The sequence below is a fragment of the Vibrio sp. Vb2131 genome (genome assembly GCF_033338535.1).
Taxonomy (GTDB): Bacteria; Pseudomonadota; Gammaproteobacteria; order Enterobacterales; family Vibrionaceae; genus Vibrio; species Vibrio alginolyticus.
On record NZ_JAWOSW010000011.1, the window covers coordinates 1 to 115,343 of the forward strand.

A 115,343-nucleotide genomic window follows, 5' to 3' on the forward strand; every position below is an offset into this window, starting at 1 on the left:
GTTCTTTTAGTTGTTGATTTCATAACACTCTCCAATTTTGGGGGTGGAAAGTGTCAACCTTATTTAGGACGGCACACAGTCATGTTAAAAAAGCGGGAATATCAGTTCCCGCTTTTTTAATTGATTGATGAAACGACGCACTAACTTAGTACTGGTCCCTGATTGAGTGTGGAATCATCTTTTAGTGAGGATGTTGAAGCGATAGGCTCGGAAACCACTGTTTTGCTTTCAACAAGCGGTTCAACAGGACCATCAAGTTTCTCTTGCTCTGGGTGAACGTGCTCTGGAAGCATTGCCCATGGCTTAGGTTCGCGTCGAATACTATGAAACAGCGTTAAGCTCATTACTGCGATAAAAATGGCGATAGGGAAACCGGCAATAATGGAGGCCGTTTGCATTGCTTTTAACCCTCCTGCGTATAGAAGTACTCCCGCAATGGCTGCGATCATGATCCCCCACAATACGCGTATAGAGGTAGGAGGCTCACTGTGCCCAGCGGCATCGAGGGTACATAGAACCAAGGTACCCGAGTCTGCGGAGGTAATGAAATAAGTACCGAGTAATAGACACGCAAGCACGCTAAGTAGTTTACCAAACATACCTGTATCTAGATTGTCGAATAGCGTAAACAAAGCGCGTGTCGTATCGGCTTTAGTCGCTTCAAGAATCGGGCCGCCAGAAAAATCCGCAGGTGGTGTTTGTTTGGCTTCTTGTGCCGCAGTGACTTGCTCTTGATGAGCAACACGAGCGTCTTGCTCTACCTTCAACGCTGCACCACCAAATACTGAAATCCATAAAAACGTGATTAGCGTAGGTACGATTAATGCGCCACCGATAAGTTCACGTATTGTGCGTCCTTTAGAGATACGAGCTACAAACATGCCAACGAAAGGCGCCCAAGTCATCCACCAAGGCCAGTAATAAGCCGTCCACCAGTTTTGCCAGCCAGAGTCATTCTGTGCATCGCTCCATAAGCTCATACCGACAATGTTTTGTGCATAAAGCCCCGTACTTTCGAGTAGCGTATTTAAGATATAGCGAGTTGGACCAATGTAAAGTACGACTAGCACGAGTGCGAGTGAAAGCAGCATGTTCCATTCTGATAAACGGCGAATACCTTTTCCTACACCAGATAGCACCGACGCAACCGCACAAGTACAAAGGGAAACGATAATAAAGAGTTGAATCCCCAAACTAATGTCTAGACCAAAGGCTTGATTCAAACCAGAGTTTATTTGGATAACTCCCATCCCCAAGGTTTGAGAGATACCGAAAGCAGTCACCGCGACTGTTAGGATATCAACCGTGTGCCCGATAGGCCCATAAATACGATCACCAATCAAAGGGTACAAGATAGAGCGTAGGGTAAAAGGCAGATCTTTACGGTAGGAAAAGTAAGCTAATGCGAGTGCAACAATGATAAAGACAGACCAAGGATGTAGACCCCAGTGAAAGAATGTCAGTTTCATTGATGTTGTTGCGGCTTCATTGGTCAGGCCTTGAGTAAATGGGTTGTCAGCGTAATGCCACATCGGTTCGGCGACCGACCAGAAAATTAAGCCTATCCCCATGCCTCCGGAAAAAAGCATGGATACCCAAGACAAATAACTAAACTCTGGTTTTTCGTCATCTTTACTCAAACGAATATGCCCATATCGACTAACCATAAGGTAAAGAAGAAAACCGACAACGAGTGAAACAAGTCCGATGTAAAACCACTTCATATTCTGTAGCAAAATGCCGGAAATCGTTTCGAAGTATTGGCCCGCTTGATTGGCGAGAATGGCGCAGAAAAGTACAAAACCGATAACGACGATCTTTGATGCGATTGTCACAGTCGGATTGAGTCCTTTCAATATCCCAGATGTTGCTCTCATAGGCATCCCTCACAGTGCGTTTGTTTTAGCGTTATTGTTTGTTGCGTTATTGTTAATTTTTGAAAGAGAGTAGAGAGAGGGCTTTTGTGTTTCAACTGATTAATACTCATTGGTTAATGAGTATTAATCATGACAAGAAGATCATTGTTAATTAAAAGGTTATTTTTTTGTTCGAGATCAATGCATGAATGACAAAAACTCATCCAAGCCCGGCGAAAAAGTCGTTTTTTTGTTGCCGGGTTGTTAATCAAAATCATCTCCACTAACACAACACGATGTTGTACGCACTGGATGCAACTCGACTCTCGGAGATAAGAATATGAGCAATGTCAACCAAACCATTATTCCTGTTGAACTCGTTGATAATGTACTGAACCCAATCAGTGAAGCAACAGGAATGCCGAATCAGGCCTACACCAGCGAAGAGTATTTTACTTTTGAGCGTGATCAGGTGTTTGGTAACACTTGGGTATGTATTGGTTTTGCATCAGACCTGCTTAATAATGGTTATGTAATGCCACTTGATTTCATGAATCTTCCACTACTCATGATGAGAAATCGTCAAGGTGAAGTCCAAGTCTTCCACAACGTGTGTAGCCACCGAGGTATGAAGCTGGTTCATGAGGCAGGCGAAGTTCAAGGCATGATTCGCTGTCCTTACCATTCATGGACGTACGATCTTGACGGCAATCTAAAAGGCACACCACACATCGGTGGTATCGCAAAACACAAAGATGACCGATTTAAGTGTGAAAAGCATGGCCTTAAGCCACTTCGTTCAGCCGTTTGGATGGACATGGTATTCGTCAACTTATCGGGCAAAGCAGAAAGCTTTGAAGAGCATATCGCGCCGCTAGAGCAACGTTGGCAGCAATTCTTAGGTGAAGAAGGATTAGGGCTTCTTCGCCGCGTGAACATGGGTGGCAACTTAGAGATAGAAGTGAAAAGTAACTGGAAGCTTGCCGTAGAAAACTACTGTGAAGCTTACCACTTACCTTGGGTGCATCCGAGTTTGAACAGTTATTCTCGCCTAGAGGATCACTACAACATCATGTTTGCAGAGCGTTTTGCTGGCCAAGGTAGTCTCGCATACAACCTCTCTGATACTGCAGGAACACACTTACCTAAATTTCCAAGCTGGCCAGAAGATAAACTGCGTCATGCAGAATATGTTGCACTCTTTCCAAACGTGTTGCTTGGTATTCAAGCCGATCATGCCTTTGCAATGATGATTGAACCAATCACTGCGAATAAAAGTGTTGAGCACCTACGTGTTTTCTATGTGGGTGATGAAGCAACGAAAGATGAGTTCGCTGCGTGCCGTACTGCTACCGTTGAGTCATGGCGAGTCGTATTCGGCGAAGATATTGGAGCGGTCGAGGGCATGCAGGAAGGTCGTTACTCACCTGGCTTTGGTGGTGGTGTGTTCTCACCAGAAATGGATGTTCCAACGCATTTCTTTCAAACCTGGTTGGCAAAGCAAGTGAAAGCGGCACTGGAGCAGTAATATGATGCATTACCTTAATTATATTGATGGTGAGTGGTGCGATTCAGAGCAAGCGCTGACCGTCATGAACCCTGGCACAGCCGAAGCGTATGCGACGGTTGCAGAAGCCACTATCACCGATGCAGATCGCGCAATGGCAGCGGCACGTCGAGTAGTCAATCAAGGCGTTCTTTCGGACGTTCGTCCAGCCGTCAGAACCGAGTGGATGTTAAAAGCCGCCGCGGCTATTCGTGAAATGGTTGATGAAGGTGGGTTAGTTGCCTGCCGTGAAAATGGGAAATCTTTGCAAGATGCCAAAGATGAGTTTTTAGAATCGGCACGTTACTTCGAATACTACGCTGGCATGGCCGACAAGCTGGAAGGCACGTCAATTCCGTTGGGTAAAGATTATGTCGATTTCACCCAATATGTGCCGTTTGGTGTGTCAGTGCAGATTGTGCCGTGGAATTTCCCAGTTTCTATTTGTGCACGCTCATTAGCACCTGCATTAGCTGCTGGTAACGCAGTGGTGATCAAATCGCCAGAGATTTCCCCACTCGCTATGACGTTGTTGATTAAAGCGATTGAAAAAGCGGGTTTCCCAAAAGGCGCGATTAACTTGCTATGTGGCAAAGGCTCCGTAGTTGGCAGCCACTTGGTGCAGCATCAAGACGTTGATCAAATTGTCTTTACAGGTTCTGTGCCGACCGGCCAACGCATACTGAAAGATTCAGCGCAACGCGCCACACCATCTGTGATGGAGCTGGGTGGTAAATCGGCCGCTATCGCACTGAAAGATGTGAGTCTCGAAACGCTTTTACAAAGCGTTCAAGTCGGTATTTTCTTTAACGCTGGTCAAGTTTGTTCGGCAATGTCTCGTTTGCTAATTCAAAAAGAGCGTTATGAAGAAGTAAAAGCGGCGGTAGTGAAAATGGCGCAAGACCTAACCATTGGTCAAGGTGAAAGCCAGCCGGATATAACACCGTTGGTATCGGCTGATCAACAAGCGCGCGTGCTTGAAATGATAGACCAAGCAAAAGCCGACGGCGCGAACATCCTAACGGGTGGATACGCCCCTGATTTGTCGGGTTACTTTGTGGCACCGACGGTGATTGAAGCCTCACCAGATATGCGTATTGCTCAAGAAGAAGTGTTTGGTCCTGTACTGGTAATTACACCGTTTGAAACCGAGCAAGAGGCCGTTGAAATCGCGAATTGCACCGATTTTGGCCTGGTTGCTGGTGTCTTTGGTGAAAGCCTAAACCAAACATTGCGTGTGGCGCAGCAACTGCGTGGTGGGCAAGTGTTCATCAATGAATGGTTTGCTGGTGGTATCGAAACACCATTTGGTGGCGTGGGCTTGTCCGGTTTTGGGCGAGAAAAAGGACAAGAAGCGATTTATAGCTATGTCCAGACACGCAATATTGCCATTCGTTTGCAGCAAGACAGCAACGTATAGGTACCGTGTAACTGTATTTTCATCACCTCGTACCGGCTTGGATTTCAGACCACAAGCTAGGGCGAGGTTGATGGAATCACAACAAATCTGACAACGGTTTGTAAACACGGAAATTCTGAACAAGGTAGTTGGAGTATAAGTGATGAGAAAGTGGCTCTGTATTATTTGCGGCTTAATCTATGATGAAGCACAAGGTTGGCCATCCGATGGCATTGCACCAGGAACAGCATGGGAAGATGTGCCGGATGATTGGTTATGCCCCGATTGTTTAGTGGGTAAGGCCGATTTTGAAATGATCGAAATCACCGACGATGCGCCAGTAGAAGAGGTCGTGGCAGTGTCTTCGGTATCGGTAGGATCGTCTGTTCAGCCAAATACGGCTCAGCCACTTCCATCTGAAGTCACTCAACCTATATTTTCAGCTGACCCTATCGTTATCATCGGCAGTGGCCACAGTGGTTACCAGTTGGCAGCGACACTTAGAGCACAATCTGAAACGGTTCCGATCACTGTCTTTACCGCTGATGATGGCGCACTGTACAGCAAGCCTGCCTTGTCTAATGCACTGGTCATGAATAAAGACGGCGACGCGCTACAAAGTGAGAGCGCGTTGGAGTGGGAAAGCCGTCTCAACATCCGAGTTTACCCGCATACCCGTGTTGAACAGATCGATCGTGCCAATTCAACGTTACATACCTCCATCGGTAAATACGCCTACAGCCGCTTGGTACTGGCAACAGGTGCATCACCGATTGAAATCCCAATTGAGGGCGATCGCTCTTGGGTTATGAGTGTGAACGACTTAGTTGATTACCGCCGTTTCAGAGCGGAGCTGCAAGACAAAAAGCGCATCGCGATCCTAGGTGATGGCTTAATTGGCTGTGAGTTCGCAAATGATCTGATCGAAAGCGGTTATGAAGTAACAGTTATCGGGTTGGGTCAATGGCCAATGGAGCGTTTGATCCCGCAACAGTTGGGTGAATCATTACAAAGCGCACTTGCCGATCGAGGCGTGCAATGGGCTCTACAAGACAGTATCACCAGAATCGAGCCAAGGTCCGCATCCAGTGCGGTTTTACATCTAAACAGTGGCAAGCAGATTGAAGCAGATCTAGTGCTGAGCGCGGTTGGACTCAAGCCAAATGTTTCTCTGGCTGAGCGCGCGGGGCTTGAAGTTGGCCGGGGCATTAAAGTGAATCAATTCGGCCAGACGAGTGATGAGAATATTTACTCGCTAGGTGACTGTGTTGAAACTGAGCAAGGTTGGCAGCCCTATATTGCACCGATTAATCAAATGATCCCTTCTGTAGCGAAAAGCTTGCTAGGCGATGTCGCCCCTATCTCGTTAACACCAACTCCAGTGATTGTAAAAACGCCGATTCTTCCACTCACGATTTTCCCGGTAGCCGCTGAAGAACAGGGACAATGGTACATCGAGACCCAAGCAGATGAATTGACCGCTGCGTTTTATTCACCAGAAGGAGCAATGCTCGGTTTTGCGTTGCTAGGAAGAAAAGTACAGTCATTACGCGGCCCTTGGCTAGATCAATTGTCATTGAAACTGTCAGCAGCGTAGCGGAGAAAAAAGATGATTCATTTACCCAATGATGACGTGACGTGTGGTTGGTACCATGCGTTGCCAAGTATTCCAGAAAAATCGGCGTTAAAAGGTAAACAAAGTGCTGACTATGCCGTGTTAGGTGCCGGTTTCGCAGGCCTAGCTATGGCAAGACGTTTAGCTGAACTTATGCCTAATGCACGAATTATACTGATTGATGCGCAACGTATCGGCCAAGGGGCTTCAGGAAGAAATTCGGGCTTTGTTATCGATTTGCCTCATAAGTTTTCACTTGAGCATCCCGACCCTGAGCACAAACAAAAGTTATTGTCGCTCAACCGTTCTGCGATTGCTCAGCTAAACACTTTAGTGTCGAAGCACAGTATTTCTTGTCAGTGGTCAGCAAAGGGCAAATATCAAGGAGCCGTAGGGGCGCGCGGTGAAGCGTATCTCGATCACTTTGAGCACCTAATGAAAGACCTTGGCGAACCATACTTCCATGTTAATGGCAGTGAGCTGGCGAAAGTCTTGGGAACCAACTACTACAGCCGCGCAATTTACACGCCAGGTGGTTATTTAATGCAACCTGCTGCTTTGGTGCGTGGGCTAGGGGAAAGCCTTCCAGAGAACGTCGAGGTGTTAGAGAACTCGCCAATCCGCAAGCTCAGTAAAGAAAACGGTTGCTGGGTATTACATGGAGATAGTGGCTCTGTTGAAACCCCTGAACTGCTGCTTGGGACCAGCATTTTTACTCGGGAGTTTGGTTATCTTAAAAACAGACTACTTCCAGTGATGACGTTTGCAAGCTGGACGCGTCCATTAACCGACGCAGAAATGCAACGATACGGAGGTGAGCTGAATTGGGGGTTAACTCCAGCTGATCATGCGGGAACGACGTTACGTATGACCGCCGATCGACGTATTTTGATCCGCAATACTTACAAACACGTGCCGAAATATGGCTCAAGCATGAACGATAAAGTCAGAGAACAAATTCGCGACGATCATCGTCAGGTCTTTCTGGCGCGTTATCCCGAGCTGGCCGACGTACCATTTACTCACACATGGGGTGGGGTGTATGCAATCTCTCGTAACTTTACTAACTTTTTCGGTCAATTAGATGAAGGTGTTTATGCCAGCGCTTGTGACAATGGTGTTGGTGCTGCGTGGGGAACCATTTCTGGAACACTGTTAGCTGACTATGTCGTTGGTGCGACATCTAAATCATTGGATGACATACAGCAAGTGACAGGAATGCCTTGTTTGAATCCGCCAGAGCCTTTTTTAGGTTTGGGAGTAAAAACGCGTATCCAATTAGCAAAATGGCAAAGCCGGAGTGAATTATGAAGCCAGTCAAACTTGTTGATAGTAAAAGTCTAGATTTCAATGTTCGTGGTGATACGCCAGGAATGGCGTATGTTGCCAGGGCGTTAAGCCCAGAAATTTCACCAAACATAGGCGTAGGCTTTGCTAAATGGGAAGGCGCTAAAGTGGCTTGGACAGTGCTTTATGATGAGGTTATTTTCGTGATTGAAGGCTGTTTCGAGCTGACCGCAAATGGTGAAACACATTTTGTGCACCCAGGTCAGATGCTGTGGATACCGGAAGGGACTGAATTGGTTTATGGTGGGCATGCTCTGTTCGGCTATGTGGTTCATCCAGGAAACTGGAAAGAGTTACATGGTATTGAATGACTTTTATCATTTAGTTGTGTTTCGGAAAGGCAAAATAAAAATCTGATTTTTAACCATAACTTTTCGCAAAAGAACTTAATCTCAATGGAGCAAGGGTTTCATACTTGCTATGTTTCTTGGTCACGTTTCCAGACGTGTTAGACCTTTCTCAATTGCTATTTTATCTATCAAAAAGGGAAGCCTTGGCTTCCCTATAATGAGTCTTCTTTTGGCTTGGCTAAAGCTTTTATTTTAGCTCAAATTTACCCTGCATGATTGCCCAGTGACCCGGGAACGAACAGAAGAATGAATAGTCACCGCCGGCTTTCATTTTCTCAGTACTGAACGTAATGCTGGTGCTTTCACCGCCACCAATTACTTTTGTGTGAGCGTAGACGCGATCATCATTTGGTTTTACGTAGTTATTTTCTGCTCCAGCTGCCATGCCATCAGTACCGACTGCTTGTAGGTTGGCTGTGTCAGAGATGACCACGTTGTGACCCATCGATTGCGCTGGCATCTTACCTGTGTGATTCAGCGTTAGTTTTACCTCTTTACAAGTGGCTGGTACGCTCAATGTTTTAGTAGAAAACTGCATCATATCGTTAGCATCTAATGACACTTCACACTCGGCACTGGCTTGGGCACCAAAGCTCATTCCTACTAATGCGAAGGTTGTTGCTAATAAACGTAAAGACATATAACACTCTCCATTTTGTATTTTAGGCTGACTTGGATTGATCTTATCCAATAGTTCTCATTATCAGCCAATTTTCACTCCAAAAACGTGCTTCAATCGGTATATTGACGTTTTGTTGCAAGCTTGTACTGGTCAGTTCCGCTATTTGATCACTCAAATGCCTTATTTCATGCGATTGCGTGAGTTAAATCAAAAGTCGTGATTAGCCAGAGTTAAGGTGAAAATAATCTCTCTAAACGGGTGGCAGAATTGTTTGGTTTTACGGTATTGGAGAGGTTTCAAGAAAGAAGCTCAGCTAAATTGCTGAGCTTCTAGAGAACAGACGACAAGTAGGCCTAGCGAGTTTGCTTTAACGTGTGCAACACATCATGCAGTGAAGGTGCGACAGTATGGCCTAATTGCTTTATTTCGTCACAAGGCTCAACCAAATCAGGAATTTGATAAGTGATCATGTTCGCTGCTACCGCAGCACGTACGCCATTATTTGAATCTTCAAAAGCGAGACATTTGGTTGGATCTACGCTTAGACGACTTGCTGCAAGCAGGTAGATCTCTGGATCAGGTTTGCCGTGTGACACTTCACAGCCTGTCGTTAAGTTGTCGAAATACTTGCTTAGGCCCGCTAACTCCAACTTCTTCTGTGCCACTTCTTTTGCTGTAGAAGTGGCGACTGCAATTGGCAACCCTTGGCCTTTCAACCACTCAAGCAGCTCAATCACCCCTTCTTTTACCGGTATCGCTTGGTGCTTAACCACAGCGTCGTAACGGTCGCGCCACTCTTGGTGTAAGCGGTCAAGATCATCCCCATAAGCTTTACGAAAAATCACTTCAATGCCCGCTGCATTGCGACCAATGATTGAAAGGTAAACATCTTTATAGAAGGGTAGGTTCTGGGCTTCACATGCTTCTTGGAAAATATGCATACAGACGCGCTCAGTATCAAGGAGCAAACCATCCATATCAAAAATAGCAGCTTGGTAGTTCATTACATTAAGACTTTTTGGTTGGGATGGCGCATTTTGACACAAGCAGATCGTTTTTTCTTCTAAAAATTAGAACTTGATTTTGATCCTATGAGTTCACATTGCCTCTGAACACACTATACACAGAGTCTATAAATTAGGTGTGAAATATAATATTTTTAAAATTATAAAAATTTCAGTTAAATAGATAAAACTCTATCTTAATATAAGCTAGAGTTTTATTAATATTCTATTGTTATTTTAACTATTGGATAATTTATTAATAGTTAAAATTAATAATAAAATAATACCAAGTCACGATTGTTTACGACTGCATGAGTGTACCAGCTCTTGACTTCAGATATTTGTTGCTCTGATAAGCCTCCGAAGTCAACGTTATCTTGGTGAATATCTTGATTTTTTATCATAAAAACAACAGGGAAATCGTCAGGGAGTGGGAATTTTATGGGATAATCGGTATTAGTGAATGGAATATCGCAGAAATCGTTTACATCGCAAGGATACCAAGAGTTATTGGATAAGTAATAACCAGTGATCTTACATATAGCTTCAAGCAAGTAAGCATAGGCGTAACCCAAGTGACTGTATTTTATCTCTTCAGACAGCATCTGCATAAGAAGCTCTTCAGCTCGGATGCTTTCGCCACTACTTTCCAGCATTTCATTAATCACTTTAAAGGAGTCTTGACACCTTTCCATGATGGCTTTTTCTAGCTCTGGATTACGCTCATTCTTTAGTACGTTAAAAACCTTTTCAGTATCTAATGAATATACTGTCGCCCCATATCCCATATTTTATTCTCCTCACTTTTATACAGTTAAATTCATTTAAGTGTTTTTATCGAAGGGATTATATTTTGATGTTTTTTGAAGGTAAAGTGTATACATAGAGGTTGTATTTATTATGATGAACTTTGAAAGTTTAGATTCTTAAAATAAATACTATATATTTAATTTTATTAGATCTGGCTCATAAAAATACCTTAACTATTATTGTGTTTATTGTTAAGGGTTATTAAATCTGTGAGGTGGTTCAAGACAATAAAATTTAGAAGAAAATACCGTCAAACTTAGGTGGCTATTCTATCTGAGCACTCAGCTCACTACTTATAGTGGGCTGAGTGAGCGGTTGGGCATCGGCTCTTTATTTGGCGATGAATATGCCATATTAGGTGATATTCGTTAGTGTCTATTTTATCCCTAGCCGTTTTGCTAATCGGTGCAAATTGCCGTTATCTAATTCAAGCTGACGTGCCGTTGCTGCCCAGTTACCTTGGTTCTCTTCCAGAACTCGAACAATCATCGCTTTTTGGAAGGCGTCTGTGGCAGGCTTTAATCCGCCTTCTGGTAGCTCAAGCCGAGATTTTTGTTCCGTTTCTTCAACGTTCTTGATGTTCTGATTCGGCGTTCGGATGTCAAAATCTTGCTCAACTAACTCAATGTCCATGGCGTGGGTACGCGCTTTTGCCAAAACACCAGCACGTTTAATGACATGTTCAAGCTCTCGCACGTTGCCTGGCCATGAATAGTCTTTGAGTGCCTGCACCAAAGTGGGGGACAAACGAATGCTGTTCAATCCCAATTTGCTTCTTAAACGTTCGGCAAAAAAGCCTGCGAGTAACACCACATCGTCTTCACGTTCACGAAGAGGTGGAACATGAAGCGGGAAGACGCTTAGACGGTGATATAAGTCGGCTCGGAAGCGACCAGCAGTCACTTCTTCATGCAATATACGGTTGGTGGCGGCGACAATGCGTGTATTGACTCGAATATGGCGGTCATCACCCACACGTTGAATGTCGCCGTATTGTAGGGCTCGAAGTAACTTGGCTTGCAGCTCTAACGACAGTTCGCCGACTTCATCTAAAAACAGTGTGCCGCCATCGGCTTGTTCGAACTTACCCTTGCGATTGCTGATTGCGCCTGTAAATGCGCCTTTGATATGGCCGAACAACTCGCTTTCCGCGACTGATTCTGGCAGCGCCGCACAGTTGAGGTAAACCAAAGTATTGCTAGAGCGGCTAGAGCGATGGTGAATAGCGCTGGCAACCAACTCTTTACCTACGCCCGTTTCTCCCATCACCAGCACAGACAATTCCGTATCGGCGACGGCATCAATCTGCTCTTGAAGATTCTTCATACCCTGAGAGTTGCCAATGATTTCATTACTTAAGGTGCGCTTCTCGGCGTAAGAGTCACGTGGCAGGCTCGCTTGTGTTTCTAATTGCTCTAACAGGAGTGCAGTGTGTAGGCCACCTGCTGCCAACGCGCTGACAAAACGTAACTCTTGGTTGCGTAGCCCATCAAATTGATTGGGGTCGAAGGCGTCAATCGTAATGGCACCAATCAGTTGATCGTCGATCAGCAGAGGTAAACCAATGCAGGAATGGACATGCAGTTTGTCATCGTGGTTTGGAATCAAGCCATCGTATGGATCAGGTAAGTCGCTGTCAGAGGGAAAGCGCACGATATCGCCTGCTCGGGCAATGGCTTCTAATCTTGGGTGCTGCTCAATGGAGAAACGGCGTCCAAGCACTTCTTTCGCCAATCCATTGATCGCTAAAGGTTTAAAGTGTTGGTCTTCATACAAAAGAAGGGCAGAAGAGTCACACTTCAATACCTCTCGAATCGTGGTTAACAACGTATCGAAGCGAGCCTGTTGAGTGAGGGCCGAGTTAAGGTCTTGCGTGATGTGTAGCCATTGCGCGATTAAAGAAGTCATAGCCAATACCGATTGTGTCAATATGACTATTGTAGTGTCTTAATGACAATTTTCAACTGTGTCTAAATGACAGTTGTTAAAGTTAATATTTAATTAAGTGGTTGAAATATAAGATAATTAAAAGTTGGCACGCCCAGTGCAATACAAGAAGAAATTATTTTTGTTTATCCCGTCATTCAAGGTAGTAATTATGACAATTCACGTAAAAAACAACATCCACTGGGTAGGTCAACGCGATTGGGAAGTCCAAGATTTCCACGGTACAGAATACAAAATGACAAAAGGTACCAGCTACAACAGTTATCTAATTCGTGAAGAGAAAACCGTATTGATTGATACGGTCGATCATCGATTCAGTCAACAATTCATCCAAAATTTAGAAATGGAAATCGATCTTAAGTCTATCGACTTTATCGTGGTAAACCATGCAGAGGAAGATCACTCAGGCGCATTGTCGGCATTAATGGAGAAGATTCCGAACACGCCAATTTACTGTACAGAAGCGGCGATTGATTCCATCGTTGGTCATCACCACCATCCTGAGTGGAACTTCAAAACCGTAAAAACAGGCGACAGCATTGATATTGGCAACGGTAAGCAATTGGTGTTCGTGGAAGCGCCGATGCTGCATTGGCCAGACAGCATGATGACTTACCTAACTGGCGATGCAGTATTATTCAGCAATGACGCATTTGGTCAGCACTACTGCGATGAACGCTTATTCAATGATGAAGTGGATCAAAATGAGTTGATGGAACAGTGTTTGCGTTACTACTCAAACATCCTAACGCCATTCAGCAGCTTGGTAACCGCAAAAATCAAAGAAGTGCTGAGTTTCAATTTGCCTGTCGACATGATCGCAACGTCACACGGTATTGTATGGCGCGATAATCCGGTTCAAATCATCGAGCAATACTTGGCGTGGGCAGACAATTATCAAGAAGATCGCATTACGATTTTCTACGATTCAATGTCAAACAACACTCGAATGATGGCCGATGCAATCGCGCAAGGCATTCACGATGTCGATCCTGGTGTGGCGGTCAAAGTCTTTAATGTCTCTAAGCATGATAAGAATGAAATTCTCGCCAACGTATTCCGCTCAAAAGGCATCTTGGTTGGTTCTTCTACCATGAATAACGTCATGATGCCGAAGATCGCAGGCATGCTAGAAGAAATTACCGGTCTGCGCTTTAAGGCGAAGAAAGCCGCTGCGTTCGGTAGCTACGGTTGGAACGGTGGTGCGGTGGATCGTATCCATGCTCGATTGACTGACGCAGGCTTTGAAACCGCGGTGAGTTTGAAAACCAAATGGCGACCAGATGGTAAAGCGATGCGTGAATGTCGCGAACATGGTCAAAACATCGCGAAATTGTGGGCAAAGCATGACCTGACAAGTCCTGTTACTTCGCTGGCGATTGCTGCGTCTGCACCACAAGTTCAATCACAACCCGCTGCACAAGTAGCAACACAAGCGGCAGTAGATGCTGCTTCTAGCAACCCTAGTACTGAGGCGCATCCTGCAGGTTGTCAATGCATGGTTTGCACCGTTTGTAATTGGGTATACGACCCAACTAAAGGCGAGCCTAATCAAGGCGTTGAACCGGGCATGGCATGGTCTGAAGTGCCAGATTACTTCTTGTGCCCAGAATGCCACTTGGGTAAAGACGTCTTTGTCGAATACAACGGGTAAGGGGGAGAATATGCAAGCATCTATTGTGATTATTGGTAGCGGCTTTGCGGCTTACCAATTGGTGAAAACAGTGCGTCGAATGGACGCACATATTCCGCTGCAAGTGTTTACTGCTGATGATGGCGCGGAATACAACAAGCCCGATTTGAGTCATGTATTCAGTAACAAGCAAACTGCCCAAGATTTGGTAGTTAAAAGTGGTGAGGCGTTTGCACAGGAACACAACATCGAACTGTTCGCCCATACCATGATTGAGCATGTCGACGTGCAAGCTCAGCAAGTGGTCGCCAACGGCCAAACCTATCCTTATTCCAAACTGGTGTTTGCGACAGGCGCGAAAGCCTTTGTGCCGCCAATATCTGGTGGTGCAGCACCTGAGGTGATAACGCTGAACTCGCTACAAGAATATCAATTAGCGGAAGAGCAAATTAGCCGCGCGGAACGAATTCTAGTAATGGGTGGTGGTTTGATCGGCGTCGAGATCGCCATGGATCTCGCAACCAGTGGTAAAGCCGTTACGGTGGTTGAGCCAAATCCCCGTTTGCTCGCTAACTTGATTCCTGAATTTGTTGCATTGCCGCTGGAGAATCAACTTAAGCAGCAAGGTATTCAACTTGCCTTAGAGACTGGAGTTGTCGCGATCAATCACTCGGATGATTCGCTGGTGGCAAGCTTGAGCAAAGGTAAGGAAATCGAAGCCGATGTAGTGATTTCAGCTGCGGGTTTACGTGCTAACACTTGGTTAGCGAAGGCTTGTGGGTTGAGTGTCAATAAAGGCATCGAGGTGGATGCTCGATTACAGACATCAGCAGCCAATGTGTTCGCATTAGGCGATTGTGCTGAGATCCAAGGTCGAATGATGCCGTACCTCCAACCGATCGTGCTAAGTGCCAATGCTTTGGGCAAACAACTACTGGGGCAAGAAGCAGAGTTGAAACTACCGCCCATGATGGTAAAGGTCAAAACGCCGAGCTACCCAATTCAATTGGCAGGCGATTTTAGTTCGGTGACGAACTGGAGCGTGCAGATTTCTCAAACAGGCATTGCCGCGAAAGCAGAAGATGAAAATAGCCGACTCATGGGCTTCGTCGTGACGGGAGAACAAGTTACGCAAGCATTTCCATTGCTTCGAGAGTTGTCTCAAGCCGGTCAGGCTTAACCGATTTAAACGAAAAGAATTGTAATTAGAGAGGGTATTATTATGTCGCATCTACGAATTCCTAAAGACTGGACTGTTCAACGTTCAACGCCTTTCTTCACTAAAGACAATGTGCCACCAGCGCTACTGACTCATCACAATACCGCTGAGGGTGTGTTTGGGCAGCTGTGCGTCATGGAAGGGCAAGTGACTTACTACGGCTTTGCTGATGAAAATGCCACAGAAGCAGAAGTAGTGGTGGTGATTAATGCAGGCCAGTTTGCTACAAGTCCACCGCAGTACTGGCACCGCATTGAGATGAGCGATGATGCTCAGTTCAACATCAATTTCTGGTCGAACAAGGACAAGAGTGGGCAAGCGATGTTCCACGCTAAGCAGTAGTGAACCTTTGTAAGTGCTTTGACTGTTACGCTAATCGTCAAGTAAAGGGGTGTAGAAGGCGCAATAAACGGACTGCAATGCAGGATCATCGAGACCGAGGAAAGAGAAATCACGAGTAATGATTTCAATTCTTTAGTAGCATGTTACGAAACATTTCAGTCAGGTGAACTAAGGGAAGCGTGCAATGGAAAAACAACGAGTAGCATTTATTGGTCTGGGTGTGATGGGATACCCAATGGCTGGTTACCTAAGTAAAGCGGGCTTTGAAACCAAAGTATACAACCGCACAAAAGCGAAAGCCGACAAATGGGCTGAAGAATACCAAGGCGTAGCTTGTGAAACACCACGTGAAGCGGCAGAAGGCTGTGACATCGTTTTTACCTGTGTGGGTAATGATGATGACGTTCGTAGCGTTGTTTACGGTGAAGAAGGCATTCTGGTCGGTTTGAAAGCAGATGCAGTGTTAGTCGATCACACGACGACTTCTGCAGACCTAGCGGTTGAGCTGGCTGAAGCGTGTGCTAAGTATGGTAATCACTTCATTGATGCGCCAGTTTCTGGTGGTCAAGCGGGCGCAGAAAATGGTGTTCTAACCATCATGTGTGGTGGTGAACAAAGCATTTTTGATCGTGTGTCTCCGGCGATGGATGTGTACGCGAAGCAGATGACGCTACTGGGTGAAAACGGTCAGGGTCAACGCTGTAAGATGGTAAACCAAATCTGTATTGGAGGCGTTTTACAAGGTCTGAGTGAAGCTTTGTTGCTAGCACAAAAATCAGGCTTGGACATTGCTCAAGTTGTAGAAACACTTAAGCATGGCGCTGCAGGTTCTTGGCAGATGGAAAACCGCGCAAATACGATGGCTGAAGACAAGTTCGATTTTGGCTTCGCTATTGATTGGATGCGCAAAGACTTAGGTTTCTGTCTGCAAGAAGCTGAGCGAGTGGGTCTAGAACTTCCACTGACTAAGAAAGTGGATGAGCAATACGCAGACCTTCAACGTGATGGTTTAGGTCGCATGGATACATCAGTACTGATCAAAGCGGTAGCTAAAAATCAGTAGTTGATGAATCAGTAATAGATAAACAGCTCTTTGGTATCAAAGAGCTTAAAGAAATCTAAGTTAATCATAATGAATCTCCTTGAGCATGGTTTATGACTTGTGATTAAGGATTAGTGATTTGAAATCAGGAGGTGCTGTTGGGCACCTCCTTTTTTATGTCTTTTAATCACACAGCGTGACGATCACAGCGTTCGCTTACTTGTTTAAGCCTAGTGCAATCTCAAGACCTTTGCCGTACGCTTCGTCCGCTTGGTATGCGTGTTGAACGTGGCGCTGTTGGATGAACTCTGGTACACCGTCCATTGCGCGAGCTGTGTTGTCGAACAGAGTTTGACGTTGCTCTTCACTCATCAGACGGAATAGGTCACCCGCTTGGCTGAAGTAGTCTTCGTCTACACGGTGATCGTAGTGATCAGCGTTGCCGTTGATGCGTAGAGGTGGCTCAGAGTAATCTGGTTGCTCTGCCCATTCTTGTTTGTAGTTTGGCTCGTAACCTAGTGTTGAACCAAAGTTGCCATCAACGCGCATTGCGCCATCGCGGTGGTAGCTGTGAACAGGGCAACGAGGTGCGTTCACTGGGATTTGATGGTGGTTCACACCTAGACGGTAACGCTGAGCATCGCCGTAAGCGAACAGACGACCTTGTAGCATCTTATCTGGAGAGAAGCCGATACCAGGTACTACTGCAGCTGGGTTGAACGCTGATTGCTCAACTTCTGCGTAGAAGTTTTCTGGGTTACGGTTCAGTTCAAACTCACCAACTGGGATCAGTGGGTAGTCTTTTTGAGACCATACACGTGTTAGGTCGAATGGGTTGAAGTTGACTTCATCCGCTTCTAGCTCAGGCATGATCTGTACGTACATCTTCCATTTAGGGAAGTCTTGACGCTCAATCGCTTCGTAAAGGTCACGGTGATGGCTTTCGCGGTCTTTACCTACGATCGCTTCTGCTTCTTGGTCAGTTAGGTTTTTGATGCCTTGCTGAGTTTTGAAGTGGAATTTTACCCAGTAACGCTCGTTTTCTGCGTTGATGAAGCTGAATGTGTGGCTACCAAAACCATGCATATGACGGTAAGAAGCAGGGATACCACGGTCACTCATTACGATAGTCACTTGGTGGAATGCTTCAGGTAATGACGTCCAGAAATCCCAGTTGTTGGTAGAGCTACGCATGTTAGTGCGAGGGTCGCGTTTTACTGCGTGGTTTAGGTCTGGGAATTTTAGTGGGTCACGCAGGAAGAATACTGGTGTGTTGTTACCAACCAAGTCCCAGTTACCTTCTTCAGTGTAGAATTTTAGTGCGAAACCACGGATGTCGCGTTCTGCGTCTGCTGCACCGCGCTCACCAGCTACAGTAGTGAAGCGAGCGAATAGTTCTGTTTTTTTGCCGATGTCAGAGAAGATCTTAGCGCGAGTGTATTTTGTGATGTCGTGCGTTACTGTGAACGTACCGTAAGCACCTGAACCTTTTGCGTGCATACGACGCTCAGGGATCACTTCGCGGTCAAAGTGTGCCAATTTTTCAAGGAACCAAACGTCTTGTAATAGTTGAGGGCCACGAGGACCTGCAGTCATAACGTTTTGGTTATGTGCGACAGGGCAACCTGCTGCTGTAGTCAATTTCTTGTTTGTCATTTTTCTTCCCCCTCCAGGGCTCAATACCTTAGAAACTGTAGAGGAGGTTATTACGGAAAAGCTGGAGGAGAAAACTGATATTGCTTATCAATTCAATAGATGGTGACTATGGTCGAAACTATATTAGAATCAGAAATTTACTACATTAGCTTGATTGACATAACAATCGACGTTATCGAAAGCGATTGACTGGGGGGGAGCGCTACCCAGTTAGCGTGTCTGCGATGCTAGTAATATCGCCCCTTAAATGAAGTTTTACGTGTCATCAAAGGGGCGAAAGGGGGGAAGTAATTAAGAGTACTTCACTTCAAGTTGTTCAGCTTTTGCAAATGCTGGGTGTGTCGCGAGCTGTTTCCCATAACGTTCAATATTAGGGAAGTGATTAACTAAACCAAACTTTTGAACCAATTCGACAATGAAAGACATCATGATGTCTGCGCCAGTCAGACGCTCTTCTACTAGGTAAGTTTTGCCTTCTAAGGATTGCTCGAAGTAGCCTAGTACATTCATTGCTTCCTTGTCGGCATAGCCTGATAAAAACTGAGTTTCATTTGGCTCTTTGCTTACGAAGATTTTTAGCAACATAGGTAAAATTGCAGAGCTTTCTGCAAAGTGCATCCATTGCAAATATTCTGTGTGTGCTTTTGTACCACGCTCAGGAGCAAAGGCTCCGTCACTGTATTTCTCAATCAAATATTCGGTCATTGCACCCGACTCAATGATAATCTCGCCGTTATCTTCAAGAACAGGTGACTTTCCTAATGGGTGAACACTTTTTAGTTCTGGCGGTGCCATGAAGGTCACGGAATCACGGACATAGGGTACAATCTCGTAATTTACATCTAACTCTTCAAGTAACCAAATGATGCGCTTTGAGCGAGACTGATTGAGGTGGTGAAGTTTAATCATTTACATATCCCTTTTTATAATGGATCGTTAATCTGTACTACAAGTTTGCCGAAATTCTTACCTTCCAACAGACCGATGAATGCTTCTGGCGCATTATCCAGTCCTTGTACTAGATGTTCGCGGTATTGGATCTTTCCTTCTGCCAACCATTGATTAATATCTTGCGCAAATTCACCGTAACGATGTCCGTAATCATCAAAAATGATGAAGCCTTGCACCTTGATTCGTTTGGTCAGGAGCTTACCCATTAGTAATGGAAGGTGGTCGGTACCTTCAGGCAGCTCTGTCGCGTTGTACTGAGAAATCAAACCACAAAGGGGGATACGCGCGTTTGTATTCAGAAGTGGCATTACAGCCTCGAATACTTTGCCACCTACGTTTTCGAAGTAAACATCGATACCTTTGTCACAGGCATTTTTCAGTTGTTCTGCAAAGTCTTCAGCTTTGTGATCAATACACTCATCGAAACCAAGCACCTCTTTAGCGTAACGGCATTTTTCTTCTCCGCCTGCTATACCAACAACTCGGCAACCTTTGATTTTACCAATTTGACCAACTGTTGCGCCTACAGGCCCCGTAGCAGCTGCTACCACGATGGTTTCCCCTGGTTTTGGCTGACCAATGTCGAGTAAACCCATGTACGCGGTAAATCCTGGCATACCTGCAACGCCTAGCGCGTAAGAAGGATTTTGCGGTTCTTTACCAAGTTTAATGACCATCTCACCAGTTGAGATAGCGTAGTCTTGCCAGCCAACGGTGTAGGCAAGAACCCATTCACCCGCTTCGTAATCTGGGTGGTTTGATGTTTCTACCTGACAAACTGTACCACCGACCATTACGTCATCAATTGCAACAGGGTCAGCGTATGATTCGGCATCACTCATGCGACCACGCATGTATGGATCTAGAGATAAATAAACCGTTCTCAATAGCATTTCACCCTCTTTCGGAGTCGGTTTCGTTACCTCTTCTAAACGAAAGTTTTCTTGTGTCGGTGCACCATGGGGACGTGACGCGAGTACGATTCTGCGATTTGTTGCGTTAGTCATATCTATCTCACTTGTTGATTAGACCGGTCGTCTAGTATTTGTTTCAAAATATCCCGCTTATGTAAAGCGGGAAGGTTTACTGTGTTAACACTGACGCTTTTTCTGACAGTGAAACGTGTGTAGGGTGTTCATTATGCTTCCACGCCGCCCGTTATGGGCAAGTGCGCGTATTCTGCAGTAAGTGTTGAGTATAGGTCAGACTTTGCGTCAATGCTGCCTGATCTTGATAAAGTTTGTTCAGCAAGCTAGCGCCATTCCAAAGGTAGTATATCTGCCTTGCTAATAACGCACTGTCACCATTGGGGATTGAGCCATCTTGAATTCCGATGTCAATGCAATCCGCTATCGCTTGAATGGTTTTGTCTGCTCCTTGGCGTAATGCCAAGCGCATTGACTCTGAGAGATCGGAGACTTCTGCACTTAACTTAACCAATAAACATTTGTTCGCATTACACACGTCGTCTTCTACTTTGACCATTTCTTCGAAATAGCTCATTAGGCGTTGGTAGCCACTCAGTTCAGTATTGGTAAAGCGTGCGTTTAAACGCTCAAAATACTTAGTAAAGTAGTCTTGAATCATCGCTTCACCAAATTGTTCTTTGGACTTGAAGTAATGATAAAACGAGCCTTTTGGCACTGCGGCCTTTTTTAATAGCTCTGAAAGACCAACACTCGTGAACCCTCGGTTTACGATCAACTCGTATCCGACGTCGAGAATATGTTGGCGTGTGTCATTCGTCTTTGCGTTCATGAAGTGTACTATAGAATGAATTAGACCAGTCGTCTAGCCTTTGTTGTGGGTTATTTAATCAGCTCATACTCAATAACAAATAGCGTGTCGGTATTTGGGTAGATTTCTCGAATTAACTGCTCGAGTTTTGGTAGTTCGATGGCTTCTTGTTCTGCATGAAACTCATTAATGTCTTCAAAGTGAAGTGGTTCTACAGAACGTATCTTGATATCGCAGACTTTACGATCCGTTTCTAAGGTAAAAACTTCGACTTCTGTATTGGGAACGTAATGGCTTTCTGATTCATCTCGAATCGTTATCGTCTTTTTGCCTGACGTGATCAACGGAGTTAAGAATTCAAAAAAAGTAATCTTGGTTGGATGAGATGGCATGATGTACTCGTTAGTCTGGTTGTTTGGCGTAATTATATACCCAAATCCCTCAGAGATTCCTGTATTACTAGAACGATCGAGCGCGGATGAAGCGAATTAACTTGGCACTAAAGTAACCTGAGATAACGCCTATCCAGTTGGTGCTGAGATCATCAAAACTAAATGATCGATTTGGAATAAAAAGTTGGCTTATTTCTTCCATTGAAACGATAGCTAGCAGCAGTAGCAAAAGACGAATCCCAAAAAAGTCGGTTTTATTCGAGCTCACCAGAGAAGGGAACGTGAAGACCGATAAAAAGCCGATCAATAAACTGAAAGTAAAGTGAAGCGTACTCGATCCGCCTAAGTAGGTTTCCATTTGCAGGTAAGTGGTATGGTGTAGGTCAGAGCTTTTCCACAAAGAAAGTGAAGCGGTTAACATCAGGACTAAAACAAAACTCGTGCGTGCCAGTATTAAAGCCATAATTAACCTATTGGAAAGAAGCCTAAGTAACGTTTTACAAAGTACAGTGCAGCTAAATTCTGGATAGCCATGCCAATTGCCATTGCCCACGCTGCACCAATCACCCCAAACATTTGGCAAAGCGTAACAAGTAGGCAGATGGACACCGTACCGGAGGAAATTGTAATGTATTTCATGGTTCTCTCATGACCACTCATTAATAATAAAAAACCTACTGAACCAGTCGCAACATTGACTAACTGCCCCAGAGAAAGGACGACTAATAGTGGCGCCGCGGCGAGAAACTCCTCACCAAAAAACTGCATTACAAACTCGGGGAAGAGGGTGCAAATAATTACGGGTACAATCGCTAAACCAACATTGGCTCGGCACGCCAAGCGGCTCAGGTTCTGCAGTTTACGCATTTGACGCTCTTTGTAGAGAGAGGCAAACATCGGGGCGACCACAAAGTTAATGGTAATCAGCACGAAGCCAATCAGTAGTGATGTACGTTGGGCTGCGGCTAACAAACCGAGTTCCGCTGTTGAGATAAAAAAGCCCGTAATAACAAGGCTTCCCCATTGAAGAACATTCGTGAAGATACTGCCAACCCAGACTTGCTTGGCAGAAGAGACCATTTTTTTGTTTGGTACGAAAGCCGATGTTTGATATTGATCTGAGCCAAGCCAATTGGCACTAGATATGACCGCGACACCTATGCTCGCTAAAAGCAGTGCGGTCATTAGATTGTTGATATTTTGCTGACCGATATAGTCTAGGGCAAAGACAAAAATGACCATCAACATGCTTACCCCAAGCTGCAACGCAAACAGAGATGATACGACTTTTCTACATGCTTGAAGCACCCGACTGTTGGTTTGCGCAAGCACCAAGAAAGGTATGCAAAGCAAGCATAAAGTAATCGCATACATTGGTGATTGAGTCTGGTTTAGCTGTTCTGGAAACAGATTAAACCCTGCTAACAAAACGCCTATGGCGAGCAAGCAAAATGCCATACTTCGATAAAGTGCGGTTTTATAGTTTTGGCTTTGTTCAAGCTTCTCTTTGTTATTAAAAGCGATCGCATTGTAACGAACTAACGAGACATCAAAACCTAGCTGAGAAACGATAGCGAGTAGCGAGACTAGGTTGAATAAAAAGAAAAATTGACCGGCCGTCGAAGCGTCACTGGTCTTCGATACAATCAGAGTCAGTAAAAAAGCAAATAGCGCACTCAACACACGCGTGATTGCGGTTTTTAATCCAGTAGATAACAAGCTTTTTTTACCGCTGGGCATCAACAGTAATTTTTGTTGAACAGTGTGAAACATAGGGGCATTTAACCGTAAAGTTTATTGAGTGCGAGGCGCTGTTTTTCTTCACTGAAGGCATCGTTTAATTCTGCTGTATATTGGCGAAAATCAATCTCTTCATAATGATTGACACAATGCGCGATCTGCTTGGCCATTTCTTCAGGTGTGAGCGCTAAAAACGGGTAGTTGAGATCTTTGGTTGCGCCGATGGTCCGAATAACCATAGGAAGATGTAACTTGGATGCTTCTAGAATGGTTAACGGCATCCCTTCCCATGCTGCAGTATGTAGATAAAGGTCTGAACCCTTGAGCTTTTCAACTACCTCATCGCGAGGCAGCATGCCCGTTACATCCACATTTTCAGTGCGTAATTTCTGTTCGAGTACGTGGTCACCGCCACCTATCCATGTGATTTCTATCGGGCGGTTAAGCGCATACCGATTAAGGAACTGCAATGTGCTGATAAGAAACTGAGGATCTTTTTGGGGCGCGACACGACCAAGTACAACGAGCTTCAGCGCTTCTTGCTTGTTTCGCTCTATACGATCTTCACTTTGATAAGACACGTAGTTGTTGAGCAGTTCGGCACGTTTCGCACCAATGCTAATGGCTAGGTCACACTCTCGTTGGCTACAGCCTGCAACCACATCAATTTTGCTCAGTTTTACTTTCTCTAGTGCTTTATAGATCTGGCGTGCAAGCTCTGAGATATCTTCACGTTCGAAGGCATAACAGTGCGGTGTGTAAACCAAGCGTGCCTTGCCAATCTTTAGAAATCGGCCGAGAAATCCCGCTTTACTCGAGTGCAAATGCACGACGTCGGGAGCAAGTGATGCAATCATGTGGTTTGCATCGCGAATAAATTGAAGCAAGCCGCCTTCTACCCACTTTGTCTGTACGAAAATGTGGTGGTTGTTCTCATTGGTCAAGTCGTTTTCTCGGGCTCTGGCTAGCAAGAAATGTTGATAAGGCTCGTCTCTGGATGAGTGAACATAACTATAGAGGGCGGTTTGAACGCCACCTCCAAACGCTTCTGTAACATGGAGTACTTTCTTCATGATGATTTTGTCCCTGGTGTTTGCATCCATTTGTGTTTAAAAGCATCACGCTCTTGCTCTGAATAAACGTGGCGATACAAGGGAAGATCGTACATATAGAACAGTTTTGAGAAGTCGTAGTGATTCTTAAAGTGTTGGTGGATATTGGAGTACCACTTGTTTTTCGCTTCGTTGCTGTTTTTCAGTACGAAGTCTTGCAACTCAAGAAACTCACCGATTTCTTTATCAAGAGAACTGAGCTGTTCGCATTTGATTAGCATGACGTTGGCCTGATCGTTCTGGAATGTGAAGAAAGGTTGAGTGTTGTCCAGCTCTTGGCGCATCACATCGATATTGAAATTACGCTTTAACTCGTTGTCGAACCAGTCCGCAAAATAGTTGAGATTGATATAGTTATCAAAGCAATGCTCGAGGTGCTGATACGTGACTTCCATATCTCGGTGAATTGCATCATTCTTTTTGCCTTCGATAAATTGCAAATGGAGGTCTTGAAAGAAACGAGAAAAGACAGTTGCGATTGGATCGCGGACCAGCGTAACGATTTTAATCTGCTCGCGTTTTTGTAAGATACGTTTTCGCTGCTTGAGCACTAAGCGATAGAGTGCGCGGTTTCGGAAGTCGAAGAATTTACTCACGTCTTTTTTATTGTGATACATGTGAAATTCTTCGTGATCATCAAAGGTGTGGATGTGATAGCTCGGGATATTTTTCTCCCCTAGCGTGTGCTCAATTGATGAGGAGCCAACTTTGCCCATTTGGTAAACTAAAACAAAATTATCAGCTTGGAGTTCTCGGTTCTTTTCAAATTGTCGAGAGATTGAATACTTCATCTATCCTATCCTTGATTATTCATATTCGTGGTGATGGTTTACCGGAAAAGTATGAGCAATGGCCCTTGAGTCGTTGCTCATGCTGATCATGACGGGTAATAAGAGTATTAAAATTATGGTGGTGTTTACCGCAACGAAAAACACCATGATGAGGGCGTATATCGCAAGTAATAGGCTTTTTCTGTTTTCATTAAGACTACGGAAGCAAAAGCGAATAAAAAGAAAATAACCACCAAACAGCAGACCGATACCAAACAATCCGTATTCAATTGCGGTATCTAACACAAAGTTGTGGGTGTAGATCGCCAGCTCATCATAATTAAAGTAACTGATCATAAAGTTGGGTAACATTTTCGCGCCGACACCTAACACTGGGTGTTGAAGTAAAATATCTAGCCCATTGGCAAGTAAAAGTTTTCTATGAAGATTCGATACCCAGCGCGCTTCACTTTGGTTGGCAAATAAGACGTCTTCTTGGGTTATTTCCAATGTGTCTGCTAGCGTTTCAAACCCAACGTAGAGTGTGGTTGTGACGGCAGTAAACACAATGAAGCTCAAGGCTAATAAAATTGTCCACGTGTACGTTTCGCTGAGCGATTTTCTCATTAAGTTTTTTACGAGCAGTTGGTCAAAGAAGAAAAGCAGACAAAAACCAAGTAGCGCTTTTCTTTCTTGTGACAACACCAGTAATACTAAAGCTACGAGCATCAAAAGGTGGAAAGCGCGAATTTTATCTCGATAAAGGTACAGTAGTGAGCACAGTACACCGAACCCGTATTTACTTACCCCGAGTAACTTAAACCCACTTTGATAGCCCTGAGCAAAGTGCCATAAGGCAACGAGCGAACAGATGAAAAACAACAGATACGTGAAATAAACCATTACCCGTTCGTCATCAAACACGCCATAGGCGTACATTAGGCTCAGTAGGCACAAAATCGCTAACCATTGCACAGTTTCTATAACTAGCGGCATTAAAGGGACGCGATTTAGCAGACCATTTATGAACACATACCCAGTGAACAATACGAGGAACCCCATACAGGGATGTATGAGTTTTTCAGCTTTTCCTTCCAATACCACTAATGCAGTAAAACCAATAGACAAAAGGCTTGCGATGTCAGATGGGGCTAGCGCTATTCCTCCAGCACGAAACTTCATTGGAATAAAGAACAATACTAATAGGCATGCTGCAAGCAATGAGGCGCGATGGCTCGATGGCGCGGAACTATTTGTTGGCGCAAAGCTGCTGGTAGATTCCATAGTAACCTTCACGAAATTTATCGATGGTGTAAAGAGAGGCCCTATTGACTGAGTATTGACTTGCAGCGTCATACCGCTCAACACTTTCACACAGTTGGAGAACTTTTTGGCTCAGTTCAGTGGCGTTACCAACTTGAAATAAATATTCGGCACGTCCGGTGACGTCATCCAAACCAGGTACGTCCGACGATAGTACGGGTAAGCCTGCTGCCATCGCCTCAACCGCCGCCAAACCAAAGCCTTCGACGTGCGACGATTGCACGTAAATATCCATGTCGTTCAAAAAGGCTGGAACGTCAGAAACTACGCCATGAAAGTGAACACGTTGCGCGACGTTGATTTTTGTTGCCAATGCTTGCAGTGACGATTTTTTTTCTCCATCTCCCGCAAGGTGGAGTTCGTATAGTCTTGGTAAATGGATAAGTGCTTGGATAAGCGTTTCATGGTCTTTATGTTGGTGAAGTCGGCCCACCATGCCAATCTTGATAACTGGTTTGTCGATTAGGTGGCTGGCGAATCTTGGCGTCATAGAAAACCTTTTTAAATCAACGCCATTGTGCACCACGTGATATTTATGTTGATAGCGAGGCATGAACTTCACCAGTTCATCTTGTACTTTTTCACTAATACTGACCGTCAAGTCGTGGCCCCAATATAAGACGTATTCCATGAACTTAAACAGCGGATAGTCACGTCGACGGTTATAAGAACAGTGCTCAGTCTGGATTCGTTTTTTACCTACCGCCAATAGCGCTAGGTAAATGGAAGGGTAGAGGTGCCCGTGAACGACATCCGGCCAACGCAGCAAAGAGAATTTCTCACTCAATGACAATGTGCGCCAGTTAAAACACTCTACCCCTTGGGCGGATAGCATTGGTAAGTAATCATTTTCATCACACAAGACCAAAATTTTGATTTCGTATTCAGGCTTATGTTCTAAAACAAGGTCGACTAAGAACTTCTGAGCACCGCCGTTCTGAGAAAGATCATTGATAATATGTAGAATCTTGGTTTTCATGATTAATTGGTCAGATATTGCTGTTTAAGGTCGGTGATTTCTGTATTTGAGAAAAAGTGCTTCGTCAATTTAGAATTCAGCATTTCTTCAACGTACTCGGGTGTAGGTTGAAATTGCGTTTTGAATTCTTTCATTAGTGGCGAGTACCATTTGTTGTCTGATTGATTTTCATAAACAACATCCACGGGGTAACCTAAAAAGTCTTCAACTGCGGAGTTAGCCTTCGTTAGCTTGTCACTTCGAATGACCAACAGTGAGAAGTTATTGTTATGGTATGTTTGATAGCCTACTTCGTGATTAAAAGACTCGTTAAACACATCAATCCCTGTTAGTTGTTTGATCTCGTTGTCAAACCACTGCAGCGCATATTGATGATTCATGTGCTTATCAAATGCTTCTTGGAGTAATTGCGGTCGTTCGGTACGTATTGCGCTGTCATCCTTTAGATATTTGTCCGCCATCCAAAAAGGAAGTGCTTGAAAGAACATTGAGACATTTCGTCCGATCGGTTCACGCACCAGCGAGATAATTCGAACTTTTTTCTTACGCTTTAACATGCGGCTCATCGTTATGCGCTTTAGTCGTCGCTTTAACGCATTGATCTGAGGCTTATGCAATTGCGCTCTAACGGGGGATATTTGTTTTTGCGCATCGACGGTCATAAGGTCGTGCAAGTGAATCGAGTCAGGAATGGAATGCTCTAATGCACTCGAACCTACTTTGCCCATTTGATAGATCAATACCGGCTGTTCTTGGCTTTTCAACGTTTGGTACCAAGATAGGTTTACGTTAGTAGGCGTATTTCTGGACATAAAGCGTCTCTCCTTCCTTGGCCTTGGCTTGTGTGATTAAGACGCCAAGAGATGGAACTGAGTGTTGTATTTGTTTAGATAACGCAAGGTTAACCAGTGATGATTTTGTCGATTCTGAGCGAATGACGGTGATCAGACCATTGGCATACTGACCAAGAATAAGTGCGTCACTCACTGACAGTAGGGGCGGTGTATCGATAATGATCCGGTCATACTTATTTTGAAAATGTTCGAGCAACTTTTTAAAGCGATCAGAAGCCAATAATTCCTGTGGGTTTGGCGGAATTAGGCCGGCCGGTAATACATCTAAGTTGGCTTCTTTTATATGTGTAACACAATCTTTGATTGGCGTATCCATCGTCAGGATATGCGTTAAGCCAGGGCTTGATTCAGCAATACCGAATCGCTTTGCGATGGAAGGTCGACGTAAATCGCAGTCGATGATCAATACCTTTTCCATTTTTGAAAACGACACCGCCATATTGATACTGGTTGATGTTTTTCCTTCTTCTGGAATAGCAGAGGTAAAGGGCAATATCTTTTGCTTCGTGTTGGTTAATCTGAGCAGAAGCGAGGTTCTGACGGAGCGGCAAGCTTCACTAAATAGCTTTTCTTCATCATCTAAATACGCGGTATAACTGACGCCGTTTTTACGCAAATTGCGTTTTTTGACCATAGGAATCACACCTAAACACGTAACACCAAGTTTTTCTTGCACATCGGCTGTGCTTCGGATAACTTCTCGCATCGTTTCTAAGATGATGACTAGAGCGCAAGCAATGGCAAAGCCAAAAAAGGTGGCAATTAGTACCAGTTTGATTCGTTGTGGTGCCACCGGGAATAGAGGAATGATGGCTTTATCAGTAAAGCGAGCAGTGACATTCTTGTAGTCGCTGGTGGCGTTGGTCTCTTTCTCACGATTTAAGAACGCTTCATAGAGTGCCTTATTGGATTCAACCTCGCGTTTTAACTGTTCGTAACGCGCTTTTTGTGACCCTAACGATTGGAAGTCTGACTTTTTGTTATCGAGTTCTGCGCGAAGCATGTCCTCTTGCGCTTTTGCAGCAAGAAGGTCTTGTTGCTTACTGAAGGAAATGTCACGGATGAGTTGCTGGGTTCTAGATTGAATTTCAGCAAGCTGCGCTTTCGCCTGAATCATTCGATCATGTTTAGGTCCGTAGCGCTGTGCCAGTTCAGAGAGATTTTTGGCTGCCTGTGCTTCCGACAATTTTAGATCGCGGATTTGCGCTTGATTAGCGAATTCATCAATTGACAACAAGCTGTCTAAACTTTGCGAAGATTTACGTCGTAACAATTGGATTAACGTCTGCGCTTCAATACGCTTATTAACAGCGATATTCAGCTTGCGAGTGAGTTCTTCTAGCTCATTTGCGTAAATTTCATCAATACCGTTTATATCGATCAACCCTTCTTTTAACAAGAATTCTTGCAGCGCTTGCTCCGAGTTACGTAATCGCTCCTCCAATTTTTGAGAGTTATTTGTCAACCAAGTAGCCGCATTTTGTGTAACGACCAATTTGGCTTCAAAATTTGCGTCAATGTAGGCTTGGCCGACCGCGTTGGCGATTGTCGTCGCAAGCTTAGGATCGGTAGAACGAAAGCGAATTCTGACTAATTGGGTGTTACGTACTGGCTCAATATCGAGTTTACTTCTGAAAGCTTGAAGTGCCTGATAATAGGACTCTGAAAACTGGGCGGTTTCTTTTGGACTTGGTGCCACATTCAGTAGGTCTTGAACAAAAGGAATCGACTTTATTTGGTCGATTTTTTTATTTAACCCCCCTGAGCTTGTGAATTCAGGTAATTGGGTGAGGTTCAGCTCTCTAATGACCTTATCTGCAATATGATTCGATTTTAAAATGGCGATTTGCGTTTGAAAGTACTCTTTTTTTGTCGTGTCGACGCCATATACTTCCTCGATTGAAAGGGCGCTTTTTTGCTCCTCTTGGATGAGTAGCGTAGCTGTAGCTTGGTATATCGATGCTTTGGAGTAGATATACCAAGTACAAGTTAATGAGAACAGAAGCGTGAATGCTGCGATGCTTAGCCAATTCTTTTTAATCGCTTTGAAGTGATGGCCAAAACGAATCAGTTCTACTTTGTTCATCTGGAGATTATTTGGATGAGTCCCGTTCATTTGATTCCCTGTCACTTAAAAGAAGCTCTGGTCAATAAATACAATGTCACCAGGTTCAACGTTGCGGTGCATACTGACCCCTTCCATCGTTTGACCCGTTTTATGCTTGGTGAGGTTAATGCCTTTGCGTGAGGCTCTGTCGGTCAAGCCGCCTGCTAGAGCGATGGCCTTCTCTATGGTTAATCCTGGACGGTACTCAAATCCACCAGGCTTCCTGACTTCGCCATTAACGTAAAACAGACGAAAATTATTGATGGTGACCATCACTTTTGGATTGATGAGATAATCGCCTTTTAAGCCCGTTTCTATTTCGTACTTGAGTTGTTTTGGTGTTTTTTTGATTGCTTTAATTCGGCCAAGGTAGGGGTAATCAAAGTAGCCATCTGACGTTATTAGAATATTTTTAATCGTAAGATCTTCTTCACCATAGACCTGCACGGAAATGGTATCGCCAGTATCGAGTAAGTAATCTTCCTCGTTTGAGTCAGCGTTGACCAAAGTGCTAAATAGCAACAACGCTACACTCATGAATTTGATGAATGCCTTCATTAATAATCCTTTTTACAGAGAAAACTGTGCGCTTAAAGTCCAAATATTTTGTTCGAAGCTATAATCCGATCGGCTAGAGTTTTTATCTTGGTATTGCCAATCGGCTTGCAGCTGTATCCAACGTTTGATCTGATAATCGATACCAAAAGATAGAGTGTACCGATCGTCGTTTCTGGAGATTCCCGTGTAATCATCTTGTTGATAAACAGCACCTAAGCGAGTTGCAAGGTAACTATTCCAATCGTGCTTCAGGTTCAGTCGGTAACGAGTTTGTAGGTTGTAATCGCCATCTTGATCGGGGTTAACCGCCGCTTGAGTGGTTTTCACGCTGACTAGAGTTTGTTCTTGAGGCAACCATTCAAAGCCGATATCCCAACTAAAGCCTTTAAATGTCTCTCGTTGAGCGCTGTCAAAATCTTTGATTTGATAACCGAGTCGAGCGATGCCTTTGGTTTTTCCTGTGACTTCCCATTCGGCACCGGTGTAATAGAAACTGGTGTTGTTATCTTTCGATGGCTGCGCAGAATTTCGGTGCTGATACTCGGTTACGATTTGGTTTGTTCCGACTAACCAATAGGTTCTTGGCGTCGCTCTTAAATAGAACTCCAAATGTGCATTGGGAGCTCGAAAATCGTTGTATTTAGTTTTAGCGTTTGGGCGCCCAGGCAAGCCGTCACGATAGTTTTGATAGGTTTTATCACTATAGCCTAAACCGAATTCGAGTCTGCCTTTGGCACCGTTAGATCCAAAGACATAATTGGTTTTTACATCGTTACGGTTGAACTCTATTGGTGAGTCGATTGCGCTACCATTACCTTCGGTAATATCTTCTCCTCGAACTTCATGCTGGGCGCGAAAACGGTAATCAACCACTAAACGATGACGATGATTAAATTCGAAAAAGTTGGAAAACTGAAAAGTGTGGTCGTCGAAGTCGTTGCGATCGTCAGATGAAAAGCCAGCTTTTAACTTATATAAAATATCTGCGCGATAGCGATTCCGTTCTATACGTGCTAGTAAGCTTGGTTCTATACCCCAAATATTGACCGATTCTACATTGCCGGATTTTTCCGCTTTATTGATGTTGTCATCTCCCTCGTAGAAAGTTTTTACGAGGGGAATCAACTCTATACCAGACTCGGTTTGGTAAGCCATCGATTCTGCGAGCAAGTCAGTAGAAAACAGACTCAATGTTATTGCCATTGTCAGTTTCTTCATAATCTTAACCTTAGTAAGCGTTAGCACCAGTGAAGCCTTTGAAAACGGTCATAAAGATGATTTTGATGTCCATCCAAACCGACCAGTGGTGGATGTAATCCAAATCAAACTCGACTCTCTTTTCCATTTTTTCTAAGGTGTCTGTTTCGCCGCGATAGCCATTAATTTGCGCCCAGCCAGTAATGCCTGGTTTTACTTTGTGACGTAGCATGTATCGGTCAACAATCTGGCGATACTCTTCATTGTGCGCCACGGCATGAGGGCGTGGACCAACAATAGACATGGTCCCTTGCAGTACATTGATAAATTGAGGCAGTTCGTCCAAAGAGGTGCGACGTAGAAATCCGCCAAAAGGCGTAATACGAGGATCGTTCTTTGTCGCCTGTTTCACGTTGGAACCTTGATCCATGGTTGTCATTGAACGGAACTTCCAGACTTCAATCTTGCGTCCATCAAGACCGTAACGATGTTGTTTAAAGATGACAGGGCCTTTAGACGTTGCCTTAATGCCAATCGCAATGACGAATAGAATAGGGGCGATTAAGACCAAAATAATGCTCGAAAACAAGATGTCTTCAAACCGTTTTACCCAAGAAGAAATTCCAGCAAAAGGTGTATCAAAGACACTTAGTGTTTGAACTTGGCCGATCTGCGCCCAACGAGAATGTAAAAGGTTATAAGTGAAGAAGTCGGGAATCAGATACGTATTTGCGGTGGTATCTGAGAATTGGTTAAGAAGTGACGCAATGCGCTCTTTTGCGTGCATTGGCATCGCGATATAGACGTAATCTACTTCCCCTTTTTTAGCTCGCTCAAGGGCGTGGTCAACAGCTCCTTTAATAGGATAATCAGAATTTGGCAGTCTGTCGGAAGATCGTTCGTCGTAAAAGCCATCAAAAAGCACGCCGTGTTCTGTGTGGTTTTGAATTTCGTTAGCTAGGGTAATGCCGTGAGGAGTTTGGCCGATGATGATCGCAGTGCGAGTGTTGAATCCTTTTTTTCTCAAATAGGCTAATCCGGTACGGAATGTTACTCGCCATGCTAAAAGCAGAGCGGGCGTAATCGCAAACCACAGCGCTAAAATTGTGTTATCAAATAAGGTATGGACTTCAGAAAAATACAGCACAATAAAGATAAGTGCAGAAGTCACCGCCCAAGCAACACAGACAATAAACATCTGCTCTTTAAACGAACTGGTTCGCCAAGAGCGATAAAGATTGCCGCTTTCTGCCATAAATAGAAAGGAGATGCCTCCAACGAAAGCCAATATGACGTAATCTTTCCCCATCGCAGTATTCATGTCTTTGAACACTAAAAGCAGCATAAAAGAGACGATGACAGCAAGATCTGAGATGCGATATAAAAAAGCGAACTCCATCTCATGAGAGCGGATAAGTCCTTTTTGTTTCATGACTCAGTTTCCCTTCTGACACGCTACCGCCCTTGGGTGTCTTCCCCAATTGCCGTGTCGTGAACGTTATTAGTAGTTAGTGCACAGAGCATTCTGTGGAATGCTGCTGAGTTTTTTGTCACGTGTAATTTCGTTGATAAGTGTAAAAATTTGCTTTGTTGAGGTAAGTGGAAATAAGAATGATATTTAGCCCTTTGGCTAAGTTTGGCGGGTTAGGAAAAAGCTGGTACTTACTTATGAGGAATGAGGAAAAGTATTAAAAATGAAGTATCAGTACAAAGACAATGGTTTATGTGAGGGTAGAAGAAACGGGTGATTTGATTCGTTCACGATTAATGATTTAGTATCGAATTGCTGATATTTATTAAGATAAAAAAATCCCTCTCACTTGAGAGGGATTTTTTTGAGTAAGGACGAATGAACTATTCGACTTCTACGCCGTTTTCTTTGTATAGGCGGCGGCATGCGCGACCATCACTGTGGAACAGGTGACAACGATGAGCTGGAATACCGATCTCGATTTTATCGCCAGTGTCGACTGCAAGCGTGTCCGGCTGACGGAAAATAACGTCGGCGTCCGCGCCTTCTAGATTTAGGTATACTTGAGTTTCGTTACCTAGCTTCTCAACAATCATCACTTCACCGTGAATACTTGCATCAGCTTCAGAAGCGGATAATAGGTGCTCAGGGCGAATGCCTAAAGACATTCGGTCGCCGCGGTTAACGGTTGTACCATCCACCGGAATCCAGAAAGATACGCCGTTAGATAGTTGAACTTTGACGCGCTCTGCTTCTACTTCATCAATGAATACGCTCATGAAGTTCATTTTCGGAGAACCGATAAAGCCAGCTACAAAGCGGTTTTGTGGGTAATGGTAAAGCTCAAGCGGCTTACCAACTTGCGATACATAACCGCCGTCTAGTACAACGATTTTATCTGCCATTGTCATCGCTTCTACCTGATCGTGCGTTACGTAGATCATGGTACAACCAAGTTGGCGCTGAAGTTTCGTGATTTGTGCACGCATGTTTACACGCAGTGCCGCATCCAAGTTTGATAGTGGCTCGTCTAGAAGGAATACATTTGGCTGCGATACCAATGTTCGGCCAATCGCCACACGTTGACGCTGTCCACCAGAAAGTGCTTTTGGTTGGCGCTCAAGCAAGTGGCCTAGTTGTAGGATTTCTGCTGCTTGTTCAACACGCTTGTCGATTTCTGCTTTGTCTGCTTTTGCTAGTTTCAAGCCAAATGACATGTTGTCATATAAGTTAAGGTGCGGGTAAAGAGCGTAAGACTGGAATACCATACCAACACCACGTTTGGATGGTTCGACGTCATTCATGCGCTGGTCACCAATATACAAATCACCTGAAGTAATGTCTTCAAGACCGGCAATACAACGTAAAAGGGTAGATTTACCACAACCTGATGGACCTACAAAAACAACAAATTCACCTTCGTTGATTGTTAGGTCTACGTTCTTAGAAATCAGTACGTCGCCATACGCTTTACAAACATTTTTTAACGTGACACTCGCCATGTAGCTCGTCCTCGATCAATTTTTTATTATTCACCGCTCATCATTATATGAATTATCTAGCGAGCAGTAACAGTAGGAATCGGTAAGTTCTTGCGGTTGGTAAGAAAAGTAGGGTAGCACTTCAATAAAATGTCCTGAATAGAAGTGCTACCCATCATAGCCAAGTACGAGTTTCTCTCCCCCACATTATTCGTATTGTCTCCCCCGTGAAATAATTACCACAAACAACACTAATAATGACATTCCACTCGTCTGGCAATGCAAAACCAGCAAATCTTTTTCCTAATACGTAGGCACTGCTGGGAAAGGGTTCTTACCATCCACTCTTGGATGACTGCAGTTTCTAAGATTGTGCGTAGTGCGACATCCTCCTAATAGAAATAATTGTAGGGGGAGTAGAAAGGGAGGAGTAAAAAAGGAGGAGGAAGAAAGCAGTTGGTCGGAAATCACATTATTGCACCACCTAAAGTTGAAACCGATCACAGGAACTATCCATTTTGTGATTTGAGTCTCTTACCCTTGGCGATTTAGATCACGAAAATACGTCATAATTGTAAGGGCGTAGGGATTAGGAGGATGAGACATATTGGATTATTTCAGATGATATATGTCGAAATACGGCTGAACCTCAATGGACTAGCCCTACATCAAAAATATAAAAAGGATACGAACATGAAAAAGTTAAGCGCTGTAGCACTAGGTACTCTTGTTGCTTTGGGTTCTTTTGGTGCTAATGCTGCCATCGAAGAAGGACAACTTACTATCTGGATCAACGGTGATAAAGGCTACAACGGCCTTGCTGAAGTTGGTAAGAAATTTGAAGAAGACACAGGCATTAAAGTGACTGTGGCTCACCCAGATGGCCTTCAAGACAAATTCCCTCAAACTGCAGCGACTGGCGACGGTCCTGATATCGTATTCTGGGCTCACGACCGTTTCGGTGGTTACGCAGAAGCTGGCCTGCTAGCAGAAATTAAACCTTCTAAGAATATTCAAGAAGGTATCGTTGATTTCGCTTGGGATGCAGTACGTTACGACGGCAAATTGATCGGCTATCCAGTTGCGGTTGAGTCTCTATCTCTAATCTACAATAAAGACTTAGTTCCAAACCCACCAAAGTCTTGGGAAGAGGTTGCAGCATTAGATGCAAAACTTAAAAAAGACGGCAAGTCTGCAATCATGTGGAACCTAAAAGAACCGTACTTCACTTGGCCACTAATGGCGGCTGATGGCGGCTACGCGTTCAAATACACTTCTGAAGGTTACGATGTTAAAGACGCTGGTATCGCGAAAGAAGGCGTTAAAGACGCAATGAGCTTCGTAAAAGGCTTAGTTGATAAAGGCGTAATCTCTGCGGATATGGATTACTCCGTGTCTGAGTCTGCGTTCAACCAAGGCAAAACAGCGATGACGATCAACGGTCCATGGTCTTGGGGCAACATTGAGAAGTCAGGCGTTAACTACGGCGTGACTACGCTACCTAAGTTCCAAGGTCAATCTTCTAAGCCATTCGTTGGTGTTCTAACAGCTGGTATCAGCACTGCGTCTCCAAACAAAGACCTAGCAGTTGAGTTCATTGAGAACTACCTACTAACAAACGATGGCCTACGTATGGTTAACAACGATAAGCCTCTAGGTGCGGTAGCGCTTAACTCGTTCCAACGTGAGCTAGATTCAGATACTCGTATCGCTGCAACAATGGACAATGCGATGAACGGCGAAATCATGCCAAATATCCCTCAAATGAACGCATTCTGGGGTGCGGCTAAGAACGCAATCATCAACGTAGTTGACGGTCGTCAAACTGTCGATGCAGCTCTTGCAGATGCAGAAAAACAAATGACTAAATAATTAAGTAAGACCTTTTTAAGGAGGAGGCAACTCCTCCTTACTTTTCTATATTTATTCTATATTCGCTAGCAGGTTCCCTATGCAGTCAGTTCAAGGTACAAATGCTATGACAGCACCAGAAGCCAGCCTTCCGAGCAGCAAAAAAGTGTTCATGAAATGGTCACTTTTAGGCACAGTCGGCATCATCAATGGCTACGCAACAATCCTTATGTATTCTCGCGGTGAGATTGCGTTTGCACTACTTACGCTCATTCTTACCGCTTTAGCGTTGTTCATCTTTGGTAGTAAAAAGACGTACGCACACCGTTACATCTACCCTGGTATAGCAGGGATGATCCTTTTCATTCTTTTTCCTTTGGCGTACACCATAGGTTTGGCGTTTACCAACTATAGCGCGAAGAACCAACTCTCTTTTGATCGCGCTCAGAACGTACTTTTGGACCGAACTTACCAAAGTGGTGATAGCTACCCGTTCACTTTGTATAAAACGGAGCAAGGCCATCAACTTGTGGTTGAAAAAGATGGTGAGCTACTTGCAAGCCCGACTTTTCAGCTTGATAACCTTTCAGCATCGGAGTTTGATCTTTCACCAATTGAAGAAGTGACGGGTGAAAAAGAATCAATCAAGGCGATTGTTAAGAACCGCAGTGCGTTGAGCAGTGTCGATTTACATTTGCCAAGCGGTGATGATATCCGTATGAGTGGGCTGCGCAAATTTGCTGCAGTTGTGCCTTTGTACACATTACAAGAAGATGGTGAAACGCTTTACAACAACCGGACTGAAGAAACGCTACGTCCAAATATGGAAGTAGGTTACTACCAGCCTGTCGATGAAAACGGTCAATTTGTTGGCAGCACAGTGTCACCAGGTTTCGTGGTGAACATTGGTACCCACAACTTTGAGCGTGTTTGGAAAGATGATGGTATCAAAGAGCCGTTTATCAGTATCTTTATCTGGACCATTGTTTTCTCTGCGCTAACCGTATTGTTTACGCTTGTTATTGGTCTTGTCCTTGCCAGTGTGGTTCAGTGGGAAGCACTTAAAGGTCGCTCAGTTTACCGTTTGTTGCTAATCCTGCCTTATGCAGTTCCGGCGTTTATTTCTATCTTGATCTTTAAAGGTTTGTTTAACCAAAGCTTTGGTGAGATCAACATGTTGTTGGAAGGCTTATTCGGCATTAGCCCGGCTTGGTTCTCTGATCCGTTCATGGCGAAAACCATGATCTTAATTGTTAATACTTGGCTTGGTTTCCCTTACATGATGATTTTGTGTATGGGCTTACTAAAAGCGATTCCAGACGATTTATATGAAGCATCAGCCATTGATGGTGCGAACTTTGTCACGAACTTCACACGTATCACACTACCAATGATGTTGAAGCCGTTAACACCATTGTTGATCGCGAGTTTTGCATTTAACTTCAACAACTTCGTACTTATCCAGTTGTTGACTGGCGGTGGTCCAAACATGATTGGTACATCAGAGCCTGCGGGTTACACCGACCTGCTAGTAAGTTACACCTACCGAATCGCATTCGAAGGTGCTGGTGGTCAAGACTTCGGTCTAGCAAGTGCAGTAGCAACGCTTATCTTCCTATTGGTTGGCGCATTGGCACTTATCAACCTACGCGTAACTAAAGTAGCTCAGGACTAAGGAGAAATTACAATGGCAATGGTACAAGGTAAGTCATTAAAGTATCGTGTTTGGGCTACTCATATTGCAATGTGGGCATTCTTGGCACTGATTATTTTCCCTTTGCTGATGATCATCGCGATTTCATTCCGTGAAGGTAACTTTGCAACGGGTAGCCTGATCCCAGACAACCCAACACTTGATCACTGGAAATTGGCATTAGGTTTCTCGGTGACTAATCCAGACGGTACAGTTACACCGCCACCATTCCCAGTAATGACATGGCTGTGGAACTCTGTAAAAGTGGGTGGTATTTCTGCAATCCTAATCGTGGCGCTATCAACCACATCGGCTTACGCGTTTGCTCGTATGAAGTTCAAAGGTAAGAACACCATTCTTAAAGCGATGATGATCTTCCAGATGTTCCCTGCGGTGTTGGCACTGGTTGCTCTGTACGCGTTGTTCGACAAACTGGGTCAGTACATTCCTTTCCTTGGCCTGAACACGCATGGCGGTCTGATCTTCGCTTACTTAGGTGGTATCGCACTGCACGTTTGGACCATTAAAGGCTACTTCGAAAGTATTGACTCGTCTCTAGAAGAAGCGGCGGCTCTTGATGGTGCTACACCATGGCAAGCATTCCGTTTGGTATTGCTGCCACTGTCTGTGCCAATCCTAGCGGTAGTCTTCATCTTGTCGTTCATCATGGTAATTGGTGAAGTTCCTGTAGCGTCACTACTGCTTTCTGATGTAGACTCGTACACACTTGCAGTGGGTATGCAGCAATACCTATATCCACAAAACTACTTGTGGGGTGACTTTGCCGCAGCTGCTGTACTTTCAGCAGTGCCAATCACTGCCGTATTCTTACTTGCGCAGCGCTGGTTGGTTGGTGGTCTAACCGCTGGTGGTGTGAAAGGATAATCTCTTGTGGTCTGAGATTGATAAGAATAACTAGAAAAGGGCGACCACATGGTCGCCCTTATACTTAGCACGGATATTACAATTTTGGTTTGGCCGCCGATCAGTAATATCTTGGCTTTTATTGGCGTTACGCATAGCTGGCTGTTAGCTTAGTTCCTTACGATTCAATCACTAACAGTTTTTGTAACCATAACCTGAGTTTAGACTCAGGTTTTTTTATGCCTGTTAAAGGCAATTTTGCAATAAGTAGATAGAGATTAGCGGCTTTGCAATGGATTACACAGGGCTTGAATAATGCCCTGCGTAGCACTTCACATAAATAACTAGAGCTTAGTAAAAAGCTAAATTGAGGTAGGGAAGGAAGAGATTAAAACTCTCGGCTGGAAGGTGCGCATCCAACGTATTGAAGCAGCGTGTACAAACTTTCTTGCTGCAGTGCGACGCGACGAAATAGATTAGCAAAGGTAACGTCGCCGCCAAAGCAAGTTTGAATGTAATGATTAATTTCTGTTTCGTTATACCCCTCGACGTACATGGTTCTCACCCACTGGTACTCGACCGCTTTTAAATTGGTCAACGTCTCTTCACTTAAGGTCGTTTCTTTTAGTCTCAAGATCCAAACTCTATCCAACTCTAAAATAATGGATGGATTTAAGCAAAGCTAGGTGAAGGATTTATGACAGAGAAGGGCGAGCGTGAAACAAATGGCAAAACCATGATGTAGCTCCACACTCTGGGTCTAGGTAACGTTGAGGTACTTAATAGCGTTCTTAACGGATGCCAGTTACTTGAGATATTTAACGTGTGCTTCCATTTCTTCCCCAATCTCTTTACGCATGTTCATAAGACGGATAGCGGATTGCTCTAAGGCTTTGTCTTCATCTGACTCTGGAATCCATTTCGGTACATCGGTTGGTTTTCCGTTTTCATCTACAGCAACCATGATAACGATACAGTGAGTGGTGAGTCTGTTTTTCATTTGCTTTGGATCACTGGCTTGCACGTCAATCGCAATGTGCATTGAGCTTCGTCCGGTATAAATGACTTTCGCGCTAACTTCGACTAAGTTGCCGACATGAATCGGCGCAACAAACCGAATGCCGCCAGCATATGCGGTAATGCAATATTTACCACTCCACGCTGCAGAGCAGGCGTACGCTGCCAAGTCGATCCATTTCATTACGGCGCCGCCGTGCACTTTTCCGCCAAAATTTACGTCGCTGGGTTCTGCTAAAAAGCGAAGGGTAATGTCTCTTTGACCACTGCTCATCTGTCTTTCCTTGATGGGTTATTGTTTTCCCAATTTAGCAGCAAGATGAATTTTCGGGAATAGCGAATGAAACAAAATTTTAACTTTTATTCGAACGCTGGAAGTGACAAGCCACAGCGTAGTTCTGTGGCTTGGGGTGTAGATGTTAATTGGCGGTAGAGGCAATCTCAGAATTGGATAATGGTTTTCTCTGTCTTACTTTTACTTGCGACAGGATAACGCCAGAGATGACTAACAACCCACCAATAATGTGGTAAGCGTAAATTTTCTCACCAATTAGTGTTGAAGCAAGTATGACGGAAACCACAGGCATTAGGTTCATGAACATAGCACTTGAATCAGCACCAATTGAATCAATCGCTTTTACCCACATCAGCGGCGCGAAAATGGAAGCAGCAATACCAGCATAAGCGATTAACGGCAGCGCATCTTGGCTTGGTAACAGTTGCTCACTAGAGAGCCAAAGTGGTGTGAGCATCAAAACAGAAAAGAAGCCCTGCATGTAAACCAGAGTCAGACTACTGAATGGCATTTTCCAGCGTTTTAGCAGAACACAATAAGCCGCGTATACCATGGCAGCAACGAGCATTAAGCTGTCACCTTGCGTTAAGTCTTGATGTAAAAAGTAAGTGATATCACCGTGACCAAGCATAAATGCCAAGCCGCCGAGCGAAATGACACCACCGACGATACTTAACATTGATATAGATTTACCGAGCAATGGGACACTTAAAAACACACTGATCAAAGGAACTAAAGAGGTGATCAGGGCCATATTAGAGGCCGTTGTTGTTAAACCGGCATAGTATCCAAGTGACTGGTTGAGAACCATACCAAGTAACGCAAGAAACGCCAACTTAGCTAAGTGAGGTCGAATAATGTGTCGTTGTTTGATGATTGCAGGCAGGCAAAATGGCGTTAGGAGTACCATTGCGACAAACCAACGGTAGAAACTCATCGCACTTGGTTCAATGGCGCTCGCAGCCATCTTGTTCACAATTGAGTTACCACCCCAAATCATAACGGTGAAAAACGGAAGTAAATAAATCATGAGAACCCTATAGCACAATTATTGATGGCGCTAGTCTGGCAGGTCTTTATAATAAAAAGTATCTCTTAAAAGACATCGTAAGCGATAGGAAGACAATTTTGAAAAAGAGCGCCAGAAATCTTCACCCCTCCTTATCAATCGATCGTGCGCCATCAGATGTATTTATGAATTTCGAAGCGTTTCTCTCTAATACAGAAACACGAATTCATAGCCACCCTTGGGGGCAAGTGCAACTGATCAGCGGTGGGATTCTGGAGATGGATGCAGAAGACACAAGATTTCTAGCACCTCCACATCTTGCTATTTGGGTTCCCGCCGGAATTCGTCACACTAGCTACAACCGTAAGCCAATCGAATATTGTTCTTTGAATATTGCCCCTGAATTGACGGCGCATTTTCCAACTAAAACGAGCTTGATCAAAGTGACTCCAATCGTGTCATCTATTATTGAGGACTTTCGTCAGCGAGACATTAACGTGGCGCAAACTGATGAAGACAAGCGCTTGGTACAAGTGTTATTGGACCAGCTTGCAAAGCAAGAAGTCGAACATCACTTTTTACCGACTACCGACAATAAGTATCTTGAACCGATTTTAAAAGCAGTAGAAGAATCGCCGACGGATGAGATCAGTTTGGCGGAGTGGGCGGCAAAAGTGCATACCACAGAACGCACGTTAGCGAGACATTGCCAGAGTGAGTTAGGAATGAGCTTTACTGAGTGGCGCTTACGTGTGCGATATTTACATTCTATGGAGTTGCTGCGTAAAGGGCAGACCGTAAAAGAAGTCGCTCTGACGTTAGGTTATAACCAAGCTAGCCCTTTTATCGCGATGTTCAAGAAATACTCCGGCATGACACCGGAGCAATACAAGAATCGATTGTTGTAAAAGTGTAGAGTCTATTTTAAAAAAATTGACAATGCGCTGTATGATGACCGACTCGAAAAGCTGATGGTATTGGAAAGACCTACGTCTATCTTGTGTCAGATTGAGTCAGAATTATAACCTTGAGAATTCGCTTTATTATCATTGCTTTACAACATGCCTGTAAGATTCTTTAGATGATACAATGTGCTAAAGTGACAAAAAACTCAATTGACACCGCTTAGATTTAAGTATTGATTGTTATTAGTTTCTTCAGCCGCCAATTTGTCCCTACTTTTCAAGGAAGTAGAGTTGTACTGTGCAACTATAACTCTTCTACCCTCAATCGTGAGTTCCAATGTGGGTGACCATATATTCTGATCGCGATGCGTCACAATAATCACGGTCGAGTTCAATGTTTGAATATGTTGAGCAATACTTTTTTCGGTTGCTTCGTCTAATGCTGCCGTCGCTTCGTCGAAAATGAGGATTGGCGCCTTTTTAATGAGAGCTCGCGCAATTGCAACTCTCTGTCTTTCACCTCCTGACAACCCTGAGCCTCTTTGTCCTACTGTTTGATGTATTCCTTTAGGAGATGAGTCAATAAGTTTGTCCAATTGTGCGTGTCTTGCAAAGCTCTCAACTTCATAATCACTTGCATTGGGATTACCTAACCGAATGTTATCCGCCAATGTGCCAGTAAAAATGACCGGTTCCTGAGCAACATAGGCTATATGCTGGGTGAGCACGTCATAAGGGATATTCTTTAGATCTATCCCTCCGAGCGAAATAAGACCTTGGTCAGGATCATCAAACCTTAGAAACAGGCCCAGTAAAGTGCTTTTCCCACTGCCACTGACTCCATTGATGACGACGGTATCACCTTGTTTGATCTCCGTGCTAGCATCTTCAAAGAGATCTAAATGGCCCACAAGGTTCAGTTCGAACTTATGGTTTTTGGGGGAGGTTGCAAATTGAGGATTAGGCTCAGGCAGAACAGGGACATTCGTTAACTGAGCGTAATTTTTAATTGAGGATTTTACGTCGTTAATCGCAAAGCCTGCCAACGCGAGTTCACCCAAAGGTGCAGCTGCACGGGTAATCAATATCAATAAAGCCAAGGCTAATAAGGGTTGAGTAATCGGCTCTAAGACGAGATAGATGGCGATACCTGCAAGGGGTAAAATCGTTGCCAATCCTGATACTAAGGTTGCGATAGAAGCGTTACGATTAATAGTTGAATGAGCTTCTTCTTGTGCGTGCCAACTCTGTTCAATACGCTCGATTGAGCGCTCAGGCCCCGCTGTTGAGCGAAGTAACTCAAGGTGATCTATGAGCTCAAGTGTTGATTTAGTCGCTTGAAGCTCTGCGTCATGTCGGTCGCTATCTGAGCGACTTAGGTATCTTTGCGCCTTGTACTGAACGAGCAGTGCAACTAGTAACAATACGGCACTGAGTAGTGCAATTTCACCTCCTCCAACGACCCCAATACCGATAATTAAAAATATGGGTAACATTGGAGCGTGCAAAAATGTTTGTAGCTGATGAGCAGGAATGGCCATAAAGCCAGGTATTCCTCGTTCTGCTAGTTGAGTGAGCTGAGTTCTATGCTGATCATTAAACCAAGCTAACTTTGCTTTACTGAGCGAATGACCTACTGATGAATAAAGATCCCCAGCCAGTTTCGCACCAGAGAGAAATCCAGAACGAGTTACAATAACGGTAACTATCACAGTTAGAACAGCAGCTATTATGACGTTCAATGGTGAAGCTTGTTCGACAATAGATATTGCAAGAAATGTGTAAGCCGTTGCCTCAAATAATGCAACTAGTCCCCAACCTATAGCGACTCGATATAGACGGTGCTTTGCACTTTGTGGAATTGTCGAATTGGAATAGAGGGTATTGTGAGCCGTCATACTTCTTCATCCTGTCGTTGAGCCTTTCTGTTGAGCATCAATGTAGTGTCTGCAAGTTTCGCGAGTTCTGAGTCGTGAGTAATTATGATCAATATCTTGTCTTGTGCTTTAGCAAACTTCGCGAGATTTCTGATCACAGTGAAGGCCGTATTTTTATCGAGAGCACTGGTTGGTTCATCCAGTAATAGAACGTTGGCTTGAGTTAGAAATGTGTTAGCTATTGCGACACGTTGTTGCTCGCCTCCTGAAAGCACGCTTGCATCAGAATTGAGGTCAATCTTTAATTGAGCTTGTTGCAAAGCTTGGTTCAGCTCGTCGTCACTTGAACTTGGCGTTGATAGTTTCAAATTCTGCCTAATGGTAGTTTTGAGTACACCGATATCTTGGGGCACATAGCGTATGGCGGAGTATCGGGATATCTCAGAGAGTTTAGACAGTTGATTGCCTCCTAAGGTAACGAAGCCTGAAAGAGGTGTTTCTTGACCTGCTAATAGACGTAGTAACGTACTTTTGCCTGCTCCGCTAGGCCCCATGATGGCTGTAAATGAACCCCGTGGGAAGTAGTGGGAGAAGTTATCAATAATATTAACAGTTCCATTAGCCACTACGATATTTGATGCTTGTAGTGATAGCGGTTTTTCTCCCGCGCTCAAACTGCCACTTTCTATTTGTGGTTGCTGTAAAAAGTCGCTGATGTTCTTTGCAGCATTCTTTCCTGCGTTAACGTAGTCCAATCCATGGCCAAGCTTCAGTGCGGGTGATACGACGGCCAAACCAAAAAAGAATAGCGACGCCATTGCCACGGGACTTAATTCATAGCCAATGGTATAGGCCATTGCGAAAGTCGAAACCGCTTGAAGTAATGCGGTAGCAATTGCTGCTGGAAGGGCAACGCTACCAACCCATTTCACTATGCCGTGAGTAAAGCGTCTTGTGGCATCATTATAGCTGTCGAGTGCTCCTGCTTGCGTGCCGTAAATTCGATTTACTCGGATACCTCTTGTGTAGTCGTTTACTGCGGTAACGATATCACCCATTATTGTCATGCGCTCTTTGCCATGTTTAGCGGCGAACCTAGGTAAAAAGAGTAGGTAGTACAATGATGCAATTAGACCAGGGAGCAGAGTAAGCATCGCTACCGGACCTGTGAGATTCAACATGATAAAAATAGAAGTTGCGGGTACGACAATGAATGTCACGAGTTCTGAAGGCAAATGCGCAACCATGTGGTGAAGCGTGCTGATGTCTTCGGAAACTATGCGACGCAGTTGATTATCACCATATTGAGAGATGGTCTTGCTTGGCAAGCGCGTCAAGTGCTGAGCAACTTGGCGACGTAATCGAGTGGAAAACTGCGACTCGGCATCATGAACTAACCACGAGCCCACTGATGAGGCAAGTGCGCTAGCCGCCCAAAGTCCTATGGCACCGTAAATCCATTGGTTTGCAAATTTATCGATAAGGTTTATCAAGCATAGCAGTGCACCAACTTTTGCCACAGCGGCAAGTGCTTCACAAAACGTTCCCAAAGCAAGCTTCTTAATCGATGGCTTTAAGGCTGGCATTAAGCTAGGCGTAACGTAATGTTGGCTGATTTTACTTATCATATTGTCACCTTATCTAGCCTATCAAGCGAAAATAAGGAGAACGTGGTAGAGCATATTGAGCTCTTATCGTTTTTCATATAAAGCCTATGGAAGTGGACGTTGATGGATTATGTTTTGAATTAACTTTGGCCGTAGGTGTTGCGAGCTCTTTGTCTGCTTGAATGTTGAAGATGAGTACTTCCTTTGATTTGTTGTGAATTTTCATGAACAGCCAAATGGGAGTAAGTCCCCCTTAGAAGGCAGGCTAAAGGGGAGGTGGAGGGATTAGAAATCCGCAGTAGCTGACAGCATCACTGTACGTGGTGCGCCAAGAGCTAGGTCCGCATAGTGGGTGGTTGTCCAGTAATCTTCATCCAGTACATTGTTTACGCTAAGGCGCCAAACCACGCTTGTTTCAGCAATTTTTGAGTTGTAGCGTGCGCCAAGATCAAGAATAGTCTGTGCAGGTAATGCCTGAGTGTTTTGTGCATCAATGTATTGTTCAGACATATAGTTCGCTTGGCCGATAAGCGTGAGATCACGCATCGCAGGGAGGTTCCATTCTAATGCGAGTTTAGCTTGTAAATCGGGTAGCTTAGTTGCTTGTTTCCCCTCCTCTGTCACATCTGTTGCTTTTGTAATCTCTGCATCTGTATAGGCGATACCACCGATGAGTGTATAGTCCTTTGATAGTGTGCCGTAGAACCCCCATTCAATACCGCGATTGCGCTGTTCACCACCGAAAGAAAAAATGTTGGTATCCGGATCTTGGTACCCATTTGGCTTTTTAATCTCAAATAAACTGAACGTATGAGCAAAGCCGTCCAGGTCAAGCTTCACGCCTGCTTCAGTCTGTTTGGTTTTTTGGGGTTCAAAAGCCTCTCCTGCGTTTGCAGCGCTAGAGCCTGCTGTTTTCCCATTCGTTAAGCCTTCGGTGTAGTTACCATAAAGCGAAACTGAGCTCGAAACTTTGTATAATGCTGCAAGTGCGGGAGTGTAAGTACTTTCCTTAAACTTGGTGGTAGGAAGCGACATTCCGTTCATTATTATTCCAGATTCATAATCAATGCTCTGGTAACGCAAGCCGAGCGTGATTTGGTATTTCCCATCAACAAAAGATAACGTATCGGCAATGCCATAGCTGACCTGAGTTGAATCGATAGGTAAACCATAGTAGTTGTCGTAAACTGAATTTTCTGGTCCCCAAACAGGATCATAAATATTCGAGTTCCAAGGGGCTGGATTATTATTACCTGTTGGAGAATCATTTTTATCTTCTCTAAAGTAAGTACTATTCAGTACAAGGTGGTGTTCTACTGGGCCAGTGTCAAAGTTGCTACGAACACCTATCTCACCTGAAGTCCGTTTGTTCTCAAGCTTAACTGATCCGAGAGATACCTCTAGGTTACCCTCGTTATCGATGATTTTGATTCGTTGCGGTACATTTGAATGAAAATCTGTACGGCTACCACCCAATGCGCTGTATACAGTTACAGAGTCACTAACGCTTAGCTCCCCGCGAATCATCATCCCTTTATCTTCGCTATCATTGTAGGCCCAACTTGGCGTCAATAATGTGTCAGATGGAGGAGGTGATGGGATTTTGAGACCAGAAGCGATGCTTAACCCACGGTTTGCACCTTCAACTCGCTCTGTACTGTAGTAAAAATCTGCTTCAAGGAAAGCAATGTCATTACGCCAATCAAGGCTTAATGATGCAAGTTGAGTTTTGTTGCTTTGGTTGTTTATCGCGGTGTCTCCATCTTTAAATGCACCGTTGAAACGAATACCAAATTCTTCATTTGTACCAAAGCGACGTCCAATATCGATATGTCCTCCGAATTGAGTGTCCGATAAGTAGCTGCCGGTGAAAGATGTGATTGGTGTTTCTTGTGCTCTTTTTGTCACTAAGTTGATGGTGCCACCAACAGATCCATTCGGTGGCATACCGTTGAGCAAAGAAGCAGGACCTTTAAGTACATCAATACGTTGATACATTTCAGGAGAGGTTCGGTAATAAGGAGCGATACCATACAATCCATTAAACATAACGTCGCTAATGTCTGAGTTGAAACCTCTTATTTTGAAACTTTCTTTGTTTAAGCCGGTTTCACCGCTGGTGAAAACAGAGGGATCAGAAGCTGAGATTACATCTGAGATATCGCGTGCTTGTTGGTCTTGAATGTGTTTTTCTGTGTATCCAATCGTATTGAAAGGCGTTTCCATGAAGTTTTTGTCGCCAAGCATTCCTATATTACTCGCGTGAGAAACTTTGCCAGCGGCATAAACTCTGTTTGCTTCACCATAAACTGTCATTGATTCATCTACGACTTCTTCAGCTTGAGCGATACTAATTGGTACGACAAAAGTACTAAATTGAAGTGAAATAAAGAGGGCGATATGACATGGGCTTGGTTTGTTTTTCTGTGAAGAGTCCATCGCTATCTGATGATAGTCATGAGTCATTATAGATTCCTTTTCTTTGTTTGGGCTAGCTCACATCCGTTCTGACGTCGATTGAGTGTTGAATTACTTAAGATCCAACTCATTGTTATTAGATTTAGCTTTGGTAACCTTTTAGGATGTCTTCAATTATGATTTTCAGAGATGTGATGCTTGCTGAAGTGATGTACCAAGCATCGGCATCAACAAAAACGACGTTGTCGTTTTTCCATGCTTTGGTTTGACGGAGTAGTGGGTTTGCTAAGTGTTCCGCATCAATGACAGGCTTTCCTTCCATTACTGCTGTTCGATCAATGATGTAAAGAATGTCTGGATCAGCTTGGCTAATGAACTCGCTAGAAATTGGCTGACCATGCAAACCTGTCTCCACTTTTTCACTCGCTGGTTTTACCCCCAGAACATCGAAAACGAAGCCATAACGAGACTCAACGCCAAATGAGCTGAAAGCACCATTGTTATGCATGACAACCAAAGCTTTTTCAGAACGCTCTTTCGTAACAGCGCGCACTTCTGCGACTTTTGCATCGATTTCGGCAACTTTCTGTTGGGCTAGCTCCTGCTTTTCAAAGATCTCACCAAGCTCTACAAGGTGTTTCTTAATGGTATCGACGTGATGGTCACGACTATTACGGTAGTTGATGTCAAAATGTAAAGTCGGAGCGAGTTGAGAGAGTTCTTCATACTGATTAGCATGTAGCGGAGTCATCAATACGAGATCTGGTTTTAGGGCATAGATCCTTTCCATATTAGGCTGAACTATCGCACCAAGATCCGCTATCTCAGGTGTGTCTTTGTATTTCGCTAGAAAGTGAGGAACAAAGTCTTTCACCATTCCTGAGATTGGAACATTTAGCTGATCTAAAAAGTCCACTTCGTTCATATCTAATGCTGCCACTCGTTGAGGGCGATGAGAAATAGTAGTTGCTCCGAGATTGTGTTCAATCACGATGAGCTTTTCTAATGGCTGAGTATCTTCAATTTTAATTATTTCCGGCTCGCAACCTGATAAGGTTCCTAGAGCGCAGCAAGCAAGCGCGATACTCAAACGTAGGGGGCTCTTAAACATGGGGTATTTCCTTTTTGTCAGTGAGTTGTCTTTAAACAGGCGAGTAACAGTTTTCATATTTGGCTTCTTGTTCTTATCGTGATGGCTAGGAAATATCCCCCACAAAGGACATTCACCAAAATAGAGACGGTGGTTTTAAAGTTAAATAAGTGCTCTACCAGAAGTTGACCAGACAAGAACATGACAATTGCAATAGCACAAGCAACGAGCAATATGTGTCTGTAGTTCGGTGCGCTAGTAACGGAATAAGCAATATTGGCAATAAAAATTCCCATAAAAGCCGTTGGGCCAATCAAGCTCGTCGAAATTGCTACTAAAATGGCGATTACAGCAAAGAACTTTGGTACATATTGCTTATCATTTAGTCCTAATGACATCGCTTGGTCTCGACCTAGACCTATCACATCTAGCTCGCGTGACCATCTGTTAGCAAAGAGTGCCAAAACGCTTAACGCAATACTGGAAAAAAGTAACGTAGAAGGTTTCGCTCGCTCAAACGAGGTATAGCTGAGCCCTTGAAGGATAGAGAATTCTCCAGGGCTTATTCTGAGCTGGATAAATTGAGCAAGAGTTGTCAGCACCATTGTCAAAACAAAGCCAATCAGCAGAACTTGGTGCATGTCATGTTTAAATCTATTGAGTACCCAAGATTGAATCGCTAAGGAATACAACAGAATGAGTATTGCAGAGACAGCGAAATTACCGACAACACCTAATGTAGCAATGCCAGAAGTGCCCCCTAGTAATAAGAGTAGGGTTTGCCAAACCAGATAAACCGACTCATATCCCATAATGGATGGCGTAAGAATACGATTACCAGCTAAAGCTTGGAAAATAACAGCAGAGATGGCCACGCAGCTGCCCCCAATAACTATGGCACCAAGTTTAATCAGCCTCTTAGGGATGACGTAATCAAAATCCCACCCAGAGCTTGTAAAGATAAAGGCGATAGACAGTATGCAAACGAGTATAATGCTCACTCGCATGTTTGAGTAATGTGATCTCATACTCGTGCTCCTTTCAAAAGAAACACAAGAAACATGACTCCCCCGATAGCACTGGCTGTTAATCCAATTGGGACTTCAAAAGGAAAGGCAACAACTCTGCCTATGACATCGCAAAAAATAAGTAACGAAGCGCCGCCTAGTGCAACGATTGGTAGGGTGTTTTTAAGGTGATCGCCATATTTTAGTGCGACTAGGTTAGGTATGACTAAACCGATAAAATGAATGGCACCTACGGTCACCACTGTTATAGCAACTGTCACGGAAACTAGCATTAGACCCAAGGCGGCAGTGAACGCAATATTAATTCCTAAGTTGGACGCAACATCTTCGCCCATTCCCATCACAGTAAACTTATGTGCATATAAGTAAGTCAGTAGGGTGATGGGTAAAATCAAGAAAATTATTTCATAGTGTTCTTGGACCACTTTGGAGAAATCTCCCATTAACCAACCGGACATACTCTGTAAGATGTTGTTTTGATAAGCATAAAACTCCGCTATAGCACTTAGTACACTACCAAACATAAGCCCAATCACAGGTATTAACGCAGAGTTACTGAATTTAATTTTTCGTACGATGGCAATGTAGATAAGGCCAGCGGCGAAGCAAAATAGTACGGCGAAGAGCATACGTTCAAGCTTGTCTGAGGATGGAAGCATGACGATAGATACCAAAATACCGAGCTTTGCCGCATCGATACCGCCTGTGGTGCCCGGCTCAACAAAACGATTTCTAACAATATGTTGAAGAATAACACCACATATTGCGAGACCAGATCCGGTAAGAATTAGTGCGATTAGCCTTGGTAATCTGCTAGCAGTAATCGGTAGCCAAGCTTTGTCATCCATGGTCAGCAATAACGACCAATCTAGTTGGTTTGCGCCGACGAAAATTGAAGTTAAGCACAGTATAAAAAACAGGCTTACTACGTGAATACTCATACAGAATCTGCCCCAAAATAAAGTGAGTTTCTCTTAACTTATGACTTGGGGATGGAATACGAATAATGAATATCTATTCGCATATAGGTTCTAAATTCCAACAAAACATAACCAAGTTATTTTTTATAAACATTAAGGTCACAATCCAGCCCTCAAAGTATCACTAGGCCATACCTAAAAATTCAACGTGCTGATTTAGCTTTAAAACTGGATTAACTAGCAAAAGAAAAGTGCCGCTTTCAATGCAAAGAGAAAGAGGTTCTCGATTTAAAATTAAAATACAAATGATAATTATTTTCATTATATCTTTGTTTTTTCGGTTAAGCAATGAGGTTCATATGTGTTTCTCTAAAAAGATCAATCGCGTATAAAAAACAAGGCAATGGCTAATGCATGTGCTTTTGGGTAAGTGATTAAAAAATAAAGCCAAAGAGCATTAAGCTTTCTTATTGTTTAAGGATGTTTTTCGCTTCAGAAGCTCGTTGGTTGAGGTTTGATTTAAATGGTATGACGATAGTTTGTTCAGGAAGAGGAGTTAGTAGTGACGATGATGTCTAGATGTCGTTTGTATTTTAGGATTTATTAGATACCGCATTAAAATAGCGTCATAAAGTCGTGATGCTTCGCATCTTCAGTGTTAGCGATGTTAATGCGGTAATTTCTAATAAACTAGCGGATTAATGTCTCAACTTGCTTTTGGAGCAAAGTAAAGCTGATTCACAATTCAAAGACATCGTCAGTTGCTTTATTGTTAACCTGTGTTATTCGAGCTTACTTAGTACGTAATTCAAACCACCAACTACGGCTGCAACTTGCGCATCGTTGCATTCTTCGTCGGTCACCGTTGGGCTGTCTGGGTACACTTCCGTTGTCGTGCCGTAAACGCAATTTGTTACGCCGCCACACAGGCCCAGTTTTACCATTGGGTAGTTGATAACGCCAAACTGTACGACGGGTGAACCAATGATTTCGCCGTTTTCATCTGCTGGTGCAATGTGAGTCACTTTTGCAACTGACTCAATGACCGCTTTTTGGAAGTCAGGCTGAGGGTTTTCACTATCTCCCACCGTGTAAAAGCCATCTGGGATCATACCTTCAATGTACTCAATACCATCACGAGCAGCTAAGGCTGGACGGAACTCAGTTTCGTCAGAATCTGTCGTTTCATGTAGATCAATGTGCATTAACACATCGCCTAAAGTTGCAACTAGCTTTATGAGGTTAGCGGATTCTTCGGCAGGACTATCCTTATAGAAAGAGCGGTTTGGATCAATCGCGTTTGGATTCCAGCGGTTGATCACCTCGTAACCCCAAGGGCTTACGCAGGGGGCAACGACAATATTGAAATGCTCTGCATAGCGCTCTGCTTCCGTTTCTACAAACTTTAATGCGCCATGTACACCGCTGGTTTCGTAACCGTGCACGCCGCCTGTGACCAACACAGCAGGTTTAGTTGAATCCCAATTGCGTGTTTTGATACAAAACAGAGGGAAGCGTGCCTCGTTGTATGAGAGCGCACCATATTGTTCAACATCAAAACGCTCGCGTAGGGCATCGATTTTACTGACGACTTCATCTTGGTAGCTACGTTTTACTTCTTGCGTTGCTAACCAAGCTTTACGTTCTTCTTCGTTCCAAGGTTGGCCAGGAGTACCGATCGGGTAAATGTATCCACTTTTCATCTATACTTTTTCTTTTGACTGCTGAAAGGTATCACAAGACTAGACCTGTCTTATCTTTACGGCAATATAAAACACCATTTGGGGTGGTATTCTTTGCAAAATCATCACTTTGATGAGTGATTCATTGGTGTTACATTTTGTTACTTACTCAATTTCATATAAGAGACCAAAAATGGCTGGAGCAAGTTTACTCACACTGCTGGACGATATTGCCACGGTGCTTGATGATGTCGCCTTAATGTCAAAAATGGCGGCAAAGAAAACCGCAGGGGTGTTGGGAGATGATCTAGCGTTAAACGCTCAACAAGTGTCTGGTGTTGCATCTGAGCGAGAGATTCCAGTGGTTTGGGCGGTTGCAAAAGGCTCATTCAAAAATAAATTGATTTTAGTTCCTTCAGCTTTACTTATTAGCGCGATTATTCCATGGCTTATCATGCCATTATTGCTAATTGGCGGCTTATTTCTCTGCTTTGAAGGGGCAGAGAAAGTACTTGAGAAAGTGTTTCCTCACTCGCATCCGCACGAAGAAAAAGAGGAGCTAGTTAATACTGGCGAGTCGATAGAAGAGTATGAAAAGCGTAAAGTTTCTGGTGCGATTCGAACAGACTTTATCCTTTCAGCAGAGATCATCGTGATTGCGTTAGGTACCGTGACAGGAGCCAGTCTTGTTACGCAAATTTTAGTTGTCAGTTTAATTGCAGTGATTATGACGGTTGGAGTTTATGGACTAGTCGCTGGGATTGTGAAGCTAGATGATTTAGGCCTTTACCTTGAAAGTCGCTCAAACGGTAAAGGTTGGGTGGCGAAAGTCGGAGGGGCCTTGGTCGCTTTTGCACCAAAGTTGATGAAGTTGTTAACCATTGTAGGAACTGCTGCGATGTTTTTGGTGGGTGGAGGAATTGTGGTGCACAACGTGCCAGCCATTCATCACTTTGTAGAGCCGATTATTATGAACTTTAGTGGTCATTCGGTTGCTACAGCCATTTTGCCTATTTTATTGAACGGTATTATCGGCTTTGTGGCGGGGTTGGTTGTGGTTGCGGTATGGACGATGGTTGAAAAGCTTCGTGGTCAATAATCACATCTAAAACATGAGACGATAATAACAAGGGTCATGACTTCTTTTTACAAAAAGCATGACCCTGTTTTATAGGTGAAATGTCAGTAAAGTACTTACTTCACTTTCCACTCGATCTGTTCATTTGCTCGAATAGGCACAACGATATCATTGCCAAATGGCATCGTTTCTGGCACATCCCAAGCGGATTTTTCTAACGTTACCGTATCTGTGTTACGTGCAATGCCGTAAAAATCAGGACCGTTGAAGCTTGCGAAAGCTTCCAAGTTTTCCAACTTGTCTTCTTTTTCGAAGACTTCTGCATAAAGCTCTAGCGCTGCGTGTGCAGTGTAAGAACCAGCACAACCGCAAGCCGATTCTTTTGCCCCTTTCGCATGTGGCGCTGAGTCTGTACCTAGGAAAAACTTCTTGCTACCACTAGTTGCTGCTTCGATCAGCGCTTGCTGGTGGGTTCCGCGCTTAAGAATTGGCAAACAGTAGAAATGAGGTTTAATACCACCCACAAGCATGTGGTTACGGTTGAAAAGAAGGTGGTGGGCAGTGATGGTAGCCGCTACGTTGTCTGAGGCGTTGTTAACGAAGTTTGCTGCGTCGGCGGTGGTGATATGTTCTAGAACGATTTTAAGATTAGGGAAGTCATTGACGATAGGAGCGAGGACAGTATCAAGGAATTCTTTCTCTCGGTCGAAGATATCAACATCGTGATGTGTTACTTCGCCATGAACCAGAAGTAACATTCCGACTTCTTCCATCGCTTCTAAAACGTGATAAATGTTCTTCGCATTGGTCACACCGGAATCTGAGTTTGTGGTAGCGCCTGCAGGATAAAGCTTGGCAGCAACAATGTTTCCGGTGGCTTTAGCCTTACGTATTTCGTCTGGTGTCGTGTTATCTGTAAGGTAAAGCGCCATTAAAGGCTCAAACTGTTCGCCATGTTGCTCTTTAATAATTCGGTCACGGTAGGCTAGGGCGAGCTCAGTTGTAGTAACAGGTGGGACGGTATTTGGCATAATCAGCGCACGGCCATTGTAGCGGCTGATGTCGCGAACGGTGTCTTTAAGAACTTCCCCATCGCGTAAGTGAACGTGCCAGTCGTCAGGACGAGTGATAGTCAGTGTTGTCATTAATTGCTCCCACCATTGAAAAGTTGTCTGATTGGAGCCTAAGCGCCGTATTTGCTTTTGAGCAAACGCTTGCGCTTAGGCGACAGGATGATAGAGGAATTGCCCTCATATTTCATCCCATTTTTCAATTTTATAAAGAGTGAGAGTGTAAGTGGTTACTTCATTGTTAACCAAAGCGCGTGGATCGTACCTGGTAGAAAGAAGAAACACGTCAATATTAGATTAATCAAAAAGTCTTTATTTAGACCTTTCTCCATAAACACCGCGACAGGCGGAAGAAAGATACATAACAAAATCAGAACCAGTTTTCTTGTATCCATAATTAAGCTCCAAATCGATAAATGGGAGTAGTGATAACTTGGGTGAATTATGTGTGTCGTATCACACTTTATCAAACGGTATTTGGTCAGAACGGTGTTAAAAAACGCGAATATTGAGTGTAGTAAATACTTGTCACTAAAACCAAATTTATAAGAATATGGTTTCGAGAAAGTTGAAATGGATGAAGAGGCAGCAGACTCTGCAACTTAATGTGATTTGAGTATACAATACCGCAACAAATAAAAAACACCCGTAGGAAGAAGGCTATGTCGCAACCCGTTTTATCCCAAATTAATGTTTTTCCGGTTAAGTCAGTTGGCGGATTATCGCTGTCGTCCGTATGGGTTGAGAAGCAAGGATTGAGCTTCGATCGTCGCTTTATGATTGCGAAAGCTGATGGCTCGATGATCACTGCGCGAAAGTATCCGCAAATGGTAACCATTAAGTCTGCCTTATTGTCCGATGGAGTGGTGTTTAGTAGTTTGGGTATGGAGCCACTTAAAATCCGTTACCAAGATTTCAAAATGCAGGAGACACCTGCAACGGTTTGGAAAGATACGTTTACTGCCTATACCACGACAGATGATGCAGATGACTGGTTTAGTCGTGTGTTGGGGCAGCGCGTTGAGTTGTTGTTTAGTGGTGAGCAATCGAATCGTGTCCGTGAAAAGCTAGGTCAAAACGTCAGTTTTGCTGATGGTTATCCGGTTTTAGTGATCAGCCAAGCTTCACTTGATGAGCTGAACCGAAGAAGTTCAGAGCTACACTCAATGGATCAGTTTCGTACTAACTTAGTTGTCTCTGATACTAAGCCATTTGAAGAAGATTCATGGAAGCGCATACGAATCGGTGAGGTAGAGTTTGAGTCTCTCAAACCTTGCGAGCGCTGTATCCTGACTACGGTGAATACCCAAAGAGGCACATTCCGTGAGAGCAAAGAGCCGCTCAAAACCTTGCAACAGTTCCGTGCAAACGATGTCGGTGGTGTGTTCTTTGGCCAGAATCTTGTCGCGCGAAATGAAGGCATTATTCGTCAAGGCGATAAAGTTGAAGTATTGGAGTACAAAGAGCCGGAGTTTTACGCAGATAACTCGCCAGTGCGCATGAAGCTTACATGTGTTGAGCGTGAAGAAATTGCCCAAGACTTTGTGACCTTATGGTTAGAGCCAAACAAAGGTTCGTTGCCTAATTACTTGCCAGGACAACACCTGCCAATAGAGGTGAATATTGATGGTAAGAAAGTGGGTCGACGCTATACCTTATCGTCCAGTCCTTCTCGCCCGGGTCGTTATGCTATTTCTGTAAAGCGTATCGCGGGTGGAAGAGTCTCTAACTCACTCTTAGACAACTTACAAGTCGGTGATGTTTTAGAGGCAGAACAACCTGACGGTCAGTTCCACCTTAAAACGCATGAAGCGCAGCCTCTGCTGTTACTCTCTGCGGGTAGCGGAGTAACACCAATGTTATCAATGGTGCGTTACTTAGCGGATCACAATCAGTTGGATAATGTGGTTTTCTACCATCAATGTCGCACCGAGAATGATATTCCTTGTCGCTCAGAGTTGGAGCAGTTAAAGCGTGAGCACCCAGGGCTAGAAGTAAAAGTCTGTTTAACGCAACCTGCTGTTGATTGGTTTGGTTTGAAAGGGCGTTTAAGTTTGTCACACATTAAGCAAATCAAAGATGTTGAACAGCGGCAGGTGTTTGTGTGTGGCCCGGATGGCTTTATGGATAAAGCAAAAAGTCTTCTACTAAGAAAAGGGCTGCCAGAGGAAAACTACCATCAAGAAGCGTTTGGAGTTTCTTCTCTTACGTCAAAGCCAGAGAAGAGTCTCGCTATTGACTTTAATGGAACTAAATTCGTAGGCAACAACCAAAAAACGTTGTTAGATCAGCTCGAAGATGCTGGGAAGGTCATCAGCAATAGCTGTCGTGCAGGCTTATGTGGTGCCTGTAAAGTTCAGCTTACGTCGGGTCAAGTACATCATCCAGACGTGCCTGCGTTGACAGATGAGGAACGTGCAATGGGAACCGTATTGGCGTGTTGTGCTGTGCCAGAGACGGACGTAACAGTAACCAACTAGGCGAGAGCACCTTTTTCCTTCGACAAAAACTGTTCCTAGACAAAAAAACGCTGCTATTTTTAGCAGCGTTTTGAGTTTTAAAGAGAGCTGAAAATATCGCTTAGTCGTAAATCGTCGGGATTGGCTGGCGTTTGTGCTGCGTTGCTTTGTAAATCGCTACCAGACGGTCACTCACTTGCTGTGGAACAGGTTTGCCCTCTAAGAAGTCGTCGATTTGCTCGTAAGTTAGGCTTAGGGCATCTTCGTCTGCTTTCTGTGGAGCAAGCTCTTCTAAGTCTGCCGTTGGCACTTTCTTCACTAGTTGCTCAGGTGCACCCAATGTAGCAGCCACTTCACGAACTTGGCGTTTACTTAATCCGAACAATGGTGCCATGTCACAAGCGCCATCACCAAATTTAGTGTAGAAACCAGTGATGTTTTCTGCTGAGTGATCAGTACCAAGAACAAGGCCGCCTACGTAGCCCGCGATCTCGTATTGAGCAACCATGCGAGCACGCGCTTTTACATTGCCTTTTACGAAGTCGACTTTTGCTGCATCAGTTGGTAGAAGGTCTGTGCCTTCTAATGCAACGTGAGAAGCCGAATGAAGCCCGTCAACACCTGCTTTGATGTTCACCGATACAGAATGGGTTGGCTGGATAAAAGACAGAGCGAGCTGAGCCTCATCTTCATCTTTTTGCTCCCCGTAAGGCAGGCGAACTGCGATAAATTGGTAGCTATTGTTGCCCGCTTCTTCGTTTAGTTGGTCTACAGCCAACTGAGCTAAACGACCACATGTCGTTGAGTCAACGCCACCGCTGATGCCAAGAACAAGAGACTTACAGCCCGCTTCTTGCAATTTACGCTTAATAAAAGCGACACGGCGTTCAATTTCAAAATGCGGATCAATTGAAGGGAGTACGCGCATTTCGTCACGGATGGATTGTTCCATTTAGGGTTCCTTTTCCTGCAAATATTTCAGACTCTAAAGCACATTTGCTCAAATGGTGATAAACCATACAGTTGAGGCTCATTAAATGCGACTTTAGGGTCAAAAGCTGTAAAGATTAGTAGTATCATACCGAAATCATCAGATTAGAAAACTCTCTTCAACCAGGTAATCACCGGATATGAAAAAAATCGCCATTTTTGGTAGTGCATTTAACCCACCTAGTTTAGGGCATAAAAGTGTTATTGAGTCTTTGAGCCACTTTGATCTTGTGCTACTTGAGCCAAGCATTGCACACGCTTGGGGCAAGAACATGCTTGATTACCCAACTCGGTGCAAAATGGTTGATGTGTTCATCAAGGATATGGGGCTTTCTAATGTTCAGCGTTCTGATGCAGAGCAAGCTTTATACCAACCTGGACAAAGTGTGACGACCTATGCGTTGTTAGAAAAAATTCAAGAAATCTACCCAACTGCCGATATAACTTTTGTCATTGGTCCTGATAATTTCTTCAAATTTGCTAAATTTAGTAGAGCTGAAGAGATTACGGAACGTTGGACTGTTATGGCATGTCCTGAAAAAGTAAAAGTCAGAAGCACGGATATTCGCAAAGCATTGGCCGAGGGTGAAGAGATCGGCGCCTATACAACACCTTCCGTACGTGATTTATTACTTAGTAAAGGCTTATACAGAGAAACATTGTCTGGGAACTGAGAGGTCAGATTTTCATGGTCAGAGTCGTTTTATTTAGTGCATGTGCGCTGCTTGTGGTGACACAAGCTCATTCCGCGTGTAACTATTTTTCTGATCGTTCCGTGGTGTTTGAAGATAACACGCTTCCTATCTGTGAAGAAATTTTAGATTCCATCGGCGTGTTAAGTACTGAAGCATTGATTTGGTATGCAGCGGAAGCGAAGCTTGAAGGACCAACAGAAAACTATTGGGAGGAGTGGGCGATTAAGCCGGAAGAGACCCCACTTCTAACTCAAAACTTAGAAAAGAATTACTTTGGTCTTGGTTTTTGGATGCCGGAAGAGCTCCGAGACGAAGAGAGTAAAATGGATACAGAAGAGTGGCTTCGTAGTCACGGGTTGATGTTCAGCGTTGGTTTTGGTGATAAATCAGACGGACAGCCAAGAATGCGGTTTGATTATCGTTGGCACGAATATTATGACGCTGACTGGATGATGCAGATAGAAGTACCTTTCTAGACATCTCAAGCAAATGAAAAAAGGGCGTACATTATCAATGTACGCCCTTTTTGTTTTAATCTACTTTCTGTGTCCGTAATGCTGAAGACGTAGCTTGTTGAAGAGCAAGTTATAGCGCTTCTCCAAAGACTAAAAAGCAAAGCTGTTCATATTCTTCGGTGTTACCAGCAAAAAGAGAGTCAACAATTTGCTCTTCCTTCTTCCCCGACAGTTTCATTTTTCTTGCTTCACGTAGTGTTAGTACCAAGCAAAGCTCTTTAGAAATATTCATGTCACAGCCAGGAGTCCATTGATTGATGGTTCTCGTTAACGTTGAGTGCGCTAGTTTAGGAGACAGCGTCAATACTTCATGTCTTACTACTGTCAGTAGATCGGTTTGCAGATCCGAGCGTTCGGCAGTTGTTGCTAGCTTCTCGACGAGCGCTTTTAGTAGCGGTGAAGGCTTCACAAAGCCCGCCTGTTGTGAGAAGTCGTCATTTAAACGCACAGAAAAATCACAACGATATACACGAGAATTAGGTAAAAAGGTGAGGGAGCTCAAACATCCTTGAGGAATCCAAAAATATTGGCCTGGTTCAATGGCATACTCCTGCTTACCCAATTTAATGACGGCTAACCCTTCGATGACAGATAGTAGACTGTGCTTCAGTGCTTTTTTACGCGCAGCTACATCAAGAAAGGGGTATTTAGCGTCGTGAAATTCAATTGCGTAGTTCATTATGAGTACCAGTGTTTTTTGGCGCTAAGGGTAACGTTAAACCCATACGATTCCAACCTGCTGAGAGAATTTTTTAGCATGATAAATGGTGGCTTAACTGGTATGACCATGTTAAAAGTATGGGTTGAAATGCTGCTTGTCAGCAAAACTACGCGTAAAATGTGCCAGCTTTTTTTGATATGTAATGAACAATGACAGCCAATACCGATCCTTATATTGAAATTCGTCCTTACAACGACGAAGAAATTCCAGCAGCGCTGGATCGTCTAATCCAAGATGATGAATTTATCACTGCTATCCTAGAACATCGCTTTGCTAATAAAGCAGCGTGGTTCAAAACGCTAATGAGCCCGATCCTGCGAATCTACCTGAAAGCCAAGTGGAGCAAGCTTGATTCTGTCGAAGCAATTCAGATTGAAGTGAAGAAGTATCTGAAAGATACATTGAATAAGACAACGGATGGCGTCACTTTTTCTGGTTTGGATAAGCTGGATAAAAACACGTCATACCTATTCGTTTCTAACCACCGTGATATTGCGATGGACCCTGCGCTCGTAAATTATGGCTTGTACCAAAGTGGGCACCGTACAGTTCGTATAGCGATTGGCGATAACCTGCTGAAGAAGCCATGTGCGACAGAATTGATGCGACTCAATAAGAGCTTCATCGTTAAGCGCTCTGCTAAAGCGCCTAGAGAAATGATGAAAGCATTGGGACAACTGTCAAGCTATATCAAACATTCGCTTGATACTGGCAATTCAATTTGGATTGCCCAAAAGGAAGGTCGTGCTAAAGATGGAAACGACTTTACTGATCCTGCGATTTTAAAAATGTTCCATGTTGAAGGTCGTAAACAAAAAATCAGTTTTGGTGAGTACACGCGTTCTTTGAAAATCGTTCCTGTCTCAATTGCCTATGAAAATGATCCATGTGACATTGCCAAAGCAAAAGAGCTGTACGAAAAAGCAGAAAATGGCCGCTATGAAAAAGGCGAATTTGAAGATATCGAAAGTATCATTCAAGGTATCGTTGGTTATAAAGGCCGTGTACATGTTGCGTTTGGTGATGTGATTGAGCAAGAGTTTGAAACGCCGGAATCTCTTGCTGCTGAAATCGACCGCCAAATTCACAACAACTACAAGTTGTACCCAATCAACTTGTTAGCTGCTGGGCATGAAGATTCGAGCATCATTACGGAAGCGGTTAAGCGTCATCTCGCGGATAAGTTGGATCAGCTACCTGAAGGCGCAAGACCTTATTTGGTGGCGAGCTATGCTAATCCTGTGAATAACCAAGAGTAACCTTCGTCACTGAACTCTGTTGATTCAGAATGCCTTAAAGCCTCGGTCTGCCGGGGCTTTTGTTTATCTGCTCATTAAGGTGCGACGGCGCCGCCAAGGGTTAAATTGCTGGGCCATTTGGTGATCCTGTTACCACCTAAATAGATATTCCCTTTCACCGTCATTGTGTCTGGAAATACTTTCAGCGCTGATCCTCCAATATAAAGATTACCATCAACCACCAATCCTTCAGGAAGATCAGAAATGGGAGTGCGAATAACACTTAGATCACCTTTTACTCGAAGTTTAGCTGGAAGCGCTTTTAGCGGTGTATCTGTCAGATTTAGGTAACCGCCTAGTTTGATGCCTTTAGGCCAGTTTTCGATCTTACTACCTAGTAGGTTTGCATAGCCTTTTATCTTTGTTCCTGAGCGAATAACTTTGAGTGCGCTGTTAGTTGCTTCCAGACTGCCTTCAACATCAAGCCCTTTGGGCAAGGTTTTGATAGGGGTTTGTGAGATGTTTAAGTTGCCCTTGACCACTAGGCCAGAGGGTAGTTGGGTGTAAGGCTTGTTTCTAAGATCAAGATTGCCGTAATTATCGATGTGACCAAACTTAGAATAGTAATCTAGCTCATATGCCAAAGGAGACGAGCAGAGTAGGATTGAAGTAAGGCATAGGGAAACAAAACGCATAGTCAAAGAGTTAGTTAAATACCGAGATCAACAGGTGCTTATCTTATACTTAAATAAACCTATTATGCATTTTTTGCTCACAGTTTTTGATTCATAACTTAAATATTCAAATTAGAGATACACGTTAAAAGTGTGCGCTTCTTTACTGAGCTAAGTAACTTCAAGCTTACTAAAATGAGATAAATTAAATGATTGAATGTGAAGCAGACCCAAGCGTAGAGGTGAGAAAAATATCAGTAGATATTTGAATAATATGAGATTCTTCCAAGAACTTCACAAGGGTCCTTGTTAGTATTATTGAGGTTTGAGGGAGATTTTCATGAAGTTAAAAAGTGTATCTATTTTTACCGCTGGTGTTTTTGCAGTACTGCTGTCGGGTTCCGTTTTTGCTAAATCATACAGTACACCAGAAAACAAAGCGCTAATAGTTGCTGACGGTAAGGTAGGTCAGCGTATCTGTTACTACGATGATAAAGCCTACACCACAGGGGCCGTGATTAATGTTGAAGGCGTATTACTGATGTGTACCGCTGAGAACGATTTTGAAACCAATGGCTCGTTAAAGTGGGTCGTGTTCAAAAAAGATAAATAAACGCGCCGAAGTTGTCTGTTTCATTTAGAGCGGTTTAAGATTAAGAGATTGGAAAAATAAAAAGCGAGCATCATGCTCGCTTTTTTCATTAACGCGCGAGTGAGCGAGTTTTTAATTCAAAGATAAGTTTTTCAGCACTTACTTCAAATTTGAATCGAGCCGTCGCTTGGTTCGATTCTTCGGTTATTTCTGAAACATTGTATTCAACATCAGCACATACTGATTTAGCGAGCTCGATGTATTTTTGTAGTTCAGACTCTAGCTCTGTTTTTGTCTGTGCGAAAACCGTTACGTCGGCAACTTCGTCACCTTCTTTGATGATAAAGCCTATCTCGCCAGCACAGCCGCAGGCCTCACATACTTGGTTTTTTTCTAATTCGACACTCATAACGAATCCTCTTGTAAATACTAAGGGTATTCTATCAGGTATTTGATCTGTATCTACAAAAATGACGACTTTTGCGTAAAAAAGGAACAGAATAGGCACTTGTTAAGTAAGGGTTAAAGATTGGATTACTAAATCATCAAGAACGTTAATGTGATATATATCAACATTTAAAATCAATTAACGAACATAGTGACGAGATTTTGCTCAGTCCAGTTGAACTAATGGTTAATTTATAAGACTATTTCTTGATTGATTATTTTTAATAATTATCATTCTTGGTCTTTGAATAGTTTCGATGAATAATTGGCGCAAGGTTTTGATGAGACTAACTTTTCGCCTTATTTTGAGTAGCATGTATTGACAAAAACATAACTGAAAATTACACATTACGCAGTGTAAAGACGTTATGGTTTGGAACTCGACATGATATTAAATAGTCGCAATACATATACCCAAAGCGCTTTCAAGTGCAGCGCTTAGCAACCTGATTTCTAGGTTTTCGCTAATCGAACCGCATCGGCGAGCCGGGTATAATGCTAAGAATGATTTCATTCTGGCCTCATTTAATAGTGAGTTAGATGGATTTACAAAGAGAAGAGCTTAAAATATGCCAAAGCGTAGTAAAGAAGATACCGAAATCACTATCCAAAAGATCATGGATGCCGTTATTGATCAGCTACTCAGATTAGGTTACGACAAAATGTCGTACACGACGCTAAGCCAGCAGACAGGTATATCGCGTACCGGTATTAGCCATCATTTCCCTAAGAAAACGGACTTCACCGCCGCACTGGATGGCCGTATCTTTAAAATGTTTATTGAACACTTAGAGTTTGATAAAGGATTAAATGCGTTTTCACAAAGTTGGATTAAAGCGCTGGAAGATGCTGAGTTTCTCGCGATTTTACGACTGCTATTCCATCACATTGTCACCGCTGAAAATGCGCAAGAATTTGCTGCTAATGGTATTGACCGCTTATACAAAATGGTTGAAAGCCAGTTTGGTGCGGGTGGTGACAAAGAGCTTGAGTGGTTGATTGGTCGATCATTGATCCAAATGAGCAAGTAATAGCCTTTAAAGCCCCAAATTCTGCCACTATCAAAGCAAAGGCCCGCAATTCTCATATTGCGGGCCTTTGTCGTATCAAAGTGTTTTAGAGACGGCTTAGAGGAGATACGCTTTATGCTGCGGCATGCACTTGAGGGAAGTCTAGCGTCGGATGTTTTGTCACAATAGAGCGATAGCCATAAACTTGCTCAATGCGCTCTGACGTTAGTGCATTCCATGGCGTGTCATCACAAACTAGTTTCCCGTTATGCAAGAGCACAAGGCGGTCTGCGTACTGAGAGGCTAGATTCAAGTCATGTAACACCACAACCACCGCTGCGTTTTGTGCTTTTGCCGTTTCACGAGCAATTTTTAACGTGTTGTGTTGATGGGCGAGATCCAACGCTGAGGTAGGTTCATCAAGCATTAAGATTCGTTTTTCGCCAGATTGATGTAGTTGTGTCATCACTCGTGCTAGATGCAGTCGTTGCTTTTCTCCACCAGATAAAGACGGGTACAGGCTTTCTGCTAAATGCAATACGTCGGTTTGTTCCATGTAATGTAAAGCCAGTTTAGTGGTTTCTTTATTGGACAGTGATAGCGGTATTGCCCCCAGCTCTACTACTTCTCTGGCTAGAAATGGGAAGGTTAAGGTGCTGTGCTGCGGGAGCATTGCAATATGTTTGGCGCTTTTTTCAGGCTCCCAATCATGCTTTTGTTTACCGAAGTAGGTGATGTGATGATTCGAAGAGATCTCACCGCATAGAAGCTTGAGCAAAGTACTTTTACCTGCGCCATTGGGGCCGAGTAGGGCGGTCACTTCACCAGCTCGGATATCAATGTTGATGTCATCGAGCACCACACGGTTGCCATACGTCATCGAAATGTTTTTCCCCGATAAAACGATCTGGTTCATTACAAAATCTTCCCTTTTTGCTGGAACAATAAGTAGATGAAAAAGGGCGCGCCAATCAATGCGGTCACGATTCCAACTGGTAATTCAGCTGGTGCCACGGCAACACGAGCAAACATATCTGCGACAGTAAGAAGCAGTGCTCCCATTAAGGCAGATATTGGTAATAGCGTTCGATGGTCAGGCCCAGCGAGCATGCGCCCTAAGTGAGGAATCACGAGCCCAATAAAGCCAATTGCACCACTGATGCTCACCGTAATACCAACACCCAGTGCAGAAAGTAAAATAAGCTGACGTTTGAGTTTTTGAACCGGAACTCCTAAGTGTCTTGCTTCTGATTCCCCTAACAACAGAGCATTCAGCGCCATCGACTTCTTCTGAAACCAGAGCAATAGGATGACGAGTGTTACAGCAGATAGAGCAATCCCTGACCAATTTGCACCAGCTAATGAGCCCATCGACCAAAGCGTCAAGTCTCGCAGCATCTGATCATCTGCGATAAAGTTCATGTAGCCAATCGCAGCACCCGAGAGCGCGCTGATGGCAACGCCGGCTAACAACATAATTGTAACTGAGGTACCAAACTTACTTGTGCCGAGTTTATAAACGAGAATAGTCGTTAGTGCACCGCCAAGGAAAGCAAAAAGAGGCAAAGCCGCTAAGTTCATTAGTTGCGGATAGTTTTGGCTAAATTCAGCAAATACAACAATAGCGAATGCACCACCAAGAGCAGCGCCAGCAGACACACCAATGATACCAGGCTCGGCTAATGGGTTACGGAACAAGCCCTGCATAACCACACCACAAATTGCCAAAATGGCGCCGATGAACATACACAAAATGGTGCGAGGCAATCGGATTTCGTTAATGACCAACTGAATGTGAGGAGCGAGATCAGAACTGCCTCCCGTTAGGCTACGCAAACTGTCAGCAAAGCTAATGTTCATTGGGCCAACGGTAATAGAGGCGATAGCAATAAATGCTAAAAATCCACTAAGCACTGATAACGTCGTTGAAAGGGGGATGCGTCTTAACAACATGTCATGTCTCTATGGGTAAAGCAGTGCATTCAAGCGTTTAGCTTCTGCAAGGCTTTTAAGGCCCAAACCACCTACCAGAGCATGGCCATCAATCGTTATGATGTCTTTGTTCTTTCCAGCGGGTGTTGCAGCAAGAAGCGGCATTGCTTTTAAAATTGCATCGGCACCACCCAACGTTTCATAGCTGCGACCACTAACAAGAATCACGTCAGGCTGCATCTCTACCATCGCTTCTGTGGATAGAGGCTTGTAAGACGAGAGTTGTGTAGCGGCTGGGTTTTGTCCGCCGGCGAGTTGAATAATTGCATCGGGTGTCGTTTGTGAGCCCGCAACATTTGCAGGTCGCCCTTCATGGATCAGCAGAAAGAGCACTTTCTTTTTCTTCGCTTGATCAGGTTGGTTTGCATTGAGTGCTTGTACTTGCGCCTGGACATCTTGCTTTAAGCTTTCAGCTTGAGCTTTGCGATCCATAAGGTTCGCAATTTGATCAATACGTTGATAAAGGCCCTCGACATTTGCATCAGTATTAACGATTTCTACATCTACGCCAGCCGATTTCAATTGGCTCAATGTTGTTTTCGGCCCCATCTCATCAGAACCAATGACTTTTGTCGGACGTAAGGCGAGCAACCCCTCCGCTGAAAGACGACGATGGTAGCCCACTTTAGGCAGTTCCATTCCTTTTGGTAATTGACTGGTGACGTCGATAGCAACCAAGCTATCTTTAGCGTCGAGTTCAAGCAAGAGTTCAGTGACGGCGCTGCCTGCGCTAACAACGCGCTCTGAGGATGGCGTTTCATTGGCAAAAAGTTGACTACTCGCAAGTAGGGAAATAGCTGCCGTGACAACAGCATGAATAGTGATGCGTGTGTTCTTCATTTTGAAAGGATCTCTATCTTACTTATTTTTATGATGGCTCTTCAGTGAGTAACTGAGTTGCTTGAATTCCGTTTTCTTGTAAAAAGCCGAGAAGTTGTACTAGCGACTGAATATTCGCGGTTTTTTCTGCTCCAATTACAATCGGTTTATCGCTTGACTTACTCTCTTCTAACAGCGCGAGGGTAAAGTTGTCCCAATCGATATATGTCTTGCCGTTAATAGCCCAGTAAGGCTCGTCTTTAAGAATATTTACCGTGATGGATTGCTTATCGACATCTGCAACAGCCTGAGATTCTGTGCTCGGTAAATTGACGTCTAATGAATCGAGTTTGACCGCTGCGGTTAACATCAGGAAAACCATGACGATAAAAATAATGTCTAACAGCGGTGTTAAATCGGGGGTTAAACCGTTACGACTATTTTCTTGTGGTGTTTTAATCATTGAGTTGCAGCCTCAATCTTCTCAGAAGAGCGCAGTGTTACTTTTGAGTGGTCTGGCGAGACATGCTGTAACGAGATACCTTCAAGCCATAAGTTGACGTAGTTTAAAGTGTGCTCAAGCTTGGCGATTACACGATCCGCCCACAAACCAATGATCTGCGCTCCTGAAATGGCAGGAAGTGCGATAATGAGACCCGCGGCAGTGGTGCGCATAGCAAGACCTAGGCCGTCAGCCAAATCATTCGGAGTGATATTCCCCGTTGAAACCGCGATGCCTTTAAACATGTCAATTAAGCCAAGTACCGTACCAAGCAAGCCAATTAAAGGACTGATGACACCAATCAGCGTCAGCAAACGAAGGCCGGAATGCAACTGATGGCGTTTTTCTTGCAGCCAAATACCTGCGGCATCTTCTCTTAAAGATTTCGAGAAAGAATGATGAGCAAGCAACATCGCAACACCACGGTACAGAAGCGGCCGCTTATTCGACAACTCTTCAGCAAGTGCTTCAAGCTCGCTCCCATTTGTTGGGTCTAATCCTGTGAGCTTTTGGCGAATGGCTCGCTTTCCTACACCAAGGCTAATTAACACATGGAATAATCGCTCGGCGATGATCATCACGGTTAGAGCTGAGCAAATGATCAAAGGCCATGTCATCAGCCCAAATTGAGTTTGTAATTCTTGTAGTTGTTCCATTATCCATCCAACTTAAAACGAACAGGTACTTGTACTCGGTGAGCGACTTTTAGCCCACCTGAAATATGTGGTGTAAATTGCCACTGTTTGATCGCACGAAGTGCTGAGGCATCTAGCGACTCTGTGCCGGAAGACTCAATCAAAACCTGTTTAATCTGGTTACCATTCTCATCTAGCCATATCTCATACAAGGCTACACCTTCAATACCGCGTCTTTGTGCAGATCTTGGGTAACGGGGTTGTGTTGGTTGACTCACAAACGTTGGTTTGTCGACCAAGACAGGCTGAGACGTTGCCCCTTTGGATTGGCTCGCAGGTGCGGATTGTTGAGCTACCGTCTCTTTCTTCACTGGTTCCGTTTTTTTCTTTGGTTTCGCTTCGGGCTGAACCTTTTGCTTTGTTACGGTTTTGGTGGGCTCGACCGCTTTAGGTTTAGATTGTTTAACCGGTTCAGGTTTTTTCTCTACTACCTTCTTCTTAACAGCGTCTTTCTTGACGACCTGTTTTTTTACAATCTTCTTTTCTGGTTCAGGTTGGTCTTGAGGCTGCTGCTCTTTTGGTGGCGCTACATTTTCTGGTGTAGATTTTTCGACAGCGGGAGGAGCAGACACAAGATTTAGACTTACCGAACTTGCTGGGTTTCCAGCCGGCATCGCGAACACCTTTGTCTCTTGAGAAACAAAAAGAAGTGCGGCATGGATGGCAAGGGAAGCACCTCCTGCAATGACATATCTTTGTACGTTCACGGAATATCTCGGGAAACTATGAAAACTTGGGCAGATTATTACTTACAATGGAAATAAGATCAATTATCAATTGCATTATCATTACGCTCAAATTATGATTCTTGCAGAATTTTTAAGATCAGCTTCCATCCCTTACATGATGGGAGTTAAGCGAGTATATATGAGCGTCGATATCGATAAGCTTGATGAATCAGTGTTGGGCAGTGATAGTCCTGATCCATTGCGATTTGCTTTTGTTAAGAAGCATTCTGCACATGCCGGGGGAGCGAGCGTACCTGTGCCCTCGTCTCAACAACAGGCGATTTTTTCGAGTATTACGGCTAACTCAATTAAAGCGACCAATAAACGCTGTCTTTATATTCATGTTCCGTTTTGTCGCGTTCGTTGCACTTTTTGTAACTTCTTTCAAAATGCTGCAAGTCGCACACTGGTTGATGAGTACTTTGAAGCATTAATGCAGGAGCTTAGAGAGAAAGCGGCATTACCTTGGACACAAAATGGTATTTTTCACGCCGTATATATCGGGGGCGGAACGCCAACGGATTTATCTCCAGTACAGGTTCGTGTGTTAGGCCAGGCTATCCGAGACCACTTTCCTTTGGCTGCAGACTGCGAAATCACCTTAGAAGGTCGCATCAATCGTTTTTCTGATGAGTTGTATCAAGGCGCTTTAGAGGGTGGGTTTAATCGTTTCTCTTTTGGTGTGCAAAGTTTTAATACACAAGTGCGCCGCAGCGCAAAACGTTTAGATGATAGGGAAGATGTCCTCAAACGAGTGAGCGAGATCGCCAAAGAAGACAAAATTCCGGTCATTATCGATTTACTCTATGGCTTACCTTATCAAACCAAAGAAGTGTTAGAGCAAGATTTAAATGATTTCCTCTCGACTGGTGCACACGGACTGGATTTGTATCAGTTAGTGGTTGGTGGGTCCGCTCCCATGCTCAACCTCGTAGAAAAGGGAAAAATCCCGCCACCTGCGACCACACCAGAAAAAGCGGGAATGTATGAGCTCGGTGTGAACTTTATGGCCAAACACCATATGAACCAACTGAGTGTGAACCATTGGGCAATCGATAACCGCGAGCGTAGTTTATACAATAGTTTAGCCAAGACTTATGCAGAGGTATTGCCAATTGGCTGTGGTGCTGGAGGTAATATCGGTGGCTACGGGATGATGCAACACCGCACACTAGAGACCTATATTAAAGCGGTCAAAGAAGGTCAAAGCACCATCGCGATGATGATGAAGCAAAGCCCTCTAGAACCACTTTTTTCTACACTCAAATCTGCGTTTGACCGTGGCATTGTTCAAGCAAATCAACTTCCATCATTTATGGGAGAGGACGCGTTCGGGTTTTTATTGCCTCTATTGAAAGTGTGGCAAGCGAAAGGCTTAGTACAACTACATGAACGTAGCGCAGTCCTTACTCTTGCAGGCAGCTTCTGGGCAGTGTCATTGGCTCAAAGTTGTATTCAGGTACTCACGTCAGAGATGAACGAAACCGTACCGAAAGCATCCAATAATTAATGAAAACAAATTGAACAAAAACGGAAGACACAATGGAATCAATCAAGCAACAAGTTGAAGTATTACTAGAGCAAGAACCACGATTATTGCCAGCTGCGATGGCAGAGCGTCTTGGCATTTCCGAGTTTGAGGTTGTTGCGGCTCTACCTCAGGAAATGGTGGCTATTGCACCAGGAGAGCAAGCGCAAAGCATCTTAGAAAGTTTGGTTGGTTTTGGCCCGGTGACGACCATCGTCCACTCTTTTGGTTCTATCTTTGAAGTTAAAGCGCCGTTTCCAAAAGGAAAAGTGGCGCGTGGCTATTACAATTTAATGGGTAGAGAAGGTGAACTGCACGGCCACCTTAAATTAGATAACGTTAAAAATGTCGCATTAGTCAGTAAACCGTTTATGGGTAGAGAGAGTCACTATTTTGGTTTTTTCTCAGAGTGCGGAAGCAATATTTTCAAGGTTTATTTAGGCCGTAACGAAAAGCGCGAGTTGATTGAAGAGCAAGTCACCGCATTTCGCGCCCTACAAGCCGAATTAAAAAAGTAATCACAAACATAATCGAGGCTTAACTCGAATACTAATTAGTAAAGTCAGGTATCAATATGGATCAACAAGTTAAACAAGAGCGTTTGCAAGGTCGTTTAGGGCCAGAGATCAAAGAGTTCCGTCAGGATCGTCGTACACTTCAGCTTGCAACTGTCGATGCAGAAGGTCGCCCGAATGTAAGCTACGCGCCTTATGTCCAAAACCAGGAAGGTTATTTCGTTCTCATTTCTAAAATCGCTCGTCATGCCCGTAACCTTTTAGAAAATCCAAATGTTTCATTGATGATGATCGAAGATGAAGAGTCTTCAAAGCAGCTGTTTGCTCGTAAGCGCTTAACTTTTGATGCGGTAGCAAATGTAGTTGAGCGAGACACAGAGATGTGGCAACAAGTTGTTGGACAAATGAAAGAGCGTTTTGGTGAGATTATTGATGGTCTAAGCCAGCTAGAGGATTTCGTGTTGTTCAACTTAAAGCCAGAATCGGGGCTATTTGTTAAAGGTTTTGGTCAGGCGTATCAAGTGTCTGGTGATGATTTAGTCGATTTTGTTCACCTTCAAGAAGGTCATAAGAAAGTCGAAAGTGCCTGATTGTAAACCGATCATATGAATGTCGATCATTTGGCATAATGAACGTTTAAAGGGAGTTAGGTTATACTGACTCCCTTTTTTATATTGGAACAAAAGCATGAAACCTGTAAGCAAGGAATTGAGCGAGATTTGCTATCCGTTTATTTACGAGGACAGTCCGGTTTGTGACTTTGAAATTACAGCAGATGAACTTTGTAGTCGTATTGGCCTTGTTCTCGCTATGGAATTGGACAAGTTTAGCCGCGATATACTGACAAGAATGCAGCCTAATGTTTATCATCTAAATGGTTCGGTTCGCGGAAAATTAGCGATTACAGAGACGGAAGTTGAAGAGTTAAAGGCCGATTATGCTTTGCTCAAGCAACGTATTGATGGCGGCTTCAAAGGCTTTGTTCTACCCGGAGGGCACCCGGCAGCCAGTCAATTGCATTTGTGCCGTTGCCAAGCTAAAAAAACGGTACGAGCATTAGTTGCCGTTGAACATACAGGTAAGAAGCAGCCCGCACCTATTTTGTTTCGTTACGCGAACTTATTAGCGAATGTACTTTACAGCCTAGCTTCTTATATTAATCATACTTATCAAGTCAAAGAGACGGAATTCGTTTCTCGTAGTTACGCGATGCCAAAGAAGTGAGCTGAGAAATTAGCGGATGTGAGCATCAGGGATAGGACAAGCACTGCATTATATTCTCAAATCAACTCGTCCAATAAGAGTTAAGAAGTCATAGCTTTGGCTTCTAGCTCTTTTGCTCCGCGAAGTATCGCTTCGATTAGTTCTCCTGCATTGAATTTCTCAAGTGCCTCATGCGCGCCAACTTGGTGAGCTCTGTCTACACAGATTTCGCTCGATAACGATGTGTGTAAAATGCGGTATGAATGGTTCAGAGAGGAATTATTCTGAACTTCAAATGCTAACTCATAACCGTCTAATCCGGGCATTTCAATATCGCTGACCAGAATATCAATTGGGCGATGAGCCGCAGCGTCACTTTTCATCAGTTCCAATGCATCTAAACCATTTTTACAGATTTGATACCCAATATTGATGCTATCGAGTGCGTCACACAGCTGTTTACGAGCGATGGAAGAGTCATCCACCAATAGAATACTGAGTGCTTTTAGGCGTTCTCGCTCAATATCTGTCAGCATTGGTATCTTTGAATTCTCGTACTGCGGATAAATTTTGGAAAGTAGCAGTTCCACATCCAGCATTTGAACAGTTTTGTCCTCGTAGCGAGTAATTCCAGTCACGAAAATATTTTTTCCAGCGCTCGGAGGTGGCGTTTCAATAGCTTTCCAATCGCACTCAATGATCTTCTCTATACTACGAACCATAAAAGCAACCACGGTTCGCAAGCAATCTGTCACGATCAAGTAGCAGCTTTTATATTCTTCTTCACTTATAGGACGAAAGCCAACAGCCGCTGACATATCGATCACTGGTACTGTTAAGTTACGTATCGTAACGGTTCCAATGACGTGATGATGCGAGTAAGGGATCTTCGTCGTTGGCATGTATGGGACGATTTCACGGACTTTTAGCGTACCGATAGCGAAACTCTGTTGCAGGGTGAGCTTAAACATCAACATGCCCTGAGACTGATTCGCTTTGCTAACGACTTTTGCCATGAAAATAACCTTATAAATACCACCGAATTGTGTCTAATCTAATCTTATCAGACGAAGGCTTCAACCATCGGAGAGACAAATGTGAGCTTTTTAGACAATCTTTTAGAGAATAGTGATTAACTGAGCAAAACTTGTTTGTATTTTAAACTCATTATGTAGACGATTTTATATTCCTCGTGTATTTGGGCCTTTACCGCTGAGCTATTATTAAGAAATGTTTGGTCTGTTAAAAAGGATTGGGTACACTTGCGCGACCAGAAGAGTGAGAGATAGATCAATGGCAAATACAGCAGCCGCATTACATATTCTTGTGAAGCACAAAGAGCAAGCGGAAGACATAATCAAGCAACTGAAAAAAGGCGCAAAGTTTCAGACATTAGCGAAGAAGTATTCAACTTGCCCGTCAGGCAAACGCGGTGGTGACCTTGGTGAATTCCGCCGTGGTCAAATGGTACCTCAATTCGACAAAGTGTGCTTTTCTGGCGAAGTGTTAACGCCGCATCTAGTTAAAACCAAGTTCGGTTGGCATGTTGTAAAGGTGCTTTATCGTATTCCCTAAACTTTGGTAAAATCCCCAACGCTAATAGCAACAAGGGGTTACTAATAATTAGGGTATAAGAAATGACCAAGATAGCGTACAGTTACACACGTTTATCGACGGAAAAGCAAATTAAAGGACACGGATTCACTCGCCAACGCGAAGCAATCGAAAAAGTATGTTGCCAACACGGATGGCAGCTTTCAGACCAAACCTTCAATGACCTCGGTGTTAGTGCTTGGAAAGGTGCTAACGCTACCACAGGTGCACTTTCTCAGTTTATCGACCTTGCGAAGAAAGGGGCTATCAGACCCAACTCAGTGTTAATAGTTGAGTCTGTAGATAGGCTGTCTCGTCAACAAGTCGATAAGTCATTACGTTTAATGCTGGAGCTATTGGAAGTCGGCGTGAGTATATTCACATTGTCTGACAGTAAGCTCTACACTACAAACTCTGACAGCGTAATGCTCGACCTAATGATGTGGCTTATGACCGCTCAGCGAGCACATGAAGAAAGTGAGATAAAATCTCTGCGTGTGCGTGCTGCAAAGAAGAAGAACAAAGAGCTTATACGTAAGGGGATAATCGTAACGCGTAAATGCCCCGAGTGGCTTACTGTAAGTGACGACAAGTCTTGTTTCTTAGTCAATAACGAAAGGGCAGAGATAGTTCGTAAGATATTTACATGGTACAGCCAAGGTTTTAGTACAAAGCCCATAGCGCTAAAACTCAATGAGCTTGGCATCCCTTACTGGGGGAAATCATCTACATGGTCGTATAGACATATCCGCTCACTTCTCAAACACCGAGGTGTTATTGGTGAAATTCAACTACTAAAACGCATTGATGGAAGGGATGTCGCTGATGGTGACCCTGTCGAGGACTATTACCCTGCAATTATTGATAGAGGGCTATGGGCGACTTGCCAACAGATTAAGTCGAGTAAGACAACTGCTAAGGGAAGAGTCGTCGAGCGCGGTATGGCAAACCTTTTTCGAGGTCTTCTTAAGTGTGAATGTGGCAGTGGTTTAGCCATAAACTCTTCAACAGTGAAAGGCAGAACGTATCGTTTCTTAAGATGCTCTCAGCTGAAGACGACGGGTTGTCAGGCTAAGAACTGGCACTACGAAAAAACAGAACGAATTTTACTTATTGCCTTGCGTCGTTTTTTGAGCTCCTTCAATGAAGAAGGTCATGAGTCGGCTGTGAAAGAAGCGGAGACAAAGTGCGCGTTGCTCCGTGAAGAGTTGATGGAGAAGCAACGCCAAGCTACTAAATTGCTGGAAATGCTATTGGAAAAAGATAGTGACCTTATGAGGGAGCGCTTTGATAGTATTGAAACACAAGTTAACTCTCTTAAAGATGCACTTAAGTTAGCAGATGAACGAGCTGAAGCTCTATCCTATGAAAAAGACATAGCGTTTGACAAAGTTGATAAACTGCAAAGTGTACTTGAAGAGATTGCTAATGATGACGATGCACGGCACAAAGCCAACGGGTTGCTTCGTCGTATGCTTGATACCATTACATTAGGTGCTGCACCAAATCCACGGTTTAGTGTATTTAAAGAATTTTCAGACAAAGAGTATCAAGGTCTGATGCTTATCAAGCGCAGAGATGGTCACGAGATAAAAGTTGAAGTTCTAAATGACTACAAGATGGCTATCGCTTGGGACGGTGATGATTTCACGGTCATTGAGTGTATGCCAATCCAACAATTTAAGAGCCAAACAAATCCTCAAAACGTTATTGCTATAAGTGGACAGTCTATAGACTTGTTGAATGACGACGGCTGGGTAAGCAGCTTTTAAACCCAAACAATTTTATGTGTAAATTTTGAGCGCGTATTAATATCTTTAGTATGCGCTCATTCCCCCCCATACCCCCCTCTTATCTACCAGTTATACTAATTCAGTTTCCCCATACGCTGTCTCGTAACTTAGTCGAGGCTCTCATCCAGTTTCTACTTGCTGTTTTTGCTTTTTATAAAAGTATTAAGTCTCAGGTAAGAGGTTAGTTCAAAATTTGTACAGGAATAATGATAAAGTGCTATATTATTCACTCTGTCGAATATAGGGAATGAGTCTATGAATGGACAATTAGCACTTCCGTCAGTACCACTAAAGCACCAAACAGAGGCGAATGGCTTTGAAATGGGAGTCATGAGTGACGGAACTCCATACCTCACTGCCAGTGGGTTGGCGTATATTTGTGGGACTGCGAGAAGTAACATCATCACACTTGTTAATGATTGGCAGAATCAGAGGTTGCACCCAAGAGGCAGGATTATTAGCCAAATCATAGAGCGTAATGGTGGCAATCCATCAAAGGACTTACATATACCGATTAAGGTTAGAGGGAAGACGCACCATGCTGTGCCTCATGATATATGTATGGCAGTCCTTGAATACTATGCTTTTGAAAGCCGTTCAGAAGCAGATGTTGCTAGAGACAACTTTCGTAATTTGGCGTCTCAATCGCTAAAAGAGTTTATTTACAAGAGAACTGGATACAAGGGAACTGGGGCGTTACCAAGGCATTTGGAAAGGTACACCAAAAATCGCGCTAAAATCCCCTACACACACTTTTCAATGTTAAATGAGATTACGCTTAATCTCATAGCTCCGCTTGAGGAGGCTGGCTACACTCTCCCAGAAAGCTTAGTACCGGACATATCTGAAGGTAGATTGTTTTGCGACTGGTTGAGAAAGAACAGAGGTGTTGAACCTAAAGAATTTCCAGACTATGAACATGAGTATCCAGACGGGCGGGTCGTTCAGGCGAGACTTTACCCAACTGAATATCTGGAAGATTTTAGGCGACATTTTCATGAGGTATGGCTCAACGAAAAAGCAGCTAAATATTTTGGTGACAGAGACACCGTGGCTTTAGAGTTTGTCTCAAATTTGGCTTTACCAGCGCCTAGATAGAGATAGTTTTGAGTGAAGAGATGTACTAGTAGCTTCTCTTTACTCTTTTACTTTATCTAAACCTTTCGCTTAGCAATTTTTAAGCATAATAAGTTAAAACTTAATCTGAGAATTTTCCAACTTTCTTCTGTAGGCAGTGCAGCACATAAGTGTTTTTCTATACAGGACTTCCGCAGGCTATCATACGCCTATTTCGGATGACTCCTTGTTTGTGTGTTATAGGTCATGCCCAAATGCATACACTCTAACGTTGTTATTTTTGTGTGCTTTAGGTGTTGACTTGTCGATATACATACAATAAGTTAAGCATACATCAACCTAAAGCACTCGTTCGAGGTATGACAATGACAACTCAATCCAATGACAGCAACTCAATGGTCTTTGCTTATGTCCGTGTGTCGACTAAGGAGCAGAATGTGGACAGCCAATTGAGTGACATCTCAAAGTTTTACCCTGATGCGGAGATTACGACAGAGAAAGTGTCGGGTACTGTGCCAGCTAAAGAGAGGGCAGGGCTATCGGTTCTTCTTGGTAAGCTACGTAAAGGAGATACTCTAGTCGTATGGTGGGTTGACCGTTTAGGGCGTGACTATCGAGACGCTGAATCGACTATACGTGAGCTTCTCGACAGGGGCGTGTGTATTAAGACTATCAACCAAGGTCTGACGTTCTCATACTCAAACAAAGATGATGACATGCAGAACATGGTCACTGACATCCAGATTACCATGCTCACGGCTATGGCTGCGGCAGAGCGTAAGAATCGCTTAGCGTCGGCTGAGGCTGGAAGACAAGCGCTTAAAGCTAACCCTGCGAAGTGGGCTGAGAAGTTCCAAGGACGCAAAGCTAATACCAAGCAGCATCAGCGTATCATTGAGTTGTTACTTGAGGGAAAGTCTATCCGTGGTGTCGCTCAGGAGCTTGGCTGTAATGCAAGTACCGTACAGAGAGTGAAGAAGAAGGCGATTGAAGCTGGCACCGTGTTCTAAGTGTCGGCTGATTGAACAATAAGTGCTCACTTAGCAAGCTCTTGCGTGACCATATTCAAGTTATTGCATTCACTAGTGACTACACATAACACAACCAAGTTGAGTTTCGGTATCTTTAGCTCACCTTAAGCACAAAGGAGCATTGATATGAACGACGTCTTAACTATTAAAGCCTCTAATCATCTTGATACTCAAACGCTGCTTACAACGCAAGACTCGCAGCTGCACCAAGAGGTGTGGGGGAACGTTAAAGCGTTAGTAGAGCTTGGTGTCTTTGAGGACGCTACAAATGGCATTGAGAATGTCTTAGCGCCTTACATGGCAGAGCTTAACGCCGAGCTTATCTAGGTCACTTGGGCGGGTGCAACGCCTGCCCTTGTCTGTTTTAGTTAGGTCAAACCATCGAGGTATCAACGCTCTCATCCCCTGCCTTTACGCTCTCTTTGAGTCTCAACGCAATGCCAATCGAATTACGACTGCCTATAGGGCGCAGCCCGATACGGTGAGGTTAGAAGCTGGTTTAACTAGGGAATGTCACACTAAAAGGGATGTAAGTGTTATTTAGATGTAAAGACGCTAAGTGACTGAAATTAAATTATTTCCCCTTTTTTGTGTTAATAATCTGTAATTACGACTGCCTATAAGAACAAACCCAATGCGGACTGTAGCCGCCAAACCACAGCAAGAAGTCACACATCAGAGTCACGCACTGAGTGGGCTTCAAGGCCATCACCTCGTAACCTCTCGGCTTCATAGAGAGTGAGTCTTAATGCCTTGGGCAAGCAGAGAGACAAAGAGCAATACATGCACCAGACGCAAAGCTTAAGAGTTCTCTTTAAGGGAAGCTTTAAGCTTGTAAGACGTGCTGGTGTAGGGCGTGGATACTTAAAGTCTGTCTTAAAGACGTGATTGTAGTTATTAACAATAACAATCACTTACTTAAAGCTAACTCTAAGCTTAACTTGAAGTAGCTCTCATAGATACTTTAAGCTCTGCGTCTTCTATCTATCACCTCATATCATTCCTTTCAGCCCGCTTTTAGTGGGAGTGTCATGACAACGGTAATCAATCATTTCAAATCCCCCACTGGAGAGTTCCTAGTAGCGTTTAGCTTGTCTTTAAGGTTCTTCTTTGAGCTAGCTATGGTTCTCTCTTTATGTTTTCTCTTTATATAGGTGCGGAAACTAAATAAACCATGAAATACATAAACTTAATGACATTTGACGATGAAACATGGCTTGACGTTGAAGGATATGAACTACCCGACTTTGCAAGTGATGACACTACAACGACATCTAGAAGCGCGACAGGACGACCAGCCAAAAGAGTATCGATACAATTGCCCCAAATGAATACGGACAAACCACCAGCTTGGCTTGATGATGTCGTCTCTGGTGTACTCAACTGCTACTTAGAGAGGAAGAGTACAAAAGGAAGTAGCGGCAAGAAGGCTTACGTGGATAAGTACAAGTTGATGGCCTTGCTACAGCAACATTCACGAGTGTACACGTCAAAGTCAATTCAAGAGCTACTTGGTGTCAAGGAAAGGCAGGCTCAGAAGTATATGGAAGTGCTTTCAACATTAAGCATCTTTGTTAACTCTAAGAATGAGGTGGTCAATCTATCTCAAGCTGCCTGATTGGCTCTCATCACTCCACAATTCACAAAAGGCCACCACAAGGTCTACTTCACTTCAAACCCAACGCTTAACCGCAAAGCCATGCTGTCAGCTAGTCACTACGAGTCTTTCGTTGGTGTAGTTGGCTATGTGGGGCTTTCGGTGTGGCTTTACGATTAAGGACTCAATATGAATACACAACTTCAAACGACACATCTATTACACAACGCTCAGCACCCACTAAGTATCTATTGCGATGGTTCAGCACCAGACAATCAGCACGGGTGTCTTCAAGGGGGTGTTGGTATCGCGGTTTACGACGCTCTTGGTCAATGCGCCTATGAGTACTCATCCTCGGTTCGCAGGACTGGCGGTGTCACCAGCCAAAGGGCTGAGCTTCTGGCTCTCATCATTGCCTTACTTGTAGCAGGTGAGGGGGATAATGTCTTTAGTGACAGTCAGTACTGTGTGCGGGGCTTCAATGAATGGCTTGATAGCTGGAGGCGTAACGCTTGGCGCAACTCAAGCAAGAAGCCTGTCGCTAATCAGGACTTATGGATGCTGATAGATGAGCTTAAAGCTATTCGCCCATATGTTACTGTCGAGCACATAGCTGGACATTCAGGTATCAAAGGCAATGAACATTCAGACCGCTTAGCCCGTAAGGCTGTGAGCAACAGTCAAATGCTTTTATAAAATAGGTATGTAGAAGGCGCACAGCGACATGCAGCGCTTTCTATTTTTCTATATCCTTAACCCTTTTGAGGTTACAGGTTTTTCTCACAAAGTTTCAATAAGTTTTTGACGTTGATATAAACAACTGTACCAATACTGTGTGAGTTGGAAAGCAAGAATATTCATATAGGTACTTAGATATTTTCCATGATGTTTCTTAGTTTATTTCTTAATTCATATACGCTGTATGGAGGGGTTCGCCGATGAAGCATAGCGTGACAATTTGGACATACCGGTACTAAGTCTTTCACTGGATCTACCTTATATTTCTTACCTATCTCACTCATAGGGGTAATATGATGTACATGGATAAAATCTTCACCGATTGAGCCATAAGTATTCTTAAAATTAATGTCACAAACCTTACAAGAAAGACCATGATGGGCGATACAAGCTGCTCTAGCTTTGGGGTTTCGCTCAAAGCGATTTACTTTAACCTGCATAGTTGCTCCTTCAAAGTAAGATTCCAACTGTTCAGGGTAAAGCTCCCTAGTTAACACTACTTGTTCTATAAACTTTGCGTATTTCTTCAGAGCCTTAAAGCAATCGTTAGCTTCGTTGTCTGACAGTTTAGAGTAAAGGTAGAGCTTAAAGTCGAAAATAACGCCTACATCGAGTTCATAAATATCAACAACGACATTTTGTCTGAAGCAGTTATTAACGTCCTGAAGTCTCTTTACATACATCTGAGCGTCTTCATTTGTTAGTTTGATACGATTGCTATGAGTCAGATACTTGATGAACTCATCACAGAAAGGTATGTGGAGTTTGTCTGTTATTTTTTCCATCTTTATACTTGTAATCTCTCAATGTAAAGAGGCTTAGCCTCTGAGGGGATATCTATTTCACTTTCAACAATGAATCAATCGATTTAAGAGTGTTAATGATGTCACTAGTATTTTGCTCAACGTTAAACTCCTTTTCATCCCTGTAATCCCATTTGGCGTTAATTATAGATTTGTAGACCTCGACTTGGGTACTGACCTTTTCATATTGCCTGTTAGAAATAATACATTGAAGTCCATGTATAGCATTTATGTCTAAGTAGACATTATGGGGTTTATGTAGAGCCTTTGATATATTGTGCTTAACTGGAATAACAACATTGTTGTACTCTTTTCTTGTATCGCGCCATAGATTGAACCTATGCGAAAGAAGACCACCGACCAATACACCAATTAAGCCACTAGAGATTGCTGTTAGAACTTGACTCACTGCATACCCTCACTTTCTAAAACGATTAATAGGTTCTCATTTATATGATTTATTAACAATTAGTTATAAGTGATGATTGTCATACAATGTCATTTAGACTAGAGAACTAGTACCCGTAGTCTATCATTTTTAGCTCAACCCCGTGTTTGTTGAACAATTATACTTAAGAACATAACTCGCTTTGTTTTCTTGTAACGAGTGTATTCAACGATGAACAACTTTGGGTAATTGACTCAAGTATTAAGGTGCTTTACAGAACATAAGGCTTGGTATCGACCTAAACATTGTCAGATGAAACCCACAAGCATTAAATATCATCTGTACGGTCTCTTTTCACCAATCACTACCGTTATGACATGGCAGATACATTCTGATCTGCCATGCTCCACCAAACGCCAATCTTTCCAAACTAGAAACTCATTTATATGCAGTTAACTTGGCTTTTCTCATAAGTCGTTATTCTATTTCAAGCTTTGATATGAGGATACGTTTGCCGGTTGTATCAATTATCAATGCTATTCCTTGCTGGCGAACTTTGGTTCATGTTCGGGCGCCATTCGCATATGATAGCGACCTTATAAAAATTAATCCTGTTCATAATTTAAGATGTCCCTGACTCATAAAGACTATTTTAAAATCGCATTTCCTTTCATTGTTTCTACGGTTACCCAACCATTATTGGGGGCGGTGGACACCGCGGTGATCGGAAAACTCGGTGTGGCTGAGATGATTGGTGGTGTGGCGATCGGCACCGTCATCATGAATACCTTGTATTGGCTGTTTGGCTTTTTCCGCGTCAGTACTACTGGGCAAAGTGCAATCGCATTAGGTAAAAATAGCCCAGAAGATCAAGCGAGTAGCTTATTCCGTCCTTTCGTGCTTTCGCTCTGCCTTGGCTTGATTTTCATTGCGTTGCAGTCCGTGATTTGGATGGGGGCAGAGCTGATTATCTCCCCTGATGCCGTCGTGGCAGAAAACGCTAAGATTTACTTCGATATCATGATTTTTGGTGCGCCGTTTGTACTGCTGAACTACACCGTGATTGGTTGGTTGATGGGGCAGGCGAAAGCCAAAGAAACCTTGTTCACGCAAGTATTCGGTAACGTGCTGAACATCGTGTTGGATATCGTCTTTGTGTTGTACTTCGATATGGGCATTGCTGGTGTTGCGGTGGCGACACTTATCGCGCAAATCTCGACGTTTGTTATTGGTGCGGTGCTGGTGCTGAAAACTTGTCGCTTCCCGCTGTTTGATTACATTCAGACCGCAAAAATGACGCGTAAAGATCTCAAAGTTATCGCATCTTCCAATATGGATCTGCTGCTTCGTACTGTGTGTCTATTGGTGTTCTTCAACATGATGGCGCGTGTGGGCTCTCAGCTTGGCTCTGATGTGCTTGCGGCGAACGCAATCTTGATGCAAGTGACCTTCATCGTCAGCTACATGTTCGATGGTGTAGCGAATGCGTCGAGCGTCTTTGCAGGTAAAGCAGTTGGGCAGAAGAATCCGACATTGCTTGATAACGTGATTAAGCTAAACACGCAATGGACCGCGGCGTTTGTTGTTGTATTGACCTTGCTGTTGGTGCTGTTCAAACACCAAGTAGTGTCGTTGTTTACCACTTTGCCAAACCTTGTTGTGCTGTATTTGGACATGAGCCCTTGGTTATTGGCATTCCCGTTGGTTGCTGGTTTTGGTCTGACGTTTTACGGCATCTTTACTGGCACAGGGACGACGCGACCAGTACGTAACTCTACCTTCCTAACCATGGTGTTGTTCTTAGTGACGCAATTTATTGCGGTGCAATATTGGGGCAATCACGGTTTGTGGCTGGCATTCACTTTGTTCTACGTTGGGCGCTTTGTCTTCTTATTCCCATACCTCGATCAAGTCAAACAAAAGTGTCAGTAATTCACGCTTTTACAATCGGTTTTATTTCGATTTTTTATCGCAAGGGCGGAGCCATCTGCCCTTGCTGATAAAAGCGTGAAAAAGGTGATGAAATAACCCCTCTGAGTTGTTTTCTTGCTCAGACCTGCGTGATACTATCGTTATGTTATATTGTTACATTTAGTTTGATGCCGTGATTTCTCAACCAATACTCTCCGTTAATAATCTCAGCCTTACAGACTCAGAACGCACACTCTTCAAAGACATTTCTTTTGAGCTGTTTCAAGGTGAAGTTCTTGCCATTATGGGACCTTCCGGCATTGGTAAATCCATGTTGTCGAAAGCCGTCGCAGGTTTTTTGCCGTCAGATATTTGGGTAGACGGAAGTATCCAGCTTAACAGCAGTGAAGTCGCACAAACTGCCATGCTGCAACGGAGTCAATCCCAGCGTCCCGCGGTCATTTTCCAAGATGCACTTAAAGCGCTGAATCCATTGGCGTCTGTCGAGCAACAACTGTGTTTGGCATTGACGGGCAACAAAACACGCTTGTCTTCAGCAAACCGAGAAACGGTGACGACCTTGTTGTCTCAACTCGGATTTGCAGATCCAAAAGCAGCCTTAGCGCAGCATCCAAGCCAGTTATCTGGTGGTCAGCGCCAGCGTATTTGTATTGCGATTGCGTTGCTTGGTAGTGCCAATTTGATCATCGCTGATGAACCTACCAGTGCGCTCGATCCCATCACCGAAGCGGAGATCCTTGAGTTGTTCCGCAGCAGTGTTCAGCAACGCAGTATCAGTGGTTTGTTGATCACGCACGATCTGTCTGCGGCTTTGGCGTGTGACAAAGTCTTGGTGATTGCGGACAACACCATGGTGGCTTATGGCGCACCATGGCAAGCCATTCAGCAAAGTTCGCATCCTTTCTGCCAACAACTTGCGCAACTGCTGCCTTAACCTCATCTCTGGAGCCTATTTTGACTAAGCACAACTTGAGCGGGCACACGCAGCCTAAATCGGCGGAAGTTCGCTTTGAGCAAGCCAGTGTTCACTATTACTCCAAACCAAGTTGGTTAGGGGGCAAACCGTTTAAAGCGCTCGAACAATTGGATCTTGCTATCGACACAAAGAACATTGCGATTGTTGGTCCTTCTGGTGCGGGTAAATCGACCTTGATTGAGCTTCTGTTCGGTCTTCGTAAGCCCACATCTGGTGAAGTGTATGTGTGTGGTTATCCGTTATCGCGTAGCTCGGCTAAGCAGCGACAAGAGTTGTGTCAGCACATTCAACTGATTCCGCAAGAGCCGCAATCGAGCTTGAATCCGTATTACACCGTTCGCCAGATCTTACTGGAGCCGTTAAGCAACATTGGTTTGACGCAAGAGCTTAACGAGAAGGTGGAAAAGGTTTTGGCGGATGTCGGTTTGGATCTCACATTGCTGGATCGCAACCCGCAGCAATTATCAGTTGGGCAAGCGCAACGTGTGGCTATTGCCAGAGCTTTGATTGTCGAACCTTGTGTGTTGGTTGCCGATGAGCCAACCAGCAGCCTAGATCCCGTCAGTCGTAAACAGATTCTCGACTTGTTGGCACGCATTCAAAAGAGTCGTCAGATGCGCCTGATTTTGGTGACACACGACCTCGATGCGGCACAAACCCTATGCGATGAAATCCTAGTGTTAGACAAAGGACGCGTTGTCGAGCACGGCACGGCACAAAACGTGACAAATAACCCATCACACTTGATCACGAGAGCCTTGATGAGCGCTCAACACAAAAGTAATGAATTCACAAAAACCATTGGAGAGGTTTCTTATGCACCTTAGTACTCCCAAGTTAGCTTTGTCGCTGGCTTTAAGCGCACTGCTGACGGGTTGTTTTGACTCTGGCGAAAGCAAGCCAGAAGCGGAAAAAGCAGCTGCACCGCAAGCAACGGAAATTCGCGTTGCCATGATGCAACCACCACGCACAGGTTTGTCACCACTTTCAGATGACGCGTTCAAACTGTCACGTTGGAGCACGGCAGAAACGCTGGTGAACCTAAACGATCAGTCGGTAGCAGAGCCTATGCTGGCAACAGAGTGGGAACAAGTTGACCCGATGACGTGGCAATTTACGGTACGTAAAGGCGTGAAATTCCACGATGGTTCTGAGCTTGATGCCAACGCGGTCGTGAACTCTCTGCAAAAAGCATTAGATGCCGCACCTAAACCACGCATCTTGGACGGTATCGAATGGCAAGTTCGCGCATTGGACGACTTCACTGTTGAAATCAAAACGACCTTTAACGATCCACTGTTGCCAAGCCGTCTTTCTAGCCCACAGTTAGCGATCCTTTCTGGTGCTGCATATCAAGAAAACGGTCGTGTTGTGCCAATCAATGCGGGTACCGGTCCATTCGTTCTGACAGAAATCAACGGGACAACCAGCGCAAAACTGAAGCGTTTTGACGGTTACTGGGGTGAAAAAGCGAAAGTAGACAGCGTCTTCGCTGAATACGTACCAAATGGCTTTGCTCGTGCTGCAGCGCTGCGTACCGGTGAGGCGGATGTAGTTGAAGCCGTTCCTGTTTCGCAAATCGCGATGATGGAATCTTCACAACTGCATGAAGTTGCAATGCCACGTACCAACACGCTTTACCTAAACAATAAATCAGATGTGTTTAGCCAGTTCGGTTTGCGTAAAGCAGCGGCTCAAGCGGTTAACCGTGAGCAAATCATTAAAACGGTTTACGAGAACCACGCCGATTCAGCAAAAGGTCTGTTAGGTCCTGCATTGGCATGGGCTCAACCAATTCGTGATGCGAACCCTCGTATGGAAACCATGGAAATGCGCCACGCGAACGGTGAGAAGATCACCATCGGTACATTTACCGACCGTGCTGAGTTGCCAGAAGTAGCGGTGCTGCTAAAGCAACAACTTGAAGCGGCTGGCTTTGTGGTTGAACTAGACGTTCGTGAATATGCACAAATCGAAAACGATGCTCTAGCAGGTAAGTTCGATGCGTTCTTGTTGTCACGTGCAACGGTGCTGGATTCTGGTGACCCAGTGGCGTACATGCAAAGTGACTTTAGCTGTAAAGGTTCTTACAACCTAGGTCAGTTCTGCTCTGAAGAAGTGGACGCAGCATTGAAACACGCTGATCGTCAGCCGTTGGGTGAGAAACGCCAACAAGCGATCATCGAAGCAGAAAGCAAAATCCTTGAACAATACGCTGTGATTCCACTGCTTCACGAGCGTGTAATCCAAGGTGAGAGTGACCGCGTGAAGAACGCACAACGTGACCCACGTGAGCGTCGCCTGATCGACCAGTTTACTGAGGTGAACTAACTCGATGTCGTCTGTTGCCAACATGCGCTCTCGTTGGAGCGCTTGTATGCCTGAATGGTTTACGCGTTTTTTGTCGCGCTTCCTGTCGCTCGGGGTAGTGGTTGTGTTGGTGGGTTTGATGCCGGATATTGCAGGTATCGACCCAAGCCAATCAATCCTCCGTGCCCGTGCGGGTGCTCAACAATTGCTGACGGCAGAAGCTCTGCAAGCTATTCGAGAAGATCTTCAACTTGACCGCAGCGCTGCTGAGCGAATGTGGGATTGGTTGACGCTTGCCATGCAAGGAGACTTAGGTGTCTCTTGGGTGAGCGGGGCGTCTGTCATGGAGAGCGTTCAACAAACCGCAAAAACGTCGCTATTACTGATGCTTACAGCGTTAGGTATGGCATTTGTAATGTGCATGGCGAGCGTGCTTTACACTGTGCGTCGTTGGCAACAGAATCGTTTAGACAAACATCATGACACGCTCAGTTCGGTGTTGGTTTCATTGCCTGAATACGTGATTGCTTCGTTGCTGATCATGGTGTTTTCCATCTGGTTGGGCTGGTTCCCGCCTTATGGTTGGCAAGGTGTGCAAAACCTCTGGCTACCCAGTTTGGCAATGGCATTGCCTGCTGCTGGCTTGTTCGGGCGCTTGCTCAATGACAGCCTCAAGCGTGTACTAGATGAGCCTTGGGTGATCACTTGGTTATCGGCGAACGTCAGTCAGTTTCAAATCTTACGCTTTGCCTTGTGGCGTGCCGTTAGTAACTTGATTCCTCAAATCGCAATGACGGTGATTGGTTTAACCGGCGGTGCGGTTGCTGTGGAACAGGTGTTCTCCATTCCAGGTATCGGACGACTAATTTTAGGCGCGGCGAAGTCACAAGATCTGCCGATGCTGCAAGGTGGCTTGTTGGTGTTGCTGGTGTTCTCGATGTTGATCAGCAGTGCGAGCATCTTATTGCAACGTTGGTTACTCGGGCACAGTGTCACAAGTGGCAAGCTGATCAGCAGTCACAGCACGTTCCGTTTTACCCAAAGCACCACCAAACGTATTGTCAGTGCGACAATCTTTGCCTTGCTGATTGGTTGTGCGGGATGGGCGTTAATGCGCGATCCTTACACTATCCAATTTACCCGCCTTGAATCGCCAAGCTTAGCAGCACCGTTTGGTGCCGATGCGGTCGGGCGAGATCTGCTTGCTCGCGTTGGCGGCGGTATGATGTCGACAATCAAAATGGGCATCATCGCAACGTTCCTAAGTTTGGTGATTGGTTTGTTGCTCGGCTTCGTGACTCGTTATAGCCAAGGCTTAATTGAGATCACCAAAGGTGTGCCATACATTGTGGCGGGTCTGCTGATTGCTGGTCTAACGGGGATGAACCCAAACAGTGCCTTGATTGCGATTGTTATGGTGTCATGGGCACCATTAGCGGCGCACTGTGCAAGTTTGTTGATGGAAGCCAAAGCGCAGCCTTACACGCATCTTGCGCCCATTTGGGGAACCAGTCAGTGGCGAGTACTCCGTTACTACTTGTTGCCTTATGTGCTGCCGCCATTGATTCGTCATGCGTTTCTGCGTTTGCCTTACATTACGCTCAGCCTGACTTCTCTGAGTTTTATCGGACTTGGCGTTAAGCCGCCAGAACCTGAGTGGGGCTTATTGATTGCTGAAAACTTGCCTTACATAGAGCGCTCACCATTGGGTGTCTTGCTACCAATCTCAGGCTTAGTTTTGATGGCAATTGCGGTGAATTTGATTTTTGATGACAAGTGACGAGCAGCGATAAAGTGAAGTGAGCTTCCATATCCCAGATGTAATCAGTAATTTGGTAATTTAGAAAACAAAAGGATGTGTTTTCTGCCAGAAAGTACACAGCACGGTCTATGTATATTGGAAGCACCTATAAATTAACGAGTATAAAAGTTACGCTAACTCAGATGTTTAGGTAGTGTTACTCTTTATACACACGTAATCCTTTATCCGTTAATTCTTGAGTGACCACTTCGGATAGGTTTCGATCGGTAATAATTCCGTCCAATTGCTCGATGTCTAATGCATGAAAGCTCGCTATCTGACCGTATTTAGTTGAGTCTGAGATCAGATAATTGGTTTGTGCCGCCTTGATGATTGCTTTTTTAACGAGAACTTTATTTTCATTAGGTGTTGATAAGCCTTTCAAGCTCCAAGATGAAGTCGAAATAAAGGCGATATCAATATTTAGCCCATTCAAGAACTCTGCGACTTTTCCTCCAATGGTGGATTGGTTCTCGCGGTCAATTTTTCCCCCAGTGTGGTAAAGCTCACATTCACTGTGCGTCATAAGGAAAGCAGCAATAGAGAAGTCATTGGTGATCACTAAAAGATCATTACGATTTGCTATTTGATGGGCGATTTCTAGAGAGGTTGTTCCCGCATCCAAGTAAATCGTAGCGTCTTGACCAATTAACGTAGCCGCCAGCTTACCAATTTGAATTTTTTCATCCGCTTGTTGCTCGACCTTCGCATCATGGGAAAGTTCGGAATGTAGAGCTTGAGCGAGTTGCACTCCACCAGAAACAGAAACGACTTTACCTGAGGATTCAAGCTTCACGATATCACGACGAATGGTCATATGTGATACGCCAAGGTGGTCGGTTAAATCTGAAATGCTTAACACTTCTTGATGTGATAACAGGGATAATATGGTTCTTTGACGTTCTGCTGGGATCATAGTTTCACTTCTATATTCTTGTTTTTCAGTATCCTACCAATCTTTTCATTTGTTGTGAATATCTGTGAATTATGTTCTCAACGTTGTAAGAACAGCCTTCGCTTGTGTTAACTGCTCGGATTATCTCTGCCCATAAAGAGGTATATATCACGATATTGTTAATTTGTGTGAAAAAATGTGATTCAAAGCGAGGTCTTAGTATTAATCTTCACATATAATCACATCAACCAAACAAGAATTAACAAAGTTTAATAGACCAGAAGGCATTGTTTTTATGAGTGAAGTTCAATCTGTAGGTGTTATCGGTTTAGGCTCTATGGGAATGGGCGCCGCAAAGTCATGTGTGCGTGCAGGCCTCGATGTCTATGGTTTCGATTTAAATTCTCAAGCGCTTGAAGAGTTAGGTTCATTCGGTGCAAAAGCTGTTTCTACAAATGCAGTTGAGTTTGCAGATAAGCTTGATTCGGTTCTAGTTCTTGTTGTGAACGCAGCTCAAGTTAACACGGTCTTGTTCAAAACCGGTCTTGCTACAGCGCTTAAGCCGAATACGCCAGTAATGGTTTCAGCAACCATCTCAGCAGAAGACGCAAAACAAATTGAAGCGAAATTGGCAGAACACAATCTTGTGATGCTTGATGCACCGGTATCTGGTGGTGCTGCAAAAGCAGAATTAGGTGAGATGACTATTATGGCGTCGGGAGCGCAAAGCACATTTGATGCACTTGAACCAGTACTCAACGCAACGGCAGCTAAAGTCTACAACATCGGTGAAGCGATTGGCCTAGGCGCAACTGTGAAGATTATCCACCAATTGCTAGCAGGTGTTCATATCGCAGCTGGTGCTGAAGCAATGGCATTAGCGGCACGTGCAAACATTCCTCTTGACCTGATGTACGACGTGGTGACGAATGCAGCGGGTAACTCTTGGATGTTTGAGAACCGCATGAAGCATGTAGTTGATGGTGATTACTCCCCTAAATCTATGGTCGACATCTTTGTGAAAGATTTAAACCTCGTATCGGACACAGCAAAAGATCTCAAATTTCCACTTCCTCTATCAAGCACAGCACTAAACATGTTTTTGAGTGCAAGCAATGCTGGTTTTGGCCAGGAGGACGACAGTGCCGTTATCAAGATTTTTGATGGTATTGAGCTTCCAGGTGTAGAAAACAAACAGAAGTAAGCGCACGTAAAACGGAGAAAAAATGATGTTATTAGGCGTTATCGCAGACGACTTTACTGGCGCAACAGACATCGCAGGTTTTCTTGTAGAAAACGGCATGCGCACAGTTCAGCTTAACGGTATTCCAAAAGAAGAGATTGATGTAAACGCAGATGCGGTCGTGATCAGTCTTAAATCTCGCTCTTGTCCTGTAGATGAGGCAATCGAGGATTCAGTAGCGGCGCTTAAGTGGCTGCAAGCAAATGGCTGTCAGCAGTTTTACTTCAAGTACTGCTCAACGTTTGACAGCACAGCAGAAGGTAACATTGGTCCTGTAACGGATGCACTGCTTGCAGAGCTAGGTGAAGCGTTCACCATTGTCTGCCCATCATTACCAGTGAATGGTCGCACAGTTTTCAACGGCCATCTATTTGTATTCCAAGACTTGCTAAGCAACTCAGGTATGCGTAATCACCCTGTGACACCAATGACTGATTCAAGCCTAGTTCGTATGATGGATGCTCAATCTCAAGGCAAATCTGGCCTGGTGAACTTCCAAATAATTGAACAAGGTCCAAAAGCGGTAATTGAGCGCTTTGAAGAGCTAAAAGTACAAGGCAACCGCTACGCAGTGGTTGATGCATTCAATGCAGAGCATCTTGTCACACTTGGCCAAGCGGCGAAGTCTCTAAAACTGGTAACTGGTGGTTCTGGTTTGGCTGCGGGTATTGCTAAGAACTGGATAGAGAGCCTTGAAGATCAAAGTGATGCGAAGCAAGAGGGGAACCCTAAAAAAGCACCAACCGTTGTGTTATCTGGATCTTGTTCTGTCATGACCAACCAACAGGTCGCTGTTTACAAAGAAAAAGCGCCACACTTTGCTATTGATGTGAAGGCGTGTCTGACGGAAGAAGACTACTCAAATCAAGTGTTTGATTGGGTCATGACCAACATCGAAAGCGAGTTCGCACCACTGGTTTACGCAACCGCAGATGCAGCGGCGTTAAAAGCGATTCAACAAGAGTTTGGCGCGCATGCTTCAAGCCACGCGGTTGAACAATTCTTTAGCCAACTTGCAATCAAACTTCAGCAGCACGGTGTGAAAAATTTCATCGTTGCGGGTGGGGAAACCTCAGGGGTTGTAACCCAAAGCCTAGCCGTAAAAGGTTTTCATATCGGTCCTCAAATCGCACCAGGTGTACCTTGGGTGAAGTCACTTGAAGGCGAGCTTTCTTTGGCTCTGAAATCGGGCAACTTCGGCGATGAACACTTCTTTGCCAAAGCACAGTCGTTTTTTGAATAGGTGAGGTTGTGATGAATAAAGAATTGATGACAGAACAACAACTGCGAGAGCAAATGGTCACTATGGCGCGCTCTATGTTTGAACGTGGCTATGCGACTGGCGGCGCTGGCAACCTTTCTCTAAAACTGCCTAATGGACACTTTCTGGCAACGCCAACTGGTTCTTCGTTCGGCCGCTTGATTGCTGAAGAGCTTTCGGTTGTGGATATTGATGGCAACCATATCTCTGGTGAAAAGCCATCAAAAGAAGTCGCTTTTCATCTGGCGATTTATCGAAATAACTCAAAGTGTAATGCGATTGTGCATCTGCATTCTACTTACTTGACGGCGCTTTCTTGTCTTGAAGGTCTAGATCGCGAGAATGCCATCAAAGCTTTTACACCTTACTTTGTAATGCGCATTGGCGAACTGCCAGTGATTCCGTACCTGCGCCCGGGCGACCCTCAGATTGCTGAAGAACTTGCGCAACGGGCTAGTGACTACCGAGCTTTCCTCCTGGCGAACCATGGTCCAGTGATCACGGGTACGGACTTTGAAGATGCAGTGGATAACGCAGAAGAGCTAGAAGAGACAGCGAAGCTAGCGTTCATTCTGAAAGACAGCAACATCCGCTACTTAACGGATACTGAGATTCAAGACCTAAAAGGGAGAGGTAAGTAATGGCTAAATTCGCGGCAAATCTGACAATGTTATTCACAGAAGTTCCTTTTCTAGATCGTTTCGAAAAAGCACACCAAGCGGGCTTCAAAGCGGTGGAATACCTTTTCCCATACGCATTCGAAGCGCAAGAACTAGCAAGCAAGATACAGCAGTTTGGTTTTGAGCAAGCGTTATTCAACATGCCTCCAGGTGATTGGGATGCAGGTGAACGAGGTTTTGCAGCTATTCCGGGGCGTGAGGATGAATTTAAAACGAGCGTCGAGACTGCGCTGATGTACGCCAAGGCACTGAACTGTAAAAAGGTTCACGCTATGTCTGGCATTGTTGATTCACGCTTCACTCGTGATCAGCATATTGAAACCTTTATCTCAAACATTCGTTATGCAGCGGATAAGTTTGCCGAACAAGGTGTTGAGCTGATGATTGAGCCACTCAACAATCGCGATGTACCGAACTACTTTGTTGCACATCAACGTGAAGCGGTGGAACTCATCAAACAAGTGGCTCGTCCAAACGTGAAATTGCAGCTCGATCTCTATCACGCACAAATTATGGACGGTGATCTGAGTACGTTGATTCGCGATGTGGCGCCATACACAGGCCATATTCAAATTGCTTCTGTGCCTGAAAGGCACGAACCATCGGAAGGCGAACTGAATTACCCACACCTATTCAATGTTTTGGATGACTCTGGTTACCAAGGCTGGATCGGTTGTGAATACAACCCAAGGCATAGCACGCAGCTGGGCCTTAGTTGGGTTAAACCATACCTATAACAATTTTAATTTCTATCCATAAATAACTTGAAACCAATTACAAAAACAAAGGGTCGTGACTATGAATATTATCATAACTGGAGGGGCGGGTTTTCTCGGAACCCTACTTGCCAAATCACTACTAAAAGAAAACAAAGCTGAAAGTATTACTATTGTCGACATTCAAAAGTCGCGCTTAGAGGGCATTGATGACCGAGTCGTTTCTTTAGTCATGGATATGACAAAGCGAGAAAATATAGACCAAGTTATTACTGCCGAAACGACACACATTTTTCATTTAGCGGCAATTGTATCGAGCCATGCTGAGCAAGATTTTGATTTAGGCGTAGCTGTAAACCTGACGACCACACAGTTATTGCTTGAGCGTTGCCGTAAAGTAAACCCTAATATTCGTTTTACGTTTGCTTCATCTTTAGCTGTATTTGGTGGTGATCTTCCGGAAACGATTACACCAATAACAGCACTTCATCCTCAGTCATCCTACGGGACGCAAAAAGCTATAGGTGAGTTATTGGTGAACGACTATGCCCGTAAAGGCTTTGTTAAAGCTGTATCCGTACGTTTACCGACTATTTGTATTCGCCCTGGGAAACCAAACCTTGCCGCTAGCTCTTTCGTAAGCGGAATTATTCGTGAGCCTTTGAATGCTCAAGAATCAAATTGTCCTGTAGACCCTACGCTAAAACTTTGGATATCGAGCCCGTCTAGAGTGGTGGACAATATTCAATATGCAGGGCTAATGCCTTATGAGCAGTTAAATAATCTGTCCTATAGAACGCTTAATTTACCTGGTATTCAAACTACACCAGCTGAGATGATTCAAACAATGGACACTCTAATGGGTAAACAACTTTCTAATTATATTACCTATGAGCATGATGCGGGTATTGATCGTATTGTGAGTAGTTGGCCACAAAAAATTGATTGTACTAAAGAACTGGAGCTTGGATTTAAAGCAGACAGTAATTTCAAGGATGTATTACAACAATTTATTTCTGTTAACAATATGGAGATTGTCTAATGTTACCAACCTCAGTAATTGGACTAATAGTAGCCGTATCAGTCCTTGTTTTTCTTGTATTACGTACAAAAGTACATGTGTTAATTGCGATGTTAATTGCGGCATGTATCGCAGGTATTATTGGTGGGTTAAGTGTTGACGACACGATTGCGACCGTTAGCAAAGGATTTGGTGGAACATTAGGCGGTATAGGGATTGTCATCGGTCTCGGCGTTATGATGGGGGCTATTTTAGAGGCTTCTGGAGCAGGAGAAAGTATTGCCTATAATTTTATAAAGTGGTTAGGAAAAAAGAAAGAAGAGGCCGCTCTTGCTGTAACTGGCTATATTGTTAGCATCCCAATCTTTGTGGATAGCGCGCTTATCATTCTTTATCCAATTGCGAAGTCTTTGTCAAAAACGTCCAATCGCTCGATTTTAACGCTTACGGTTGCTCTGGCGGGCGGCTTGGTCGTAGCGCATCACGCTATTCCGCCGACTCCAGGACCTTTGGGCGTTGCTGGTATCTTTGGTGTCGATCTTGCCAGCATGTTAGGTTTTGGTTTGATGATCGCAGCGCCTTGTGTCATGGGTATTGTTTGGTATGCAAGATGGTTAGAAAAGCAGTTTCCTGAATTCATTCCAACCGAACATTTCTCGAAGTCTAGTGAGCAACTGATTAATGATCACAAAGAGTACATTGCAAGTAAAGAAGCGAAAGACCTACCATCTTTAAGTAAATCTATCGCTCCAATTATTATCCCTATTTTACTTATACTTGCGAAATCAGTTATGGGTTTATTAGAGGGGACTTTCGGTTTCGAAGGGCTGACTGCAACAACATTTGGTCAATTTATCGCTTTTATCGGCAGCCCTACTATTGCACTATCAATAGCGACGTTACTAGCGGTTTACACATTGGGTAATAACCTTACCAAAGAAGAAGCGAATGAAAAGATGGAACAAGGAATCTCCACTTGTGGCATCATTTTGTTAGTAACAGGAGCTGGTGGCGCGTTAGGTGCCGTATTGCGTGAAACGGGTGCGGGCGCAGAGATTGCCAACCAAGTTGCAGGGCTTCCTATTTCTGCGGTTATGATTCCATTTATTATTGCGACGTTAGTTCGTATTATTCAGGGCTCTGGTACAGTCTCCATGATAACCGCTGCTTCTATATCTGCCCCAGTTTTAGTGAATATTCCTGACGTTAACCTTTTATTCGCAGCGACGGCAGCTACGATGGGATCTCTATTTGCTGGCTACTTTAATGACTCGCTATTCCATATTGTTAATCGATTAATGGGGGTGACTGAGGTTAAGAAACAACTCATTATTTGGACTATTCCAACAACAATTGCTTGGGCTATTGGTGGTTCATTAGTCATGATTCTTAACTTATTCTTCGGATCTCATGGTTCAATCTTTGATCCTGTGTTACCACTTGCTGTACTTTTGGGGTGTGTTGCATTTACAAAATCTTACAGCGCTAAGCACGTCGAATTACAAGAGGTATAAAGGTTTACTTGTACTCTTCCATAAAGTAAAAACCTATCACAATATGTATTTTTATCAGATAGTTTAGAGTTTTTTAATAATATGAACGGCCCTATGTTTGGGCCGTTTTAGTTCTTATAAATAAACTATTTAACTTGAACCGATATAGGTTCCATTTTCAACTTAATCAATATGAAATGGAATTGCTATTTCCCGCTTAGTAAGCGATTACCTATAAAGGATCTATTCGAGTTTAACCCTAGTGATTTTACTCTAGCGAAGTAGGGTTACTTTATATAAGAGTCCAGTACTTTTAATACGACTTCCATATCTTTTTCACGTTGAGTTTTGTCTTCCTCAAGTACGACGTGTTCAAGTAAGTGACCTTTAATTACTTCTCGCATCAAACCATTTACTGCTCCCCGAATAGCGGCAATCTGCTGCAACACATCTTGGCATTCATGCTCTTCTTCCAGCATTTTTTTAAGTCCATTCACCTGACCCTGTATTTTACTGACTCGAGTGTTGAGCTTCTTTTGATCTCTGGTTGTATGCGACATGTCTTATCTTCTTTACGTTACGGGCCGAGTTATTCTAACTGATAATGTAGCACTCAATTTATACTGGGGGGTAGTATTTAATACTAGGGGGGAGTATAGTTTGCGATAAATTAGAATCAACAACAGAGAACAACAATGGATTTTGTCGCGTTACTACAACAAGGTAATGGGTGGTTCTTTATTCCCAGTGCCATTTTGCTTGGCGCCTTGCATGGTTTAGAACCTGGGCACTCTAAAACGATGATGGCGGCGTTCATTGTCGCGGTGAAAGGAACGGTCAAACAAGCCGTGATGCTGGGTTTAGCTGCCACACTTTCTCACACTATAATTGTATGGTTAATCGCTGTTGGCGGGATGTATATTAGCCAGAAATTCACCGCTCAAGCGGCTGAACCATGGATGCAACTTATCTCTGGGGTCATTATCGTGACAACCGGCGTATGGATGTTTTGGCGGACATGGAGCGATGAGCGAGCTTGGAACAAAGCTCAGGATCATGCTCGCGACTGGACGACGCAAGTTGTGGATACAGGACATGGGCATGTTTCGCTTTCGATTACACAGGAAGGGGAGCATCACCGTTTCCAATTGCGAACACTCAGCGGTAAACCTTTAACTGCTGAAGGTATCAAGGTTTCGGTATCGAGTGATGGTTATCAACCTGCTGATATCTATCACTTTATAGAGCGTGATGGATACTTGGAATCGGCGTCTTGCATTGAAGTCTCTAATGGACTTTCTGTCACTTTGATCATCGGGCACCATGATCATACCCATGACTTTGATGTACATTTCCGTTCTGGTTCTCATTTAGAAAGCGAAGATAAGGAATATCAAGATGCTCACGAACGCGCTCACGCTTTAGACATTCAAAAACGCTTTGAGAATCGAGACGTGACGAATGGGCAAATTCTGCTGTTTGGATTAACGGGCGGTTTGATTCCATGCCCTGCTGCGGTAACGGTTTTGCTTATCTGTTTGCAGCTTAAGGCAATGACTCTTGGTGCGACTTTAGTTGTGTCATTCAGTATTGGCTTAGCCTTGACTCTGGTTGCTGTTGGCGTTGTGGCAGCATTGGGCGTGCAAAAAGCGACATCTAAATGGAGCGGTTTGAATGATGTTGCACGTCGAGCTCCTTACTTATCGGGCGTCTTGATCAGTGCAGTTGGTTTATACATGGGTATGCATGGATACATATCGCTGACGAGTTAAACTCTGTGATAAAGACTCTTTTCCTTTCTTTTTGTATGGGTAATGGCTTCATGCCTTGGTTTGCATGTTTTGCTGCCGATTCTTGATTGAGAATCACTCGATCCGACATCGCTGCCATATCTACAAACCAAGTCATTCTCGCTTCACCAAGCATCTCGGATTACAACCGCTGCAATTGTGGCTCTAATATCTGAACCTGAGATACTAAATGATAAAACGGGAGCACTGACCACAGCGCTCCCGACGGCAAAACGCTAATTAGAACTCTTTTCTTTAATGTTCGATACCAATTTGGTCGCATAGTTAAATTTAACTATGCAAACGTTTCCTTTTGCGTACTCGTCCCTTCGCCAAACCTCGTAGAAATGTGACGTTTTGAAGACTTTTTTTCCTTCTGTCTAAAGTAATCGGGAACCAAGCAGATACATAGTTATAAAGTTATGTCTTGCTCTGCCAAACAGACCCAAAATGCAGTTTGGTTGGTTTTGGAGAAGAAAGGCTTAGCGCTCGATTAATGAGCATCAATTGAATTGTATTGAGACAATTATAATGAAAAGAATCATCTTATTAGCAGTCTGCGCCATGTTTGGTATTGCTGTCGTGGCGAGTATGGCATCAACGTACCTAATTTCGAGTCAGAAAATCGATGACATCATCTTAAACAAATCCCAAGTTCAAGCTGAGTTTCTAGCGGGAAATGCGAGTTATATATTGGAGAACTCAGCCAATCCAATGCAAGATTTACAATCGCTTGTTGAGGGGCTGAAACAACGTTCAGACGTGAGTTATGCCGTTGTAATTGACCGTAACGTAACGGCAGTAGCCCACAGTGATAAGCACAAGCTGAACAAAACCTATAACGATGAATATACTGTTGAAGGCGCGACGAGAGGTGTTCAACAGTACTCAAAGTGGTATGCCGATGTCCAGAAAGTATGGGTGTTTGACATCATGGCACCAATTTATGTGGATGGTCAGTTATACGGTACTTTTGATATTGGTATTCCTATTACCGAAGTGAGCCAAGCGACGAATGGAATTATTACTTACCAGTTGATCTCTATGGTGGCGATCTTCGTTATGTGTGTTTTGATTCTGTCACTTCTGCTAAATAAACTGATGAGACCGCTTTCTGCGCTTAAAGACGCTCTACAAGACATCTCAAAAGGAGACGGAGACTTAACCGTTCGTTTGCCAGCGAAAGGTAATGACGAAGTCGCGCAAATTTCTTCTGCTTTCAACGTTTTTGTTGGGAAAGTACATGAGATTATTACACAAGTTGTAAATACTGGTGTGGAGCTTAATAGTTCAGCTGTCGCTTTGCGTGGGCAATCTCAACAAGCGCTCACAAGAGGGCAAGAGCAGAACGAGCAAACCATGCTGGTTGTCACATCCATGAACGAAATGATTGCGACGGTCAATGAAATTGCCTCCAATGCTGCCGGAGCAGCAAATGCTGCGAGTGCAGCAAGTAATGAAGCGCAAGATGGCTACACGACGCTAGAAAGAACCAAAACGGCGATGACGAATCTTGAAAACGAGATGAACAGCACTTCCAACATTATCGTGAGTCTTGCTGAAAATACTCAGTCGATTGGTAGTATTCTAGAGGTGATTAGAGGTATTTCGGAGCAAACCAATCTATTGGCTCTCAATGCGGCTATCGAAGCGGCACGCGCTGGTGATGCCGGCCGAGGTTTTGCAGTAGTCGCTGATGAAGTTCGCAACCTAGCGACTAAAACGGCTCATTCTACCGATGAAATTGACAATATGATTCACCAGCTACAAACTGAAGCTCAAAGTGCGGTGAATTCAATGAGTAATAGTAAGACTCTTATTGAAGAAGGAACGGCAGAAACTGAGTTAGCTCGACAGGCTTTAGAAGCAATAGCTGCACAAGTGACGACTATTTCAGATATCAATACTCAAGTAGCAACCGCAACAGAACAGCAATCAACGGTAGCAAACGAAATTAATATGAACATGGATACCGTCAGCCACTCAGTGAAAAGTGCGCTAACAGCGAGTGAGCAACTAGAAGAATCAAGTCAACAACTCGCGGAGCTATCGCGAACACTCGATCGTCACGTAGGAGCGTTTAGAATCTAAACGCCAACTGACCCTCTTTAATAAAAGCCAGTAAATGTTAATTGCTGGCTTTTTTATTTGAAAAAATCGAGTCTCAAATCGCTTAGCGGTGTTTGTCCTTTCTAGACGATAAAACAGAATACGATAAATTAGTTGAGTAAAGCTTAGCTAGGCGTTAAGTTTTGCGTTTTGCTTTAAATGTTCAACAAACATAGATATTTTCTTAGCTACATGTTTTCTTGACGAGTAAAAGGCGTAAAGCACTAAATCCTCAGGTTCGTACTCTAGAGTGACGATTTCTAGCTCACCATTTTTGATCTCATTTTGGCATGACTCAATTGGCAATATTGCGTATCCAAGCCCTGATAACGCGCCATATCTGGCGAGATGACCGCTGTTTACTTTGAATGAAGATTGCACAGTTTGAGTAATATGGCCCCCAGCAGGGTTTCTGAATACCCATGGTGCACCATTTACTGCGGTAAGCGTCGTGATGCAGGGAACATGACTTAGATCCGTAATTTTGTAAGGGGTGGCGTATTTCTCAATTAGTTGAGGCGCGGCTAAAATGGCACTGGGCCAGCGTTTTATCTCTCTCGCCACCCAGTTACTGTCTGACAAAGTCCCTCTATGAAAACTCAAAATGACATCAAAGCTGTCAATAACATCATCTTTAGGGTTTAGCGTTGTATCGCAAGACAAAGAGATTGACGGGTATTGCGTGCAAAAGGTGACAACCGCTTTGGCGAGTACAGGTGTGTCTGGCATAAGAATTCGCAGTTCCCCTGTTACCGTGTGTGAGTGGCGCGTTACCGTTTCTAGTGCGGCGTTGAGTTGCTCCAATAACGGACGAGTGCTGCTATAGAGCTCTTCTCCAGCCTCGGTAGGCGTCATTCGCCTTGTTGTTCTATTGAACAACCTAATGTTTAACTTTTCTTCAAGCAGGGCAATGTGTCGGCTGATATTTGATGTTGGTATATTCAAACACTCAGCGGCTCGCTTAAAGCTGTTGTTCTCATAAACACAGTGAAAACTTTTTAACCAGATTTGGTCAACGTTATCAAACATTTCATTATCCCACTTTATTGGATTATCAAGCCAGCATATCGCACTTTATCCCTGTACTAAGTTACATACAATTTTATTTACAAGTTTAAGCGAACAAACAACGAGATATCGCGCTAGAACGTAATCAATAGTGGTGAATTTATGAGCTGGTTAGAACGGTTATTTGAGAATAAAAATATAATAGGTTCGCGCAAAGCGTCTATCCCTGAGGGCGTTTGGACAAAGTGTCCTGAGTGTGAACAAATACTTTATCGTGCCTCGTTAAAAGAAAATTTGGAAGTATGCCCTAAATGCTCATATCACATGAGAATGGCTGCGCGTCAAAGGTTGATCTCTTTTCTGGACCATGGAACACAACAAGAGTTGGCAAGTGAGTTGGAGCCACAAGATATTTTGGGTTTTAAAGACTTAAAGCGATATAAAGAGCGAATTGCTTTAGCACAGAAAACGACTGGAGAAAAAGATGCGTTGGTGGTGATGGAGGGCAAGTTATTGGGGCTGCCTGTTGTTGCGTGTGCATTCGAATTCTCTTTCATGGCAGGCTCGATGGGCGCAGTGGTTGGCGAGAAGTTTGTCCGAGCAGTTGAAAGCGCAATTAATACAAAGTCTGGGTTAGTATGTTTTTCCGCTTGCGGAGGGGCGCGCATGCAAGAGTCTTTGGTGGCACTCATGCAAATGTCAAAAACCAGCGCCGCGTTAAACCACTTATCTGAGCACAGATTACCCTATATCTCAGTATTGACGGACCAAACTTATGGTGGCGTCTCGGCGAGTTTAGCCATGTTAGGAGACATCAATATTGGTGAACCTAAAGCAAGTATTGGCTTTGCGGGAAGACGGGTCATTGAGCAAACGGTACGTGAAAAGCTACCAGACGAGTTTCAGCGAAGTGAATTTTTACTAGCGCATGGTGCGCTAGATATGATTGTCGATAGACGTGAAATGCGCGATCGCGTTGGCCGCTTACTGGCTAAGTTAACCAACGCGAGGGTGGTCTCAGAATAGGTTGTATTAAAGTTAGACTTAGTACTTGCGTTTATTGAGCCGTAATCATTACAAACCGTTCATTTTGCCCCCATCTTGGTTCCGCATTCATTAGGCTGAGATCCAACGCCGTTTGGTATGGGTCAACAGCAAAATGGTCGCTTACTAACCCCCAGAGCATCCAGTTGATTGCGGTTTCATTCTCGGTAAGCTCTTCGAGTGGCGCTTGGAGGAAAAAGTACTCATCTTCGCCATCGTAACCGAGCCGATCATAGATAATGTTGCGTAGCTCTCGATCCAAATCATGTTGGAGGTTGATTGAGTCGTACAGTTGCTCTTCTGTTGGGCCATTCTCATGGTGATAAACATTGCGTTTTGACTCTTTGTGTAAAGTACCTGCGCCAGTTTCAATGCTTACTTTCTTTTGCGAGTGTTGCTCAAGAACTTGAATGATTTCATCCTCTAGTTGATCGAGTTTACTCAGCAAAACTTGATTGTTTATGTCACCAGCGGGGGAGGCCATCGTTTGGAAGGCTTTCACTCTCTCGTAGACTGCTTTCCCGTGAGGAAGGGCTGAAAAACACTGTTCTTGGAGCGCTTCATTGGCTTGCCAAATGCCCGAGTAGAGCTCGTAATCATGTGTATATGGTGGAAGCTCTTCAGTATCTTCCCCTAATAATTCTCGCCAGCGCTTTTGCCACTGTTCTTCTTTTGCGTGTTTTACACGCGCGTATTGCTTAACCCAGCGGTTACGAAGTTTTACCCCAAAAATGGCAAGTCCCCATGGAGCGAGCAAATAAAAATAATAGTGAGAAGAGTTATCCCAAAAGTAACCGTAAACGTAAACACCAAAAGCAAGCACCCAAGTTCCAATAGTACAAGCAATAACCCCGGACATTATTGATGATTGGCGCTTTGTTTCTCTTAATGTATTACCTTCAGCACATAACCAAAAAATGCCGCCAAAAACAAAGGCAAATGTTGTCATGAAGTAGGCAATCCCCGCTCCCAAAAATCCCCAAAGTGACATGTATTATCCCTAGCCAAATATCTGCTTTATTCACTCATCAATGACTGGAGGAGTAAATGTGTTTGATTTGGCGGAGAATTTACCATTAATGCCAGCCTTTTGATATGCACTCGATGACTTATTGGGAATGAGTCACAAATAAAAATAGATGGTATCAAGCATCAAAATTTAATTTAGAACCTTTGATTGTCGTGAACTCTATCTGGAAGAGTTAAGGGGGGCGTTTAAGGTCAATTTTCCTCATAAAGTCGTTATTTAGAAAAAGGTAAATTAATGTTTTTATTGATAATTGTGAGTTTTTGGGGAGTGGGATTGCTCCCATTTAATTAGAGTAAAAGACCTATTTTTGGGAGCGGTTTCATAAATTTTATGACACTGATTTCACTGTTTGAGCTGTAAAGAATATAAATCCCCACTCAATGTATGTTAATAATCAATGAGTGTTGTTATGTCTCATATCCGTTTTTTCCCGCGCCATCGTTTGGCGCTTGCTTGTATGCTAGCGAGTGTGTCTGGCTTCTCTTTTGCACAAAATCAGTGTGCTGTTGCTGATTTACAACAATCGCGAGATCTGGCTACTGCCGTTTCTGGTGCTGAGTATGATTGCTACCACGCTTGGTTTTCAGCACCTTCAGAAACGCTGAATGATATCTATAGTGAAGCGAGCCTAAGCCGTATCCAAGTCGCGCTGGATCAAGAAATCGCTCGCTATCGTGGTGAAGCAGATCAAGCCCGTGTTCTAGAGAACCTAGGCGAATTTGTTCGAGCGGCCTACTACGTTCGCTACAACGCTGGTACTGGTACACCTGAGTTTTCGCAAACGTTGAGTCAGCGTTTTGCTCAGTCGACGAACCTATTCCTAAACAACCCTCATGCTTTGGATCAGGGTCGTGAACAAGTTGGTGCAATGAAGAGCCTGACTTTGATGGTTGATAACGTTAAGCGGTTGCCGCTGACCATGGATAGCATGATGGCCGCATTGATGCACTTTAATCGTGAAACCGCGCAGGACACGCAATGGGTCGATGGTTTGAACAACTTGTTCCGCTCTATGGCAGGCCATGCGGCGAACGATGCGTTCTACCGATACATGGCAAACAATACACACCATATTGATACGTTGGTGAAATTCGCATCTGATAATGCTTGGGCATTAGATACGGATGCAAGCTTTATCGTTTTCAATGCATTACGTGAAACTGGTCGTTTGCTCGCGAGCCCAGATCAGGAGACCAAACGCAAAGCATTGGCAGTAATGCAACAGGTGATGCAGCGTTATCCACTGGGTAGTGAGCATGACAAACTATGGCTTGCTGCCGTTGAAATGATGAGCTACTACGCACCAGAAGGCCTAAATGGTCTGAATATTGAGCAAGCCAAGCAAGATTTAGCTGCACGTGTAATGCCAAATCGTTTTGAATGTCAGGGACCTGCCATTATTCGCTCTGAAGATCTGACCGATGCTCAAGCAGCGAAAGCGTGTGAAGTGCTAGCGGCAAAAGAAGCCGACTTCCATCGAGTTGCGAATACGGGTAATCAACCTGTCGCTGATGATTTGAATGATCGTGTTGAAGTGGCGGTATTCGCGAGTAACGCTAGTTACGTTGATTACTCTTCATTCCTATTTGGTAATACAACGGACAACGGTGGTCAGTACCTAGAAGGTGACCCTTCAAAAGCGGACAATACTGCGCGTTTCGTCGCTTATCGCTACGCGAATGGTGAAGATCTCTCTATCTTGAACCTAGAACATGAATACACGCACTATTTAGATGCACGATTTAACCAATACGGTTCGTTCAGCGATAACTTGGCTCATGGTCATATTGTTTGGTGGCTAGAAGGTTTTGCTGAATATATGCATTACAAGCAAGGTTACCAAGCTGCGATTGAGCTGATTGCAGATGGTAAACTGAGCCTTTCCACTGTGTTTGATACCACGTACTCTCACGATACCAATCGTATCTATCGTTGGGGTTATCTAGCTGTTCGATTCATGTTAGAAAATCATCCACAAGACGTCGAAAGTTTGTTGGCATTGTCGCGCTCTGGCCAGTTCGAACAATGGGCACAGCAGGTGACGTCTTTAGGTCAACAATACGACGCTGAGTTTGAACGTTGGTTGGACACATTAAAAGTGGAACCTGAGCAACCTGGTACAGACCCAGAAGAGCCAACAGAACCAACAAGCCCTGAAGCACAAGTGACTGAATTGACGGCGAACCAAAGCCTTCAGCTCAGTGGCGAAGCATACAGCGAAAAACTGTTCTACGTTGATGTTCCAGCCAACACCGTTAACTTCAATGTATCTATTGAGGGTGCGGGTGATGCGGATCTTTACATGAGCTACAACAAAGTCGCGCATTACTATGATTTCGAAATGAGTCAATATGCTGATGGCAGCAATGAAGAGATTGTGTTTGAACCAGAGCAAGATGGTTACGTTAAAGCGGGTCGTTACTACATCAGCTTAACTGGACGTGATAGCTATGATTCAGTGAATCTTGTGGCTGCGTTAGAAGTGGAAGCGCAAACACCGCCAACCCAAGTGCAAGATGATTTAGCACCTGTGGTATTAGAGTCTGGTGAAGCCAAAATGCTTACCGTTCACAAGCAGCGTTATGCAGCAGTTTATGTGCCTGAAGGTGTTGAAGAGGTTCGTGTATGGCTAACGGCTCACTCTCAAACTGGTAATGTCGATCTATACGCGAGTAGGGAGCATTGGCCTACAGTAGAGCAGCACGAGTATGCGTCCAACTATGCAGGCAGCAATGAATACCTTGCGATTCCTGTTACTGAAGCAGGGTACGTGCACTTCGCTCTTCAGGCTCCAGAGCAAGGCGATGACGTTGAAATGCTAGTGCACTTCAACTAAAAAAATTCGATTAACTAAAGTCGAGATAAAACGTCGCTGATACAGCGGCGTTTTTGTTTATATCGGACACGATTATGAACAAACAGCGGCGAATGCTAGTTAATCGGCTGATCTATCGAGTTATCAGTTGCCCTTTTTCTAAACGGCTTTAGGTTTGTATTGCAATTTACCGCGCAGATAAACTTTTTTAGCGACGCGTTCTGTGACCTAGCTTCTGATTTGTGCTTCTCAAATGGATACAATATATATGCACCCCGTGCAATAAAGTGAAAAGGGAAAGACATGAAAACGCTTATTTATGAAACGTTGATTAGCCTTGCTAACCAAGAACCAGAACAACATGCAAGAATCCGACAAAATCTCTATGAACAGTTGGATCTGCCGTTCGATAAGCAGCTGGCTTTGTATTCTTGTGCCCTTGGTCCTGCAAGTTCAGGCAAGTTGGAGAGCAGTCAAGGCATTAACAACGCGGTAGATTGCGCGGTTAAACTGCTTGAAACTCCTGAGCGCTAATTCACTCGTTGTTTTAATCACGGCCCGAACCCCAAGGGCCGTTTTTAATTGCGGTTAAATTGATTTCAACGTCGTTATTACTCTGCTCTTTCCGCTAGCACTTCTTTGAATGCAAACATGCCGTTTAATGCCGCGGGAAAACCTGCGTAGACGGACATCTGCAAAATGATCTCTTTAATCTCATCCTCGCTACAGCCTACATTCAGCGCTGCATTTAAGTGCACTTTTAGTTGCGGCGCGCAATTCCCCATTGCCGTTAGCGCGGCGACGGTTGCGATTTCTCTCGATTTTAGGTCTAAGCCCGGGCGAGCATAAATATCGCCAAACGGATACTCAATGGTGTACTGAGCTAAATCTGGACAAATATCTTGTAAGGTTTCGATGACATTATGACCAGCGTCGCCATCAATTTGAGAGAGTAGTTCTAATCCTTTGTTAAAGCGTGATTGTTCCATCGGTATGTTCCTAGTGAATAAACGTAAACACACCTTAATCGTTAGAGTTAACTCTAAGTCAACGAACTTTTCCGCTTTTATACAAGGCAATTTTTTCTTCTAGAGCCGATAAGTGCTTTTTCTGTTGCTCAATGTGGCGTTTGAGGTTTTCTTGGTGTTGTTCTAACAGGGCTTGACGTTGTGGTACAGATTGAGAGCCGACTTCCCTTAATTTGGCATATTCTAGAATCTCTTCAAGTGGCATTGCAGTTTCTTTTAAACGTTTAACAAAGCTTATCCAGTTTAGATCTTTCGAACTATACATTCGATGTCCACTCGCGTTTCTATGGACATGTTTAAGTAAACCGATTTTTTCATAGTATCGAAGTGTATGAGCAGATAGCCCGACGAGGTCAGAAAATTCTTTGATATTCATTATTATCCTCCAAGGTAGAGCATACCCCATAGAGATAAGCTAAGTTTCGCATTTTGAAGTCATTTCGGGACAGATACAAACAGAAATCTTTAGTCTTTTAACGCTAGGTATGGTGATTTACTGGATTTTTGAAACGCGCCAAACGTGATCCACCTGCCAGTTTCGTTTTATTAACAATTGATTACTAAACGGGTTGGCTTGGCTATTTTTATCCTTTGGGCCTATTTTAGGGCGTACGTAGGTCTTATGTTGCATCTTTTTTGATTGATGTTTTTGCCAATAAAAACAATATTTTAGGTTTGTGTTGGGCTATTTGGGTTGTATGTTGTGTGCCCGTTATTCACTCAGAACGATTTATCGCTGTGCAATGGATGAGTTGCTACGCCTTCGATTTCAGCCTTGAGTTAGTGCTAAAAGGGTGAGTGCCTCTGATGAATAGCTTTTATAATTTCGATTATTGAATTCACTCACAAAAAAATGCAAACAAGTAATCGTGAGTGGAAACGAGCAGGAGAACAACATGAGTGGCTCACAGGAAACACAATCATTCGGTGCAAACGTTATCTTACATGCGTTTGATTGGAAGTATGCTGACATTGCCCAACGAGCAAAAGAAATCCGCGAGCTTGGTTATGGCTCTGTGTTGGTTTCGCCACCAATGAAAAGCGCACACGATGAGCGCTGGTGGCAGCGTTATCAACCACAAGATTATCGTGTTATCGATAATGCCTTGGGTGATACCAAAGATTTTATTCATATGGTTCGTGAACTGGAGCAAGTTGGTGTGTGGGTTTATGCCGACGTAGTGTTTAACCATATGGCAAATGAGGCCCACCTTCGCAGAGACCTTCAGTACCCAAGACAAGAGGTCTTGGAGGAATACCAGAACAACAAACAGAAATATCAGTCGCTAGCGTTGTTTGGCGATCTATCTCAACCACTTTTTGATGAAGAGGACTTTGTTGAAGCATTCGGCATCAAAGACTGGAAAGATAAGTGGCAGGTTCAAAACGGACGTATCACAGGTGGGCCAACCGATCCTGGCTTGCCAACTCTTCGTGTTTGTGACCATGTAGTTGAGCAGCAGCGAGCGTACCTAAAGGCGCTGAAAGCTATTGGTGTGAAAGGTTTTCGTATTGACGCTGCGAAACACATGACGTTAGAGCATCTTAAGCGTGTTTGGACAGACGACATCACGCGGGATGTGCATATATTTGGTGAAATTATTACCGATGGCGGTGCGACGGAAGAAGAGTATCAGCTGTTTCTTGAGCCGTATCTACAGGAAACTCGCCTAGGTGCGTACGATTTCCCTTTGTTCTCAACCATGTTTAAGGCGTTTGCTAAAAAGGGCAGCTTCAAGTCTCTGATTGATCCCTATTGTTTTGGTCAGGCTCTGTCCCCCGGTCGTGCGATTACATTTGCTATCACACATGATATTCCTAACAATGATGTCTTTCTTGATCTCATCATGGACGAGGAAAATGAATGGTTAGCTTATGCCTATATTCTAGGCCGAGATGGTGGTGTGCCGTTGATTTATACCGACTTAAACACCAGCGGTATTAAAGGTAAAAATGGTCAGCCAAGATGGCAAGGTGCATGGAGCGATCCGAGAATGGCAAAAATGATCCAGTTCCATAATATGACGCATGGCGAGCCGATGAGTGTTCTTGAAGGTAACGATGACATGCTCGTACTGAAGCGAGGTGACAAAGGTATTGTGGTGCTTAATAAATCACAGCGTCAACAGTCTTTGACATTAAAAATCGATGGTAATTGGGTTGATTTGATGACAGAACAAATCATTCCAACTGACGGTAAGTTAATCGTACCATCTAAGTCGTCGATGTTACTCGTCGCGAAGTAGAAGATGTACACACCGAGGTTAGCAACTTCGGTGTGTATGTTTTTCATCGTCATTCACGTTCTGCTGAAGTTCAATATAAACTCAAACTCTCTCGTTTTTGCTAGAAATTTATGAGCACTCGTTAACGCAACATTCTGCTTTTAAAAAACCAATTACGTCATCTAAGCACTGATATTCTGCAACACAAAAAAGGGTTCTACCCTCACGGCGCTGGGTGAGAAGACCGGCTGAAGCAAGGCTCGAGATATGATGAGAGAGAGTGGATGCTGGAATGCCAAGCTTTTCTTGTACGCCGCCTACCGCGATACCTTTGTATCCCGCTTTGACGACTTCTTTGTAAATACTTAAACGAGTCGGATGCCCTAACTCTTTTAGTGCTTTAGCAACGGCTTCAAGCTCCATACTGACCTCTAAAGAATGACCACAGTAATTTTGTTTCGATAATAGGGAAAGTCTCGGTAAATGCCAACTATTACGATCTCAGAACAATTTAAATCAGATGAGATTCATACTGGCTCATGCCTTCATGACAACAATTGTCTGTTCTAATGAGACAGATCAATCTTCATTATTATTTCACGCCACGTTCAAAATCCCTCGTCTACACTCAATGTTGAGTTGTCAGTTGGCAGACCAAGGAGGCGGCCATGATTGCGGTTCATAGAGATTATTGTTTGTCTAACAGTTCGGAGTTACATGCCCACGTTAAAGTCAATCCTGTCGGTAAATTAGAAGTTGAGATTGTTGAACTTCAAGAGCGCCACACCACAGAGTTTGATGATTTGTCTTTTGAGAGTCGTGGGTGTGAAACTCGAATCTGTGGTAAAGAAGACACAACTCCGTGGCAGTTCAATCTTGCAGTTACTGATGCGTTAGAGCTTTCTCATTTAGTGGAAGAAGCAAACGAAGAGTATGAGATTTTAATGAATGATCTTATGTAATATCGAGAAGATCATTTTATCCTGCACGGCGTGTGGCTCTGTACTGAAAAAATAAAAACCTCCCAAGTGGGAGGTTTTTAATATGGAGTGCGTTATCGTTGGATAGGCTCTTCTCTTGGTGGTGTTAGCTCTTGGACGTTATCTTCATTAAAGTCATCGGCGTAACCTTTAGGTGGCGGTGTCCAACCACGTTCTGACCGCGATAGTTTGTCATGACGATCTTTTTGCATCTCTTCCGCCATTTTCTCCTCTAACTGAATAAACAGTTGTCGGAAATTGTTGTCATAGCGTTCACCTTCAGAATCATCCTCCCAAGCTTTGTAAAGTATTTCTGACTTACGTGCTTCAACACGCTTATATGTCGCCTTCTGTTGTTCAACAAAGAAGGGGTGAATGCCAAGTGCTTTCATTGTGTGACCGCCCATCTCCAATGCAGAATGGTAGGTCTCTGATTCAATAATATCAGCTCCCGCTTGACGCAAAAGATAGCCATGTCCACGGTCAAAGGCACGTGCAATCACTGTTACTTTTGGGTACGTGTGCTTAACGTACTTCACCAGTTCTACACTCGATTCTTGGTTATCAATCGCCACAACCAACGCAGCGGCGTGCTCAATGCCGGCTGTATGTAGCATATCTGGTCGAGTCGCGTCGCCAAAATAGGCGCGAGTGCCAATCTGGCGCATGTTATCGACTTGGTCAGATTGATGGTCAAGTACCACGGTAGTCACGCCGTTTGATACCAATAGGCGATTCACTATTTGTCCAAAGCGGCCGATGCCGGCGATGATCACCGTGCCTGTTTCCTCAATCGTATCGCTTTCGCGTTCATTTGACTGGCTTTCAAAGCGCGGCAGAATCACTCTATCAAACAGAATAAACAAACCTGGTGTCAGGAACATCGAAATCGCAACCACTAACGCAAGAGTTTGTGAAAGTTCAAATGGGATGACGTGGTTTTGCACTGAAAAGCTTAGAAGCACAAAGCCGAATTCACCTGCTTGAGCCAAGCTTAGGGTAAACAGCCAGCGGTTGCTGCCTTTCACCCTAAATATCAGTGCCAGAATAAACAGCACCAAGGCTTTCAAAACCATCACGCCAATGGTCAATGCCATGACCAACCAGAAATCACCAAAAAGGACCGAGAAGTTGATCCCTGCGCCAACGGTAATAAAGAACAGACCTAACAATAGGCCTTTAAATGGTTCGATATTGGATTCTAACTCGTGGCGGAATTCACTGTTCGCCAATACAACGCCAGCCAAGAAGGTTCCTAAGGCAGGAGATAAGCCCACTAAACTCATTAGTGCAGCGATACCAATGACAAGCATGAGTGCAGTTGCGGTAAAGATTTCTCGCAAACCAGAGCTAGCCACATAATTGAGCAGCGGTCGACTTAAAAAGTGTCCACCAACGACGACGATTGCTATCGATGCTGTGATTACGATGCCGTATGCCCAGCCTGGCAACCCCGCAACGAGGCTTAATTCTTCATGGTGCGCTGCGGCTGTTTGTGCTGCGGACTGTGCCTGTTCAATTAATTCAGGTAAGGCCAATAGGGGAATGAACGCCAACATTGGTATCACTGCAATATCTTGAAAAAGCAACACGGAGAAAGCGTTTTGTCCACCTTCCGTCTTCGTTAATCCTTTTTCGCTAAAAGTTTGCAAAACAATCGCAGTAGAAGAGAGGGCGAAGATCAAACCTATGGCTAAGGCTATGGTCCAAGGCTGGTCAAAGTATAAGGCAATACCCATAATCGCCGCGACGGTACCAGCGACTTGCAGACCTCCTAAACCCATTAAGCGATTGCGCATCGCCCACAACATTTTGGGTTCGAGCTCTAAACCAACGAGAAACAGCATCATCACCACGCCAAACTCGGCAAAGTGCTGTATTGTTGTTGTTTCTTCACCGACTAAACCGATAATTGGGCCAATGACCACACCTGCGATGAGATAGCCTAAAACGGACCCAAGTCCCAAACGCTTAGCAAGTGGGACTGCAATTACAGCAGCAATCAAATATACGAAGGCTTGTAAGAATATCCCTGTCATGAAGCCTCCTTAATGAGCTCTGGCAATGCGCTGTTAAGCTTGATTAATGACGCCGCAGCTTCAACATCCAACCTATCTTCGACTAAAGCTGTTAGCAGGCTCTTGTACCGCTCGACATGACGAGGGATTCGCCCTTCTTCATCTGCTGTACGTGCGCCAAACATCGCGAGAGGGGCAATGTAGTTCATGCCGGTCAGTGCGGACATTTGTTCAATAGGCGCAAGCAGTTGACGAATCGTAAAGTGGTTGTAGCCCTCTGCCTTATAAGCTTCTTCTTTACCCCCTGCAGACAGCACACAAAGCATGGTCTTATCTTGCAGTGCTGTGCCATCTGTACCGTAAGCAAAGCCATATTCCAAAACCAGATCTTGCCACTCTTTTAAAATCGCAGGCGTTGAATACCAATATAGTGGAAATTGGAAAATCACCACGTCATGCTCACGTAAGCGTTGCTGCTCACGGTCGATATTAATATCGAAACGAGGGTATTCGCCATAGAGATCAACACATGTCACGCCTTCAATTTTTTGAGCTTCTTTGAAAAGTGGAGTATTCACTTCTGAACGATGCTGGGAAGGATGAGCAAAGAGAATGAGTACTTTTTTATTTGCCATAGGGATCCTTGCTATCTAAATAACCATGCCCAGTAGGAGCGCGGGTTGGTTAGAAAATGTAACTCATAAATGATCGCCAAGCTAGTTTGGAAAACTGTTTAAGCTGTTTCAATATCAATAAAAAACCACCAAATAAATTGGTGGTTTTGGGAAGCGTTACGTTTTACTAATCATGAATAGGGACGACTAGAATATCCACCGGTGACTTGTTAATTAAGTGTCTCGAGTAAGAAATAATCTTGCTCCAGAAATCTTGGTGGTGGCCACAAATCAGAAGATCCACTTCTTGCTCTTTAATGGTGACCTCTAATTTATCAGCCAAGTCGCCAGTACCTACGAAGAAATGTTTAAGTGGGTAATCCATGTAATCACTAAATGTTGTTAAACATTCCATTGAATGCTCATTCAATGGCCTTTGATCCGGGTTTTCTTTAATGTCTACAAGCTCACGATAGATTTCTCCGTGCGTACCATCAATATGAATAAAGGAGATATCGGAGTCGAGATAGTTTGCCATTGATACCGCTCTGTCGATAAGCACGGTGCTTTCATCTGACAGTTCGAGTGCAACAAGGATATGTTTGTATTTCATAACCACGCCCTTATGTGGATTATCTTTACCCTAAGCATAGTATGGCTTGGATAAAAATTGTGTTGCTAAGATCTCGAAATTGTTCAAAGACTTGTTAAAAAGTTAATGTGATATAACAACTTACTGTGAAACTTTCTTTTTGTTCACATTTGGTTAGAAAGCTTGCTTTTTGAACAAAAAAGCGGCTACACTCTGTGCATCATTTCTCTAGGAGATTACGCCAACATGAAGAACTAAACCTGTCATCCATATTTTTACTTATTTTTTGGATCTGCAGGGTTAGTAGGCGTAGCTCACTTTCCGATATTTCTTTGCAACAAGACGACTTTTTGATTTGACGTATATCGTCGAGCTTTACATAGAGCTTAATGCGTTTGTGCACGCGTTTTGTTGCCATTTCAAATCATAGCTACGGCTGTTGTCCCTGTCATACAGGAGGCAAATTATGCCAGTTTTACAAGCTTTTAATGTTAGCCATCAGTTTGATAATGGCGATACGCTATTCCAGTCTATTTCTTGTTCCATGACTAAACGACGTGTTGGTTTGGTTGGGCGCAATGGCATCGGCAAGTCGCTTTTGACTTCCATTTTAGCGGGAGAAATTCAGCCTGCCAGCGGTGTTGTGACTGCTCCCTCTTCTTTCATGATGTATCGCCAGCAGCCGTCTGATCTGCTTTCAGGTCAGCAATCGATCGCCCAATTTCTGGGAACAGACTCGGCCTTACATGCTTTGAAGCAGATTGAACAAGGTGATGTTTCTGAGCATTGGTTCGAACTGGTTGGCGAACAGTGGGATATTGAACTGAAACTCAAACAGCAGCTTGCTGCGATGGGCTTGCCGCAAGACCCTGATTTCTCTTGTGCTCGGCTCAGTGGTGGTCAGTTGGCGCGTTTGCAGTTATGGCAGTTATTTGAAAACGAAACGGATCTTTTGATTCTCGATGAGCCATCCAATCACCTCGATACCGAGGCGAAACAATGGCTGATAGAGTCTATGACGCATTTCAGCGGTGCGATTTTACTCATCAGTCACGATCGTGAGCTGCTGCGAGAGATGGAGGAAATTTGGGAGCTATCGGGCCTAGGTTTACAGGCTTTTGGTGGAAATTACGATGTGTACGCCGAGAAAAAACGCACTGAACTGCAAGCGGTCGAGAGGCAGTTAGCGCAAGTCGATAAACAGAAAAAACGGTTAGCCGAGCAAGCCCAGAAAAATCGTGAAAAAGCAGACCAACGCGCCGCGCAAGGGAACAAACTGCGCAAAGACGGCAGTCAGCCCAAAATTTTGCTTGATGGAAAAAAGGATAGCGCGACCGCCAGCGCTTCAAATCGCAATAAGAATGAGCAACTCAGACAAGCGCATTTACAAGCCAAAGAACAGGCGTTGCAATCGCGACATGAGCAACTCAAGGCGCAAAAGCTTTATCTTACAGATAATCCGAACCGTTCGCGAAAAGTGTTGTCGATACAAGAAGGTATATTACCTTTTGGGAATTCTACGCCTATCACGTTGCAGATTTTTGCGAACGACAAAGTCCATCTCAAAGGGAGAAATGGCTGCGGAAAATCAACCTTGTTAAAGACGTTGCTTGGCGAGTTATCGTTGCAGAGTGGTGAGTTGCAAGTGAATACGCCTTTGTATTATCTCGACCAACATTTTGGTGCAGTGAATCCAAATCTTTCGTTACTTGAGAACGTAATGGAGAGCTGCCAAGAGATGACGGAAAGTGAAGCGAGGACCTTATTGGCCGGGATCGGTTTTCGTCGAGATGCAGTGTTTCGATTGGGGCGCCTACTGAGCGGTGGCGAGAAGATGAAGCTCGCGATGCTGATAGTCAGCCACCAAAATTCTCAGCCTTTGCTGCTGCTTGATGAACCAGATAACCATCTCGACCTCGAGTCAAAAATAATGCTTAGTCAGGCGTTAAATGTAT

Annotated in this window: 106 protein-coding genes and 1 pseudogene (1 of these 107 running past the window's edge); 51 read left to right on the top strand and 56 right to left on the bottom strand. The window is 44.0% G+C overall.

Going from position 1 to position 115,343, the window contains the following annotated elements:
- Nucleotides 1-140 precede the first annotated feature (140 nt).
- Entirely contained in the window at nt 141-1,877 is a 1,737-nt protein-coding gene (locus R7E38_RS12890) for a BCCT family transporter (protein WP_044129598.1), read from the bottom strand.
- Between the two features lie 319 nt (nt 1,878-2,196).
- On the opposite strand from R7E38_RS12890, the gene R7E38_RS12895 reads away from it, so the two are divergent.
- From R7E38_RS12895 to R7E38_RS12920, 6 genes and pseudogenes are all read left to right on the top strand, one after another.
- Entirely contained in the window at nt 2,197-3,384 is a 1,188-nt protein-coding gene (locus tag R7E38_RS12895; RefSeq protein WP_226084009.1) for an aromatic ring-hydroxylating oxygenase subunit alpha, read from the top strand.
- A gap of 1 nt (nt 3,385) precedes the next feature.
- Nucleotides 3,386-4,822: an aldehyde dehydrogenase family protein gene (locus R7E38_RS12900; protein ID WP_206970762.1), complete on the top strand. Its 1,437-nt coding sequence runs from the start codon at nt 3,386-3,388 to the stop codon at nt 4,820-4,822.
- Between the two features lie 142 nt (nt 4,823-4,964).
- Nucleotides 4,965-5,126, top strand: a pseudogene (locus R7E38_RS12905) (rubredoxin); the annotation flags it as partial.
- Nucleotides 5,115-6,398: an NAD(P)/FAD-dependent oxidoreductase gene (locus R7E38_RS12910; RefSeq protein ID WP_226084011.1), complete on the top strand. Its 1,284-nt coding sequence runs from the start codon at nt 5,115-5,117 to the stop codon at nt 6,396-6,398. The pseudogene R7E38_RS12905 and the gene R7E38_RS12910, both read left to right, overlap by 12 nt.
- A gap of 12 nt (nt 6,399-6,410) precedes the next feature.
- On the top strand, nt 6,411-7,727 hold the full coding sequence (locus R7E38_RS12915) for an NAD(P)/FAD-dependent oxidoreductase (protein WP_005385877.1): 1,317 nt from the start codon (nt 6,411-6,413) through the stop codon (nt 7,725-7,727).
- Complete coding sequence (locus R7E38_RS12920) at nt 7,724-8,074, top strand: ethanolamine utilization protein EutQ (RefSeq protein ID WP_017635301.1); 351 nt, start codon at nt 7,724-7,726, stop codon at nt 8,072-8,074. Before R7E38_RS12915 ends, R7E38_RS12920 begins: the two co-directional genes overlap by 4 nt.
- 226 nt (nt 8,075-8,300) lie before the next feature.
- Here R7E38_RS12920 and azu read toward each other — a convergent pair whose 3' ends face one another.
- From azu to norR, 4 genes are all read right to left on the bottom strand, one after another.
- Nucleotides 8,301-8,753 (bottom strand): azurin, encoded by a 453-nt coding sequence (gene azu, locus R7E38_RS12925; protein ID WP_005375211.1) that lies wholly within the window; start codon nt 8,751-8,753, stop codon nt 8,301-8,303.
- A gap of 335 nt (nt 8,754-9,088) precedes the next feature.
- Nucleotides 9,089-9,739: an HAD family hydrolase gene (locus R7E38_RS12930; protein WP_005385872.1), complete on the bottom strand. Its 651-nt coding sequence runs from the start codon at nt 9,737-9,739 to the stop codon at nt 9,089-9,091.
- Between the two features lie 269 nt (nt 9,740-10,008).
- Nucleotides 10,009-10,527 carry a hypothetical protein gene (locus R7E38_RS12935; RefSeq protein ID WP_053307894.1) on the bottom strand — a complete coding sequence of 173 codons (519 nt, stop codon included), beginning with the start codon at nt 10,525-10,527 and terminating at the stop codon, nt 10,009-10,011.
- 397 nt (nt 10,528-10,924) lie between these two features.
- Nucleotides 10,925-12,457 carry a nitric oxide reductase transcriptional regulator NorR gene (gene norR, locus R7E38_RS12940; RefSeq protein ID WP_005375220.1) on the bottom strand — a complete coding sequence of 511 codons (1,533 nt, stop codon included), beginning with the start codon at nt 12,455-12,457 and terminating at the stop codon, nt 10,925-10,927.
- 190 nt (nt 12,458-12,647) lie between these two features.
- On the opposite strand from norR, the gene norV reads away from it, so the two are divergent.
- From norV to R7E38_RS12960, 4 genes are all read left to right on the top strand, one after another.
- On the top strand, nt 12,648-14,150 hold the full coding sequence (gene norV, locus R7E38_RS12945; protein ID WP_005375223.1) for an anaerobic nitric oxide reductase flavorubredoxin: 1,503 nt from the start codon (nt 12,648-12,650) through the stop codon (nt 14,148-14,150).
- Nucleotides 14,151-14,160: 10 nt separating this feature from the next.
- Nucleotides 14,161-15,309, top strand: a complete 1,149-nt coding sequence (gene norW, locus R7E38_RS12950; RefSeq protein ID WP_054577063.1) for an NADH:flavorubredoxin reductase NorW — start codon at nt 14,161-14,163, stop codon at nt 15,307-15,309.
- Between the two features lie 42 nt (nt 15,310-15,351).
- Nucleotides 15,352-15,690: a DUF1971 domain-containing protein gene (locus R7E38_RS12955; protein WP_005375231.1), complete on the top strand. Its 339-nt coding sequence runs from the start codon at nt 15,352-15,354 to the stop codon at nt 15,688-15,690.
- A 184-nt stretch (nt 15,691-15,874) separates the two neighbouring features.
- Nucleotides 15,875-16,753, top strand: coding sequence for an NAD(P)-dependent oxidoreductase (locus R7E38_RS12960; RefSeq protein ID WP_005375233.1), 879 nt, complete (start codon nt 15,875-15,877; stop codon nt 16,751-16,753).
- 195 nt (nt 16,754-16,948) lie between these two features.
- On the opposite strand, the gene R7E38_RS12965 is transcribed toward R7E38_RS12960, so the two are convergent.
- From R7E38_RS12965 to malK, 17 genes are all read right to left on the bottom strand, one after another.
- Nucleotides 16,949-18,388 carry a catalase gene (locus tag R7E38_RS12965; protein ID WP_017821260.1) on the bottom strand — a complete coding sequence of 480 codons (1,440 nt, stop codon included), beginning with the start codon at nt 18,386-18,388 and terminating at the stop codon, nt 16,949-16,951.
- Nucleotides 18,389-18,679: 291 nt separating this feature from the next.
- The gene (locus tag R7E38_RS12970; protein WP_005375238.1) at nt 18,680-19,297 is read right to left on the bottom strand and encodes a glutathione S-transferase family protein; all 618 of its coding nucleotides are present in this window, start codon (nt 19,295-19,297) and stop codon (nt 18,680-18,682) included.
- A gap of 14 nt (nt 19,298-19,311) precedes the next feature.
- Nucleotides 19,312-20,346, bottom strand: coding sequence for an NADP-dependent oxidoreductase (locus tag R7E38_RS12975; protein ID WP_005375239.1), 1,035 nt, complete (start codon nt 20,344-20,346; stop codon nt 19,312-19,314).
- Between the two features lie 151 nt (nt 20,347-20,497).
- The gene (locus R7E38_RS12980) at nt 20,498-21,097 is read right to left on the bottom strand and encodes a TetR/AcrR family transcriptional regulator (RefSeq protein WP_005385858.1); all 600 of its coding nucleotides are present in this window, start codon (nt 21,095-21,097) and stop codon (nt 20,498-20,500) included.
- A gap of 50 nt (nt 21,098-21,147) precedes the next feature.
- Nucleotides 21,148-21,468 (bottom strand): N(4)-acetylcytidine aminohydrolase, encoded by a 321-nt coding sequence (gene yqfB, locus R7E38_RS12985; protein ID WP_226084008.1) that lies wholly within the window; start codon nt 21,466-21,468, stop codon nt 21,148-21,150.
- A 67-nt stretch (nt 21,469-21,535) separates the two neighbouring features.
- A complete protein-coding gene (locus R7E38_RS12990) occupies nt 21,536-21,931 on the bottom strand; it encodes a VanZ family protein (protein ID WP_226084007.1) in 396 nt (131 codons plus the stop codon).
- A 2-nt stretch (nt 21,932-21,933) separates the two neighbouring features.
- Nucleotides 21,934-23,241 carry an oligosaccharide flippase family protein gene (locus R7E38_RS12995; RefSeq protein ID WP_021707644.1) on the bottom strand — a complete coding sequence of 436 codons (1,308 nt, stop codon included), beginning with the start codon at nt 23,239-23,241 and terminating at the stop codon, nt 21,934-21,936.
- A gap of 8 nt (nt 23,242-23,249) precedes the next feature.
- The gene (locus tag R7E38_RS13000; protein WP_206957823.1) at nt 23,250-24,281 is read right to left on the bottom strand and encodes a glycosyltransferase family 4 protein; all 1,032 of its coding nucleotides are present in this window, start codon (nt 24,279-24,281) and stop codon (nt 23,250-23,252) included.
- Nucleotides 24,278-25,111, bottom strand: coding sequence for a putative capsular polysaccharide synthesis family protein (locus tag R7E38_RS13005; RefSeq protein ID WP_005375258.1), 834 nt, complete (start codon nt 25,109-25,111; stop codon nt 24,278-24,280). The genes R7E38_RS13000 and R7E38_RS13005 overlap by 4 nt, the downstream gene beginning before the upstream one ends.
- A gap of 15 nt (nt 25,112-25,126) precedes the next feature.
- On the bottom strand, nt 25,127-26,374 hold the full coding sequence (locus tag R7E38_RS13010; protein ID WP_053303828.1) for an O-antigen ligase family protein: 1,248 nt from the start codon (nt 26,372-26,374) through the stop codon (nt 25,127-25,129).
- A complete protein-coding gene (locus R7E38_RS13015; protein ID WP_182016446.1) occupies nt 26,340-27,392 on the bottom strand; it encodes a glycosyltransferase in 1,053 nt (350 codons plus the stop codon). Before R7E38_RS13015 ends, R7E38_RS13010 begins: the two co-directional genes overlap by 35 nt.
- Before the next feature lie 2 nt (nt 27,393-27,394).
- Nucleotides 27,395-28,204, bottom strand: a complete 810-nt coding sequence (locus R7E38_RS13020; RefSeq protein ID WP_053303826.1) for a putative capsular polysaccharide synthesis family protein — start codon at nt 28,202-28,204, stop codon at nt 27,395-27,397.
- Entirely contained in the window at nt 28,182-30,362 is a 2,181-nt protein-coding gene (locus R7E38_RS13025; RefSeq protein WP_171342490.1) for a GumC family protein, read from the bottom strand. The genes R7E38_RS13020 and R7E38_RS13025 overlap by 23 nt, the downstream gene beginning before the upstream one ends.
- A 15-nt stretch (nt 30,363-30,377) precedes the next feature.
- A complete protein-coding gene (locus R7E38_RS13030) occupies nt 30,378-30,911 on the bottom strand; it encodes a polysaccharide biosynthesis/export family protein (protein WP_005375265.1) in 534 nt (177 codons plus the stop codon).
- A 12-nt stretch (nt 30,912-30,923) separates the two neighbouring features.
- Nucleotides 30,924-32,129 carry an outer membrane beta-barrel protein gene (locus R7E38_RS13035; protein ID WP_206957822.1) on the bottom strand — a complete coding sequence of 402 codons (1,206 nt, stop codon included), beginning with the start codon at nt 32,127-32,129 and terminating at the stop codon, nt 30,924-30,926.
- Nucleotides 32,130-32,139: 10 nt separating this feature from the next.
- Nucleotides 32,140-33,540 carry an undecaprenyl-phosphate glucose phosphotransferase gene (locus R7E38_RS13040; protein WP_033906767.1) on the bottom strand — a complete coding sequence of 467 codons (1,401 nt, stop codon included), beginning with the start codon at nt 33,538-33,540 and terminating at the stop codon, nt 32,140-32,142.
- Nucleotides 33,541-33,962: 422 nt separating this feature from the next.
- Nucleotides 33,963-35,081, bottom strand: coding sequence for a maltose/maltodextrin ABC transporter ATP-binding protein MalK (gene malK, locus R7E38_RS13045; protein WP_005375271.1), 1,119 nt, complete (start codon nt 35,079-35,081; stop codon nt 33,963-33,965).
- A 672-nt stretch (nt 35,082-35,753) separates the two neighbouring features.
- On the opposite strand from malK, the gene malE reads away from it, so the two are divergent.
- The 3 genes from malE (at nt 35,754) to malG (ending at nt 39,489) form a co-directional block, all read left to right on the top strand.
- A complete protein-coding gene (gene malE / locus R7E38_RS13050) occupies nt 35,754-36,932 on the top strand; it encodes a maltose/maltodextrin ABC transporter substrate-binding protein MalE (RefSeq protein ID WP_005375272.1) in 1,179 nt (392 codons plus the stop codon).
- A 79-nt stretch (nt 36,933-37,011) separates the two neighbouring features.
- Nucleotides 37,012-38,586 carry a maltose ABC transporter permease MalF gene (malF, locus tag R7E38_RS13055; protein ID WP_005375273.1) on the top strand — a complete coding sequence of 525 codons (1,575 nt, stop codon included), beginning with the start codon at nt 37,012-37,014 and terminating at the stop codon, nt 38,584-38,586.
- Nucleotides 38,587-38,598: 12 nt separating this feature from the next.
- Nucleotides 38,599-39,489, top strand: a complete 891-nt coding sequence (malG, locus tag R7E38_RS13060; RefSeq protein ID WP_005375275.1) for a maltose ABC transporter permease MalG — start codon at nt 38,599-38,601, stop codon at nt 39,487-39,489.
- Nucleotides 39,490-39,856: 367 nt separating this feature from the next.
- Here malG and R7E38_RS13065 read toward each other — a convergent pair whose 3' ends face one another.
- From R7E38_RS13065 to R7E38_RS13075, 3 genes are all read right to left on the bottom strand, one after another.
- On the bottom strand, nt 39,857-40,102 hold the full coding sequence (locus R7E38_RS13065) for a hypothetical protein (protein WP_005375277.1): 246 nt from the start codon (nt 40,100-40,102) through the stop codon (nt 39,857-39,859).
- Between the two features lie 171 nt (nt 40,103-40,273).
- On the bottom strand, nt 40,274-40,759 hold the full coding sequence (locus R7E38_RS13070; RefSeq protein WP_005375279.1) for an acyl-CoA thioesterase: 486 nt from the start codon (nt 40,757-40,759) through the stop codon (nt 40,274-40,276).
- Between the two features lie 145 nt (nt 40,760-40,904).
- Nucleotides 40,905-41,810, bottom strand: a complete 906-nt coding sequence (locus tag R7E38_RS13075) for a DMT family transporter (RefSeq protein WP_172563905.1) — start codon at nt 41,808-41,810, stop codon at nt 40,905-40,907.
- Between the two features lie 98 nt (nt 41,811-41,908).
- On the opposite strand from R7E38_RS13075, the gene R7E38_RS13080 reads away from it, so the two are divergent.
- Nucleotides 41,909-42,697 (top strand): AraC family transcriptional regulator, encoded by a 789-nt coding sequence (locus R7E38_RS13080; protein WP_005385013.1) that lies wholly within the window; start codon nt 41,909-41,911, stop codon nt 42,695-42,697.
- Between the two features lie 203 nt (nt 42,698-42,900).
- Here the strand turns inward: R7E38_RS13080 and R7E38_RS13085 are convergent, their stop codons facing one another.
- From R7E38_RS13085 to R7E38_RS13115, 7 genes are all read right to left on the bottom strand, one after another.
- A complete protein-coding gene (locus R7E38_RS13085) occupies nt 42,901-44,592 on the bottom strand; it encodes an ABC transporter ATP-binding protein (RefSeq protein WP_017821247.1) in 1,692 nt (563 codons plus the stop codon).
- Nucleotides 44,589-46,199: an ATP-binding cassette domain-containing protein gene (locus R7E38_RS13090; protein ID WP_206957819.1), complete on the bottom strand. Its 1,611-nt coding sequence runs from the start codon at nt 46,197-46,199 to the stop codon at nt 44,589-44,591. The genes R7E38_RS13085 and R7E38_RS13090 overlap by 4 nt, the downstream gene beginning before the upstream one ends.
- Nucleotides 46,200-46,463: 264 nt before the next feature.
- Nucleotides 46,464-48,644 carry a TonB-dependent receptor gene (locus R7E38_RS13095; RefSeq protein WP_085569339.1) on the bottom strand — a complete coding sequence of 727 codons (2,181 nt, stop codon included), beginning with the start codon at nt 48,642-48,644 and terminating at the stop codon, nt 46,464-46,466.
- Between the two features lie 94 nt (nt 48,645-48,738).
- Complete coding sequence (locus R7E38_RS13100; protein ID WP_104976460.1) at nt 48,739-49,707, bottom strand: siderophore ABC transporter substrate-binding protein; 969 nt, start codon at nt 49,705-49,707, stop codon at nt 48,739-48,741.
- A gap of 53 nt (nt 49,708-49,760) precedes the next feature.
- Nucleotides 49,761-50,714 carry an iron chelate uptake ABC transporter family permease subunit gene (locus tag R7E38_RS13105; RefSeq protein WP_053307879.1) on the bottom strand — a complete coding sequence of 318 codons (954 nt, stop codon included), beginning with the start codon at nt 50,712-50,714 and terminating at the stop codon, nt 49,761-49,763.
- Nucleotides 50,711-51,655 (bottom strand): ABC transporter permease, encoded by a 945-nt coding sequence (locus R7E38_RS13110; protein WP_033906772.1) that lies wholly within the window; start codon nt 51,653-51,655, stop codon nt 50,711-50,713. The genes R7E38_RS13105 and R7E38_RS13110 overlap by 4 nt, the downstream gene beginning before the upstream one ends.
- A 761-nt stretch (nt 51,656-52,416) precedes the next feature.
- Nucleotides 52,417-53,337: a M14 family metallocarboxypeptidase gene (locus R7E38_RS13115; RefSeq protein ID WP_205391395.1), complete on the bottom strand. Its 921-nt coding sequence runs from the start codon at nt 53,335-53,337 to the stop codon at nt 52,417-52,419.
- A 172-nt stretch (nt 53,338-53,509) separates the two neighbouring features.
- Here R7E38_RS13115 and R7E38_RS13120 point away from each other — a divergent pair, with 172 nt between their 5' ends.
- Nucleotides 53,510-54,415, top strand: a complete 906-nt coding sequence (locus R7E38_RS13120; protein ID WP_017821242.1) for a DUF808 domain-containing protein — start codon at nt 53,510-53,512, stop codon at nt 54,413-54,415.
- 95 nt (nt 54,416-54,510) lie between these two features.
- Here the strand turns inward: R7E38_RS13120 and pyrC are convergent, their stop codons facing one another.
- Both pyrC and R7E38_RS13130 read right to left on the bottom strand, forming a co-directional pair.
- Nucleotides 54,511-55,539, bottom strand: a complete 1,029-nt coding sequence (gene pyrC, locus R7E38_RS13125) for a dihydroorotase (RefSeq protein ID WP_064369668.1) — start codon at nt 55,537-55,539, stop codon at nt 54,511-54,513.
- Between the two features lie 155 nt (nt 55,540-55,694).
- The gene (locus tag R7E38_RS13130; protein WP_005375297.1) at nt 55,695-55,859 is read right to left on the bottom strand and encodes a YqaE/Pmp3 family membrane protein; all 165 of its coding nucleotides are present in this window, start codon (nt 55,857-55,859) and stop codon (nt 55,695-55,697) included.
- A 267-nt stretch (nt 55,860-56,126) separates the two neighbouring features.
- Between R7E38_RS13130 and R7E38_RS13135 the strand changes: the two genes are divergently transcribed.
- Entirely contained in the window at nt 56,127-57,944 is a 1,818-nt protein-coding gene (locus R7E38_RS13135) for a hybrid-cluster NAD(P)-dependent oxidoreductase (RefSeq protein ID WP_054574459.1), read from the top strand.
- Between the two features lie 100 nt (nt 57,945-58,044).
- Here the strand turns inward: R7E38_RS13135 and nadE are convergent, their stop codons facing one another.
- On the bottom strand, nt 58,045-58,875 hold the full coding sequence (nadE, locus tag R7E38_RS13140) for an ammonia-dependent NAD(+) synthetase (protein WP_005375299.1): 831 nt from the start codon (nt 58,873-58,875) through the stop codon (nt 58,045-58,047).
- Nucleotides 58,876-59,053: 178 nt separating this feature from the next.
- Here nadE and R7E38_RS13145 point away from each other — a divergent pair, with 178 nt between their 5' ends.
- Nucleotides 59,054-59,587, top strand: a complete 534-nt coding sequence (locus R7E38_RS13145; protein WP_065275432.1) for a nicotinate-nicotinamide nucleotide adenylyltransferase — start codon at nt 59,054-59,056, stop codon at nt 59,585-59,587.
- A gap of 14 nt (nt 59,588-59,601) precedes the next feature.
- Entirely contained in the window at nt 59,602-60,084 is a 483-nt protein-coding gene (locus R7E38_RS13150) for a hypothetical protein (RefSeq protein ID WP_005375301.1), read from the top strand.
- Nucleotides 60,085-60,193: 109 nt separating this feature from the next.
- On the opposite strand, the gene R7E38_RS13155 is transcribed toward R7E38_RS13150, so the two are convergent.
- On the bottom strand, nt 60,194-60,802 hold the full coding sequence (locus tag R7E38_RS13155; RefSeq protein WP_005375302.1) for a hypothetical protein: 609 nt from the start codon (nt 60,800-60,802) through the stop codon (nt 60,194-60,196).
- 191 nt (nt 60,803-60,993) lie between these two features.
- Here R7E38_RS13155 and R7E38_RS13160 point away from each other — a divergent pair, with 191 nt between their 5' ends.
- A complete protein-coding gene (locus R7E38_RS13160; protein ID WP_203345615.1) occupies nt 60,994-62,103 on the top strand; it encodes a 1-acyl-sn-glycerol-3-phosphate acyltransferase in 1,110 nt (369 codons plus the stop codon).
- A 74-nt stretch (nt 62,104-62,177) separates the two neighbouring features.
- On the opposite strand, the gene R7E38_RS13165 is transcribed toward R7E38_RS13160, so the two are convergent.
- The gene (locus R7E38_RS13165) at nt 62,178-62,777 is read right to left on the bottom strand and encodes a hypothetical protein (RefSeq protein WP_005375305.1); all 600 of its coding nucleotides are present in this window, start codon (nt 62,775-62,777) and stop codon (nt 62,178-62,180) included.
- A gap of 319 nt (nt 62,778-63,096) precedes the next feature.
- On the opposite strand from R7E38_RS13165, the gene R7E38_RS13170 reads away from it, so the two are divergent.
- Nucleotides 63,097-63,369, top strand: coding sequence for a YnjH family protein (locus tag R7E38_RS13170; RefSeq protein ID WP_005375306.1), 273 nt, complete (start codon nt 63,097-63,099; stop codon nt 63,367-63,369).
- 88 nt (nt 63,370-63,457) lie between these two features.
- Here R7E38_RS13170 and R7E38_RS13175 read toward each other — a convergent pair whose 3' ends face one another.
- Nucleotides 63,458-63,757, bottom strand: a complete 300-nt coding sequence (locus R7E38_RS13175; protein ID WP_005375307.1) for a YfcZ/YiiS family protein — start codon at nt 63,755-63,757, stop codon at nt 63,458-63,460.
- A gap of 607 nt (nt 63,758-64,364) precedes the next feature.
- Between R7E38_RS13175 and R7E38_RS13180 the strand changes: the two genes are divergently transcribed.
- The gene (locus tag R7E38_RS13180; RefSeq protein WP_005385033.1) at nt 64,365-64,826 is read left to right on the top strand and encodes a TetR/AcrR family transcriptional regulator; all 462 of its coding nucleotides are present in this window, start codon (nt 64,365-64,367) and stop codon (nt 64,824-64,826) included.
- 112 nt (nt 64,827-64,938) lie between these two features.
- Here R7E38_RS13180 and R7E38_RS13185 read toward each other — a convergent pair whose 3' ends face one another.
- From R7E38_RS13185 to R7E38_RS13210, 6 genes are read right to left on the bottom strand one after another with little or no spacing between them, the layout of a single operon-like run.
- Entirely contained in the window at nt 64,939-65,721 is a 783-nt protein-coding gene (locus R7E38_RS13185) for a heme ABC transporter ATP-binding protein (RefSeq protein ID WP_005385036.1), read from the bottom strand.
- Nucleotides 65,721-66,758: a FecCD family ABC transporter permease gene (locus R7E38_RS13190; protein WP_226084004.1), complete on the bottom strand. Its 1,038-nt coding sequence runs from the start codon at nt 66,756-66,758 to the stop codon at nt 65,721-65,723. Before R7E38_RS13190 ends, R7E38_RS13185 begins: the two co-directional genes overlap by 1 nt.
- Nucleotides 66,759-66,767: 9 nt before the next feature.
- Nucleotides 66,768-67,637: a heme/hemin ABC transporter substrate-binding protein gene (locus R7E38_RS13195; protein ID WP_005375320.1), complete on the bottom strand. Its 870-nt coding sequence runs from the start codon at nt 67,635-67,637 to the stop codon at nt 66,768-66,770.
- A gap of 28 nt (nt 67,638-67,665) precedes the next feature.
- Nucleotides 67,666-68,079, bottom strand: coding sequence for an ExbD/TolR family protein (locus tag R7E38_RS13200; RefSeq protein WP_005375322.1), 414 nt, complete (start codon nt 68,077-68,079; stop codon nt 67,666-67,668).
- A complete protein-coding gene (locus tag R7E38_RS13205) occupies nt 68,076-68,774 on the bottom strand; it encodes a MotA/TolQ/ExbB proton channel family protein (RefSeq protein ID WP_005385044.1) in 699 nt (232 codons plus the stop codon). Before R7E38_RS13205 ends, R7E38_RS13200 begins: the two co-directional genes overlap by 4 nt.
- On the bottom strand, nt 68,774-69,520 hold the full coding sequence (locus tag R7E38_RS13210; protein ID WP_064354554.1) for an energy transducer TonB: 747 nt from the start codon (nt 69,518-69,520) through the stop codon (nt 68,774-68,776). The genes R7E38_RS13205 and R7E38_RS13210 overlap by 1 nt, the downstream gene beginning before the upstream one ends.
- Nucleotides 69,521-69,680: 160 nt before the next feature.
- On the opposite strand from R7E38_RS13210, the gene hutW reads away from it, so the two are divergent.
- The 4 genes from hutW (at nt 69,681) to R7E38_RS13230 (ending at nt 72,808) form a co-directional block, all read left to right on the top strand.
- Complete coding sequence (gene hutW / locus R7E38_RS13215) at nt 69,681-71,051, top strand: heme anaerobic degradation radical SAM methyltransferase ChuW/HutW (RefSeq protein WP_226084003.1); 1,371 nt, start codon at nt 69,681-69,683, stop codon at nt 71,049-71,051.
- A gap of 32 nt (nt 71,052-71,083) precedes the next feature.
- A complete protein-coding gene (gene hutX, locus R7E38_RS13220; RefSeq protein WP_132936320.1) occupies nt 71,084-71,587 on the top strand; it encodes a heme utilization cystosolic carrier protein HutX in 504 nt (167 codons plus the stop codon).
- Between the two features lie 56 nt (nt 71,588-71,643).
- Nucleotides 71,644-72,174 carry a heme utilization protein HutZ gene (gene hutZ / locus R7E38_RS13225; protein WP_213873868.1) on the top strand — a complete coding sequence of 177 codons (531 nt, stop codon included), beginning with the start codon at nt 71,644-71,646 and terminating at the stop codon, nt 72,172-72,174.
- A gap of 97 nt (nt 72,175-72,271) precedes the next feature.
- Nucleotides 72,272-72,808 carry an ATP:cob(I)alamin adenosyltransferase gene (locus R7E38_RS13230; protein ID WP_226084002.1) on the top strand — a complete coding sequence of 179 codons (537 nt, stop codon included), beginning with the start codon at nt 72,272-72,274 and terminating at the stop codon, nt 72,806-72,808.
- Between the two features lie 80 nt (nt 72,809-72,888).
- Here R7E38_RS13230 and R7E38_RS13235 read toward each other — a convergent pair whose 3' ends face one another.
- Nucleotides 72,889-73,803 (bottom strand): chemotaxis protein, encoded by a 915-nt coding sequence (locus tag R7E38_RS13235; RefSeq protein ID WP_226084001.1) that lies wholly within the window; start codon nt 73,801-73,803, stop codon nt 72,889-72,891.
- Between the two features lie 277 nt (nt 73,804-74,080).
- Between R7E38_RS13235 and ppiC the strand changes: the two genes are divergently transcribed.
- The 7 genes from ppiC to R7E38_RS13270 all read left to right on the top strand — a co-directional run bounded on the left by ppiC (nt 74,081) and on the right by R7E38_RS13270 (nt 80,574).
- Nucleotides 74,081-74,362, top strand: coding sequence for a peptidylprolyl isomerase PpiC (gene ppiC, locus R7E38_RS13240; protein WP_005479216.1), 282 nt, complete (start codon nt 74,081-74,083; stop codon nt 74,360-74,362).
- A 62-nt stretch (nt 74,363-74,424) separates the two neighbouring features.
- A complete protein-coding gene (locus tag R7E38_RS13245; RefSeq protein WP_226084000.1) occupies nt 74,425-76,152 on the top strand; it encodes a recombinase family protein in 1,728 nt (575 codons plus the stop codon).
- Between the two features lie 276 nt (nt 76,153-76,428).
- Nucleotides 76,429-77,271 (top strand): hypothetical protein, encoded by an 843-nt coding sequence (locus R7E38_RS13250; protein WP_203506003.1) that lies wholly within the window; start codon nt 76,429-76,431, stop codon nt 77,269-77,271.
- A gap of 344 nt (nt 77,272-77,615) precedes the next feature.
- Nucleotides 77,616-78,260, top strand: a complete 645-nt coding sequence (locus R7E38_RS13255) for a recombinase family protein (protein ID WP_213895283.1) — start codon at nt 77,616-77,618, stop codon at nt 78,258-78,260.
- Nucleotides 78,261-78,407: 147 nt separating this feature from the next.
- Nucleotides 78,408-78,608, top strand: coding sequence for a hypothetical protein (locus tag R7E38_RS13260; protein ID WP_213895284.1), 201 nt, complete (start codon nt 78,408-78,410; stop codon nt 78,606-78,608).
- 847 nt (nt 78,609-79,455) lie between these two features.
- Nucleotides 79,456-79,899: a hypothetical protein gene (locus R7E38_RS13265; RefSeq protein ID WP_213895285.1), complete on the top strand. Its 444-nt coding sequence runs from the start codon at nt 79,456-79,458 to the stop codon at nt 79,897-79,899.
- Between the two features lie 168 nt (nt 79,900-80,067).
- Nucleotides 80,068-80,574 carry an RNase H family protein gene (locus R7E38_RS13270; RefSeq protein ID WP_213895286.1) on the top strand — a complete coding sequence of 169 codons (507 nt, stop codon included), beginning with the start codon at nt 80,068-80,070 and terminating at the stop codon, nt 80,572-80,574.
- Between the two features lie 173 nt (nt 80,575-80,747).
- Here the strand turns inward: R7E38_RS13270 and R7E38_RS13275 are convergent, their stop codons facing one another.
- Complete coding sequence (locus R7E38_RS13275) at nt 80,748-81,401, bottom strand: HNH endonuclease (RefSeq protein ID WP_203505992.1); 654 nt, start codon at nt 81,399-81,401, stop codon at nt 80,748-80,750.
- Between the two features lie 1,033 nt (nt 81,402-82,434).
- On the opposite strand from R7E38_RS13275, the gene R7E38_RS13280 reads away from it, so the two are divergent.
- From R7E38_RS13280 to R7E38_RS13300, 5 genes are all read left to right on the top strand, one after another.
- Complete coding sequence (locus tag R7E38_RS13280) at nt 82,435-83,739, top strand: MATE family efflux transporter (protein ID WP_226083996.1); 1,305 nt, start codon at nt 82,435-82,437, stop codon at nt 83,737-83,739.
- A gap of 172 nt (nt 83,740-83,911) precedes the next feature.
- A complete protein-coding gene (locus R7E38_RS13285; RefSeq protein WP_080772401.1) occupies nt 83,912-84,673 on the top strand; it encodes an ATP-binding cassette domain-containing protein in 762 nt (253 codons plus the stop codon).
- A 20-nt stretch (nt 84,674-84,693) separates the two neighbouring features.
- Nucleotides 84,694-85,542 (top strand): ABC transporter ATP-binding protein, encoded by an 849-nt coding sequence (locus tag R7E38_RS13290; protein WP_226083995.1) that lies wholly within the window; start codon nt 84,694-84,696, stop codon nt 85,540-85,542.
- On the top strand, nt 85,532-87,046 hold the full coding sequence (locus tag R7E38_RS13295) for an ABC transporter substrate-binding protein (RefSeq protein WP_226083994.1): 1,515 nt from the start codon (nt 85,532-85,534) through the stop codon (nt 87,044-87,046). Before R7E38_RS13290 ends, R7E38_RS13295 begins: the two co-directional genes overlap by 11 nt.
- Before the next feature lie 4 nt (nt 87,047-87,050).
- Nucleotides 87,051-88,805, top strand: coding sequence for an ABC transporter permease subunit (locus R7E38_RS13300; protein ID WP_411913077.1), 1,755 nt, complete (start codon nt 87,051-87,053; stop codon nt 88,803-88,805).
- Nucleotides 88,806-88,983: 178 nt separating this feature from the next.
- Here the strand turns inward: R7E38_RS13300 and R7E38_RS13305 are convergent, their stop codons facing one another.
- Nucleotides 88,984-89,742 (bottom strand): DeoR/GlpR family DNA-binding transcription regulator, encoded by a 759-nt coding sequence (locus tag R7E38_RS13305; protein WP_005375354.1) that lies wholly within the window; start codon nt 89,740-89,742, stop codon nt 88,984-88,986.
- A gap of 274 nt (nt 89,743-90,016) precedes the next feature.
- Here R7E38_RS13305 and ltnD point away from each other — a divergent pair, with 274 nt between their 5' ends.
- The 6 genes from ltnD to R7E38_RS13335 all read left to right on the top strand — a co-directional run bounded on the left by ltnD (nt 90,017) and on the right by R7E38_RS13335 (nt 96,156).
- Nucleotides 90,017-90,925 (top strand): L-threonate dehydrogenase, encoded by a 909-nt coding sequence (ltnD, locus tag R7E38_RS13310; protein ID WP_005375356.1) that lies wholly within the window; start codon nt 90,017-90,019, stop codon nt 90,923-90,925.
- A 25-nt stretch (nt 90,926-90,950) separates the two neighbouring features.
- The gene (otnK, locus tag R7E38_RS13315) at nt 90,951-92,207 is read left to right on the top strand and encodes a 3-oxo-tetronate kinase (RefSeq protein WP_085569494.1); all 1,257 of its coding nucleotides are present in this window, start codon (nt 90,951-90,953) and stop codon (nt 92,205-92,207) included.
- An 11-nt stretch (nt 92,208-92,218) separates the two neighbouring features.
- Nucleotides 92,219-92,866, top strand: coding sequence for an aldolase (locus R7E38_RS13320; RefSeq protein WP_005385078.1), 648 nt, complete (start codon nt 92,219-92,221; stop codon nt 92,864-92,866).
- On the top strand, nt 92,866-93,642 hold the full coding sequence (gene otnI, locus R7E38_RS13325; RefSeq protein WP_047101720.1) for a 2-oxo-tetronate isomerase: 777 nt from the start codon (nt 92,866-92,868) through the stop codon (nt 93,640-93,642). Before R7E38_RS13320 ends, otnI begins: the two co-directional genes overlap by 1 nt.
- A gap of 61 nt (nt 93,643-93,703) precedes the next feature.
- Nucleotides 93,704-94,663 carry a D-erythronate dehydrogenase gene (denD, locus tag R7E38_RS13330; protein ID WP_017635260.1) on the top strand — a complete coding sequence of 320 codons (960 nt, stop codon included), beginning with the start codon at nt 93,704-93,706 and terminating at the stop codon, nt 94,661-94,663.
- Nucleotides 94,663-96,156, top strand: coding sequence for a GntP family permease (locus R7E38_RS13335; protein ID WP_005375369.1), 1,494 nt, complete (start codon nt 94,663-94,665; stop codon nt 96,154-96,156). Before denD ends, R7E38_RS13335 begins: the two co-directional genes overlap by 1 nt.
- Before the next feature lie 266 nt (nt 96,157-96,422).
- Here the strand turns inward: R7E38_RS13335 and rcnR are convergent, their stop codons facing one another.
- A complete protein-coding gene (rcnR, locus tag R7E38_RS13340) occupies nt 96,423-96,695 on the bottom strand; it encodes a Ni(II)/Co(II)-binding transcriptional repressor RcnR (protein WP_005375370.1) in 273 nt (90 codons plus the stop codon).
- A gap of 135 nt (nt 96,696-96,830) precedes the next feature.
- Between rcnR and R7E38_RS13345 the strand changes: the two genes are divergently transcribed.
- Together R7E38_RS13345 and R7E38_RS13350 are read left to right on the top strand one after the other, a co-directional pair.
- On the top strand, nt 96,831-97,907 hold the full coding sequence (locus R7E38_RS13345; RefSeq protein ID WP_226083993.1) for a nickel/cobalt efflux protein RcnA: 1,077 nt from the start codon (nt 96,831-96,833) through the stop codon (nt 97,905-97,907).
- Between the two features lie 549 nt (nt 97,908-98,456).
- Complete coding sequence (locus R7E38_RS13350; RefSeq protein ID WP_017635256.1) at nt 98,457-100,016, top strand: methyl-accepting chemotaxis protein; 1,560 nt, start codon at nt 98,457-98,459, stop codon at nt 100,014-100,016.
- A 147-nt stretch (nt 100,017-100,163) separates the two neighbouring features.
- Here R7E38_RS13350 and R7E38_RS13355 read toward each other — a convergent pair whose 3' ends face one another.
- Nucleotides 100,164-101,063 carry a LysR family transcriptional regulator gene (locus tag R7E38_RS13355; RefSeq protein ID WP_047101713.1) on the bottom strand — a complete coding sequence of 300 codons (900 nt, stop codon included), beginning with the start codon at nt 101,061-101,063 and terminating at the stop codon, nt 100,164-100,166.
- 141 nt (nt 101,064-101,204) lie between these two features.
- Here R7E38_RS13355 and accD point away from each other — a divergent pair, with 141 nt between their 5' ends.
- Nucleotides 101,205-102,068 (top strand): acetyl-CoA carboxylase, carboxyltransferase subunit beta, encoded by an 864-nt coding sequence (gene accD, locus R7E38_RS13360; RefSeq protein WP_025768502.1) that lies wholly within the window; start codon nt 101,205-101,207, stop codon nt 102,066-102,068.
- A 31-nt stretch (nt 102,069-102,099) separates the two neighbouring features.
- Here the strand turns inward: accD and R7E38_RS13365 are convergent, their stop codons facing one another.
- Nucleotides 102,100-103,077, bottom strand: a complete 978-nt coding sequence (locus R7E38_RS13365; RefSeq protein ID WP_226083992.1) for a hypothetical protein — start codon at nt 103,075-103,077, stop codon at nt 102,100-102,102.
- A gap of 448 nt (nt 103,078-103,525) precedes the next feature.
- On the opposite strand from R7E38_RS13365, the gene R7E38_RS13370 reads away from it, so the two are divergent.
- Both R7E38_RS13370 and R7E38_RS13375 read left to right on the top strand, forming a co-directional pair.
- Nucleotides 103,526-105,952 carry a M9 family metallopeptidase gene (locus R7E38_RS13370; protein WP_226083991.1) on the top strand — a complete coding sequence of 809 codons (2,427 nt, stop codon included), beginning with the start codon at nt 103,526-103,528 and terminating at the stop codon, nt 105,950-105,952.
- Between the two features lie 282 nt (nt 105,953-106,234).
- Complete coding sequence (locus R7E38_RS13375; protein WP_005375384.1) at nt 106,235-106,465, top strand: PAS factor family protein; 231 nt, start codon at nt 106,235-106,237, stop codon at nt 106,463-106,465.
- A 77-nt stretch (nt 106,466-106,542) separates the two neighbouring features.
- On the opposite strand, the gene R7E38_RS13380 is transcribed toward R7E38_RS13375, so the two are convergent.
- Together R7E38_RS13380 and R7E38_RS13385 are read right to left on the bottom strand one after the other, a co-directional pair.
- Nucleotides 106,543-106,920 (bottom strand): carboxymuconolactone decarboxylase family protein, encoded by a 378-nt coding sequence (locus R7E38_RS13380; RefSeq protein WP_005375385.1) that lies wholly within the window; start codon nt 106,918-106,920, stop codon nt 106,543-106,545.
- Nucleotides 106,921-106,978: 58 nt separating this feature from the next.
- Nucleotides 106,979-107,335 carry a MerR family transcriptional regulator gene (locus R7E38_RS13385; RefSeq protein ID WP_005375386.1) on the bottom strand — a complete coding sequence of 119 codons (357 nt, stop codon included), beginning with the start codon at nt 107,333-107,335 and terminating at the stop codon, nt 106,979-106,981.
- 520 nt (nt 107,336-107,855) lie between these two features.
- Here R7E38_RS13385 and R7E38_RS13390 point away from each other — a divergent pair.
- Nucleotides 107,856-109,205, top strand: a complete 1,350-nt coding sequence (locus R7E38_RS13390) for an alpha-amylase family protein (RefSeq protein WP_017635250.1) — start codon at nt 107,856-107,858, stop codon at nt 109,203-109,205.
- 108 nt (nt 109,206-109,313) lie between these two features.
- Here the strand turns inward: R7E38_RS13390 and R7E38_RS13395 are convergent, their stop codons facing one another.
- Entirely contained in the window at nt 109,314-109,607 is a 294-nt protein-coding gene (locus R7E38_RS13395; RefSeq protein ID WP_005375388.1) for an ArsR/SmtB family transcription factor, read from the bottom strand.
- 245 nt (nt 109,608-109,852) lie between these two features.
- Between R7E38_RS13395 and R7E38_RS13400 the strand changes: the two genes are divergently transcribed.
- A complete protein-coding gene (locus tag R7E38_RS13400; RefSeq protein ID WP_005375389.1) occupies nt 109,853-110,146 on the top strand; it encodes a hypothetical protein in 294 nt (97 codons plus the stop codon).
- A gap of 92 nt (nt 110,147-110,238) precedes the next feature.
- On the opposite strand, the gene R7E38_RS13405 is transcribed toward R7E38_RS13400, so the two are convergent.
- The 3 genes from R7E38_RS13405 to R7E38_RS13415 form a co-directional block, all read right to left on the bottom strand.
- Nucleotides 110,239-112,203, bottom strand: coding sequence for a monovalent cation:proton antiporter-2 (CPA2) family protein (locus R7E38_RS13405; protein ID WP_226083990.1), 1,965 nt, complete (start codon nt 112,201-112,203; stop codon nt 110,239-110,241).
- Entirely contained in the window at nt 112,200-112,817 is a 618-nt protein-coding gene (locus R7E38_RS13410) for an NAD(P)H-dependent oxidoreductase (protein ID WP_047101696.1), read from the bottom strand. The genes R7E38_RS13405 and R7E38_RS13410 overlap by 4 nt, the downstream gene beginning before the upstream one ends.
- Before the next feature lie 166 nt (nt 112,818-112,983).
- Nucleotides 112,984-113,409 (bottom strand): universal stress protein, encoded by a 426-nt coding sequence (locus R7E38_RS13415; protein ID WP_047101695.1) that lies wholly within the window; start codon nt 113,407-113,409, stop codon nt 112,984-112,986.
- Nucleotides 113,410-113,854: 445 nt separating this feature from the next.
- Between R7E38_RS13415 and R7E38_RS13420 the strand changes: the two genes are divergently transcribed.
- Nucleotides 113,855-115,343 carry the 5' portion of an ATP-binding cassette domain-containing protein gene (locus R7E38_RS13420; RefSeq protein ID WP_064376763.1) on the top strand. Its footprint extends 83 nt past the window's final position, so the window shows 1,489 of its 1,572 coding nt (coding positions 1-1,489); the start codon lies at nt 113,855-113,857; its stop codon lies off the right edge, out of view.

What these genes read in the sequence shown, in the direction of transcription:
- R7E38_RS13155 (WP_005375302.1), bottom strand. Translation starts at nt 60,802, where the DNA reads ATGAACTACGCAATTGAATTTCACGACGCTAAATACCCCTTTCTTGAT.
- hutW (WP_226084003.1), top strand. Translation starts at nt 69,681, where the DNA reads ATGAGCGTCGATATCGATAAGCTTGATGAATCAGTGTTGGGCAGTGAT.
- hutZ (WP_213873868.1), top strand. Translation starts at nt 71,644, where the DNA reads ATGGATCAACAAGTTAAACAAGAGCGTTTGCAAGGTCGTTTAGGGCCA.
- R7E38_RS12975 (WP_005375239.1), bottom strand. Translation starts at nt 20,346, where the DNA reads ATGACTAACGCAACAAATCGCAGAATCGTACTCGCGTCACGTCCCCAT.
- R7E38_RS12990 (WP_226084007.1), bottom strand. Translation starts at nt 21,931, where the DNA reads ATGGCTTTAATACTGGCACGCACGAGTTTTGTTTTAGTCCTGATGTTA.
- R7E38_RS12935 (WP_053307894.1), bottom strand. Translation starts at nt 10,527, where the DNA reads ATGGGATATGGGGCGACAGTATATTCATTAGATACTGAAAAGGTTTTT.
- malK (WP_005375271.1), bottom strand. Translation starts at nt 35,081, where the DNA reads ATGGCGAGTGTCACGTTAAAAAATGTTTGTAAAGCGTATGGCGACGTA.
- R7E38_RS13005 (WP_005375258.1), bottom strand. Translation starts at nt 25,111, where the DNA reads ATGAAGTATTCAATCTCTCGACAATTTGAAAAGAACCGAGAACTCCAA.
- R7E38_RS13390 (WP_017635250.1), top strand. Translation starts at nt 107,856, where the DNA reads ATGAGTGGCTCACAGGAAACACAATCATTCGGTGCAAACGTTATCTTA.
- R7E38_RS13230 (WP_226084002.1), top strand. Translation starts at nt 72,272, where the DNA reads ATGAAACCTGTAAGCAAGGAATTGAGCGAGATTTGCTATCCGTTTATT.
- R7E38_RS13020 (WP_053303826.1), bottom strand. Translation starts at nt 28,204, where the DNA reads ATGTCCAGAAATACGCCTACTAACGTAAACCTATCTTGGTACCAAACG.
- R7E38_RS13305 (WP_005375354.1), bottom strand. Translation starts at nt 89,742, where the DNA reads ATGATCCCAGCAGAACGTCAAAGAACCATATTATCCCTGTTATCACAT.
- R7E38_RS13280 (WP_226083996.1), top strand. Translation starts at nt 82,435, where the DNA reads ATGTCCCTGACTCATAAAGACTATTTTAAAATCGCATTTCCTTTCATT.
- malE (WP_005375272.1), top strand. Translation starts at nt 35,754, where the DNA reads ATGAAAAAGTTAAGCGCTGTAGCACTAGGTACTCTTGTTGCTTTGGGT.
- R7E38_RS13400 (WP_005375389.1), top strand. Translation starts at nt 109,853, where the DNA reads ATGATTGCGGTTCATAGAGATTATTGTTTGTCTAACAGTTCGGAGTTA.
- rcnR (WP_005375370.1), bottom strand. Translation starts at nt 96,695, where the DNA reads ATGTCGCATACAACCAGAGATCAAAAGAAGCTCAACACTCGAGTCAGT.
- ltnD (WP_005375356.1), top strand. Translation starts at nt 90,017, where the DNA reads ATGAGTGAAGTTCAATCTGTAGGTGTTATCGGTTTAGGCTCTATGGGA.
- R7E38_RS12980 (WP_005385858.1), bottom strand. Translation starts at nt 21,097, where the DNA reads ATGAACGCAAAGACGAATGACACACGCCAACATATTCTCGACGTCGGA.
- hutX (WP_132936320.1), top strand. Translation starts at nt 71,084, where the DNA reads ATGGAATCAATCAAGCAACAAGTTGAAGTATTACTAGAGCAAGAACCA.
- R7E38_RS13040 (WP_033906767.1), bottom strand. Translation starts at nt 33,540, where the DNA reads ATGAAACAAAAAGGACTTATCCGCTCTCATGAGATGGAGTTCGCTTTT.
- otnI (WP_047101720.1), top strand. Translation starts at nt 92,866, where the DNA reads ATGGCTAAATTCGCGGCAAATCTGACAATGTTATTCACAGAAGTTCCT.
- R7E38_RS13295 (WP_226083994.1), top strand. Translation starts at nt 85,532, where the DNA reads ATGCACCTTAGTACTCCCAAGTTAGCTTTGTCGCTGGCTTTAAGCGCA.
- otnK (WP_085569494.1), top strand. Translation starts at nt 90,951, where the DNA reads ATGTTATTAGGCGTTATCGCAGACGACTTTACTGGCGCAACAGACATC.
- R7E38_RS13405 (WP_226083990.1), bottom strand. Translation starts at nt 112,203, where the DNA reads ATGACAGGGATATTCTTACAAGCCTTCGTATATTTGATTGCTGCTGTA.
- R7E38_RS12895 (WP_226084009.1), top strand. Translation starts at nt 2,197, where the DNA reads ATGAGCAATGTCAACCAAACCATTATTCCTGTTGAACTCGTTGATAAT.
- malF (WP_005375273.1), top strand. Translation starts at nt 37,012, where the DNA reads ATGCAGTCAGTTCAAGGTACAAATGCTATGACAGCACCAGAAGCCAGC.
- R7E38_RS12965 (WP_017821260.1), bottom strand. Translation starts at nt 18,388, where the DNA reads ATGACAAACAAGAAATTGACTACAGCAGCAGGTTGCCCTGTCGCACAT.
- R7E38_RS13350 (WP_017635256.1), top strand. Translation starts at nt 98,457, where the DNA reads ATGAAAAGAATCATCTTATTAGCAGTCTGCGCCATGTTTGGTATTGCT.
- R7E38_RS13025 (WP_171342490.1), bottom strand. Translation starts at nt 30,362, where the DNA reads ATGAACGGGACTCATCCAAATAATCTCCAGATGAACAAAGTAGAACTG.
- denD (WP_017635260.1), top strand. Translation starts at nt 93,704, where the DNA reads ATGAATATTATCATAACTGGAGGGGCGGGTTTTCTCGGAACCCTACTT.
- R7E38_RS12970 (WP_005375238.1), bottom strand. Translation starts at nt 19,297, where the DNA reads ATGATTAAACTTCACCACCTCAATCAGTCTCGCTCAAAGCGCATCATT.
- R7E38_RS13275 (WP_203505992.1), bottom strand. Translation starts at nt 81,401, where the DNA reads ATGGAAAAAATAACAGACAAACTCCACATACCTTTCTGTGATGAGTTC.
- R7E38_RS12900 (WP_206970762.1), top strand. Translation starts at nt 3,386, where the DNA reads ATGATGCATTACCTTAATTATATTGATGGTGAGTGGTGCGATTCAGAG.
- nadE (WP_005375299.1), bottom strand. Translation starts at nt 58,875, where the DNA reads ATGGAACAATCCATCCGTGACGAAATGCGCGTACTCCCTTCAATTGAT.
- R7E38_RS13370 (WP_226083991.1), top strand. Translation starts at nt 103,526, where the DNA reads ATGTCTCATATCCGTTTTTTCCCGCGCCATCGTTTGGCGCTTGCTTGT.
- R7E38_RS13010 (WP_053303828.1), bottom strand. Translation starts at nt 26,374, where the DNA reads ATGGAATCTACCAGCAGCTTTGCGCCAACAAATAGTTCCGCGCCATCG.
- R7E38_RS13410 (WP_047101696.1), bottom strand. Translation starts at nt 112,817, where the DNA reads ATGGCAAATAAAAAAGTACTCATTCTCTTTGCTCATCCTTCCCAGCAT.
- R7E38_RS13260 (WP_213895284.1), top strand. Translation starts at nt 78,408, where the DNA reads ATGAACGACGTCTTAACTATTAAAGCCTCTAATCATCTTGATACTCAA.
- R7E38_RS12955 (WP_005375231.1), top strand. Translation starts at nt 15,352, where the DNA reads ATGTCGCATCTACGAATTCCTAAAGACTGGACTGTTCAACGTTCAACG.
- R7E38_RS13115 (WP_205391395.1), bottom strand. Translation starts at nt 53,337, where the DNA reads ATGAAAAGTGGATACATTTACCCGATCGGTACTCCTGGCCAACCTTGG.
- malG (WP_005375275.1), top strand. Translation starts at nt 38,599, where the DNA reads ATGGCAATGGTACAAGGTAAGTCATTAAAGTATCGTGTTTGGGCTACT.
- norW (WP_054577063.1), top strand. Translation starts at nt 14,161, where the DNA reads ATGCAAGCATCTATTGTGATTATTGGTAGCGGCTTTGCGGCTTACCAA.
- R7E38_RS13175 (WP_005375307.1), bottom strand. Translation starts at nt 63,757, where the DNA reads ATGAGTGTCGAATTAGAAAAAAACCAAGTATGTGAGGCCTGCGGCTGT.
- R7E38_RS13035 (WP_206957822.1), bottom strand. Translation starts at nt 32,129, where the DNA reads ATGAAGAAACTGACAATGGCAATAACATTGAGTCTGTTTTCTACTGAC.
- R7E38_RS13245 (WP_226084000.1), top strand. Translation starts at nt 74,425, where the DNA reads ATGACCAAGATAGCGTACAGTTACACACGTTTATCGACGGAAAAGCAA.
- R7E38_RS13385 (WP_005375386.1), bottom strand. Translation starts at nt 107,335, where the DNA reads ATGAATATCAAAGAATTTTCTGACCTCGTCGGGCTATCTGCTCATACA.
- R7E38_RS13380 (WP_005375385.1), bottom strand. Translation starts at nt 106,920, where the DNA reads ATGGAACAATCACGCTTTAACAAAGGATTAGAACTACTCTCTCAAATT.
- azu (WP_005375211.1), bottom strand. Translation starts at nt 8,753, where the DNA reads ATGTCTTTACGTTTATTAGCAACAACCTTCGCATTAGTAGGAATGAGC.
- R7E38_RS13070 (WP_005375279.1), bottom strand. Translation starts at nt 40,759, where the DNA reads ATGAGCAGTGGTCAAAGAGACATTACCCTTCGCTTTTTAGCAGAACCC.
- R7E38_RS13345 (WP_226083993.1), top strand. Translation starts at nt 96,831, where the DNA reads ATGGATTTTGTCGCGTTACTACAACAAGGTAATGGGTGGTTCTTTATT.
- R7E38_RS13205 (WP_005385044.1), bottom strand. Translation starts at nt 68,774, where the DNA reads ATGGAACAACTACAAGAATTACAAACTCAATTTGGGCTGATGACATGG.
- R7E38_RS13110 (WP_033906772.1), bottom strand. Translation starts at nt 51,655, where the DNA reads ATGAGTATTCACGTAGTAAGCCTGTTTTTTATACTGTGCTTAACTTCA.
- R7E38_RS13030 (WP_005375265.1), bottom strand. Translation starts at nt 30,911, where the DNA reads ATGAAGGCATTCATCAAATTCATGAGTGTAGCGTTGTTGCTATTTAGC.
- R7E38_RS12915 (WP_005385877.1), top strand. Translation starts at nt 6,411, where the DNA reads ATGATTCATTTACCCAATGATGACGTGACGTGTGGTTGGTACCATGCG.
- R7E38_RS12910 (WP_226084011.1), top strand. Translation starts at nt 5,115, where the DNA reads ATGATCGAAATCACCGACGATGCGCCAGTAGAAGAGGTCGTGGCAGTG.
- R7E38_RS13185 (WP_005385036.1), bottom strand. Translation starts at nt 65,721, where the DNA reads ATGAACCAGATCGTTTTATCGGGGAAAAACATTTCGATGACGTATGGC.
- R7E38_RS12930 (WP_005385872.1), bottom strand. Translation starts at nt 9,739, where the DNA reads ATGAACTACCAAGCTGCTATTTTTGATATGGATGGTTTGCTCCTTGAT.
- R7E38_RS13235 (WP_226084001.1), bottom strand. Translation starts at nt 73,803, where the DNA reads ATGGCAAAAGTCGTTAGCAAAGCGAATCAGTCTCAGGGCATGTTGATG.
- R7E38_RS13365 (WP_226083992.1), bottom strand. Translation starts at nt 103,077, where the DNA reads ATGTCACTTTGGGGATTTTTGGGAGCGGGGATTGCCTACTTCATGACA.
- R7E38_RS13200 (WP_005375322.1), bottom strand. Translation starts at nt 68,079, where the DNA reads ATGATTAAAACACCACAAGAAAATAGTCGTAACGGTTTAACCCCCGAT.
- R7E38_RS13130 (WP_005375297.1), bottom strand. Translation starts at nt 55,859, where the DNA reads ATGGATACAAGAAAACTGGTTCTGATTTTGTTATGTATCTTTCTTCCG.
- norV (WP_005375223.1), top strand. Translation starts at nt 12,648, where the DNA reads ATGACAATTCACGTAAAAAACAACATCCACTGGGTAGGTCAACGCGAT.
- R7E38_RS13255 (WP_213895283.1), top strand. Translation starts at nt 77,616, where the DNA reads ATGACAACTCAATCCAATGACAGCAACTCAATGGTCTTTGCTTATGTC.
- R7E38_RS13375 (WP_005375384.1), top strand. Translation starts at nt 106,235, where the DNA reads ATGAAAACGCTTATTTATGAAACGTTGATTAGCCTTGCTAACCAAGAA.
- R7E38_RS13090 (WP_206957819.1), bottom strand. Translation starts at nt 46,199, where the DNA reads ATGATAAGTAAAATCAGCCAACATTACGTTACGCCTAGCTTAATGCCA.
- R7E38_RS13195 (WP_005375320.1), bottom strand. Translation starts at nt 67,637, where the DNA reads ATGAAGAACACACGCATCACTATTCATGCTGTTGTCACGGCAGCTATT.
- R7E38_RS13150 (WP_005375301.1), top strand. Translation starts at nt 59,602, where the DNA reads ATGGTCAGAGTCGTTTTATTTAGTGCATGTGCGCTGCTTGTGGTGACA.
- R7E38_RS13085 (WP_017821247.1), bottom strand. Translation starts at nt 44,592, where the DNA reads ATGACGGCTCACAATACCCTCTATTCCAATTCGACAATTCCACAAAGT.
- R7E38_RS13320 (WP_005385078.1), top strand. Translation starts at nt 92,219, where the DNA reads ATGAATAAAGAATTGATGACAGAACAACAACTGCGAGAGCAAATGGTC.
- R7E38_RS13000 (WP_206957823.1), bottom strand. Translation starts at nt 24,281, where the DNA reads ATGAAGAAAGTACTCCATGTTACAGAAGCGTTTGGAGGTGGCGTTCAA.
- R7E38_RS12920 (WP_017635301.1), top strand. Translation starts at nt 7,724, where the DNA reads ATGAAGCCAGTCAAACTTGTTGATAGTAAAAGTCTAGATTTCAATGTT.
- R7E38_RS12995 (WP_021707644.1), bottom strand. Translation starts at nt 23,241, where the DNA reads ATGTTTCACACTGTTCAACAAAAATTACTGTTGATGCCCAGCGGTAAA.
- R7E38_RS13095 (WP_085569339.1), bottom strand. Translation starts at nt 48,644, where the DNA reads ATGACTCATGACTATCATCAGATAGCGATGGACTCTTCACAGAAAAAC.
- pyrC (WP_064369668.1), bottom strand. Translation starts at nt 55,539, where the DNA reads ATGACAACACTGACTATCACTCGTCCTGACGACTGGCACGTTCACTTA.
- accD (WP_025768502.1), top strand. Translation starts at nt 101,205, where the DNA reads ATGAGCTGGTTAGAACGGTTATTTGAGAATAAAAATATAATAGGTTCG.
- yqfB (WP_226084008.1), bottom strand. Translation starts at nt 21,468, where the DNA reads ATGCCATCTCATCCAACCAAGATTACTTTTTTTGAATTCTTAACTCCG.
- R7E38_RS13160 (WP_203345615.1), top strand. Translation starts at nt 60,994, where the DNA reads ATGACAGCCAATACCGATCCTTATATTGAAATTCGTCCTTACAACGAC.
- norR (WP_005375220.1), bottom strand. Translation starts at nt 12,457, where the DNA reads ATGACTTCTTTAATCGCGCAATGGCTACACATCACGCAAGACCTTAAC.
- R7E38_RS13265 (WP_213895285.1), top strand. Translation starts at nt 79,456, where the DNA reads ATGAAATACATAAACTTAATGACATTTGACGATGAAACATGGCTTGAC.
- ppiC (WP_005479216.1), top strand. Translation starts at nt 74,081, where the DNA reads ATGGCAAATACAGCAGCCGCATTACATATTCTTGTGAAGCACAAAGAG.
- R7E38_RS13300 (WP_411913077.1), top strand. Translation starts at nt 87,051, where the DNA reads ATGTCGTCTGTTGCCAACATGCGCTCTCGTTGGAGCGCTTGTATGCCT.
- R7E38_RS13270 (WP_213895286.1), top strand. Translation starts at nt 80,068, where the DNA reads ATGAATACACAACTTCAAACGACACATCTATTACACAACGCTCAGCAC.
- R7E38_RS12890 (WP_044129598.1), bottom strand. Translation starts at nt 1,877, where the DNA reads ATGAGAGCAACATCTGGGATATTGAAAGGACTCAATCCGACTGTGACA.
- R7E38_RS13015 (WP_182016446.1), bottom strand. Translation starts at nt 27,392, where the DNA reads ATGAAAACCAAGATTCTACATATTATCAATGATCTTTCTCAGAACGGC.
- R7E38_RS13250 (WP_203506003.1), top strand. Translation starts at nt 76,429, where the DNA reads ATGAATGGACAATTAGCACTTCCGTCAGTACCACTAAAGCACCAAACA.
- R7E38_RS13145 (WP_065275432.1), top strand. Translation starts at nt 59,054, where the DNA reads ATGAAAAAAATCGCCATTTTTGGTAGTGCATTTAACCCACCTAGTTTA.
- R7E38_RS13335 (WP_005375369.1), top strand. Translation starts at nt 94,663, where the DNA reads ATGTTACCAACCTCAGTAATTGGACTAATAGTAGCCGTATCAGTCCTT.
- R7E38_RS12960 (WP_005375233.1), top strand. Translation starts at nt 15,875, where the DNA reads ATGGAAAAACAACGAGTAGCATTTATTGGTCTGGGTGTGATGGGATAC.
- R7E38_RS13075 (WP_172563905.1), bottom strand. Translation starts at nt 41,810, where the DNA reads ATGATTTATTTACTTCCGTTTTTCACCGTTATGATTTGGGGTGGTAAC.
- R7E38_RS13180 (WP_005385033.1), top strand. Translation starts at nt 64,365, where the DNA reads ATGCCAAAGCGTAGTAAAGAAGATACCGAAATCACTATCCAAAAGATC.
- R7E38_RS13415 (WP_047101695.1), bottom strand. Translation starts at nt 113,409, where the DNA reads ATGAAATACAAACATATCCTTGTTGCACTCGAACTGTCAGATGAAAGC.
- R7E38_RS13120 (WP_017821242.1), top strand. Translation starts at nt 53,510, where the DNA reads ATGGCTGGAGCAAGTTTACTCACACTGCTGGACGATATTGCCACGGTG.
- R7E38_RS13395 (WP_005375388.1), bottom strand. Translation starts at nt 109,607, where the DNA reads ATGGAGCTTGAAGCCGTTGCTAAAGCACTAAAAGAGTTAGGGCATCCG.
- R7E38_RS13170 (WP_005375306.1), top strand. Translation starts at nt 63,097, where the DNA reads ATGAAGTTAAAAAGTGTATCTATTTTTACCGCTGGTGTTTTTGCAGTA.
- R7E38_RS13165 (WP_005375305.1), bottom strand. Translation starts at nt 62,777, where the DNA reads ATGCGTTTTGTTTCCCTATGCCTTACTTCAATCCTACTCTGCTCGTCT.
- R7E38_RS13190 (WP_226084004.1), bottom strand. Translation starts at nt 66,758, where the DNA reads ATGTTGTTAAGACGCATCCCCCTTTCAACGACGTTATCAGTGCTTAGT.
- R7E38_RS13105 (WP_053307879.1), bottom strand. Translation starts at nt 50,714, where the DNA reads ATGAGATCACATTACTCAAACATGCGAGTGAGCATTATACTCGTTTGC.
- R7E38_RS13355 (WP_047101713.1), bottom strand. Translation starts at nt 101,063, where the DNA reads ATGTTTGATAACGTTGACCAAATCTGGTTAAAAAGTTTTCACTGTGTT.
- R7E38_RS13135 (WP_054574459.1), top strand. Translation starts at nt 56,127, where the DNA reads ATGTCGCAACCCGTTTTATCCCAAATTAATGTTTTTCCGGTTAAGTCA.
- R7E38_RS13100 (WP_104976460.1), bottom strand. Translation starts at nt 49,707, where the DNA reads ATGTTTAAGAGCCCCCTACGTTTGAGTATCGCGCTTGCTTGCTGCGCT.